The sequence below is a fragment of the Parabacteroides massiliensis genome (assembly GCF_900155425.1).
GTDB classification, from domain to species: Bacteria; Bacteroidota; Bacteroidia; order Bacteroidales; family Tannerellaceae; genus Parabacteroides; species Parabacteroides massiliensis.
The window spans coordinates 865,975-981,317 of sequence record NZ_LT700191.1; the positions used below are offsets into that span (position 1 = coordinate 865,975).

Sequence of the window (115,343 nt, forward strand, 5' to 3'; positions counted from 1 at the left end):
ACCGTCGGATCCTGGTTCCCCGGAACGCTGAACGGCAATCACACCAGCCAATTGTCCAGCGAGGTTATTATTCAATGCCCGCGTAGGACTTTGTTGCAGTCTGTCCGGGCTGATTGTTGTGATGGACCCCACGACTGATTCACGTTTCTGCGATCCGAAACCGACAACTACCACTTCATTCAGGCTTGTTGAAACTTCTTTCAAATTCACATTAATATTGATCAATCCGCCGACTGTCACCTCTTTCGGTTCGAAACCGATATAACTGAATGTCAAGACGGAAGACTTGCTCGGTACCGACAAAAAATAATTACCGTCAATATCAGTCGTCGTCCCTATATTAGTAGACTTGACAACCACATTTACACCTGGAAGCGGATTTCCTTGCTCATCCCAAACCGTTCCGTTGACATTGATACTTTTCTCCCGTTGCAACTTTTCTTGTTTCTGAGACAGGATAATTTGCCGCCCCTTGATTTCAAAGTTAATGCCAGCCTCTTTCGACAACTGCTCCATGATCGCGACAATCGTATTGTTCTCGACCTGAATGGAGACTTTCTTCTCCAAAACATGCAGCAAGTTGTTCGCATACATAAAAATAAACTCACTATCTTCCTCTATATTACGGAGGATTTCCTTTACTGTTTTATTTTCCATCTTGACAGTAAAGATTTTCTCTTGCATATACATATCCACTTCTGCTGCTTGCAACAACGAAACTTGAGATAGATAAAAAATGCTAAGAATTAAGAACAAATAAGTCTTTTTCTTCGCCCAATGGTAAAGAATTCCATTCTTATTCATAATTTTACGTAGATTTTAGATTAATCACTAAAGAACTGTTGATTGGATAAAATCCTCTGCCGGATGATACTGCCATATCATCCGGTTTTTCAAAAAAAACTCTAACTTCTCCTCTTCATGGTATTATTTTTTAGTTAAACATGTTACTTACTCTCGTTTCAAATAAATGTTTCCTCCTTCATTATAAACAGAAAGCGGTATCATTGATTTTATATAGTCCATGATTTCATCCGGATTATCCCGAAGATCCAGTTTCCCATATATCTGCTCATTTTCCAAAGAGAAGTCGCAAACAACCTTCTTTCCGAAAAAAAGGCTCAAACGAGTTGCCAGTTCTTTCAAAGTACAGCCGTCCAAAACCATCACACCGTCAACCCATGCCTTGTAATCGCTTGCATTCACTTTTTCTTTCCGACTGCCTTCTTCCCCAAAAACGACCATTTCATCCGGATTCATCCGGAACGAACCCTCCCGGCGGTCTTCGACTTCCACCGCTCCTTGGAGCAACACGACACGGCCTTCAGCCATTTGTTTGTAAGCAAACACATCAAACGAGGTTCCCAATACTTTCACGTCAAACCGATCCGTACACACATAAAACGGACGGCCAGCATCCGGCATTACTTCCAAATAGATCTCGCCTTCCACATAAATTTCCCGTTTCTTTTCACTGAACATACGTGGATAAACGACTTTCGTCCCTGAATTCACATGCACTTTCGTTCCATCAGACAACAACAGACACGATCGTTTCCCTTTCGGGACGATCAATTGGTTATACGAATCTTCGGCACTCCGTTTTTCGACAACATTCCTCTTATTTCCATCTGACTGCGTAAGCGCATCTGAACCGATACGTATGCAATCCTCATACGTATAATCGACCAGCTCATCTGTTTCCAAACGGTATTGTTCCCAATCAGATATCACCAATGTCACATCCTTGGCCTCTTCCATCGGAAACGACTCCAACTCGGCAACAGCATTCCATATGTTCGCATGAGACACTTTCCCGCCATAGCTCTGCCACAAACCGACCAACACTGCTACAGATGCTGCAACAAAAGCCACAAGAAGATAAACACACTTCCGGCTTTTCCGTTTCGGCAAACCAACAGCTTCTTCCTGCAACGGACGAATACGACGCAACACCTTTTCACGGATCGAATCGACCACATCAGCCTCTATTTCCGGCTCACAATCATCCCAAAAGAAATCCAGTTTCTCCCGGATTTCCTCATCCATTTCGGCTGTATAACGATTTTCTTTCCGAAGATTCATTTTTAACTTTATCTTATAGCTTATATAATAATAGACGCAAAAACAGCCAAGAATCTCTTACACTCTTTGGCATTTTTTTTGCTCTCAGAAAAAAAGAAATTATAATCAACGTGATTTATTCAGAATCAATGCGATCCGATCAATGGCTCTCGATATGTGCACATCAATCGTTTTTACCGAAATGCCAAGCATACCGGCAATCTCTTTGTAAGGAATTCTTTCTATTTTCGCCAATAAAAAAACCTCCTTGCATTTGGGAGGCAAGGAAGCTATTGCCCGATTGATCGCGCAGATCTCTTCTTCACTGATCAAATCATGATCCGGCGATTTGATAACCGGCAAATGGAATTCTTCAATCTCTTCTATAGAAATATCATCATTGTGCCTGCACTGCCTCAAATAGGATATTGCCCTGTTACGAACTAAAACCAACAACCAAGACTTGAACTCACGAACTGTATCCAAACAATGCCTCCCGTTCCAGACTTCAATAAAGACATCCTCCACGATCTCTTCCGCGACCTCTCGCAAACGAACATATCCTAACGCAAGATGATACAAATCTTTCCCGTATAAATCAATAATGGAACGGAAAGCCTGCTGATCTCCGTCCATCAAAGCATACAATAAAGATTTTCGTTCATCCATCATATTCTTTTTTGGCGCGTAAAAATAAGAAAAATGAATGTCCTCATGTTATTCATTTAACAAAATTTAAATCGACAAGTAATCCAGATTACATGATCTGAAACATCCTATGCCGAAGAAAAGAGAGGCAAATAATAAACCTATAAGGGGATAAAAACAGTTTGATTTCTATCTACAATAATACGGAAAGAGTTTTAAACATAGGACTTACGGCTTGGAAAGAAAACGATATACCTTTAAGCAAAAGGAGAGGTGTGTCCCGTAAATATCATTTTTTGACACACCCCTCTTTTTTTACTTATCGTGATATTAAAGGCCGAATGCCTCTTTTACCTTGTCGACGTAATCCAGTTTTTCCCAGGTAAACAGTTCTACTTCGCAGATGGTCGGTTTCGGGTTGTAACGAGAGGTAAATGTTTTCGTCACAACCTGCGGTTTACGTCCCATATGACCGTAAGAAGCCGTTTCCAAGTAGATAGGGTTACGCAGTTTCAGACGTTCTTCGATTGCTTTCGGACGCATGTCAAACAGGTTCCATATCTTTTCAGCTATCTCCCCATCCGTCATTTTCACATTGGCACGGCCGAATGTATTGACGAAGATATTCATCGGTTTAGCCACACCGATCGCATAAGAAACCTGTACCAGTATTTCATCAGCCACACCGGCAGCAACCAGGTTCTTCGCGATATGGCGAGCGGCATAAGCGGCAGAACGGTCAACCTTCGAAGGGTCTTTTCCGGAGAATGCACCACCACCGTGAGCACCCTTGCCACCGTATGTATCCACAATGATCTTACGGCCTGTCAGACCGGTATCGCCGTGAGGACCGCCGATCACGAACTTTCCGGTCGGGTTCACATGATAGATGATGTCATCATTGAACAACGCCTGGACATGAGCCGGATACTGGGCCTTTACACGCGGGATCAGAATGTTCTTCACATCTTCAGCAATCTTTTTCTGCATAGCCAGATCCGCTTCTTCCTGTGTGATGCCTTTTGCCGTGATAAATTCATCGTGTTGTGTGGAAACAACAATCGTATCGATGCGCAGCGGTTTCCCGTTGTCGTCATATTCAATCGTCACCTGGCTCTTCGCATCCGGACGGAGATAAGGCATCAAGTCGTTTTCATTTTTACGTATCTCGGCAAGCTCCCACAACAGGCTGTGTGAAAGATCCAAGGCCAGAGGCATGTAGTTTTCTGTTTCGTTGGTGGCATACCCGAACATCATACCCTGGTCGCCCGCACCTTGGTTATAAGGATCTTCGCGTTCGACACCACGGTTAATGTCGCCGCTCTGTTCATGGATAGAAGAGAACACGCCACATGATTTCGCTTCAAACTGGTATTCGCTTTTCGTATAGCCAATCTTCTCGATCACGTTACGGACTACATCCTGTACATCCACGTAAGCACTTGATTTTACTTCTCCAGCCAAGACAACCTGTCCGGTTGTAACAAGGGTTTCGCAAGCAACTTTAGAGTTCTTGTCATAAGCCAGGAACTCATCCAGCAAAGCATCCGATATCTGATCGGCTACTTTATCGGGGTGCCCTTCGGACACCGATTCGGAGGTGAATAAATAACTCATCGTTTTTTGAATTGACAATCGACAATTGAGAATTGAAATTAAAAGGCGTAACCCCAATAAAGTCAACAGGCAATCGGCAATTGACGGTTAATAAATCAAATAAATGGATTGACGGGGGAAATTTGCTTTGCCGGACGGCAGTAAAAAGGACTTGTTTTTAGCATTTTTTCCTGTGGTTGCAAGCAATACAAATCTATCCACATCAATTCGGATGCAAAAATACGAAACAATTGACAATCGGCAATTGATAACCGGCAATTATTTTTTCTTTTTAGTGTTGCGCAAGGCTTTTTTATACTTGAACTCGGCTCTCATCTTGGCAGCACCGGACTTATGCGTGCCACGCAGAAAATCCGAGAACTTGATTTTTCTCTCTCCGGCATTTTCATCTTTTCCTTTTTTCTTAAAGACCATGCCACCGCCGGTCAAGATTCTTTCTTTATCATTCATAATCGTTCTTTTAAATCTATTATACGTTCTTTCAACACAGGATGCACGACAAAAGGAGCGATTTCGGACAAAGGGTCCATCACGAACTTCCGTTCATGCATAAGAGGATGCGGCAAGGTAAGCCCCGGTATCTGCAAAACCTCGTCGTCATACAGAAGGATATCGATATCGATAATACGGTCATGATAGACTCCGTTGCTTTTTTCCGCGCGGCCCAGCTCCTTTTCAATCTGCTGGGTTATCTGCAATAATTCCAACGGAGGGAAGGAGGTCTTCAATTTAACAGCCGCATTCAAGAAAAAGTTCTCCGATTCGAAGCCCCACGGTTCCGTCTCGTAGAAACCGGAAAGGGCGAGAACATCTCCCACCCTTTCAGCCAACAACGCAGCGGCTGTTATCATGTTCCGTCGCTTATTCCCGATATTGGTTCCTAAGCCCAGATATGCAATTGCCATAAATATCCGTTTTACAGGATCAACATGGCATCGCCATAAGCGCCGAAACTATATTTCTCTTTCAATGCGACATCATAAGCATCCATGATCAGGTCATATCCGCCGAAAGAAGCCGTCATCATCAACAGGGTAGACAGTGGCATATGGAAGTTTGTGATCATGCAGGACGCCACACTGAAATCATACGGCGGGAAGATAAACTTGTTGGTCCATCCTTCAAACTCTTTCAGATGCCCATCCGTGCTGACTGCCGTCTCGATAGCACGCATCACGGACGTACCGACAGCACAAATCTGGTGTCCGCTGTCCTTTGCCCTATTCACGGTATTCACCACATCAGCGTTCACAACCATCTGTTCGGAGTCCATCTTATGTTTGGTCAGGTCTTCCACATCTATTTCACGGAAGTTGCCCAAGCCGGAATGCAGTGTCAGGAAAGCGAACTGGCAATCCTTGATCTCCAAGCGTTTCATCAGCTCGCGGCTAAAATGGAGACCTGCTGCGGGAGCCACGACAGCCCCTTCTTCCGTCGCAAAAATATTCTGGTAACGCTCTTCGTCCTCCGGTTCGACAGGACGGTCGATATATTTAGGCAGCGGGGTTTCACCCAATGCATACAGTGCTTTCTTAAATTCATCGTGATTTCCGTCATAAAGGAAACGCAAGGTACGGCCGCGTGATGTCGTGTTGTCGATCACCTCAGCTACCATCGAATCATCTTCACCAAAATACAGTTTATTGCCGATACGGATTTTACGGGCAGGATCGACCAATACATCCCAAAGACGAAGATCTTCATTCAGTTCACGCAACAGAAAAACCTCGATACGGGCACCTGTCTTTTCTTTGTTTCCGTATAAACGGGCAGGAAAAACCTTTGTATTATTGAAGATGAATACATCCTTTTCTCCGAAATAGCTCAACAAGTCTTTGAATACTTTATGTTCGATCTCACCGGTCTTGCGATCAATAACCATCAATCTGGACTCGTCCCTGTTTTTTGCCGGATGGAGAGCAATCAACTCCTGCGGTAAGTTAAATTTGAATTTCGACAGCTTCATAATATATAATTTCTATTTTTATTTTATTCTTATCATTATCAATCCTCACAATCCTTCCCGACTGTGATATTTTCATCTAAAAAGGCATCGATATCTTCGGGAGACATACATTTGTCCAACGTGACGTCTCCGATACGAGTCCTTTCGAGGGCAATCAGATGAGCCCCCGACTGAAGGGAGACACCGATATCGCGTGCCAAGGCGCGGATATAAGTACCTTTGCTGCAAACCACCCGTATCTTGATTACCGGCAACTCACACTCCAACAGCTCCATTTCATCGATCACAAGCGTCTTGGACTTCAATTCCACCTCTTCTCCTTTACGAGCCAACTCATACGCCCGTTTACCATCTACCTTGCAAGCCGAAAAGACCGGCGGGATCTGCTGGATCGTTCCCACGAACGACTGCAATACCCTCTCTACCTCCTCACGGGTAATATGTTCTGTCGGATATACTCCGTCTATCTCTTTTTCCAAATCGAAAGAAGGCGTCGTCTCCCCCAACTTCAGGGTAGCGACATACTCTTTCGTCTGATATTGAAATTCGTCTATCCTCTTGGTGGCCTTGCCCGTACACACGATCATTACCCCTGTCGCCAACGGGTCCAAAGTTCCGGCGTGTCCCACTTTTATCTTTTTCACCTTCAGTTTCCGCGATAACTTATAGCGAAACTTGTTCACCAGGTCAAAGGAGGTCCACTTTAAAGGCTTATTGAAATATAATACTTCTCCTGCTATAAAATCCATTCTTATTTAAGTAATGTACAGGCAATTGTAACCAAACCCGCAATTGCACAATAGATGGCGAAATAAATCAGTTTTCCCTTCTTTACGATATTGATCATCCATTTACAAGCGACACATCCCGCTACGAATGCAGCAATAAAACCGACCACCAATGACAGTGCCGGAATATCGCCCGCTACCGCTTCGCCTTTTACCGCTTTCATGACATCCAGCAACGCTTCACCCAAAATCGGGGGAATAACCATCAGGAACGAAAACTGGGCCAGTTTCGCCTTATTGTTTCCTAATAACAAACCGGTCGCAATCGTTGTTCCGGAACGGGAAAGTCCCGGCATCACGGCACATGCCTGAGCCAGACCGATGATGAAGGCATCCTTCATCGAGATATTCTCTTTCTGGCGAGGTTTGGCATAATAGGAAAAGGTGAGCAACGCAGCCGTCAGCAACAACATGCAGCCGACGATCAGCAGCCCCGATCCGAAAATATCTTCCACCGTATCCTTGAAGAACACGCCTACAATACCGATAGGAATCATCGAAATCAGGATATTGATCACGTAACGGGTTTCTGCGTTCATCTTGAACTTAAACAAACCGCGGAATATCCATTCGATCTCTTTCCATAGAATTACCAACGTGCTAAGCACGGTCGCCACATGGACAACGATCGTAAAAGCCAAATTTTCTTCTCCTTGAATCCCGAACAAAGCAGAACCGATAGCCAAATGCCCGCTACTGCTGACCGGCAGGTATTCCGTAAGCCCCTGAAGAATCCCCAACACTAAAGCTTCAAACCAACTCATTCTGCTACTTCCTTATTTTTGCCGTTTCTCAAAATACCGAAAATCATCAATACGAAACCGATCACCGTCACGGCCGGAGCCACAACTATACGGCGGGAGCTGAAAATCTCCGGATTGAAACCCGTCGGATCCTGTGAACCGCCGCCACTCATCAACATAAAACCAATCGCGATGATAGCAACAGCAACAGCGATCAAAATAAAATTTTCTTTTCCAAAAGCAAAATCTCTCTTAGCCATACATTTATATATAATATAGTTTATCAACACCCATTCGTAAATACTTGTTCACCGCAAAAACCGTAGCCGTAACCGAAAGCAGGATCCCCATTACCAAGACACCGGCATAAACAATTATCAACGCTTTAACATCCAGCAACTGAATGAAACCTGACAATTCGTTCTGTAAATAATACAACGCGCCCGTCAGCATTAATATTGCAAGGATAGAAGCAAAAATACCGCTGACCACATTATACCGTACAAACGGCCTCCTGATAAAGCCGGGCGTAGCTCCCACCAGCTTCATCGTATGGATCAGGAAACGTTTGGAATAAATCAGCAGGCGAATCGTGTTGCCGATCAGCACGAACGAAATGGCCATCAGTATGACGGCAAGCGTAAGCAGGATCAGGCTGACACGTTTCACATTGTCGTTCACCATCTGCATCATGTCCTTGCGGTAAAGCAAATCGGAAACGGAAGTATAGTTCTTTATTTTCTTTTCGATCAATTGCAGGCTGTCGGCATTGGCATATTCCGAATGCAATTTTACTTCAATCGAAGCCTGTAGCGGGTTAAAGCCCAAGAACGTTTCGGGATTTTCGCCCAACTCCTCTTCGAGTTCCTTTGCCGCTTGTTCTTTCGAGATATATTCGGTCGATTTGATATATGGCAAGGCATCCAGCGTTTTTTGCATTTTCTTTATATCCGCCTCTTTCTGATTATCTTTCAGCACGATCGAGAACGATATGTTTTCTTTCACATATACGGAAAGCTTATTTCCCAACAATCCTATCAGAAATACAAGTCCCAACAGAAACAGTACCAACGCGATACTTATAATGGAAGTCAGACGAGAATGAAATTGAGACATAACCTTATTGTTATTAAATAAAGCGAGGAGATGCATTCAGAGAATACACCTCCTAATTTTTCTGCAAAAGAACAAATAATTTATGAAATAGCGGGTACTTTACAATTCTTTAACTACAGCTATGCGAGCATGAATAGGAAAAAGACGAATCCCCGACGATGATATCACCGCCGGGGATTGTTTTTTAACTGCTTTCGCCCATCACGGGTATACCGGCAGAAGAACTTTATTTCAATACTTTAGTATTCTAATACGATCGCTTGTTCACCTGTCGCAGAATACTTGCCGTTGTTTGCAGAGATGCACAGTTTTGTGCATCTCTACGGCACACGATCTTATTTTAAATTATTTGATTATAATTGTAATGCTATTATTCTAAAATCATTTTACAATTGCTTTCACAGCGCCTTCACCTTCAACAGCAACTACAACCACGCCCTGAGGAGCAGCGATAATGGCTTTGTCGGAAGTAACCATCGTGTTAGCGATTATCTGACCTAAGATATTGGAGATAACAACCTTCTTACCGGCTGCACCGGCAATCGTTACCTGGCCGTTACCGGCGATTACCGTCACGTCAGAGACCGCTATTTCTTCGTTAGCAGTAGCGTCGCCGCCGTTTACTCCTTCAGCCAAGCCAAAGATAGCAGCCTGGTTCAAGACTTCACTCCAACTCATCTTCTGATAGAAGTCCGAGCCCGTAAGGTTATCGCCTGTATTGTGGTCGCCCTTATCTGCATCATCTGAAATCTGAGCCAAAACAGGAACCCCATTCTGCAATTTCACCCATGCACCTTCGAATGAACCGATACCGGAAAGATGTTTAACCGAACCATCTTCAATCATTCCATAATCGAAAGATTCCAGTAAGAAACCGTCATTTTCCGTATCGCCGACATATCTCAAAGAGAATGCCGCATTGTTGTGTTCGCCATTCAGATCGACAATGTCATAAACAATGCCCAAACTGTCTTCTGACAGATAAGGAGGAAGGACGTATGATGTGCCGTCTACATCCTTAACCGAGATAGAAGCCAACGTATAAGGCGCTTTCAGTACATAAAGAGAATCTCCGCGGTGAACAGCTTCAACAAATGCCAGTTTTACATAGCCGTCAGACATGAATTTGTCTGTAGCAGAAACTTTATCGATAGATGTACGGACAGAATCGTTCAAGTTAACCAAGAAACGACCGCTTACATAACCCGGATAAAGGACAGCGTGGTCGCATCCAGGATTGATGCCGTGCTTTTCTGTAATGCAATAAGTGTAGGCAGGTACGCTATCTGCTGCTGTTGCAAACAAATACTGAGGCATACGTGCATTGGACTTCGCTACTTTATCGACATAGAAAGAATAGCTCTTGTCTGCACCTGTGTTCAAGTTTTCATGAGACAGATAGTTCAACACCGGAGTTTCATCTTCATACAAATAACCGCCAGTACGTTCCACGCCTAACTTCAAGCCTTTTTCTTTGTTGTTTACCAAATCGCTATAACCGGTTCCGATCACATCGTCTTCTTCCAGATTGGCATACAAAGGACGAGGATTGGAGGCCAGCTTGAATACATCAGAAGAAGTACTGCATAGGTTATCAACCTTTGTCAAATAAGAAGAGGCTTCTACCACCAACTTTCCTGCTGTTGTATTGACATTTTTCAAAGACGTTTCCACGCCCGTTGCGTTAACCAAAGCATAGTAATGTTCGCCGACATGGTTGTTATTCTTCAAATAGAACAAAGCCCAAGTCAAACCATCCTTACCGGCCACGATATCTTTTTCGTCAGCAATTACATAGCGGTGCATGTGATCCAACGCTACATAAGTATGGTCGTTATCGATTTTGTTTGCGTCTTTTACCTTAACGGCATAAACGTCTCTCTTCAACTGGCCAATACCGGCTAAGCCCGGTTGAGTTGCCTTTTGTGCCGGAGTATATCCATATTTTTCAGTTTCGATCAGGTGTAATTCGAACATGGTCGGATCTTCCTGCAACAAGCCTAAGTTTTTGTTATCGGCGCTAACACCCAAATACCAGGCTGCTTCGCCGTTTACCAACTGCTGCAAAGCATATACGTTTTCTTTCAATACATCATCTTCAATCACACTATAACCGTCAGTTGTCTTCGGATCTACAGCCGTGAAAGTCAAAGTATCATGACATGCGAACTTACTTCCCCACATATGATTGTCGGTTCCTTCATTCCACATTCCACTACTATACTTCTTATGATTGATGAAATAGTATTTATCCTGTCCACCGGCATCCTTGCCTGCAGAATACAACTGGCCAACGAAACCTTCGATGCCATACTCACGGTTAGAGATTCTAACCAAAGCTGCTTCATTCGTATTAACTTCACCTTCATACACGTCACAGTTCAACTGTTCAACAACCCACTGAGTCGCCGGCATGTGAGTAAAGTCCTGATTAGCATCTTCGACATCATAAACCAAATGACCGCCCATATCAGCTACGATATAAGAACCATTATGACGTTTTTCCGTATAAGTAGGATCGTTCTGAACAGTTGTAGACAACTGAATGAAATACAGGCCGGAAGTCACCGTCGTACGTACCAACGGAGTACGGACGTTGTCGAAGCTAATCTTTACGCCCATGTTTGACTGGTATTCAATTGTTGCTTCATCTCCTATATGGTTGACACAATTATTAGTCACATAAGCAGGGTTTCCGGCATGACCTGTTGAACTTGCCGAACAAGCATAGATTTCTTTACACAAAGCAGCATATTTTTCCTGAGCCGCTCCAATATTAGACGGAACTGACACCGTCAGGATTTCACTTACATCAGGAGCACCCGATCCATTGTTGATAGCACCTAAAGCGACCGGAACACCGGCAGCCTTGTTAAACAGCACATTTCCCCAAGCGTCATTCCGATAAGCGACACCGGCGTTAACCGTATTGAAATAGTCTACCATTTTTACGGCATCGTTTCCTTTCTTCACCAAGTCACTTTTCAGATAGTCGATATCTTCACTTTCTTTTACAGAAGCATTCAAAGGTTCGATCACCAAACTGTCGTTTGTAGGATAGTAAGTGAACTTGAAATGATAACGAGCTTGATGAGCATCCAAATTACCAATGACATCTGACAATGTTGCAGGATCAACATCTTCCAATGCTGTCGGATTTGTTTTATTATCCAACTTCTGGTATTTAGCATCCTTCAACAACAGGCCGCCATAGAGACCCGGAGCTGTCGGTTTTTCAAAACGATCAGGAGATACCATCAAGTATTTACCTGTCTCCACGTTTTGAAGAAGGATATTGTAACCGGAATAAGCTTCATTAGTTTTTGCATCCCAACCATCACGGTCCAATAAAGTATAAGGACTCGCAACAGCCTTGTAAGTTTCAGTCAGCGGATTTTCGCCTAATGTCTTGCTGAACTTGAATTTGACTTTTGTTCCTCCTAACGTAGTATTGTCAGAGGTGTTGCCCATAGCGATATCTGTAAAATTCTTAAAAGAACCGTCAGCATCGATCATCGAATTGATTTCAGCCGCATCCAAAACTTTTGCTCCGGCTATGATCGGACGGATAGCAAGCAAATTCTGAATACTTTTTGCTTCATCTTCAGCCTTTACTGCACTTTCCTTTACCAAAACGACTTCGCCGTTATCGTTCAAAGCCATAGCCATCACAGAATCTTTACCATGGAAAAAAGAAAAGACTGTTTTCTTGGTAAAGTTGTTTGTTTGAGCTTTATGAGTATACCATCTCCAATTATCCGTGCAACCGTTCAGGATAGTAGCCTCTACTTTTTTAACAGCCGTTTTAGCATTAGTAGTTCCATTCAGGTTCAAGGCATTGAATTCATCGAAAGTCAGCTTATAGCCTGTTTCCATGTTTTCATAAGCAAACAGATCGCGAGAGTTCACGTTGTCTCTAACCGTCGTAATTTTCCATAAAGAATGAGTTAATGCTGCATCTTCGATTTTCTTTACAGCCAATGTCAAATTTCCGGTGGTGTAATCACGCTCCATTGTCAGGATTGTCATGTTTGCACCAACGCCATCTTGACGTTCCTCTTCGACTTGGGTATCTCCCTCTTCAGAGACAACAAGTTGGTACCACTTAGTTTCATCAATAGAGTTTACCCCATTACAATGGTAGGAAGAAACAGCACTTTTCACAAGGTCTGTGCGATAAGGCACTTCGCCATTCACAGTGTGATGATTCATGGCTCCTACAGGTAACATTCCGGCCAAAAACAGACCGGCTACAAGAGTAGAAAACTTTTTGTTCATAATCATTTGAATTAATATTAATAATACATATACTAAAAGTTCAATCAGCACTACGTATATCCCTGTGTTTTCGTCTTTTAACTAAACTTCTGTCTTTTGACGAGGGAAAACGTACGTTTTTTTTAGTCATTTTTCGGGGCTTCGGAAAGGTTTGTATCGAAAAGAGGGTTTTTCGTACAGGTTAAGCTATCTAATTGATAAGAAAGAATATAGAAAAGGAAAATAATCGGGATAAAGGATTGCCGGTTCAAAAAGTAGTTGTATTTTTGTGCTGTGGAAATGACAAATAAAACGTACGTTTTCTTTAGTCATTTTGAAAATCCTTCCTATTCCTTTATTTTTCAATCGTTTACAAGAACAAAAACATACAAATCCAAGCTTCTAATATAGATGTACGCGTGTACATCATATAAAATCACAAACAACAGAGGATCAAACCGATAGCACAAATATATTCCACATTGATTTTGTTCGAAAAGACCGGCAAAACAACTAAATTCAGGATATTACAGAAAAAAGTGTTACTTTTTCTGCAGGCCGTAACAATTGTTCGCTTTTGCAATACAGACACAAAAGTACGGTAAGCATTGTAATTGCCGAAAAATGTGATGTTTTCCTTAAATTATCATCGAAAAAGTGTGTTTCTCATCAGTTTCTATCGTCGAAAAAATGTATATTTGCAAAAAGCAAGTGGATAATTCTTATTTTATAAGGAATCGATGAAACGGAAAATTATACAACAGTTGAAACTTTGGAAAGATAATCCTGCGAGAAAACCTTTGATACTGTTGGGTGCTCGTCAGGTTGGTAAAACTTGGGTGATGAAACATTTTGGTCAGACTGAGTTTGAGAATGTAGCCTACATCAACTGTGATGTAGAGCCACTGGCCAAGGAGTTATTTGCAGCCGACTATAACATCCCCCGTATTCTGCTGACACTTCAGGCTATCACAGGGACGAAGATTGAAGCAGGAAAAACGTTGATTGTATTCGATGAGTTGCAGGAAGTGGAACGGGGATTGCATAGCTTGAAATATTTTCAGGAAAATGCGCCTGAATATCATGTGATGGCGGCCGGTTCCTTGTTGGGGATTACTTTGGGGAAAGGTCAGTCATTTCCGGTGGGTAAGGTAAATGTAATGCATCTACATCCGATGGATTTTGAAGAATTTCTGATGGCTGCCGGTGAAACAGATTTGTGCAACTTGTTACATCAGCCCGATTGGGAAATCTTAAAAATTCTCAGTTTAAAATATATTGATTTGCTTCGTCAATACTACTATGTAGGTGGCATGCCTGAAGTGGTGGATTGTTTCTTTCAGCATCAAAACTTGCAGGAGGTACGTGACAAACAGACTGAAATTTTGGATGCTTATCGGCGGGACATCTCCAAGCATACGACACCTACTGAAAGTATGCGTATCGGACAAGTGCTGCAATCCTTGCCTTCGCAGTTGGCTAAGGAGAACAAGAAATTCATCTATAATGTGTTGAAGAAAGGTGCCAGAGCTACGGAATATGAACTCGCCATTCAGTGGCTGATGGATGCAGGTCTGGTGTATAAAGTCTGCCGGATAAAAGAACTGCAGATGCCTGTCAAATTTTACGAAGATCTGAGTGCCTTCAAATTATTCCTGCTTGATTGCGGTCTTTTTGGTTGTATGACTGAAGCGCCAGCCAGCCAGATGTTGGTAGGAGATAATGTATTCAAGGAGTTCAAGGGCGCTTTTACCGAACAGTTTGTCTTGCAGCAATTAGTGGCCCAAGGCTTTTCGCCCTATTATTGGAGCAGCGACAAAACACCCGCGGAGATTGACTTTGTGGTACAGACGGAGCATCGCGTGATACCGGTGGAAGTGAAAGCCGAAGAGAATGTACATGCGCGTTCCATGTCAGAATATATTAAAAATCATCCCGATTACCAGTTGAAAGGACTGCGTATCTCCATGATGGGTTATCAAGATCAGGGTTGGATGGAGAATATTCCGCTGTTTGCCATTACGAAGTTCTTTGGATAAATGGAGCCGACTTGATTCTTGACCGTGTATTTAACAATGTGGGCTTCAATAAAATCAAGGACGTAGTGTTTCGACAACTTGTAAAGGCCCGCTTAGCCTATCCTGCAAGCAAGGCTGCCTCCGTAAAGTCTCTGAAAATGTTATTTTGCCATAATCAAACCGTTTCACAATTTCATTTGCAAAACACTCTTACAACGAGCAAAAAACAAGATACGGATTCAAATATAATCCGTACATTTGCGCATTATGACAAATAAAATTGATTATCAAAATGTTCCGTACGATTTTGCTCATTGCCTCAATGATCGATGCACGCAGGCGGACAATTGTTTGCGCCATCTGGCAGCAACCAACAGTACATCCATCCGCAAGTTTTTCCCGATCGTGAATCCCGCCTGCTATCCGAAGGAAGGAGACGATTGTCCTTTCTTCAAAACGCAAATCAAAAAACAAATTGCTTTGGGGATTACAAAACTACTCGATAACGTACCGCACAAAATGGCTTTGCATCTAAGAAGGAAGATGGTCGCTCATTTCGGGAAAACACTTTATTACCGTTTCTTGCGCAAGGAAAACGAGTTATTGCCCGAACATCAAAATTTCATCAAACAACTCTTTAAACAAAACGGAATCAACGAAGAACCTGTTTTCAATTCATACAGGGAAAGCTTCGATTGGTAAAAAGTTTCAGCAAATATTATTCGTGAAACTAAAGTTTCAAACAGTTCTTGCTTTTGAAACTAAAGTTTCATCGGTCGAAACTTTTGTTTCCTCGGTTGAAACTTTTGTTTCGACCGCAGAAACTATTGTTTCGACCGCGAACACTTTAGTTTCGACCGCAGGCATTTTTGTTTCAACCGCAGACATTTTTGTTTCAACCAATGAAAATAAGAAAGGTAACTGTGCTAATACATGTTTTTCGCCTTATTAGAGAGAACCTACGAAAATAATATTAACTTTGTCAGTAATACAGGAAGTTACCAACGGAGTGAACGGGCATCCAGGAATTGCGGAACAGGTATCAACCGGAATATGCAGACTATTCACTAAAAAGAACAATTTTCTCTCGAAAACATAACAATCAACAAATAAAATGCCATGAAACAATACGACAAATCCCTGTGCTATGAATTGAAAGTCATCAATACCTATATTGACAATGAAAACTATTTCTATATTGTCGAGGACACAGAAACCAGATACAAGGTTCGTTTATTTGATTTTCAAAAAAAACAAAAGCAACCATCAACCATATTCTGCAAAGTCACGGCTTTCGAAGCAGACGGTTCTCCGATATTCGAACAGGACAGATACCGGTTGTTATCCACTCTCTACAAAACAGGAGAAATATATTCGTTCAGAGTCGGGAACCGAAACGAATCCATGCACAGCGAGAATGATTTCTATTTTTTATACGACAATTATGGCTTCTCCTTCAAATTGCCGGTATGGAAAAGAGAATACATACAAGAGAACCAAAGAATATGTTGCCAAATAATGGAGATTTACAATAACGGATCGATCAAATTAAAACCGGAAGCAGGCTACGTCTTTCTAAAAAGTAATTTCCTTCCATACGAACAACTACTCCAAAATATCGGGCTCACCGACACTTCGGACGAGATTTCTCTTGAGGCCTTGAAAGAAAAAAGAGAAGAAAACGGGAAAATAAACAATCTGTTCGTACAATACGAACAGGCCAACGGACTTTGGGTGATCAGCTACATGTCTATTATCACCAGCAATAGGAGAAAAGCAATCAACGAAGAGAATTATCCGTTGGTCAACGAGCTGAATCTCCTGTACTGTTCGATAGCGGAATGGGTAATCGAAAATTCCGACTTCCTTTCGGTTTATTCTCCAGATATGATCGACTCTTTACATTTAAAGATAGAGGAAGAATTAGAGCTGTCCAAATTGCAGATCTATACATTCAACCTGATTCAGACAAACCAAGGCGAAGAGTATTTTTCAAAAATCATCAACAAAATAAAAGTATCCGGATACCTATGTAACAAAGAGACAAGAATCAAAACCATATTTCAAATACTCCATTTCCTGCCGGATTTACTTGACAACCATCCGGAAGATTTTTTGTTTTTTGCCTACTATTTGTCTAAAGGGAAAAACAAAGACCATATCCAATCCGTCCAAAAAATCATCAACAAATTCATCACTCAGAAAGGTGGAGATATGAACGTGTTCCTGAATTTTGAAAACATAGACAAAGATTTCGTTGCTCAAATATGGATCGTGGTTCGTTATATCGCCGCCTCCTTTTTATTAGGGACAAAAGGGAAAGATATCCGCTACCTACGCTCCATGCTATACCGGTATCTCACCATTTTAGAAAAACCGGAGAACCGGCCGGCCTTCATTCGTAAAAGTATAAATGCTTTATTCGCGACAGAAGGGTATTCACCTGAATTCGAATGGGGCGACATCCTTCATTACAATCACACGTCTCTCACAGCCAAGATTTCTTCATTCATTAACTCAAAAGAAACCTATTTCGATGGAGAACAATTATTCACTTCTCCGTACGGATGCATAAAAATCAATTCACAGAAAACAACCATTTATCCGCGAGAATATGCATTTTCCCCTCTATCCGAGGCCGTCACCTTATACGAAAACCAGGTCGGTTTTTGTATTCCTAAAAAAGAGAAAAAAAGCTGGGTGCAAACATCCGATTTAGGGAAGCAACGGCTTCAATGGGATTTCTTGCATTCTCTATTCAAATACACCCCTCCCCCCGCTACAACAGCCAAAGAGGAACTTCAACCGGGAACATCTGTTCTCGTACGGATACAGGGATTTAACAAGAACTACCCACTGATGGTTTTTGCCGACATTGTGGATCAGAAATACAAAGGGACAGGTGTTTTGCACGTAACCAATATCGCCAGATATTACATACCGAGCTTGGGGAACATGTTTTTCCCGAACGACGAATTCCGGGTAACAGTATCCAGTGCAAAAGAGGGAAAAATCCAATTCAGCCTATTAGAAGAGTTCGATCAAATAGCAGCCTCCAACCTGCTTCCCGGCGATCATGTTACAGCGAAATTGGTACGTACCTACAAAAACAATCTCATTTGGGTCAACCGCAACGGATATGTCTTCTATACGGAGAAAACAGAGGATTACAAATTCCACGTAGGCATATCTGCGGAATTGCTTATTGACGGAATCATGGCCGACAATCGAATCTTAGCCACATTCATCGAAGAGACGGATGCTGAAATAGATGAAACCGAGGCATTAAAATCCATTATCCAAGAATACATAAGTTATTCACAAGCCGATGAATCGAGAAAAAAGGCAGAAGAGCTTGAAAACAGAAAAAATGTAGAAATCGAGAAGAACAACTGTTCGCAATTTATCAACACGGAATTCTTGAAAGAGTTGATCTTTCTGAACTTCCTTTCCATTTCTTGCCTGAGCGATCCGGTAGAAAGATATCAATATATAGCGACAGCCAGGCTACTGTCTCAACTTGCCGGATATAAGAGCCAGATGGACTTCTTCCAACAATATATGAATTATGAAGAAGCTTTATACCATTTTTTATATGACCCCGCCACTATCTCCACACCTCTCAAGTTTACGATAAAGGAAGACCACGCAAAGGAGAGCTTCCCGGTCATGAAGCATTGGATGCAAATCATAGAAATACTAAATTGCTGGGATAATCCGGAAACAGAAAATACGTTATATGCACAGACCAATAACGAAAATCCCCTAAGTTCTGCATTATCACGTCTGGTGCTTTCACATAATATGCTAAAAAACACAACAGTTGATAAAAACACGCTTCTTGCCTTGAAAGCAGAGATTGCTCATCTGTTGAATATGGATATCAAGAGTGACCATATCTTGGAAAAAGAAAAAGAGGAAGAAAAATTGGTTAACCTGGGATTGGAAGACGGAGAGAAAGAATTCAAAACCTCATTAGTCTATCCTGCCGGGAGCAGCCACTCGCCCAACATGAGTTTGCAAACCAAAACCATATTAAAGACAATAACCGGTTTTTTAAATGCCAAAGGAGGCACTTTGTTTCTCGGTGTTCACGATACAGGAGACGTGATCGGCCTTAAATCCGATTTCGAATACCTGAAATGTGGAGCAGACGAGTACGAACGATCACTTCGCTCGCGCATTGTCCATTCTCTCGGGAAAGATATCAATGGACAGATAACATTCAAATTCGTCACTTACAAAAACCGGATGATTTGTGAGATCCGTGTCCCCGACTATCCTCAACTCGTATCACTGGACGGAATTGTCTGGCAGAGACAGGGTAATGAGACCCGGATGATAGAGGGCATGTCTCTACTCCTGTTGGAAAAAAGAAAACAGCAGGAAAAAGAACAGGCAAAAGCACAACAAGCCGAAAACCCCAAGCCAATGGTTTCCAAGGCTGAAACAAAAGAAAAAAACGAACGAAAAGCAGGCTACTCGATACCGACCTCTATGTTACGGGCAAATCCGTCAGACAGCGATGATATGTCCGCCAACAATATTGCTTACTGGTCCATATTGGAAACCTACGAATATATCATCACAGACGATTACCCGCGCATGAGTGGGATTCTATGTACAATAGCCATACAAGAACATGAATTGGACCATTATTTTGTGCTCGGATATGAAAACGGTTATGTGAACAAAGTCGCCATTAAAACCATTCTATCCAAAAAAAGGAAATATGCATATAAAAACGGGAAAGTCAAAAACCTACCGCTTATGTTCGTTTCCATTGCCTCCGATGCTGACGCATTGTTTATCCGGACATTAAAAAACGGGACGGAGTTTTACAAGCTATTCCCTGTAAACGGACTAAAACCTCATATCGACATGTCGCATAAAGGGAGTCCCATCTTTTCTTTCAATTTCGGGACAATGCTCCAATGGGATGTGATACCAGAAGCTTCTGTCTATCAATTGGACCGATTACAGAACAGCCTACCCACCTATCAGGGAATATCGGCTAATTCAAACGGATTTAACCAGGAGATGCAATTCATATCCGAGAAACTATTACAAAAGTAAAACGGGTTTGTGTGCAAACCCGTTTTACTCATATATATTTATTCCACCGGCTCCCCGAACAGAGTTGCGGAAGAGGCGCGGTTGATGCGTACCTTTATGAATTGCCCGACGTGATAATTCTTCTTGTCAAAAATCACGACCTTATTCTGGCTGGTACGGCCGAACAGTTGCTCGCGCGAACGTTTGGAGAAGCCTTCGATCAGCACTTCGAACACTTTGCCGATATCGCGCTTGTTGCTTTCTTCCGAAAGCCGGTTCTGCAAGTCGATCATGCCTTGCAAGCGACGGACTTTCTCTTCTTCACTGACCGTATCGGGAAGATGCCGGGACGCATAAGTTCCGGGACGTTCAGAATATTTGAACAGAAAAGCACTGTCGTAGCCCACTTCGCGCATCAGGGAAAGCGTTTCCTGATAATCCTCTTCCGTCTCGGAATGGAAACCGCAAAACAGGTCGGTCGAGATAGCACAGTCCGGCAGGATACGGCGGATAGCGGCAATACGGTCCAGATACCATTCGCGCGTATATTTGCGGTTCATCACTTTCAGGATGCGGGAACTCCCCGATTGTGCGGGAAGGTGGATCATCTTGCATATATTATCATGTTCGGCGATCACGTGCAGGGTCTCGTCACTCATATCCTTCGGGTGCGAAGTAGTAAAGCGGACACGCATTTCAGGCACTTCCTCGGCGACACGTTTCAGCAAAACGGGGAATGAGATTTTTTCTCCATCCTTCTCAAAAAGATAAGAGTTTACATTCTGCCCCAATAAGGTCACTTCCTTGAAACCTTTATCGCGCATGTCGCGTATCTCGTTCAAGATACTTTCGATATCCCGGCTGCGTTCACGTCCGCGGGTATAGGGTACGATACAATAGGTACAGAAATTATTGCATCCGCGCATGATGGAGACAAAACCCGAAATATGCACGCCTCCCAATTTCAACGGGATTACGTCCTTATAGGTTTCCTGCGTGGAAAGCTCGACATTGATCGCCTTTTCGCCGTGTTCGACCGCCCCCACCAAGTTAGGCAGATCCATATAGGAGTCCGGACCGACAACCAAATCGGCATGATGCACCTTGATCAGTTCCTCCTTCACCCGCTCCGCCATACATCCGAGCACACCAATCACTAACGTTTTTTTCTTTCTTTTCAAAGACTGGAAATACTGAAGCCGTCCGTAGATTTTCTGTTCGGCATTATCGCGCACCGAACAAGTGTTGACAAAAATAGCATCAGCATCTTCTATCTTGTCGGTCACCGCATACCCATCCATTTTCATGATGGAAGCGACGACTTCGCTGTCTGCCACATTCATCTGACACCCGTAGGTCTCGATAAACAACTTCTTTTCTTCCATTCCGGCTACGGATTTTAAGTCCGCGCCATTTTCTTGATTTGTCATCTTGTTTACTAATTACTGTTAAATATAAATATTCTTGAAAAATAATTCACCAAACACTTGCATACATAAAATCCTACGCCTATATTTGTAATCGAAAAACGTAAATTTTTTCATAGTTAAGGTTTTGGTTAAATCGAATAAGGGTGGCTGTGAAGTTACCCTTATTTACTTTTATACCTATTATATCTTTCCTCTCTTTCACTTCTAAATAATATTTCTTACATTTGGAGTGCAAAAATAATCAAAGTTTATGGATAACGCAGGTGATTGGCTATATATTGTGTTCCTGGCAATTGCTGGGATCAGTAGCTTGTTCAGTTCCAAGAACAAGAAAAAACGCCCGAAACAGATATTGGGACAACCGGACAAGGAAATTGTCACGAGTGAAAAAGAAGTTCCTGCCAAAGGTTTCTGGGAAATTCTGGAAGAAATGCAAAAGCCGGAACCGGTAAAGCAACCAGCCGCTGCTCCCAAGCCGTTTCTCGCCGGCGAGAAAATGGCAGACAGGCAGTCTTCTGCCAGGAATCGCCTTGCCACCCCTCCGGCCGAAGAGGAAAGCCCGCTTACGGAGATCGAGTTCGACAATGCCGCCGAACTGCGAAAAGCGGTTATTTACACTGAAATACTTAACCGTAAGTATTAATCTATATTCTTTTTTAATACCTTTGCGTTGCACTGTTAACTGAATAATGAATTACTAATGTAACAACAAATAATATCATGGCTTTAAAATTTATTACAGCTGAAGAAGCTGCTTCATTCGTGCATCACGACGACAATGTCGGCTTTAGCGGATTTACTCCGGCCGGATGTCCGAAAGTCGTGCCGGGCGCCATTGCAAAAAAAGCAATTGCCGAACATGAAAAAGGAAATCCGTTCCAGATCGGTATGTTTACCGGCGCCTCGACAGGAGACAAGCTGGACGGCGAACTGGCCCGTGCCAACGCAATCAAATTCCGTACTCCTTATCAATCAAACAAAGACTTGCGTGCCCTGCTGAACGCTCACGGAGCACAATATTTCGATATGCACTTGTCCGAGCTGGCACAAGACCTGCGCTACGGCTTCTTGGGCAAGATTGACGTGGCGATCGTCGAAGCGGCAGATGTGACGGAAGACGGCGAAATCGTGCCGACAAGCGGTGTCGGTATCCTGCCGACAATCTGCCGCATGGCAGACCGTATCATCGTCGAGCTGAACTGTCGCCACCCGAAAGAAATCCGTGGAATGCATGACATCTACGAACCGGCCGATCCCCCTTACCGCCGCGAAATTCCTATCTACACTCCATCCGACCGTATCGGCAGCGACTGTGTGAAGGTCGATCCGGCTAAGATCGTCGGAGTCGTCAAGACCGACGAGCCGAACGAAGGCGGCAAGTTCTCCCCGCTGGACGATGTGACGATGGCTATCGGCCAGAATGTTGCCAACTTCCTCGTCGGCGAGATCAAAGCCGGCCGTCTGCCGAAAGAATTCGTTCCGTTGCAGAGCGGCGTAGGCAATGTTGCCAATGCGGTTTTGGGCTGCATGGGCGAGAATAAGGACATTCCGGCATTCAACGTTTATACGGAAGTTATTCAGGACGCTGTCATCGCCTTGATGAAGGAAGGACGCGTCAAGTTTGCCAGCGGTTGCTCCCTGTCTGTCAGCAACGAAGTGATCCGCGACATCTACGCAAACTTGGATTTCTTCAAAGATAAGATTCTGCTTCGCCCGCAGGAAATCTCCAACAACCCGGAAGTGGCCCGCCGCCTGGGCTTGATCGCGATCAACACGGCTCTGGAAGCGGATATATTTGGAAATATCAACTCCACTCATGTCTCCGGAACAAGGATGATGAACGGTATCGGCGGTTCCGGAGACTTCACCCGCTCGGCCATGTTGTCTATCTTCACAACTCCGTCTACGGCGAAGGAAGGTAAGATCAGCGCATTCGTCCCGATGGTTTCCCACCTGGATCACAGCGAACACTCCGTTAAAATCATCATCACGGAATATGGCGTTGCCGACCTGCGCGGTAAATCTCCGATCCAGCGTGCACGTTGCATCATCGACAACTGCGTCCACCCGGATTACAAACCGTTATTGGAAGAATACCTGGCAATGGGCATCAAGGGACACACTCCCCAGAACCTGAAATGCTGCTTCGCTTTCCACGAAGAATTGGCTGCCAGCGGCGACATGCACAATGTTGACTGGAGCAAATACAACAAATAAACCGTTGTCTCGCACCATACAGAAAAGGAGGTTGTTTTTTTACACCCTCCTTTTCTTTAGAAGTTCCGCCTCAACCACAAAGAGAAAAAGCAGTCATAAACCATATAGTAAGCTCCTTCTTTCGTAACAAAATCTTTCTCCAACAATCCTTTCAAAGCCGATTGAACCGAACTGCTTGACGGCAAACTATATTTCCGGATAAATTTACCGGAAGTCAATGCCGTAGCTTTCCCTTCTTTACAAATAGCAATCATCAATTCTTTTTGCTTTTCAGGCAACTGGTAAAGTAATTCGGAATAAGCAAAAGAATAAGAATCCAAGATGAAGTCCACTGCCTGTTCTATCATCTCGCCACTGCACCTCCCCCCTTTCGGTGTCATTGCAAAAAGAATATTCAATATCTTTTGCAGATACCAAGTGATTCCTTCAAAGCGATCATACAAAGAGTCAATGATTGTAACATCAATATCTTTTTAAGCTACTCTGAAATGATGCTGTGCGAACTCCATATATTTATTTTTATCTATTGCCGATAATGCAGAATGGATACACTCTGATAAAAAGGACGGGCCGGGCTAATAAACATTTCTCCCATCAAATAACGCTGCGAACCGGCAAATATGAAATGAGCCTTGTTGCAATGCTGGACATAAGTACGCAACAAAGCTTCTGCATTCTTCTCCGGATACTGAGCAACTTGTTGAAACTCATCGATAGCAACAATACAAGGTTTGTCTGACACAGCCAAATAATGGAAGATTTCATCCAATTGAAAACAATGCCGAATCAATCCGGTCTTTCCCATACGGCGAGTAGATATGATCGCCACATTGTTTTCATTGATCAGCCAACGAGACAACTCTTCCGTTTCTCTTTCCCGGTCACAGAAGTATTCTGGAGCAATGTAACCGCTTGTAACGAATGGATTATTTAACAATGTCATGTTGTTTTCTTTTTACGTAAAGATAATTATTATCTTATAATAACCGCATAACATAATCAAATTCCAATTTAGAGTCCTACCCCCAAAAAAGAGTCCTCCCGAAAGAAATCTGAATTTCTCCCGGAAGGACTCTTTTAAATGCCAAAGGGCAACAATCTTCAGCGTGACATGATCAAGGTTGTTTACCGATATAAGCCAGAATACCACCATCGACATACAGCACATGACCGTTTACGAAGTCGGAAGCATCGGATGCGAGGAACACGGCAGGTCCCATCAAGTCTTCAGGAGTTCCCCAACGGGCAGCCGGAGTCTTGGCTACGATAAAGGCATCGAACGGATGGCGTGAGCCGTCTGCCTGTCTTTCGCGCAAAGGAGCCGTCTGCGGAGTCGCGATATAACCCGGACCGATACCGTTACACTGGATGTTGTATTCTCCATATTCAGAAGCGATGTTGCGAGTCAGCATCTTCAAACCACCTTTGGCAGCAGCATAAGCCGATACGGTTTCGCGGCCGAGTTCGCTCATCATAGAGCAGATATTGATAATCTTACCGTGTCCTTTCTTGATCATGGAAGGGATAACAGCTTTGGATACGATAAACGGACCGTTCAAGTCGATATCGATCACCTGCCGGAATTCGGCAGCCGTCATCTCCACCATCGGGATACGTTTGATGATACCGGCGTTATTAACTAAAATATCGATTACGCCAACTTCCTTTTCCACCTGTGCAACGAAAGCATTCACCTGCTCTTCATTCGTTACGTCGCAAACATAACCATGAGCTTTGATCCCTTTGGCTTCATAGGATGCGAGACCCTTATCCACCAATTCCTGTTTGATATCGTTAAAGACGATAGTTGCACCGGCTTGGGCAAACGCCGTTGCAATCGCAAACCCGATACCGTAAGAAGCACCTGTTACAAGTGCAACCTTACCTTCCAATGAAAAATTTACCATAATGATAATAATGTATTTAATGTGCGAATATTATTTCAAGTCGGTGATCAAAGAGAAATCTTGGTCTCCGTAATCCAGGTTTTCACCTCCCATACCCCAGATGAAAGTATAGTTGTGAGTGGCAGCAGCGCTATGGATAGACCATTCGGGAGACAAAACAGCCTGATCGCCTTTCATCCAGATATGGCGGGTTTCGTCTACTTCGCCCATGAAATGGCAGATAGCCTGGTCCTCAGGGATTTCGAAATAGAAATAGGCTTCCATACGGCGGCTGTGCACGTGTGCCGGCATCGTGTTCCAGACACTGCCCGGTTTCAGTTCCGTCATACCCATCTGCAACTGGCAGGTAGGAAGAACCTGGTTGACGATCATCTTGTTGATGTTACGGTCGTTGGACATTTCCAAAGAGCCCATAGCGGCAACAACAGCGTCTGCTTTCGTCACTTTTTTATCCGGATAGTTGCGATGTGCAGTCGTAGAGTTAAAATAGAATTTAGCCGGATTTTGGGCATCCTTGCTTTCAAATGTCACTTCACGGTCTCCGGAACCCAAATAAAGAGCTTCCTTAAAATCAAGCTCGAAGACAGCATCTCCGGCCTTTACGACACCCGGTCCGCCCACATTGAAGATACCCATTTCGCGACGAGTCAGGAAGAAAGGAGCTTTCAACGGATCGATCGCTTCCAGGACCAGCACTTCGCCGGCCGGCATGGCACCGCCAACGATCATACGGTCGTACATCGAATAGACCATATTCACTTCATTCGGAGCAAACACTTTCTCAATCAGGAAGTCACGACGGATACGTTTCGTATCATATTGCTTTGCATCTTCCGGATGCGCAGCATAACGCAATTCATAATTTGTTTTCATCTTCTTATTCTTTATTTATTATCATGTTTTTATTCCAAATTGTCAATCACTTAACCGCATGGTCAGCCTGTACCTTCTCTCCGTTCCAGGCTTTCACATTCGTCCATTCCGTATAAGGAGCAGACCAGAACTCATCCGTTTCCGGCAGTCCCAGAGGCACCAAGCCAAAAGCACAAAGGTAGACGCTCCCCGTATTGATATAAGACTCGGAGATCTCGATTTGTTCACCAGTAAAGCCTACACGCAACCAACCGTTCTTATCGAAATTTGCCGGAGACTTCAACTGGCGACGGATGACGGAAGTCAAAGCGCAACGCACCTGTGCCGGTTTCACCCGTTCGGGCAAAATATGCATCAAAGCCGCCTGTCCCAACGCATGGAAAGCACCGAAGCGGTAGCAGATGGAACGACCGACAACCGGGAAAGAACCTTCGGGAGAAATAAAACGCTCCAATATCTCGGCATAACGAGCATGACGTTTCAACTGTGTATCCAAGAAATCAGCGCCTTCGATATCGTGTTTCTTCATCACGACCAACACATCTGTCAGCATCGGATGAATCACGAAACTATTATAATAATCCATATGAAAATCAACCCCATCACCATACATGGCATCACCTTTATACCATTCGTCACGAAATCTTTTCACACCATACAACATTCGCTCCATGTCACATTCTCCTGTAAACTCCAACAAAGCAGCTTCGACAGTCGAAGCGAAAAGCAGCCAATTGCTTTCATAAGGTTTGATGTTACGGCTTCGCTTCAATTCGGTAATCATCCACTCTTTTGCCTGCGGATCAAGATTCCCCCAAAGCTGTTTCGGAGCACGCAATAATCCCTGCGCTAAAAAAGCAGCATCCACCAAAGGCTGAGACGGTTCACCGAAAACCAGATAGTCGGGAGCATCAGGATTAACGGCATTCTTCAACCCTTTCACCGTCAGGTTGATATATTTCTCACGGAGCTTGCCTTCAAGCGTATTGTCCGGCCCCAGTTCAAGCCAAGGAGCGATACCGCAGACCAGACGACCTACCGCCTCCAGATGCGAGAAACGACGACGGTCGCCCAACGATTCGTAAGGCATATTCTTCTTCAGCGTATTATTGCTCAGATTGACAAGTACGGGATCGGCTATGCGCGTCAGGTTTTCCACCCAGAACGCACGATCATCCTTGCCTGTTGTTTGCTGGGCATTACCGGTAAAAGACAGACAGATCGTACACAGAATCAGTACGGTGATTTTCAATGATTTTCTCATGGTTTATTCAATTATTTTTTTCAGTCTCGTCAATGCTTCAACATAATAGTAATCGGCATAGCTAAGCGGCACGTCCACTTCGCTGTTTCCGGGCAAATGGCCGGTCGAATGCTTGAGTACAAAGTTACAGTTTGTTCCTTTCTCCGCCAAATATTCAGGGGATGATAAAGAACGCACCTGTTGTTCGGCAAAGTCCAGATAGCTTTTTGCTTCATCCGATTTATCCAACTGGCTCAATTCGATCAAGGCGGAAGCCATGATAGCGGCAGCAGAGGCGTCGCGCGGCGTATTCGGAATATCAGGAGCGTTAAAATCCCAATACGGAACCTTATCGGCCGGCATATTCGGATGGTTCATCAGGAAACGGGCTATATGCTTGGCCTGTGCCAGATATTCGGGACTGCCGGTTTCACGTGCCATCATCGTATAACCGTAGACCGCCCACGCCTGTCCGCGTGCCCAAGCCGATTCGTCGGCATATCCCTGATGCGTCATTTTGATATGGGGTTTCCCCGTGATCGTATCATAAGAAACGACATGATAACTGCTATAATCATCACGGAAATGATTTTCCATCGTCGTATTGGCATGCGTAACCGCGATATCATGGAAACGATTATCACCGGTAGCTTTGCTTGCCCACGTCAGAAGCTCAAGGTTCATCATGTTATCGATGATAACCGGATACTGCCATTTGCCGTTATTGGTAGAGTCCCAGGAACGGATCGCCTTGATCATCGGGTTGAAGCGGGTACTGAGCGAACCGGCGCCGGTCACCAATACATTCTTATAATCGGGATTTTGCGTCAGGCGGTAGCCGTTGCCATAACTACAATAAAGCATGAACCCGACATCATGATTATTCGTCACATATTGTACTTTTTCCAAACGTCCGGTAAAAAGTTCGGCATACTTCTTCAATTCGGGAGTAGGATTGTTTTCATACAGGTACCACAGTTCGCCGGGAAAGAAACCGCTGCACCACCAATAGCAATCGCTGGTCTCCAATTTACCATCTTTGATACTCTTAGGCAGCCGGCCTTCCTGCTGTTCCAGGTCTTTGGCCATAAGCAGCGCCTGTTCGGTCGAGGCTTTCAGACCACGGTCAATCACTTTTGCAAGAGGCTCCTCCTGCGGGGTATTACTACAAGACGACAATAACAGTGTGGTCGCTAACACAGATAAACTTAAAAGTTTGTTCATGATTGAATAATTAGAAAGATTTTGGACAAATATAGTGATAAGTTTACAAATCACTGCGAATTGCGATAGAAAACCAATCGGTATAGCGAAACGAAGCCTCGAAAATGTTTTTCATCTCCGGGGCTTGTTTTAGATGTATACATTCTCTCTTCACAGGGATACCGGCAACATTGAACTTTTAATTCAATATACTTTAGTATTATAATATTAAATTCGAAAACACATAGTGCCATCTCGTAGGGGCAGGGCTCTGCTCTGCCCATTGACATTCAATAGAGGAATATTGATTGCATTAGACGGAGTAGCCCCCCCGCCTCTACATTGTCATTTTTTGAAATACTAACGTAACAATATCGTAACACTCCATTCAATTTCATGTAATCACTTCGTAACATTTGTTTCGTTCCTTTGCCGGTAGAAATAAAAAGGTAAACAAAGTGAGAAAGTTTTTCGAAAAGATTGTAGAAGGAGGATTACTCATCAGCGGAAGCGTCAGTAGCCTTACGATTTTGCTGATCGTGTTCTTTCTGTTCAAAGAGGCCGGCGGCCTTTTCAATACTCCGGCCACAGAAGAAGGTTATGTTCTTGCCGTAAATAAAAGCAACGATGTCGGAAAATTATCACCGGAGATGATCATGGACATTTTCGACGGTAATATTACCAACTGGAAAGATATCAGCGGGATGGATCAGGATATCCTGATATTCCGTTTCTCCGATCTGACCAACTATTATACGGAGGAGGAACTGGGTGACGAATTTCAATACGTCCCGCAAAAGATCAGCGAACTGGTGGCGAAAGAACCCGGTATCATCGCTTTCTTTCCCAAGCAGTATTTACTGGAAAACGGTTTTCAGGGAAAAGTCCTGCCGGAAGAGAAAATCACATTGGGAGAGTTTTTCGGAGGGACGAAATGGTATCCAACCTCGACACCGGCCCCTATATTCGGATTGATTCCTTTGTTGTTGGGCACTTTACTGGTCAGTATCGGCGCAATCGTCCTTTCACTTCCTTTCGGGATTGCGGTGGCTATTTACATGGCTGAAATTGCAAATAAGCGGACACGCGGCCTCTTGAAACCGATCATCGAATTGCTCGCGGGCATTCCGTCTGTTGTCTACGGTTTCTTTGGTTTGGCAGTGATCGTGCCGCTCATCCAGAAGACATTTGACCTGCCTGTCGGCGAAACGGCTTTTGCCGGCAGCGTGGTCTTGGCAATCATGGCACTCCCTACGATCATCACCGTTGCAGAAGATGCCATGCGGACAACGCCCCGTGCCATGAAAGAGGCAAGCCTCGCCCTGGGTGCGACCCAATGGCAGACGATCTACAAAGTAATCATCCCGTACTCCATTTCCGGCATTACATCCGCAATCGTGTTAGGTATCGGACGTGCGATAGGCGAGACGATGGCAGTCCTGATGGTAACCGGAAATGCGGCCGTCATCCCGACTTCCTTCTTCGAGCCGGTACGGACCATCCCCGCGACAATCGCCGCCGAACTGGGGGAAGCTCCCGCCGGAGGCGCACACTACGAAGCTTTGTTCCTGCTCGGCGCCGTTCTCTTCCTGATCACGTTGATATTGAGTATCTCCGTCGAATATATTTCATCTAAAAGAAAAATCTGATTCACATTATGGCACCTGTACAAAAGTTAGAAAATATAGATTTGAAGAAACGAACCTCACAAAAGTTTGCATTCGGATTCTTCACCCTGTTGAGTTATCTGGTCGTGGCGATCTTGTTCGTGATCTTAGGGTTCATCATCATTAAAGGAGGCAGCGTGATCAGCTGGGATTTCCTGACGAAAGCACCGGAAGAGGGCATGACGGAAGGTGGAATCTTCCCGGCGATTGTCGGGACTTTCTACCTGATCGCCGGAAGCAGTATCATCAGTTTCCCGATCGGGATCATGAGTGGCATCTACATGAACGAATATGCGACAAACGGCAAATTGGTCCGTTTCATCCGTATCATGACAAACAACCTGAGCGGAGTCCCGTCGGTCGTATTCGGTTTGTTCGGAATGTCGCTGTTCGTTAACGCGTTAGGTTGGGGCGACTCGATCATCGCCGGTTCGTTTACACTGGCATTGATGTCACTGCCTCTGATTATCCGCACGACGGAAGAGGCTCTGAAAAGCATAGACGACTCGTTCCGGCACGGCAGCTTGGCATTAGGCGCAACGAAACTACAGACCATCCGCCGTGTCGTGCTCCCGATGGCTTTCCCGAATATCATCACCGGCCTGATCTTGTCAGTCGGACGTGTATCGGGCGAAACAGCTCCTATCCTGTTCACCGTGGCGGCCTATTTCCTTCCTCAATTGCCGGGAAGTATCTTCGACCAGTGCATGGCATTGCCTTACCACTTGTATGTCATATCCACGAGTGGGACAGATATAGAAGCCTCCCGCGGCATGGCATACGGAACAGCCTTGGTGTTGATTGCCATCGTCTTGGTTGTCAACCTGCTGGCAAATCTATTGCGCAATTATTTCGCTAAGAAAGTAAAAATGAATTAATTGATAATTATCTATGATAAAGATTGATGCTCAAAATGTAGATTTCTATTACGGTGACTTTCATGCGTTGAAGAACATTTCGATGCAGATAGAAGCCAACACCTCGGTAGCCTTTATCGGCCCGTCGGGTTGTGGTAAATCTACCTTCCTCCGCTTGTTCAACCGTATGAACGACCTGATCCCCGACACACGTTTGGAAGGAAAGATATTCATCGACGGACGGGACATATACAGCAAAGGGGAAAAAGTCGACACGCTCCGCAAAAATGTCGGAATGGTGTTTCAGAAACCGAACCCGTTCCCGAAAACAATCTTCGAAAATGTGGCTTACGGCCTACGCGTAAACGGCGTTAAGGACAACGAATATATCGAAGAGACCGTAATCAAAAGCCTGAAACAGGTCGTTCTCTGGGATGAGGTCAAAGACAAGCTGAAAGATTCGGCTTTCGCTCTTTCCGGCGGCCAACAGCAACGCCTTTGTATCGCACGGGCATTGGCTATCTCGCCTTCCATCCTGTTGATGGACGAACCAACTTCTGCCCTCGATCCGATCTCTACAGGCAAGATCGAGGATTTGATCCATGAACTGAAAAAGGAATACACGATCGTGATCGTCACACACAACATGCAGCAAGCTGCGCGTGTAAGCGACAAGACGGGATATTTCTATTTGGGCGAACTGGTCGAATATGGTGAAACACGTAAAATATTCACCAATCCGGAAAAAGAATCGACACAGAATTATATTACAGGGAGATTTGGGTGAGAAGATTCATAATCCATAAATCACAAATTATAAATCATAAATCAAAACATGAAGGTTATTGAACAAGAAATAGCAGCGTTAAAGAATACGATTAACGAGATGTGGGCACTCGTCCACCAGCAGATATACAATGCCGGTGAAGCGATGCTGACCGGAGACAAGGAACTGGCCTATAAAGTGCTCAGCCGTGAACGCCGCGTGAATGCATTCGAGCTGAAGATCGACAGCGATTGCGAAGATATCATCGCCCTGTACGCACCGGTGGCCATCGACCTCCGCTTCGTACTTGCCATGTACAAGATCAACACGAACCTGGAACGCCTCGGTGACTTCGCTGAAAGCATCGCACGCTTCTCCGTCAACCTGCCGGAAGGGGAACCGATCGATCCGGAACTGGTGAAGATCGCCCGCGTAGAAGAAATGTTGCACGAACTGCTTAGCATGATATCATTGACACAGGAGGCCTTTGAAAAGGAAAGTTCCGAGATTGCGTCACGCATTTTCCTGAAAGACAATATCATCGACGAGATCAATCACGATTCGACTCCTCTGATCGCCCAATATATCGAAGCACATCCGGGTAGTGCACTTGCCGGCCTTTACATGGCAGGCGTCATCCGCAAGATGGAACGCTTCGGTGACCATTGCACCAATATTGCAGAAGAACTGATCTTCTACCTGGATGCGAAGGTGATGAAGCACATCGGCAAAACGGAAGAAAAATAATATCTTTGCAGCCAGAATCAAACATAATCGTAATCGACAATGAAACGACTAACGGCATTCTGGCTGTCAGCCTGCTTTTTATGCACTGTTCCCATACAGGCGCAATCATTTATTCCCGAACGGGATTCCACCGACATTTCCCTGTTTGAATATACAACGAAAATACCCAAGCGCAATAATGTATTCAACCTGGATCTGGAAATGCATGCTTCTTTCAATACTTTTTTCACCGAGCACAAGCTGGATGAAGCCGCTTTCCGTTTCAACCACATCAAGCTCGAAGCGACCGGCGAAATAAACGACCGTCTTTTCTACTGGTACCGCCAAAACCTCAACCAGGGGAATAAAGGCATGGATCTGGAGAACCTGCCGGAATCAATCGAATATGCTATGATCGGCTATCGCCTCAACGATAAATTCACGGTCACATTAGGAAAACAGGATGCAGTCTGGGGAGGGTTCGAATATGACCTCGATCCGTATTCGATATATGAATACAGCGACATGAACGAATACATGGATTGCTATTTTACAGGGGTTACGCTCGGTTACCAGCCGACTCCTTCCCAAGAACTACGTTTGCAAGTAACAGACAACCGCATCGGGAGCATGGAGGACGCTTACGGCCTGCTTCCTGCCGGAATCGAAAAGCCACGTGCTCCGCTTTTCTACACATTTAACTGGAACAGCAGTTATTTGGACGAGGTTCTGAACCTCCGCTACTCCGCCACGGCCGGAGAACAGGCCAAAGGGAAATGGATGTATATGGCATGGGCCGGACACAACGTTTGCACCGGTCCGTTCGATGGCTATTTCGATGTGATGTACACACGCGGCTCACTCGATCCGTTGGGTATCCTGACCGAGTTGGTTCCTCCGTCCGGCGAGAATGATGAAGGGCCTGTCTGCTTACGTAACGTCCAGTATCTTTCACTCGTAGCGGAGATAAATTACCGCTTTCATCCGAAATGGAACGCCTTTACCAAAGGAATGTACGAAACCGGGTCGGTCTATAAAGCGGGAAATGAAGAGGGAGAACTTCCTGACGGGAAATACCGCACAGCATGGGGCTTGCAGGCCGGCGTCGAATTTTATCCGATGGCGGATGAAAACCTACATATCTTCTTCACGGGAACAGCCCGCTCTTACAACCTGACGGAAAAAGCAAAAGCGCTATGTGCTTTCATTGAAAACACACAGCGCTTGTCGATAGGGTTCATATACAAATTGCCGTTGTATTGATCAGAACATCAGAGCCAATTGATCCCCTGCCTGCAATTCTACTTTCAACATGCCGTCTACAACCGGGAGAGATACGGCTTTTTGGTTGAGCTTGATGCTCATATTTGCGGAGTCGGCGGGAAGCTTGATACGGAACGAACCGGTAACCAGGGCTTTCAAACCGGCTTCCGTCAACCGGCCTTCTTTCCATTTGGCAGACACTTCGCCACCTCCACGGACTTTAAGACCTTTAAAACTTCCGTTTTTCCAAGCGGAAGGCAGGGCGGGAAGCAGCTCGATTTCTCCCGTCTGGCTCTGTACCAGCATTTCGGCAATACCGGCACAACCACCAAAGTTACCGTCTATCTGGAAAGGAGGATGCGCACAGAACAGGTTCGGATATGTCCCGCCACCATTCGTCATATTCGTTTTACGGTCCACACACGGACGAAGCAAGTCGGCAAACAGCTTATAAGCATGGTCGCCATCATGCAAACGCGCCCAGAAATTGATCTTCCAAGCCATCGACCATCCCGTACTCTTATCGCCACGAGCCACCAGTGATTTGCGGGCTGCTTCGGCAAGCTCAGGCGTACGCTTTATCGATATCTCATTGCCCGGATACAAACCGTAAAGATGGGAGACGTGGCGATGATGCGGCTCTACCTCTTCAAACGGTTCGAGCCATTCCATGATACGCCCGTCCTTGCCGATTGTCGTCGGCATCAGGCGGGCACGTTTGGCAGCAAGTTCACCGGCAAAGGCAGAATCGACCCCTAAGATATTGGCAGCCTCGATCGTATTGGTGAACAGTTCGCGAACGATCTGGTTGTCCATCGTCGAACCGGCACAGATATGCGCCGTCTTACCGTTCGGCAGTTTATACCCGTTTTCAGGCGAAGTTGTCGGAGCCGTCACCAGGTATTTGTTGCGTGGATCTTCCACCAACATATCCACGAAGAACCGGGAAGCACCTTTCAACACTGGATATACATCTTTCAGATATTCCTTATCCAACGTATAGAGATAATGCATGTACAGATGTTCGCAAAGCCAGGCGGCGGAAGTATTGGTCGCCCCCCATGACGGATGTTCGCCCGGTGCGGTGAACTCCCAGACATTTCCCAAGATATGTGTCACCCAGCCGCGGGCGTTATAATAGGCTTTAGCCGTCCGTTCGCCACTGGCAACCTGCTGCTTCGTCCATTCCACGAGCGGAAGATGGAGCTCGGAAAGGTTCGCCACTTCGGCCGGCCAATGGTTCATCTGAAGATTGATATTCAGATGATAGTCACCGTTCCATGGGGTATTGATCGTATTACACCAAAGCCCCTGCAGATTGGGAGGAAGCAAGCCTACACGCGTAGAAGAGATCAACAGATAACGGCCAAATTGGAAATAGAGCGCCCCTAAAGATGGATCGTCCGGATCGGCACTGAAAGCTGCGAGACGCTCGTCTATCGGCAGATCCTCACGAGAAGAATGTCCCAAATCCAGATCCACACGGCCGAACAGGGAACGGTAAGCAGCAATATGCCCTTTCTTCAAAGAGGCGAAATCTTTCTTTTCGGCATTAGCCAGCAGGGAAGCGACTTTTCCTTCCAAGTCTTTATCGAAATAATCGGTCGCCATGCTCACCAACAGGATTGCTTCGGAAGCATTCCGCACGGAAACAGTCGAATCTCCAGAAGTCACATTTCCCCCTTTCGGCAGGATGACACGAACACGCGATGCATAGCGGAGGCCTTTCATCTCCAGTGTATCGACACCGTCAGGCAACTGCCCTTGCATCAGAAGGTCATGCCCGTCAGCCGTCACCTTACAGTGTTCGGGGCGGTTCATACCCAACGAGAAGTTCAGTGCCCTATCCGCATCGGCAGTCAGGTGGATCACGCCCAGATCATCGGCAAAAGAGGTAAAGACTTCACGGTCATACGTCACCTTTCCTCTTCTAAAAGAAGCTGTAGCAATCGCATTGTCCAGATTCAATTCACGTCTATACCCGGAGATCGAATCGGAACTGCCTTGATAATCATAATTCAGAACAAGATTGCCCAACAGTTGGTAACTGCCATACGGGACATTTGCTCCTTGCCCTTGTCCGCTCCCCTCGCCCTTACAGACGAAAGTATTGTACATCAACTCCTGTGCTTCGTCGTTACGTCCTTCGAACAGGAGTTTGCGGATCGTTCCCAACGAATAGTAAGCCTGTGGGTTATCCGTTTCCTGCTTACTGCCCGACCACATGGAGATTTCGTTCAAAACAATCTTTTCCGTATCGACACCTCCGTCCGGCATCAATCCAAGGCGTCCGTTACCCAATGGGAACGTCTCCTCCCATATTCCGGCCGGAGCATCGAAATGATAAGACAACGGTTTGCCCGTTTTCACTTCCGGCATATTGCAGCCAACCAGAATCATAAACAGAAAAACAAATGCGTTATATTTCATAATTACAATTATTTGATATTTTTTCCAGTAAGTATATCTATCAAAGCTGTTTGCGGCATGCCATTCTCTATAATTCCGAAGCCTCCTTTGTAATCCCAATTGGCTCTTGCAATTCCATACTTATCAAACAGCTCTATCATATCTTGATACCAACGTTCTTTATCGGCTTTTGGAGTTGCGGCGATACAACCGAACTCACCACAATACAACGGGAGTTGGTGTATACGAGCAAAATCGACCACCTCTTTGAAATGTTTTTCGATCACCTCTTTGTTAAATTCCACTTTATTCCAATAAGCGAACTTGTCATACAATTCACCTTTCAATTGTTTCAAATCTTCATCGGCAATCAATTTTCCCGGATAATGCACCTTTCCGGTATAGTCTTTTACGTTCGTCCAACCGGCTCTATAATGGGTCAACAAGAAAGGATTATAATAATGGAAACTTATAATCAAGTTCGGATCATTCTCGGGTATCTTCAGATATCGCATCGTTTCATATCCTTGCCATCTATTAGACCCTACAAGTAACGACCGTCCGGGTTCTAACTGACGAATGGTCCGAACACATTCAGCAACAATATTATTCCATTGTTCATGGTCGTCAGCTACCGGTTCGTTCATCAATTCATAAGCTAAAAAATCGACTGAGTAGGTATGCAGTTCCTGGCTTAATTGCTTCCACAAATCATAAAACCGAATCTGCTCTTTCCGATCTGTAAAGAGTGGTTTTTTCTTCGCATTAAAATGGTGAGAACGCAATATATGCAAATCCACAATTACTTTTAACCGATACTTTTGACACCATGACAGAGCATTATGCAGCAAAGAAAAAGCTTCTTTTTCTTTGCTGCCATCGGGGGTAAACATTTGTTCTTCATCCACGGGTAAGCGCAAATGGTCAAATCCCGCTTCTGACAAAAATTTAACATCATCCTCTGTAAAAAAGGCAGCCCTCTTTTCACCTCTTGAATTACTTTGTGATAACCAATGACTGATATTGATTCCTCTCTTAACCGAAAAATTGTTCTTTTCCTGTGCAAAAACACCACACATATAACAAAGACAACAAATACTAATCAACCATGCTCTCTTTTTCATAAAACTATTATATTTTAGATTGTCACTACTCGGGCTATTACTTCTTATCAAAAACTTTGCATGTCGCACAATCTCTTATAATATCCATCCAACACTATCAACTCTTCGTGCCGTCCGCGCTCTACAATCTCCCCTTCATGCATCACGCAAATCTCGTCTGCACCCCGAATCGTCGAGAGCCGGTGTGCGATCACGATTGTCGTACGGTTACGCATCAGATTCTCCAAAGCCTCCTGTACCAAGCGTTCCGATTCGGTATCGAGTGCAGAAGTCGCTTCATCGAGGATCAGGATCGGCGGGTTTTTCAGGATAGCGCGTGCAATACTGATACGCTGACGTTGTCCACCCGACAACTTGCCGCCACGATCGCCGATATTGGTATCATACCCTTCCTCACTCGCCATGATAAAATCATGCGCATTGGCGATACGGGCCGCCTCCTGGACCTGTTCAAGCGTAGCCCCTTCCACTCCGAAAGAAATATTATTAAAGAACGTATCGTTAAAAAGAATCGCCTCTTGGTTGACATTTCCCATCAGACCGCGCAGATCATACAAGGTCGCGTCACGCACGTCCGTACCGTCGATCGTTATGCTCCCCTTGTCCACATCATAGAAACGAGGCAGCAAATCCACCAGTGTGCTCTTTCCCGACCCCGACTGACCGACCAACGCGACCGTGTGTCCTTTCGGGATTGTCAAGTCAATGCCTTTCAGTACCCATTCATGCTGGTACTTGAACCAGACATCCCGGTAACAAATACTTTTCGTCAGAGCAATCGGTTTCGGGTTTTCTGGATCGTTAATATCGCTTTCCGCCTTCAGAATCTTATCCACACGATCCATAGAGGCAAGTCCCTTCTGAATGGCATAAGAGGCCTTGCTCAGATCCTTCGCCGGATTGATGATGCTGTAAAAAATCACCAGGTAATAGATGAATGTAGAGGCATCGATCGGACTGTTGCTGCTTAAGATCAGCGTTCCGCCATACCACAGCACGATTGCGATCGTGGCCGTCCCCAAGAACTCGCTCATCGGATGCGCCATCTGCTGGCGGCGATAAATGCGGTTTGTCAGCCGCCGAAACGTTTCATTACTCTTTTCAAAACGATCCTGTATTTTCTTCTCCGCATTGAAAGCCTTGATAACGCGCAAGCCGCCTAAGGTTTCCTCTATCTGACTCATCAGATAGCCCCATTGCTGCTGTCCTTCGAATGATTTTCGTTTCAACTTCTTCCCGACAGCGCCCATCACGTATCCGGCGAAAGGCAACAGAATGAAAACAAAAAGCGTCAACTGCCAACTGATAGCAATCATCCCGATCAAGTAGATCAGGATCAGGATCGGGTTCTTGAAGAGCATGTCGAGCGAACTCATGATCGAGGTCTCTATCTCGTTCACATCTCCCGAAACGCGAGCGATTATATCTCCCTTCCGCTCCTCCGAGAAAAAGCCCAAAGGAAGTTCGGTTATCTTACGGTTGATCTGGTTGCGGATATCACGAACGACTCCCGTACGGATCGGGATCATCGTGTAAAAAGCCATATACATTGTCCCGACTTTCAAGAAAGTGGACACAATCAGGAAAATGCCCAATATAATCAGAGTGAATGAACCGCCTTTCGTCTCGATCATGTCGGAGACGTACCAGAAAAAGTTGTTTTTCAGCAATTCGGGAGTCGCTTTCCAGGCTTCGAGCGAGAATGGGGCGAAGGTCCAGTCTGTATAAGCATAAGTTTCGTCACTGATTTTAAACAAAATATTCAGAATCGGAATAATTAATGCAAAAGAAAATAGATTCAATATGGCAGACAAGACGTTAAATATCACATTCCACACCATAAATTTCTTATAGGGAGGCACGAAGCGCCCCAGTATACGCAGAAAATCCTTCATGTTTGATCGATCGATTGAATTAGGGGCGCAAGTTACTCAAAATAGAATATATACCATAGAAGAAGATAAGATATCTGAAAGAAAATGATATAAGATGCAACTATATATTTTATATTTGCATCAATATTATAGTATAAACAAATACTATAAGAATATGAAAAAAATATCTGCCTCCATCCTGAAAAGTGTCAATTGCTTATTAACCGGCATACTTATGCTGCTGGGGTTCTCTTCATGCGACCAAGTATCGACTGATATGTATGGCACTCCTCACGCCAATTTTACTATCAAAGGCAAAGTTGTAAACGAAGAAAACATGCCGATTCCGGATATTGAAATAACATGTCTGGTAGGACATCAGGGTGATAATAAAAGCGGGTTCGATACAATACCGCCTGTTTCAACAAGTCCTACAGGCACTTTCACTTGCCAGTTTGAAGAATTTCCAACCGACAAATTGCGAATCATAGCAACAGACATCGATGGTACCCGAAACGGTTCATACGAAAAGGACTCCACAGACCTTGCTCTTTCCAGTGATGATTATAAGGGGAACAAAGGAGACTGGTTTAATGGCTCTGTCGAAAAAGAAATAAATTTCAATCTCAAAAGAAAAGAAAAACGATGAATAAACGCCCAGGATTACGCAAACGCCTTGCATTAGAACTATTCAGAAGCATCCGGAAGAACCGGGCCAAGATACACGAATTGCGTACACTCTTTTGGGAGTGCACGCTTCGTTGTAACGCCTCCTGCCTCCATTGCGGTAGCGATTGTCATGTCTCGTCTGAGTATCCGGACATGCCGGTCGAGGACTTCCTGAAAGTGATAGACGAAATCACGCCCTATGTAGACCCGCACAAGGTGATGATCACTTTTACCGGAGGAGAAGCATTGGTCCGTAAAGATATCGAAGCATGCGGACGGGAACTGAATAGACGTGAATATCCTTGGGGAATCGTCACCAACGGATTGCTACTTAACCGCACACGGCTGGACTCGCTGTTGGCAGCCGGAATGCATTCCATCTCCATCAGCCTCGACGGGTTCGAAGAGGCACACAACTGGCTCAGGGGAAACCGCCGGAGCTTCGAAGCCGCTGTCAATGCCATTGCGATGCTGGCGGAAGAGAAGGAGATCGTCTGGGATGTCGTGACCTGCGTCAACCAGAGAAACTTCAAAGACCTGATGCTGTTCAAGAATTTCCTGATCGAGCTGGGAGTCAAGAACTGGCGTATCTTCACCATTTTCCCGGTTGGAAGGGCGGCTGAGACTCCGGAGTTGCAAATCGACAACGGACAATTCACCTGGATCCTCAAGTTCATCCGCCATTGCCGCGCGGAAGGTAAGATACATACAAGCTTTGCCTGCGAAGGTTTCCTTGGCAATTACGAGGGAGAAGTCCGTGACCAAATTTTTCACTGTAATGCGGGTGTCAGCACGGCATCGGTTCTGATCGATGGAGCTATATCCGGCTGTCCGAGCATCCGTGCCAACTTCCACCAAGGAAACATCTACAAAGACAGCTTCGTTGATGTTTGGAACAATGGCTTTCAGGAATATCGCAACCGGGAATGGGCACGGAAAGGCGCGTGTGCTGATTGCGATATGTTCCGCTATTGCGAAGGGAGCGGCATGCACCTCCACGACGATAACGGTAACCTGATCACTTGCCACTATCGGAGAATTGACAATTGATAATTTCTTTCCCTCCCTAATTGTCAATTCTCCATTGTCAATTGTCAATTCTTTCCTATCTTTACCCACGTAAACTAAAAAACATCAATCATTTCATGAAAAATGCTCTTATCCTATCAGCCTTGTTGACACTGGGGCCAGTCTGTTTCGCTCAACAGACAGAAAAGTATCCTTTGGGCAATTATGAGGAACTTACAGACACCAAGCCGCACGATGGCACGGAAGTCTGGAACAAAATGACAACGCCAACCTGCCTCAGTTGGGGAACAACGGATATCCGCTACAAAAAGCTGAATGTACCTGACATTAAAAAGACAACCCGCTGGCAAGGAAAGGCCTGGAAAGGGGAACGCATCAATGCACAAGCTGTGCTGTGGACAAAAGAAGCGTTGGACGATGCTACGATCACCGTCAGCGAGCTGAAAAGCGGCTCTGCCGTAATCCCGGCTTCTGCCGTCACGACAAACTTCGTACGTTATGTCATGACTGACGAACTGAACAAGGACCGCAAAGGCGGTTGCGGACAGCGTGACAACAAAGCCGAATGGGATTCGTCCGTCGTAGCCGATGTCTTGGATATTGTAAAAATACAGGATATCAAAGCCTGTACGACGCAACCAATCTGGTTGAACGTATGGGTTCCATCAGATACCCGCGCAGGGAAATACAAAGGGACGTTGACCGTTTCGGGAAAGAATTTCCAGGATATGAAACTTCAATTCGAAATCGATGTGCTGAACCGCACACTGCCGGCTCCGCAAGACTGGGCTTTCCATCTGGACTTGTGGCAAAATCCTTATTCCGTTGCCCGCTACTACCAGGTTCCCCTTTGGAGCAAGGAACATTTCGATGCCATGCGCCCCGTCATGAAGATGTTGGCGAATGCCGGACAACGGTCCATCACGACCAGCATCATGCATAAACCTTGGGCCGGACAGACGGAAGACCATTTCGACAGCATGGTTACCCGTATCAAGAAGATCGACGGGACATGGGTATACAGCTACGACGTATTCGACAAATGGGTAGAATTCATGATGAACGAAGTGGGAATCAAAGACCTGATCAGCTGCTACACCATGATCCCTTGGGCTTTGACTTTCGATTATTATGATGAAGCAACCAACCGGGTACAGTTTGTCAATGTCAAACCGGGGGATGCTGAATACTCCGAATACTGGGGATCGTTCCTGAAAGACTTCTCCCGCCACCTGCGTGAAAAAGGCTGGTTTGAAAAGACAGCCATCTCGATGGATGAACGTCCAATGGAAGCCATGCGCGAAGCTATCAAAGTCATCAAGCAGGCCGATCCTGCATTCAAAATCACACTGGCCGGCAACTATCATCCTGAAATCCAGTCCGACCTGTATTACCTGAGCATTCCTTACGGTCACAAATTTCCGGAGGATGTAAAAGCTGAACGCGAACGCAAAGGACAGATCAGTACGGTCTACACATGTTGTGCGGAAGCATTCCCGAATACCTTCACGTTCTCCGATCCAGCCGAAGCTCCCTGGACAGTCCTGCATGCCATCGCCGGAGGTTATGACGGTTACCTGCGCTGGGCTGTGAACAGCTGGACAGCCGACCCTCTGCGCGACTCACGTTTCCGTACTTGGGCAGCTGGTGACACATACAGTATCTATCCGGGTCCTCGTAGTTCGATCCGCTTCGAACGTTTGGTCGAAGGTATCCAAGATTGCGAAAAAATCCGTATCCTCCGCGAAGAACTGACAGCCCAAGGAGCAAAAGGTAAACTGGACAAACTGAACAAAGCAGTCGCCAAATTCACTCCGGAAGGCCTGTCCGAAACTCAACAGTCGGCAGCCGAAATGGTGAACGAACTAAACATATTGCTGAACTCACTATAAGTATCAACAAGTATCTTTCCCAAAAAATCATAAAAAATCCCCGGAGAGCACATGACTCCCGGGGATTCCTTTTATCTTTACAACATCAGAACCGTTAGCTCAGCTGGTTTAGAGCGCTGCCTTGACAGGGCAGAGGTCGCCGGTTCGAATCCGGCACGGTTCACACTTCATTATAAAGTGCCAACCGGCGCTTTTTTCATTTTACTTTTCACGAATAAATATATTGACTGGTGTCCCTGTAAAGTTCCAGTTTTCCCGGATCTTGTTTTCCAGGAAACGTTTGTAAGGGTCTTTGATCCATTGCGGCAAGTTACAGAAGAACACAAACGAAGGAACCTGACCGGCTGGAAGCTGCGTGATATATTTAATCTTGATATATTTCCCTTTCCATGCGGGAGGCGGATAGTTCTCGATGATAGGCAACATAATTTCGTTCAGCTTGGCTGTCGGAACACGTCGCTGACGGTTCTCGTATACTTCTTTGGCTGTTTCCAGCACCTTCAGGATACGTTGTTTTGTCAAAGCCGAGATGAACAGGATGGGAAAGTCGGTAAACGGAGCCAGGCGTTCACGGATCGCACTTGTAAAAGTATCGATCACCTTTTGGCTTTTATCTTCCACCAAATCCCATTTGTTCACACAAACAACCAGACCTTTCTTGTTCTTCTGGACCAAAGAGAAGATGTTCAAGTCCTGGCTTTCTATACCGCGGGTAGCATCCAACATTAACACGCAAACATCCGAATTCTCGATGGCGCGGATTGAACGGATCACGGAATAATATTCCAGATCCTCATTCACCTTCCCCTTCTTACGGATACCGGCCGTATCTACCAAATAGAAATTCAGGCCGAACTTGTTATATTTCGTGTAAATAGAATCGCGGGTCGTACCGGCAATATCCGTTACAATATGGCGATCTTCACCAATAAAGGCGTTGATTAAAGAAGATTTACCTGCATTCGGACGACCGATAATGGCGATACGGGGCAGCTCTTCTTCGAGCACCTCCGGCTTATCATCCGGAAGCGTAGCAACAATTTTATCCAACAAATCACCGGAACAAGAACCGTTGATGGCAGAGACACAGAACGGGTCTCCCAATCCGAAAGAATAAAATTCAGCTGAAGAGGGATGCAACTCGAAGTTATCTGCTTTGTTAGCCACAACAATCACTGGCTTCTTGGCACGACGCAGGATAGCTGCGACTTCGTTATCCAAGTCTGTCACACCATTCATCACATCAACGACAAACAAGATCACATCTGCTTCTTCAAGCGCGATTTTCACTTGCTTGTTTATCTCTTCTTCAAAAATATCTTCCGAATTAATCACCCATCCACCGGTGTCGATCAGCGAAAATTCTTTACCTATCCACTCTACCTTGCCGTACTGACGATCACGGGTAGTCCCAGCTTCCTCGTTGACAATCGCCTGGCGCGACTGTGTCAAACGGTTGAAGAGGGTGGACTTTCCTACGTTGGGCCTACCAACTATTGCAACAATATTTCCCATAAACAACTTTTTCTGTCTGTGCTGTTAATCAATCCAGCTGATAACCGAAGTTTTTCAGCATGTTGTCCCGGTTACGCCAGTCTTTTTCTACTTTGACAAACATTTCCAGGAAAACCTTCTTCTCAAAGAAGCGTTCAATGTCCTTACGAGCCATAGCACCAACCTTTTTCAATGCCTGACCTCGATGCCCGATAATGATTCCTTTTTGGGAATCGCGCTCAACAATGATGAGTGCTTTAATATGAATCAGCTCGGCTTCTTCTTTAAACAGCTCAACAACAACCTCCACCGCATACGGAATCTCTTTCTGGTAGTACAAGAGAATCTTCTCTCGAATGATCTCCGTCACAAAGAAACGAGCCGGCTTATCGGTAAGCGCATCTTTCTCGAAATAGGGAGGAGATTCAGGCATCAGATCTTCCACCCTGCGTTTCACATAATCTATATTAAAATTCGAAAGGGCGGAGATCGGGACGATCTCGGCTTTCGGAAGAAGTTCCTTCCATTCGGTCACTAGCTTTTCCAGCTCAAGTTGGGTAGTCGTATCGATTTTGTTAATCAGTAACAAGACCGGACATTCCACTTTCTGGACCTTTTGGAGAAATTCTTCATTCTTGTCAATCTTTTCGACAACATCGGTTACATAAAGCAGCACATCAGCATCACCAAGTGCCGACTGTGAAAAATTAAGCATAGACTCCTGCAACTTATAATTCGGATGCAAGACGCCCGGCGTATCAGAATACACAATCTGCATATCTGCGGTATTCACGATTCCCATAATACGATGCCGTGTTGTCTGCGCTTTCGAAGTGATGATCGAGATACGCTCTCCCACCAAACGGTTCATCAACGTAGACTTTCCGACGTTCGGATTACCAACAATATTAACAAAGCCGGACTTATGCTTGTTTTCCATTATATCCCCATTTAAGATAAATTGCACCCCAAGTAAAGCCGGCGCCAAAAGCGGCGAGAATCAGATTATCACCTTTCTTCAGTTTGTCTTCCCACTCCCAGAGGCAGATCGGTATCGTCCCGGCACTGGTATTTCCGTATTTTTGGATATTTACCATTACCTTTTCCATATCCACACCCAGACGTTTAGCAGTAGCATCGATAATACGCAGATTTGCCTGATGAGGCACGATCCATGAGATATCATCGTGCGTCAGTCCGTTCCGTTCAGCGATCTCAGCTGCAACATCAGCCATGTATGAAACAGCATACTTAAAGACATACTTGCCATCTTGGAAAACAAAATGTTCACGCTTATCCACTGTCTCATGTGAAGGAGGATAGGCAGAACCACCGGATTTCATAATCAGATGTGAATAGCCTACGCCATCGGTACGCAAGATTGTATCCATCACACCTACTTCTTCCGTCGTAGGTTCGAGCAATACGGCCCCACAAGCATCTCCAAACAAAGGACAGGTAGAACGGTCCTGATAGTCCGTTATAGCAGTCATTTTATCACCGGCCACGACAACCACTTTCTTATAGCGTCCCGAACGAATATAGTTGGATCCTGTCTCCAATGCATACAAAAAACCGGCACAAGCTCCCTGCAAATCGAAAGTCATTGCATTCTTGCAACCGGTATGGTAGGCTATGATGGAGGAAGTAGTCGGGAAATGATGGTCAGGCGTAGTTGTTGCTGTAAGGATCACTTCTATCTCTTCCGGGTTCACATTTGTCTTTTCGAGTAACTGCTTCACAGCCCGTATACCCATATATGAGGTTCCCAAGCCCTCACCTTTCAAAATTCGGCGTTCTTTGATGCCAACACGCGTCATGATCCATTCATCCGTCGTATCCACCAACTTCGAGATATCTTCGTTCGTCAATACATCTTCGGGAACATATCCGCCGACGCCTGTTATTACCGCATTTATCTTATCCATATCTTTAAAAAATAAAAAGGACTATATATCCCAATTAAAAAAAAGCCCTAAAAATACTTTTAGGGCTATTTCTTGGTTTATCTAAACTAAATCAGTTCGGATAAACTTACACAGCTGCTTCTTTTTCGATAGCTAACTTACCTCTGTAATAGCCGCATTCGCCGCAAACAGTGTGATAAATGTGCCATGCGCCGCAGTTCGGGCAAATAGCCATTGTGGGAGCGACAGCCTTGTCATGAGTTCTTCTCTTGGCTGTTCTTGTCTTACCTTGTCTTCTTTTAGGATGTGCCATGTTTTAATTTATTTAATTGTTATCATTCTCAAGTAAACCTTTCAGACCATCCCATCTAGGATCTGTTGCCACTGGTATGCCGTCATCAATTGTGATATCTTCATCCACGCTATCGTCTTCGTACTCATCATCTCCGTCATCAGTACTTCTGGCAGTATGCTTCTTCAGCTTGGACGACATTGCCTTATTACATTTTCCCGGCGCATGTACATGCTTCATCGGAATTGCTAATGCAATAAATTCATACAAGAACCACGCAAGGTTTATCGCACCTTCGTCTTCCGGTATAACCACTACTTCGTCACTTTCTTCGGCATATTCTTTACCGAACTTTACCACCAGGCGATTATGCGTATCGATTGGAATTTCCATATCATCCAAACATCTGTCGCACGGAACCATAACAACACCTTCAACCTGAAAGTTCATTTCAAACATCATGGACGACCGTTTTACCGTGAGGTGAACCTTCACTTTGCCCTTCTGGACTTGGTCTCCGTCAATGTCCACAAAAAACTTATTCTCCAATAAATACTCGAATTCGTGTACTCCTGGAGTGAGATTTTTCAAATCTACATTATATAATTTAAACTTTCCCAAAGCCTTTTAGTGTAAAAACCTTGCAAAGGTACGAAAAAACTAAACACAAATGCAACACCTTTGCTGTTATTTTTTATTTTCTAAGATTTTAGCTCTTATATTTCCGAAGTTCAATCCTGAAAGTCGTGCCTTTACCGACTTCCGAACTCTTTACAAATATCTTTCCGTCATGATAAGATTCGATAATACGTTTTACCAAAGACAATCCCAGTCCCCAACCACGTTTTTTAGTCGTATAGCCAGGATTGAATACGGTTTTGAACTTGGACTTGGCGATTCCCTTTCCCGTATCGGTCACATCGATACGAACGACCTTATCACGTTCTTCCACTTGGAAAGTGATTTCACCCTGCCCCTCCATTGCATCTACCGCATTTTTAGTCAAGTTTTCAACAACCCAAGCAAAAAGAGAGTCATTCATCAATACAGGTATTGGATTATCTGTAAGGTGCGTATAAATCTTGACCTTTGAAGATATACGTGTACTCATATAGCTCAAGGCCGAACGGATAGAATTATTAATATCCACCGGAATTGGGTCAGGGTTGGAACCTATCTTGGAAAAACGCTCCGCTATCGTCTCCAAACGCTTCACATCTTTTTCCATCTCACTCAATAGGGAAGGATCTATCTCTTTTGTCCGCAGGTACTCTACCCAGGCTATCAGGGACGAAATAGGCGTTCCTAACTGATGAGCCGTTTCTTTAGAAAGTCCGACCCATACTTTATTCTGTTCGGCTTTCTTCGTGCTTGCAAGCGCCAGAAAAGCGATTGCGATGAAGACAAATACAACCGTAAGTTGTGCATAAGGATAGATCAACAAACGTTTCAGGATGATAGAGTCGTCATAATAGACATATTGGAAAGTACCATCCTCCATATCAATCACAATTGTATTTTTGCTTTTCAGCTTCTTTACCTTTGCTTTCTTAAATTCCTCCACATCATTTTCAGGAAAGTTTATATTCTTCACAAACATGATGCTGTCTTTATCATTACAAAGCACAACCGGGATAGTTGTATTTCCTTCCAAAATTTTCAAAACAAGAGACAAATCCACAGCCGTATTCTTACTTGCCGTTAATCGGGTGGCTTCCGCCCATACTTCCATCTTTTGTCGTTCCTCCTGGGCCAGATTCTTTATCAGCATATCAGAAACAACAAGTGAAGCAATCGCAATAAGGATAGCCGTAAAAATAAACACAAACTTCAACCGTTGGCGGGAATCATATATACTTTTCATATCGAAATATTCAGTCAATATACATGTTGAACGAAAAATATAAAGGAATATTATACCGGATGAAGAATAGTAATACGAAAAAAGCCGACTCAAAACTGAATCGGCTTTCATCATCGAGTGTTGTTTTTGCCTGCACTCTCATTCTAAAACGGCGGCTATCTACTCTCCCACTTTTACGCAGTACCATCGACGTCTTGTACTACTTGTTGATATGTAAATCTTTCAAAGAACTTGTCGCTATCGTTTCGATTGCGGCTGCAAAGGTAAGGACTTTTTTTTAACTACCAAATTTTTCGAAAGAAAATTTGAAAAGTTTTTTCAAAGCCACCGGACGGTCGGACATCTCGCTTAGCCTCGCTAACCTCATCCCCTCTCCCGGGTTACCTCTTCTCCATTACGTCGATCTTCGCCACTCTCGCTCGAATGCGGGTGCAAATGTAGAGCTTTCTATGAATTCAAACAAATTTTTTGGGAACTTTTTTCTCTGTTTTTTTATAGGAGAATATCTGTTATTATAAGGTACGTATGTGCGAGAAATTTTTCTCTTTTTGCCGACAAAAAAGAAAAAACATGATAATATGCCCGATAACCACAACCAGTTTTCCCCTCCAATTGTTTTTCTGTTGTTAGTTTGTAGGAAACAAATTAAAAACGTATATGGATATTTCGACTCGTACACAGCAACTCAGCAGTCTTTTTTCGTATGACAAAAAAGCAGATTTGAAAGACAGCCATTTAGAGATCATTCCTTTTCGCTTTACTCAGATAACAGGAGCCAGCGAGATCAACAAATTTCAAAAAGAGCTTGCCACCACCGAGTTTTGTCCGATGACCGACAATCATATTCAAGAAAACAAGAGTTTCACCTATAGCGTCTTCACCCCTTCCGGCAAAGAAAAACGTGACAAGGCAATCATCCTGCTACACGGGCTGAACGAACGCACATGGGAAAAATATCTGACCTGGGCCGAATATCTGGCCAAGAATACAGAAAAACCGGTCATTCTTTTTCCCATCGCTTTTCATATGAACCGTACACCCATCCGCTGGTGTAATCCGAGAGAAACCTTGTCATGGGCGAATGTCAGGAAAAGCAAGATCAATGATCTCAGTAACTCCACGTTTGCCAATGTTGCGCTGAGTATCCGGCTTTCCAAGAACCCGTTACGTTTTTACGCATCCGGCAGAGAATCCGTCTATAACCTGTGGCAACTGGTACAAGAAATAAAAGAGGGCAAACATCCGCTTTTCAAGGAAGATACGTCCGTCAACCTGTTCGCCTATTCCATCGGCGCACTCCTGTCGCAAGTACTTATGCTCGCAAATCCGGAAAAGATGTTCAACGACACGCGTCTGTTCATGTTCTGCGGCGGATCGATCTTCAGCGAAATGGACGGGAACGCACGAGACATTCTTTCAACGGGCTTGCAACCGGATACGGGCGATATCGTTAAAAAAAGACAAAGTCATGCCGACATTGGGAGTGATCAAGGCCTTTGGCAACATATCCAACAAGATTCTGGAAGAGATGGATTTTCCATTTCCATATTCCCATCAGATTCCCTTCCCTTTCCGAAACAAAAGCTATCAAACGCTGGCCAACCAATCGTTTCTAAACATATTCAGAAAAGCAGCCGCTTTCCTATGATAAAAAAGGAGAATGCATCCAACACAGGTACATCCTCCTTCTTCATAAACTATATATTCTCTATGTCAATTATTCAAGAACAATCACTTTATATTTCGGAACCAATATCTTCATGATAACCCAACCGATCAAATAAGCGACAGCACATACGCAGAAGATAATGAAATAACCGGCAGGCTTGCCCGTGAAGCCCATAAATGTCATCTGAGTAGCATCTGCATAAACAAACAGATTTCCGGCCACTTTCTGCAAGATCATGGAACCGACACCACCGGCCATACCACCGATACCCGTGACGGTTGCAATAGCCGATTTCGGGAACATATCACCGACTGTCGAGAAGATATTGGCAGACCATGACTGATGGGCTGCACCACCGATACCAATCAAGATAACCGGGAACCATGGAGAAATAGTACCCAGCGGCTGTGCCAACAGCACCAGCAACGGGAAGAAAGCAAAAATCAACATCGCTTTCATACGGGCTGCATATGGGTTCATTCCACTTCGGTTAATAAAGATCGTCGGCAGTTTACCTCCGTAAATAGACAACATCGTGATGGCATACAAGGAAAATATCAATCCCATGCCCAACGGATCGGATGTCTTGATGCCGAACTGTGTATTCAGATAAGAAGGAGTCCAGAAAAGGAAGAACCACCAAACTCCGTCTGTCATGAATTTACCGACAACAAAAGCCCAAGTCTGTTTGAACGTAAAACATTGCAGGAAACCGATCTTCTTTTCGTGTTCTTCTTCGACAAAGACAACGTCTTTTTCATTCTTATCCTGTTCGATATATGCCAACTCGGCTTTATTTACATGTTTGCTCTTGTTCGGAGTCGTGTACATGAACACCCATAAACCCATCCAAACAAAACCGAGCGCACCGATCACGATAAAGGCCATTTCCCAACCCCAGGCTTTTGCCAACAAAGGTATGGAGATCGGAGCGACCAATGCACCGATAGAAGCGCCGGCATTGAAAATAGAAGTTGCATAGGCACGGTCCTTCTTCGGGAAATATTCAGCCGTAACCTTGATGGCTGCGGGGAAGTTACCAGCTTCACCCAATGCCAGAATACAACGGGCAGCCAGGAAGAAATACATACTCACGGTTGCCAACACAACCACTACATCTCCTGTTGCAGCGATCAGTTCGGCTGCACTGCTCATACCGACATAATGTTCGGTTGCGATTCCGCAACCGGCATGGAGACAAGCTCCGAACGACCAAACACCGATAGCCCAAAGATATCCTTTCTTCGTGCCCATCCAGTCGATAAAGCGGCCGGCAAACAGCATACAGATTGCATATACAATTGAGAAAACTGATGTTATCGTACCGTAATGAGACTCGTTCCAATGGAACTCCGGTTTGATAAACTCATCCCAAGTCAAAGAAAGGACCTGGCGATCGAGATAATTCACTGTTGTTGCGAAAAATAACATTGCACAGATTGTCCATCTGTAATTTGTCATTTTCTCGCCTGCTTTTTGAAATGTGTTCATGATATTAATATTCGTTTTCCATAATACGGGGGCAAATATAAGGTATTTTTTTTTGTTATACACAAGTTTGTGTGTGCGAATACACAAAGTATTTTATTTCTTTCACATCCAAACCTCGATTATTAGCCTCGATTATTAGAAGCTTGATTTGCAAAAAATAAGTATTTTACGTACGTTTGCCCCTCCAATGTATACATTATAAATACCATGATTATTATGAAAAAGATTATTTATCTGGTACTTCTGTGCCTGATAACCAGTCTGGCCGTCCAGGCCCAAGAAAAGAAAAGCGAATGGAATGGATGCGACCGCTATGACTTCACATTCAAAGACCGCCAAGCGACTGTTGTCGTACCTAAAAAAGCGGCTAAAGGAAACCCGTGGATCTGGCGTCCGGCATTCTTCGATGCTTTTCCAAGTGTAGACAAAGCATTGCTGGAAAAAGGATTCCATATTGTCTACTACGACGTGACTCATCTGTATGGAAGTCCAAGAGCAGTTTCCTTGGGTACCGAATTCTATAAGGATATAACGGACCGTTACGGCCTTTCACCCAAAGTCACACTGGAAGGATTCAGCCGTGGCGGCTTGTTTGCATTCAACTGGGCCGCCCAAAATACGGATAAAGTGGCTTGTATATATGTAGACGCTCCCGTTTGCAATGTGTTTAGTTGGCCGGGAAGAAAAAATGCGACTTTATGGAATGACCTGTTAAAGGAATGGAATCTGACAGATGCCGAGATGGAACATTTCAAAGGGAACCCGATCGACAACCTCGCCCCGATTGCTGCCGCAGGCATACCGATCATCAGCGTATGCGGCGATAGTGACCAGACTGTTCCCTACAAAGAGAACATGGATGTCGTACGTTCGCGCTACCTTGCGGCAGGAGGTCCGGTGGAAGTAATCCTAAAGAAAGGATGCGACCATCATCCGCACAGCCTGGAAAATCCTGAGCCGGTAGTAGACTTTATCCTCCGCCAGCAGCCGGAATATGAAAAGTATTTGCACTATACGCTACGCGGCAGCTTACAAAATTCGTTCCGCAAGTTCGAAAAAGAACGCCGGGCACGAGTTGCTTTCCTGGGAGGATCCATCACGGAAATGAACGGATGGCGCAATATGGTAGAGCAACAACTACAGCAGCGTTTTCCTTATACACAATTCGAATGGGTAGAAGCAGGCATCGGTTCGACCGGGACGACTCCGGGTTCTTTCCGCCTGCAACATGATATCCTTTCGAAGGGGAAAATCGACCTTCTTTTCGTTGAAGCCGCCGTAAACGACGACACAAACGGATTCAGCGCCCTCGAACAGGTTCGCGGCATGGAAGGGGAAGTGCGTCATGCTTTGGAAAGCAATCCGGAAATGGACATCGTCATGTTGCACTTCATCTACGACCCGTTTATCCCGCTGATTGCTCGTCGCCAGATGCCGGATGTCATCTTGAATCACGAACGGGTGGCGAACCACTACCTTATCCCTTCGGTCAATCTCTGCCAGGAGATCGGCGAACGGATGCAAGACGGCGAATTTACCTGGGACGATTTCGGTGGTACTCATCCGAAACCTTTCGGCCATAAGTTTTATGCAGCCGCTATCGGCCATCTTTTCGATGAAATGTGGAAAGGCGTTTCGCCGGAAGGGCCGATTGTGGCACACGAAATTCCCGTCAAACCGCTGGATACCTACAGTTATTATAACGGAGATTTCATTGCCCTCGAAAAAGCCCGCTTAAACAAAGGCTGGAAATTAGTCGGCAACTGGCATCCAGACAACAAGGCCGAAAAACGAAACGGTTTTGTCGATGTCCCGATGCTGGAAGCTACCCGTCCGGGCGACCGGCTAACACTGGATTTCCGGGGCAAAGCAATCGGTATTTTCTGTGTCAGCGGGCCTTCAGCCGGGATATTGGAATATAGTGTCGACGGCGCCCCATTCAAAGAGCTGGATACTTTCACGCAGTGGAGCCACAACCTCTACATCCCCTGGGTCTACATGTTGGAAACGGAATTGGAAGATACAGATCACAAGCTGGTTCTCCGTATATCGAAAAAGAAAAATCCTGCCTCGCTGGGGACGGAATGCCAGATACGAAACTTCGTCGTGAACGGCAAATGACAGGAAAAGAACTGTCATACTATCATGGCTTCAATCACAGCCTTTGAATATCAACATTTAAACAGAATGATAGTAGCAAATTGAACCATCATGCTACTATCATTCTACTATCATGGTTCATCTGTTACCAGAGTGAATTTTACCCAAAGCACCAGACCCATTTAACCAAAAGCAGGCAGACCTTTTCGCAAAGACCCTCATCTCAGCACTATGCCGACCCCCATCTGCACGACCTTTAGACCCGGATGTCAAAGGTCGCGAGACCCGGATGTCAAGAGAGTAAAGCAAGTAATTCCTCAAAATAAGTCATATACTTTCGAAAAAAAACATGCTCAATCTTCTATAATCAAGCGAAGCCCTACATTATTGACGCGCTGCCAGGGCAAATAAACACGGCGAACTGTTGCTGTAGCATCCTTCGGACGGTCTATCCATGAACCGCCACGAGCAACCACCTGACGCGGATCAGCCGTTGTCTGGGCCTTTTCGCTGTAAGGATAAGGAGCATATAGCGAACGCGTCCATTCCTGCAGATTGCCATGTATGTTGATCAATCCGAACGGATTCGGCTTATAGTTATATTCGTCAGCCGGAATCATCATTCCGTCATTGACTGTTTCTACTTTTGGCAAATAATTGTAATACGGGAACCAGGGATTATCCTTTGCCATCGGCTGCGGGTCGATACCCGTCACCGCCATCTTTTCCAGCTGAACATCCGCCAGATTCTCATAAGGTCCAAAGTTTGCATCCATCGAACCATACCAGAACGGTTGATCGTTGCCACCACGACAAGCCCACTCCCATTGTACTTCTGTCGGAAGCGTCACCTTCAAACCTGTCTTTTTTGAAAGCATATCGCAATACTTCATTGCTTCTTCGTAGCTGACGCGGATAACCGGTTGGTTGGGTTTATTGGCCGGATAACCAGGAGTTGTATGATCTTTCCAGAGTTGCGCATAGATACGACTGTCATGCTCCGGAACCAACGCATTGTACTGTTCGTTGGTCAATTCCTTCTCCGACATCCAGAAACCTTTTTTTACTTCAGCTTTGAATGCAGGAGCCTGATCCGGATACCCCTCATTCGTTCCCATTACAAACTTACCGGCAGGTATACGTACAAAAGTGATCTTTACGCCATCAGCCACTTCAACCTCTTTTCGAAGTCCTGTCTCTTTTGACAACAGATTCTGAATGTCTTCAGCTGTCAAGGGCCAACCCTTCATCTTTATCTCTTTATGTTTTACCGGAACCATCTTTTCCGGCATTTCCGGACGGATTTCTCCTTTACCTTTCAGATAAGAAGCATAATCGGCCAACTCTTTACGCCAGTCTACACCGGCATTGTTCGCATATTTATTGGCCAGTTCGATACGGCGTTCATACTGGTCATAGCCATTCAGCGGATCGGCATCGAACTCTCCACGTCCAGACGCATTCATATCGATCCACGTAGTCAGATGATCCCATTCACTGTCAGTCAGTTTCACATTATAGTGTCCCCGTTCCAGCATACGGACTATCTCACTGGTAGAAGCATGATATTCGTATGGACTCATCACATACATATCAGCTTCCGGTCCCTGACGGTTCACGTACGGATGGAAAGCCAGATAACTCTTCTGGAAATAACGTGTGCCACTCCAATCAGTAATGCCTACGGAGGTCGTATCCTTAAAGTTCGGACGTCCGGCTTTACTTCCGTCATGACATGCCACACAAGCACGATCCAGTATCGGCTGAATTTCATACTTGAACGCATATGAGCGGATTCCGCCCTCAGCGATCGTCAGTTCATGAGGTTGACGGGTAGAAGCCTGCACACGCTTCGGTACGGGAATCGTATTCTGGTCTTCATGGCAACCGACGCACGAAACGACTTCGCCCGGCATACCGGTCAGCCAGCTACGCATCCATTGTACGGCACGCCCATCTTTATCCAACGGCTGCAAAGAAACAGGCGTATTGGCAGGAATCTTGAAGATAGCAGAACCGTCTTCCTCCACCGGAACGGTTCCTAACAGACGTTTGATATCCCAACCCGCCTGGACACCGTGGTTATAATGGTCGGACAATGTCCGGCGATACGCATACTCATAAGCATACACACGAAACGATTTGATCTCCCCACGAGGCACACCTCTCAATCCTTCTCCTTCATAAATGTCCTGAATAAATACAGTCGCTTCCTTTTCACCCGGCTTGATTCGATCCGGAATAACCGGAGGAACCGGTGTGCTCTTTACCGGGACAGAATAGATCATACCGGCCTCATCCGCGTTGGCAACCAACGTCAGGTTATCATAAATATCCACCAAATAAACACCCCAGCGGCTATACGGAGACAATTTGGCTGTTACAAGGAATGTTTCGTCCGTCAACGGGTATGGTTTAATGAACTGTGGCCATACACCATTCACCAATTCATCCTTTACCTCCGGAATGATCGGACGACCTCGGAAAGGCAATTCCTGGATCATACCTTTTTCCTCCTTACGGCTCTTTGCCGGGTCAAAGATCATCAGACGGCCGGAACGTGCTATTCCATGATGACCGGAAATAACACCGACAAAACGGTTGGAACGTTTTGGTAACGGCTGCACGTCGAAAATACTGTTCGGAAACATGGAACCACTGCCATACAGAGACTTCTGTTCCGTTCCATCCGGATTCATGTGCATGACGATACGAGAAAAATAGTGCGTCAAGTCAGTATATTCCCAACGGATGTACATTACTTTTCCATTTGCCAGTACTACCGGATGCCAGTTCGCATCCTGGTCGAAGGTCAGACGACGCAGATAACCATTGTTTGGATCATACAGAACCATATTGCCAACCGCGTCACTACCATTCACACAAGGCACGCCCTGATAACCGATATTGGAGACCGCCAACATACGTCCGTCAGGCAGATAGGTCCCGTCGAAGAACTCCAGATCCGGTTCCGGGACATTGGTAATCTGTTTTGCCTCTCCGCTGTTGATATCCAATTCGTGTACCTGCCATCTCCTTGTCGTATCCAAAGCAGTAAACATCAAATGTTTACCATCCCAGTTCAACACCAGGTCGGTAAGGGAAGAACCGTCCACTGCCGGTTTATAAAGAACTTTCTCTCTCAATTCGCCACTGTGCAGACCGGACATTTCAATCAGTTGAGCTTTAAAGTTCTTACGGCTGGCAGAACTCAGGTTCGACCAGTTGTTCGGCTGGATACCCAAACTGCCTGCTCCAACGAAATTGGCTCTTTCTCCCAAATCGAATTTTACCGTCAACATTTTGTCGACATTCACATCCGGACTCATCAGCATCAACTTACGTTTTAAAGCCAATGCTTTGTTTGCCTTGTCGATAGCCTGAGTGTCACCGGTATAAATACCGTCAAAACCACCGGCCAGCAACGCCTTCAATTCACTGAAACGTTTATCCGCCAACACAGCATCAAATCCGGAACTTTTTTTCATGATGCTCAAAGCCTCCTGAATAGCCTCCGGCTTCATCCATTCCAGTTCAGCCTGTATCTCCAAAACCGACAATAAGCGGGCAGTCAGATTTTCATAGGCAGCCATTCGCTTGGAAGAGCTCGATTGCGCATCGGCTTTGTCCAGTTCGGTCTGGAAATAAGAGTCGTTCTTTAACTCTTTCACCATAGCAATCAGTGCCTTTTGGGTTCTGTCAAGCTGTTCGGAGGTAATTTCCTCCTTTGTCTCACAACTGGGTTGTGCGGATAATGTACCTCCACTCAACAGACTGAAGATCACACATCCTGTAATCAATAATTTCTTCCACATAGATGTTTATTTAATAACAAATTCGTCCATCACTTTTCCATCCAGATATTCTTCATCCTGCGAAGCATACAGGCCATCCATGATATAATTCGACTGTGGAAATGCAGCCAGAATTTTACGGATTAGCGTTACTTTATCGGACTTATACACCGGAGCATTGGTGTTCCACAATTGATCATGGATATCCTTTTCCGGAGCAGAAATAAGAATCTCTTTGATCTCCATCTGTTTCAGGCGGTTCAAATCGGCATCCAGCCCGGCCTCGTTATTCAGCAGTAACGACAAGGCCGGTACTAACGTGAAGTTCGGGCGGCCCACCTCCCTTACCAATTTCTGAAGCCCTTCTATCGTATCAGGCGTACGGGCAACGGACTGCCTCAACAATAAACGGATATTTTTCTTTGCTGCATAATCGGACAATTCCCGGAAAGATTCTTTCAGCGAAGTATAGAATTGTTCCATCGTGTAATTATTTTCGATGGTCCGTTGGGTAGAGATCAACAATTCGTCGGCTCCCAGTATCTCCATCTTATCGATAACACCTTTCATCACCTCCATACTCTTCCGATAGAAAGGAAGATCATTATTCACGATTCGCAAATCTGGATACAGGTTCAAGCCGGAAGTCAAGTCAACCGTCATCTTCAGTTTTTGCCGTCCCAACCAGCCGGCTTCCTGTTTCAAAACCTCTTTCTCCCGGTTATGCAGATAACGCCAGTCGATCACAACCCGGTCATAATGTTCAAAGAATGTCGGGCGTGAAAGAATTTCTTCCTTCACATCCATGATATTACGCAACACAAGCGCCCGTCCGGTCGTATTCGGAACCGGAGTGATCTCCGGCATAACCGTCACATCTGCCTTTTCATCCAAGCGGACACGGAAAATACGGACATTTCCACCAGCTATCGTATGAGCTGTATTCTTGCCAAACGATGTATTCAGCATCACTTTCGGCGTATAGCCTACAGCTTTCATTTCTGAGCAATCGGTCGGTAATTCTTTGATGGATACGATTTTACCTGCCTTTGTCCCAATGGAAAAATCTTTCGGCTCCCAAGATTCATTTGAGATCAGGACTGTATATTCGCCGTTCCCTCTGGAACAGGTCACAAGGCTCAATTCCGGATTGGTTTCAAACAGTTGTACAGAAGCAAAAATATCTGCCATCAATGCTTTGGTATGGTTCAGCATAGGATAAGGTTTATCCAGTGTTTTTTCTTCCATCACCTTCACAGGCAATTCACATTGAGGTTGCTCGATAACACCATACGGAGAAGCAAATACCGTTACTTTCCCTTTTCCAGCATTCAGTTCGATGGCTGCCGGTAGTTCATTGCTTTTTTGCAGGACGGTGGCAGAAGACGGATAGATCAACTCAGCTAAGGTATAAGGCGCACATTCCTTTAAGGATTCTCCTTTATAAGTAAGTGGAGCCGTGCATACCATTGTCTTTTCTCCGGTACGAATACCCGCTATTCCATCCGGCATATTCTTCAGGGAGCCGGCTGTAATGACCAGATGGCCACCTGTATGCACATAAGCATTCAGCTTATCATTAATTTCCCGACCCGGACGCAACTCGTTGGCAATAACCAATACCGGATATTGTTTCAATACCCACAGTGGTGCATCACTCATCAGACAGTCGGCAATATCTCCGTAAGGGTTCGGAGCGATAAAGCCCCTTTCATCCTTATAATAGGAAGCATCCTGATAACCCGGATACAAAATATCGAGCATGGCATCCGTCAGATAATCCGGCAATTCGTAAGGCAGATTGCCCCACACTTTATAAGCCTGTCTCGAATATAAATGACGCGGAAATGACCAACCGGAGAAGAAATCAGTCATCAGTGCTACCGGTGTGTACATCATACCCGGATCACCGTATTTGTCCACCCATTTAACCGCACTCTGTTGTATCTTTCCGATAGGACTGAGTTTCTTATTGTCGACCTGCATAGCCCCTTCAAAACCGACAGCCACACAATCATACATCAAATGAGTATAGATCAGACGCTTTAGTAATCCGAGAGAGGTTCCTTTCAACGGTCCTCCACTATTATAGTCATCATCTATGCCGGTTGCGTCCGAATCGTATGTTTTATGTCCCCAACGGTTCCATACGGATGCATTGCCGAACCAGTTTACCCCGTATTGTTTACCCGCTCCACGGATAAACGAATAATATATCTGTGAATTAGGCAATCCTTGAGCTGTTTCAGCTCCTATCAGAGTATAAACACCTTCTTTCAGAAAATAATGTCCGAAATTCAGAGAAACAAGTGTTGCCATTTTGTTTCCTAACTGATCGCCCATTTCCTGAAAATGGCGCTGGAAATTAAAATATTGTTGTTTGCGGTCTGCACCTAAAGGATACATACGAGGAGCAAAGCTACCGACATAACGGCCATCCTGCTCACCATTGTCCATACCCAGCCAACGGTCGCCCAATTCCGTTTCAAAAAGATCCAATACGCCATCCGGAATAACGAACTGGGTCCAATATCCGCCTGGACCAGAACCGGGAATATATCCCCACAGATCAAACAGATAGAGATTCCTTTTCTTTATCTCGGCAACGACCTCTTTCAGATTATCCTGGAAAACCAACGGATAGGAAACCCACAGGATATCCCCTAATTTATCTTTAACCACCCATTGATCGAGCTTTTGTTTGTAGTCGCCTGAAAGATCACGCAGAGCGATAAACTGAATTTTGTTATTAAAGAAAGAAGCATCCGGCGATTTCACATGATGACGCCCGTAATCCGGATGACGGGACGGAGACATTTGATAAGGATACAGCTTGATATTATTCTGCGCAAACGATTGGCCAGAGAATAGCAATCCCAACAAAATAATAAGTATAAGAATCTTTTTCATGAGTTTTTTATGATTGTTGTTTCAAATCAGACTAATCCAGAGAAGTCGACAGATATTCTTTCAGAACCAGACGAAGTTGTGCCAGTGCTTTCTTCTGATACAGTTTTACAGCATTAATGGAAATACCCATTTCTTCCGAAATTTCAGCGTAGGTCAGATTTTTATACCGGCTAAGTTCAAAAACCCTTTTATACTGGGGAGGTAATTCTTTCACCGCTCTACCAATCCGTTCTATCAGCTCTTTAGAGAGAACATAATCGAGAGGAGATTCATCCAACGAAAATAATGTATTCCTTTCCACAACAGTATCATTCAACTCCACATATTCCGGTTGATTTCGCCTAAGGTATGATAAGCACGCATTATGAACAGCCCTGATTAAATAAGCTCTGACAGAAGTGGTAATAACCAATGTCTCTCTGCTTTCCCATAACCAGCGGAATACATCACCGACAATTTCCTCTATTATATATTCTTCCGTGATGTAAGAACGTGCCTCATAACAAAGAAAAACATAATACTTTTTGAATAAAAACTCAAAAGTTTTATGATTTTCCACCTTCAAATCTAAAACCTCATCACCAACCGCCATTCTTCCAGATCAAATACGCATTCTCACTAACAGATATCTATTAGAATTCAACCAGTTTAATGAGAAGTAATAGTGACTAACTGAAAGCAGTTTTTCAGTTAGTCATGCGAATCAGCAGTTGAAAACATCTTCAGATTCTTGATTTAAAAGTTTGTAATTCAGTTAATTATCTCATTATTTTATTTTGTAATCTCCTTGAAAATCAGTAAATTAGAAGAATAAAACCACTCATTTTTCTAATTATGATTCCCAAGGAGAAAAAGTTAATACTAATAGGTTTGTATATGTATATCTGTGATGTCCATAAGTCTTCTCTGCGTTTCCACTGCCAGAGATTCAGTAACAATTCCAATCCTGAGTTTACGGATGAGGAGGTTCTTACCATCTATCTGTTCTGCGGGTACTGCCAGAGATACTTCAACATCAAGGAGATACATACCTTCGCTAAGGAGTATCTGTCATCATGGTTTCCAAAATTGCCGTCTTATCAAACGTTTTGCGTACGCCTAAATATGCTTTCAGAAACATTTAAGGTGCTGGTGGAAACCATGATACAATCATTCAAGCCCAAGGATTGCGACTCCATTATATCCATTGTCGATTCTATGCCGATAGTGACCTGTAAAGGGAAAAACCGAGAGGGGAAAGTAGCTACGGAGATAACATCAAAAGGGTATTGCTCCACTAAGAACATGTACTACTATGGCATGAAACTGCATATGGTAGGACAGCGTAGGGAGGGAACCTTACCTTTTCCGGAAATGATAACTCTGACACCGGCTTCGGACAACGACCTGACCGTATTCAAAAGCGAATGCGTGCCATACCTATCCGGAAAGACGGTGCTTGCAGACAAGATTTACAGCGATTTCTCTTTCTTTAATGAGAACAATCCGGTTAAAGTGCTTACTCCGCATAAAGAGATTAAAGGGGAACCGGAAGTTCTCAAACAGAGGGAGAAAGCTGCAAGAGACCTTTTCTCGCAAGCCGTTTCTAAAGTCAGACAACCTATCGAATCCTTTTTCAACTGGCTGAATGAAAAAACAGAAATTCAAAGAGCATCTAAAGTAAGAGCTACCAAAGGGCTGTTGGTACATACCTTTGGAAAGTTGGCTATTGCTCTACTTACATTTGTTAATTTTTAATTTTTGAATCAGAAAGCCAACTGCTGATTCGCATTAGTCACTATTTTTTAACTGTTAAAAAATTAATTTTCAAAGAAAATACCAAGGGAAACCGAAAAAATATCCCCAGGCACCTCTTTTCATAAAATTATATCATTAAATATAATTCGGATCTTGAACCAGAACACCACCGGCTTTATCAATTTCAGCCTGTGGTAACGGGAAATAATAGAATGCAGGCTTAAAGACCTTAATATAAGTGGGTAATGCCGGATCGGCTGCGCCATCCACTAATTCTTCCATTAATTTCCAACGTTTTAGCTGGAAGTACCGATGACCTTCAAATACAAATTCCACACGCCATTCATTACGGATACGTTCACGCATCTGCTCTTTAGTCAAACCGGCAGGTAACTCTGGCTGACCGGAACGAACACGAATCTGATTAACCGCATCATACACCTTCTGCGTCGGTCCGTTTGCCTCGTTTTCTGCTTCAGCAATCATCATCAAAACTTCGGCATAACGCAAAATGATAACGTCCGCATCGGAAATAGTGGAATAACTCGGCATTTCTTTTGTCGGTTGAACCAACTTCATCATACCAAATCCTGTTTGCATCTGACTGGTAATTGTCACCGGATCTCCTTCTTGTCCATCTATCGAGAAATCAGCTACGCCACTATGGCAAACTGTTTCATACAAACGACGATCGCGATTTTGAAACAATTTAGCCCTTTCAGCTTTATTGGCCTCTCCTAATTCTCCAGTAGCTAATAAAGATTCATTCACCGGAACTGTCAACGGAGATTCACCCCATTTCTGACCGTCTGTGCACTCGAATGCATCCACCAAATCACGGGTAACACCACAAGTTGTCCATGCAGCATAATACAAATCCATATTATGGGTCGTATTAGGCGCTAAATAACGAACGGAGAACATAATTTCAGGAGACGACAACTGCTTGGAAGATATAAAGTTATCGCGCATTCTATCTGCTAATCCATACCCTTTTACCGATTCCAGCAAAGATACGATTTCCCCCATTTTGGAAGGATCTGCATTCCCTTTATCATCATAGGCATCAGTCAACATCAAACGAGCCTTGAACGCTTTCAAAGCACCCGGAGAGAAATATCCAGACATTTGAGCATCAGAATAGGGCTTGTCCGGCAATGCTGCGATGGCTTCATCGAAATCTTTCATTATCTGGGTATAAATTTCAGCACGCGAGGCTTTTGCCTGGTACATATTATCCATTGTCAAAGATTCCGTTACCAAAGGTACTTCCCGATAACACTGATACAACCAAGAATAAAAATATCCTCTCAATGCTTTCGCTTGCGCAAGCATAAAAGATTTCTCATCAGCAGACATATCAGCCCCTTGATAAGCTTCCAGGTTTTCCATCAACAAATGGACACGGGCAATGCCCTGGTAACAATGCTTATACATATAAGTGACATATCCCGTAGTATTCGGATCCAAATCACCTAAAGCGATCGTCTTGGTTTTTCCATAGGTATCTTCGTCATGCTGGCAAATGGAGTTGTCTGTCAGGTTATCAAAACAAGCCACAATCTGTGACATGACTCCAGGCCATTCGTATACAATAGAAAAACTGCCAGCCAATGCAGATTGGAAATCACTCTTTTTCTGCCAGAAAATAGACTGTGAAGGTGAAGAAGGAGGATCTTTCTGCAAGAAATCACTACAAGAAGTCGTAGAACCCACCAACAAAGCCGAAGCCAATATAATATTTACTATTTTTTTCATTGCATTCTACTTTTAAAATTCAACATTCAAACCAAATGAACAAATCCTATTCTGCGGATAAACAGCAGCACGTCCATCACTCTCACGTTCCGGATCCAAACCATAGAATTTTGTAAATGTCAACAAGTTATCTCCAGAGAAATAAACTCTGACTCTCGACATTTTTACTTTATCCGTAACAGATTTAGGTAAAGTATAACCGAACGTCAAATTCTTCAAACGGAAATAAGAAGCATTCTGCAACATATAAGTGTTTGGCCTGTTATTCTTATTACCGCCCAAATTGTCAAAATACAGACGTGGATGTTCAGCATTATATGGATTTTCTTCCGTCCACATGCCTTCTACATATTCCCGTGTCGGAGCAGATCCTTGACGGAACGGATAAATACCCCACTCGTTTGTATACCACTTCTTTCCCGAAACACCTTGTCCTTGCAGAGACAGGTCAAAGCCTTTCCAGCTCGCACCGGCATTTACAGAATATTCAAATCCGGGGAAACGTCCGGAAATAGGTACACGGTCATCGTTGTTGATGACTCCGTCATTATTCTGATCCTTATACTTCAGGTCTCCCGGCAACGTATTATCATTAAACTGTTTCGGCGAATTTTTCACTTCATCTTCCGTAGCAAAAATACCGATACATTCCAACATATAATACTCATTGTAAGGAAGGCCTTCTCTTCTCAAATTATAACCACTAATTTCTTCTGCGCCAAATTTAGTCAATTTGTTCCTTGAACGATCAAAATAAACACCTGCATTGTATTGCAAGCCTTTAAATACACCGTCTGTAATCATGTTGTTATAATTGAAAGCAATCTCAAAACCTTTGTTCTCAACTTCTCCATTATTGACTGTCGGAGCATCCAAACCTAAAATATCGGACACTTGCGAAGAGCGTAAAATGTCTGAAGTCACTTTCTTATACCAGTCGAATGTCACACTCAATCCATTAAACACTTGCAAATCGAGACCGACATCGGTTATAGTCGTAGTTTCCCACTTGATGTTACGGTTTGCATACGCTTTCTGCTGATAACCAACAGTTTCTGTTTTCTTGTCAAACGGATAGTTTGAAACACTTGCAATCATTGCCTGATAAGGATACAGACCAATATTCTGGTTACCCAATTGTCCCCAAGAAGCACGGATCTTGGCATTATTCAACCAATTCAGATTCAAATCTTTCATAAAATCTTCTTCGGTAATACGCCAACCGGCTGAGAATGACGGGAAGATACCCCAACGATTTTCGGAAGAGATACGAGACGTACCGTCATAACGCATATTGGCCTCAAACAAATAACGCTCCTTAAAGTTGTAGTTCAAACGAGCAAATACAGACTGGATTGCCCATTCTTCCAACGTACCTGAATTCGACCAGTTCGCATTAGAACCTGCATTGATTACCGGAAGATCGAACGCATACTCTTTTCTGAATGCCCGTATCGTTTCATATTTCTCAGCCTCCTGGCTATAACCGGCCATGATATTGAAACTGTGATATTGGTTCGGAGTTGTGAAATCATATTTCAGATAGGTATACAGATTCGTATAAAAACGACGCTGGTCTTCTACCGTCAAACCGTTTGCACCTCTATCCAGATAACCGGTTTGTTCACCTGTATGATAGTCATAAACAGGGATATCAGATCCTCCCCATTCCTTCCATTTATTGGATTCCAAACGAGCAGCTCCTTTCGTGTACCAACTCAATCCTTTAGCCAATTTGATATCCAACCACAATTGGGCATTTACATCGAAATTCTGATAATTCTTGTTCGTACCCGTACCAATGATAGCCGGCATATTTTTATTGTGAGATTCGAAAGAATAAGCGGAACCTGTCCAACGGGTGATTCCCGAACCATCGTCCGGCAACCAAGGCATATATGTCGGAGCTTGCGACATGGTAGAAAGTAAAACATCACTTTGTCCCTGACGAGGTTCATCACGATCGCCATACATTAAATTAGTGTACGTACCGATCTTGATAAAATCCGTAATTTGCGATGTTAAATCGACTGTAGCATTGTACTTCTGATAATCGAAACCTTTCAACGTACCCGGCTGGTCCACGAAATTCAAAGCCACATTATATGTAGTCTTTCCTGCATTACCGGCAATCGACAAATTATGGTTTTGAACAACAGCCGGATTAAACATATAATCCAACCAATCAAAGTTAGGATATTGTTCACTGCCGCCGCCATTCCGGTAAGCATTGATCTGTTCCTGCGTATAACGCTCTCCGGCACCGGAGTTCGCTTTGGCAAGATTATACAATTCCATATATTCGGCAGAATTAGTCACCAGATCATACATACGGGTCGGATTATAAATTGCTACATTACCATGATAAGCAATATGCGCTTTGCCTTCCCCTTCTGCCCCTTGTTTCGTTGTAACAAGAATCACACCATTTGCAGCACGCGCACCATAAATAGCGGCTGAAGCAGCATCTTTCAAGACTGAAACACTCTCAATCATACTTGGGTCCAGGTTCGAGATACTGCCCGGAACACCATTTATCAACACCAGCGGATCAGAACCGGCACTGGAGAAAGTACCCTGGCCACGCACACGGAAAGAAGTAGATTCATTACCCGGTGCACCCAAACCTTGGTTAACTCGCAAACCCGGAACTTGCCCCTGCAACATGGTTGCCGCGTTCGTTACCGGACGTTTCGTCATTTCTTCTCCGGTCACAGCCGTTACCGCACCCGTCAAGTTCAATTTCTTTTGTGTACCGAAACCAACTACCACCACTTCATCCAACGCCTGTGAATCTTCTTTCAGGATAACAGATATAACAGATTTATTCCCCACAGGGATACTTTGTTCGATATAACCTATATAAGAGATCTTCAATGTTGCCCCATTAGGTACATCCAATACAAAATTACCATCCACATCCGTCACCGTACCGATTGTCGTCCCTTCAACTACCACATTCGCACCGATAACAGGTTCATTATTGGCATCTAACACACGGCCTGTAACCTGTTTGGTCTGCTGCATCACAGTATTCGGCCCTACTTGTCCGGCACGAGTAATCACGACATGACGATCATTGATCTCATACCGAACATTACGTCCGTTAAACAATACTGCCAAGACTTCATTAATTGTCTTATTATCCAGGGATACAGAGACTCTTTCATCCAAATTCAAGTCTTTCACGTCCAGACTGAATGAAAATTCGCTTTGGCTTTTAATAGATTCAATAACCTCACGAATCGTAGCATTTTTAAGATTTAAGGAAAGCATATGTTCAGTTGCATACGTACTTGCACCAAGCGAAAGCGTTCCAGCAACCAGAAATACACCAGCCAAGTTTGCCAAACGCCCTGCTCTTGCAGACAGTAAGTCCTGAACAGATTTTCTAAATGTTTTTTTCATACTTCACTTATTTTTAAGATTTAACTTTTAATTACTTCATTCTTTTTAGGCTTATGATTTTTCCGCCCAACAGTTACAATTCCTTTTTTCCCATTCACATTATTTTTTTAGTTTGACTTATATTAATTGAAAATTCGAATTTCTTCTGGTTTCACCTCATACCGGAATTTATTACCGGATGACAATATCTCCAGGACCTTCTCTATCGATACATTCTTTTGAAAATCAGAATAGTATACTATTTGTTTCAGCTTATTGCTTTCTATCCGGATCGGTATATTATAGAGACGCTTCAATTCTTTGGCTATTTCTTCCAAGGGGACCTTGTCAAAAGTCATTACTCCGTTGCGCCAGTTATCTATATGGCTGGCATCCATCGAATCTACCTGCATACTGAGGTCTGTTTTCCTGAAAGTAAACCGCTGATTGGGTTTCAACTCGACTGGAATGGCATCGGTCAGAAAATCACCGACCTTCACCATACCCTCTTTGAGGACAACTTTCACCTCTGAGTCTTCTTCATAGGATTTCAGATCGAATTTAGTACCGAGAACTTTCACTGACAATTTTTCAGTATTCACCACAAATGGCAAATCCTTATTCTTGCTCACTTCAAAATAGCCTTCACCTGTCAACTCCACGTTTCTCGATGTCTTGGCAAAGTTCGAATCATACTTGACCTTACTTCCGGCATTCAACCAGACAACAGAACCATCCGGAAATGTAATTTTTGATTTAGCGCCGTCCGGAACCTCGATCACATATTTTCTGTATTCTTCCGCTGCTTCAGAAACCGTTCTTCCAGACTGTGACAAAAAGAATAAAGAAGATATTCCACAGAATAAAAGGATAATAATTGCTACCGAAAACTTCAATGCTCGATGATAAAAATCGATTCGATTTATAGGTTTTGTCTCTTTATTAAATCGATTAATAGCAGCAATCACATCAAATTCTTCCGCATTCGAAATAACCCCAGTCGCTTTCCATACAACGACTGTGGTTCGGAAATAGTCTCTGTTTTCCGGCTTTTCATTAATCCACTGCCGTAAAAGAATATGACCTTCAGCATCCAAAGAGCCATTCAGAAACGATTGTATATAATTATCTATTTGATCCATTTATTCCAATAAAAACATCGAGTATAACCCTTCATTTAATATAAGGTGCAAAAAAGAAGAAGAAGGGTATATGATTAGGAATATTTTTTAATCAATTATAAATATCCGAAAAGAAAACAGACTGGACGATGCAACCCTTTTTCCTTTCCATTCATCATTATATTAGAAACAAACACCAGATATCAGTATGAACAAGTTATTTTTGACTATTTCGTCCGCCATCTTGTTGATGGCGGGATTATGCCTGTCTTCCTGCAGTGACAATGACGACATCAAACAGACAGGCATAGACGGGCGGCCCAGCGCTCTTCTTTCAAACGGGCAGGTTTTCGCTTCATTCGTCTACTCCGGCAATCTGTTTGCCGGAATCCAATATCCGGACGGACACGCGACTCGTTTCAATTATGAGGACGGAGTATTTTCCGGCATATCCTACACACCCCCTAAAGATGTGGCCGACGGACATGGCTGGGTGCATTTCAGCAAAACAGGAGACAAGACTTATGAAGTCAGTCACGGCGGTGAGCCGTCGACAGACATAAACTTCCGAGAAGAGGTGGTACTCGATGCTAACGGTTTGCCCGTCAAAGTAACCTTCACCGGTGTTTTCCAACAGGGGCCCAACGGGGAAAAACAGATTGAGGAAGGCGGCGGGTATGCCCTCCTGACTTTCGATCCGGCCACCCGGCAACTACTCAAACAGGAAGTGTACGACAAAGAATCCAACCTGCTGGTAAAAAACACGTATGAATACGACAATGCATCCGGCAGTATCAGCCATTTAGAACTTCCTCTGTATTTCTTAGGCTGGTGGTACTATAACCATGCCTACTCCTCCGACTTTAAGGATGTCCAGTTCTTGAACCACCGTCATAATATTACGAAGATCACATCCGAAAACAGCAAGGAGGAGCGTTCTTCCGCTACATATACATACAAGTATAATGAAAACAATTTTCCAGTTTCCGCATTCTGTGACAAAGGGGAAGGTGAAGATGTGGAGATCCGATACTGAGAACGACCGATAACAACCAAAAAAACGGATATTTTAGACAACCACACTTGGCTGTTTTGGACGTACCTTTGCATGTTTTATCAAACAAAAAGAAAAAAGATGATTAACATACAAAGTAAGAACAAAAACTCCAAGCTTTTTCTCCTCATCCTGTTAGGGATGTTGACGGCATTCGGGCCGTTTGTCACGGACATGTATCTTCCCAGCCTTCCTTCGATGGGGGCATATTTCAGGACAACCCCTTCATTGGTACAATTGGGATTGACAGCCAGTATGATCGGGTTGGCGGCAGGACAGATATTTTTCGGCCCGCTAAGTGACAAGTACGGGCGTCGCTCGCCATTGCTGGCGGCCATGTCTCTTTTTATCATTTCCACGATAGGTTGCATCTTTGCTCCCACGATCGAGATATTTGTAATAATGCGCCTGTTACAAGGGATTGCGGGTGCCGGCGGTATCGTAATTTCCCGTTCCGTCGCGACAGATATGTTTACCGGAAAGGAATTGGCAAAGACACTTGCGATAATCGGGGCAATCAACGGAGTCGCACCCGTAGCTGCCCCGATCATCGGTGGGAGCTTGACGGAAGGGATCGGTTGGAAAGGGATCTTCTGGGTGTTACTGGCATTAGGAACCATCCTGTTATTGGGATGCAGGCTGTTCCGCGAATCGCTGCCGAAAGAACAACGCAGGGCAACCAAGTGGCGTAATGTATTTGCCAGTTTCGGCCGGGTACTGCGAAACCGCCGTTATGTGGCGTATGTCCTTCAATTCGGATTCGCACAAGGCGTATTGTTCGCCTACATAGCCTCTTCTCCTTTCATTGTGCAGGGACATTACGGCTTTTCCGCTTTCGGATTCAGTATCTGTTTTGCGGCCAACGCTGTTGCGATCGGGTTAGCAGCCGGCCTGTCCGTTAAATTCCGTCAGCCGGAAAACAGCACGCTCACCAGCAGTATAGGCATGCTTATACTCTCCATTATCATATGTATAGCCATGAATCTGAATTGCAATTTCTGGATATACGAAGGATTGCTGATCACCCTGCTTTTCATGATGGGCTTTTCTTTCACCTCGACAACCGCCCTGGCAATGGAGTGCGAACGCGAACACGCCGGCACGGCTTCTGCCTTATTAGGAGCGATCGGATTCGGGTTCGGAGGATTAGTCTCACCTTTAGTCGGACTGGGCGACACGATGGTTACGACAGGCATTGTCTTTATGGCATGCGCAACTTGCTCTTTGGGTTGCATACTTTGGAAAACTGCTGCATGGGGACATTTAAGACAGTAGTGATCTTCTCAAGGGGATGAGGCCGGACATTCAAATTTTACTAAAAATAAAAATCGCTTAAGCATCTTATTTGCAGAGCTTAAGCGATTTATAAAAGTGGTCCCACTTGGGCTTGAACCAAGGACTCCCTGATTATGAGTCAGGTGCTCTAACCAACTGAGCTATAGGACCTGTTCAGAGCGAGGCTCTGAAATCGGATGCAATATTACGATTTATAATCGAGATATGCAAGTGTTCGTATGGGAAATCTTATTTTTCTGCAGATTCCTCTGCTCCGAATTCCATCAGGTAAGCCTTGATGAAATCATCGATTTTACCATCCATCACACCGTTGACATCGGATGTTTGGTAATTGGTACGATGGTCTTTCACACGGCGGTCGTCAAAGACGTAGCTGCGGATCTGGGAACCCCATTCGATCTTCTTCTTCCCGGCTTCCACCTTTGCCTGCTCTTCCATACGATGTTGCAATTCCTTATCGTACAAGATTGAGCGCAACTGGCGCATCGCGTTCTCGCGGTTCTTGGGCTGGTCGCGGGTTTCCGTATTTTCGATCAGGATTTCCTCTTCTTCGCCCGTGTAAGGATCTTTAAACTGGTAGCGCAGACGTACACCGGATTCCACCTTGTTCACGTTCTGCCCACCGGCACCTCCCGAACGGAACGTATCCCAAGAGATGGCAGCCTGATCGATCTTCACTTCGATCGTATCGTCGACTAGCGGAGTGACAAAGACAGAAGCAAATGAAGTCATCCGCTTGCCTTGCGCGTTATAAGGAGAGACACGAACCAAACGATGCACGCCGTTTTCACCCTTCAAATATCCGTAGGCATAATCGCCTTCGATATTGAGAGTAGCCGTTTTAATGCCTGCCTCATCCCCTTCCTGGTAGTTGGCTACGGAAATCTTATATCCGTTCGCCTCCGCCCAGCGCGTGTACATACGGAGCAACATGGAAGCCCAGTCCTGGCTTTCCGTACCGCCGGCTCCGGAGTTGATCTTCAGCACACAACTCATCTGGTCGGCTTCCTGGCGCAACATGTTGCGAAATTCCAAACTTTCCACCAACTGGATTGTTTTGCCATAGACCTCATCAACTTCTTCTTCACTGACGATCCCTTCTTTTACATAATCATAAGCCAACTGCAATTCTTCCGCTGCAGCATGAACCTCGTTGTAAAGTTCGATCCACTTTTTAAGTTCTTTTACTTTTTTCATCTGGACTTCAGCCCGTTTGGCATCTTCCCAGAAACTGGGATCATGAGTGCGCAACTCTTCTTCTTCTAACTGGATGGTCTTGCCATCTATGTCAAAGATACCCCCTCAGCGCTTGCTCGCGCTCCAACACATTGTGTAGTTGGTCTGATGTGATCATAAAATTCTTGTTTTTTTTAATTTGTCCGGCAAATTTAGATATAAATCTCCATTTATATGCCAGTGTGATAAGAAAAGTCAAGTCCATCCTTCTCTTTATGCCACACAAACAAAAAAAGGCTGCCCTTTGCGGGCAGCCCCTTTACTTATAAGATTAAACCGATTAGAAATTTCCTTTTTTAGCTTGATCCCACCAAACACGAGTACCACCGATATCGCCCGTAAACTTATCGCTCGTGTTCTCTTGATTCAACAACTGAATGCCATTCTGCAATTCTGCATTGTTAGTATTAACTTCGTTGTTAGAATAGATCAAACGACGGATCTGCTCGTTAGTATCAATTGTCCCATCACTGTTGTTTATATAGTTCGGGAACAACTTAGGATAACCCGTACGACGGTATTCAGCCCAAGCTTCAGTAGACAACGGGAAGTTAGCAATCCACTTCTGGATAATAATCTGCTGCAATTTCTCTTCATTGGAACCACTTTCATTCCACTTAGTGCCAACATTGTTCATCGCTTTATAGTTGAACTTGCTATTAACCGGGTCAACCAGGTCTTCCTGAGTCGCCGTGTTGTTGACATAAGCTTCGATGTCTGCATCAGAGATAGAAGAGATACCAGCAAATGATCCTTTGTAAGCCAACTGATGTTTGATGGATGTACGGATACCCTCTTCATAGAAGTCCTTGGCTGCGCCACCCATGTTCCAGCCACGCAAAGCACCTTCTGCACGTAAGAAGTAAGACTCGGCCGCAAACATGACAGGCAGAGGTGTTGTATAGTCCAAAACGATGTAAGAATAGTTTACATATTCATTTGGCTTAGACACGATATCATGTCCGGGGCGGATACCTAAGTAACGGGTTCCGGCTGCGATAGTAGAACCATCTTCACATTTAATGTCACCCTGGTTCATTGTCATATAAAGAGGTAAACGAGGGTCTTGCATACCTTCCATTATCGTGATCAAGTTGGCATTAGTGCCACAATCCTGCCAAGAGTAATACATACGGTACATTTCGTTTGTCAAACCCTGGTTGATCAAAACATCCTTGTCCGAAGAGGTCAAGACACCACCGGCAACAGCCTCTTCTGCTTTTTGTTTAGCCAATGTAGGGTTGGCCTTCACTATACGCATTGCGAAACGCAATTTGAACTGGTTAGCCACCTTGATCCACATATCCATGTCGCCGCCACACCAGTAGTCAAATGATGCCATAGCCGCCTTGTCGGAAGTACTGCTCTTAAAACCGGCGATTGCTTCATCAAGCAAAGTAAACAAAGAGGTATAAATCTGCTCCTGAGTATCGTAAGCATACGAAACGCCATTTGTCGGGTCGTCAATAACGGTAGAATATGCAACCGGACCGTAGGCATCTGTCAACATAGAAATAGCATACGCCTGAACAACACGCATCATTCCGGCATAGTCCTTGAAACCTTTTTCATCACAAGACTTAATCAATGTGCGCGTATTATTGAAAATATGAGAGTAAACATTCTCATACATACCACCACAGAAGCCACGGTTCAAATTGTACTGAACGTTTCCTGAACCGCCGAAGTTATGAGGAGTCATGAAATAACCACCAAACAAGTCAATGCTCAAGTTGGTCCAGAACTGGAACATATTCTGTTGCGGAGCATAAACATAAGAGAACGGTTCCTTAAACTGAGCGGCAAACGGCAAAGAAGTCGGATCCACCTCATAAGGGTTTGTGTTCAACTTTTCAAAATCGTCTGTACAGCTATTGACACTCATCAAGCCTGTCAATGCCAATGCTGAAATAGCTGTATATTTCAAAAATTTATTTAGTTTCATACGAATAATTATCTATATAATTAGAAGTTAAGCTTTAAGTTCAAACCAAAACTACGAGATGCCGGCATCGCGAACATATCAACTCCCTGCCAACCATTACCTGTACTTGCAGATACGTCCGGATCCATTGGAGCATCCTTATAGAAGAAGAACAAGTTACGGCCAATCAAAGAAGCACTCAGGTTTTTACCTATTCCGAACAAGTTACGGAAAGTATAACCGAATGACAATTCACGTAAACGAACGTTTGTCGCATCATAAACGTACAGAGAAGTAGCCATATTGGAGTTGTAGCTTGTACCCCCTACAGTTGTATAGAATTCTTTAGGATCGAATGACACACCTTCAAATACGACAGCGCCGGCATCGCGAGCAGCTCCGGAACGTTCAGAAACGCCCCAACCGTCCAATGTTGCTTCCGTCATAGACATTACCTTACCGCCAATCTTAGCATCGATCAAGAAAGACAAAGTGAAATCTTTGTAATGGAAAGTATTTGTCCAACCCATATTTACTTTAGCGTTCATGTCGCCTACATAGATCAAATCCTTAACATCTGAACCAGCCAGAACCGGACCACCTTTTTCATTCTTGATAGGTTTACCATTTTCATCGCGAGCCAAATCACGGACATACAAGTCACCGAAGTGTCCACCTTCTTTCAAAATGACAGAAGCACCTGTGCAATAGCTCTGCAATGTCAAACCATCAGACAAACCTTCAACTAGCTCGATCACTTTATTATTATTGTAAGAGAAGTTGTAGTTTGTGCTCCAGCTAAAGTTGTCTGTAAACTGCTGATGCCATCCCAAACTCATTTCAAAGCCCTGGTTTTCAATGTTACCGGCATTTACATAGCGCTGTTTCAAACCTGATTCATACGGAGCTGTTACTTTGAAGTACTGGTTCTTGGTGTTAGTCTTGTAATAAGTCAGGTTTACATCTAAACGGTTCTGCAAGAATGTACCATCAAAACCGACTTCCAAAGAATTCGTCTTCTCAGGTTTCAATGTACGGAACGGAGCTTCAGTCGGAGGAACCAAAGAACCTTGGTCGCCAATTGTATAACGCACGTTTGAAGCATAGATTGGAACGTCATTACCTACAATAGAATAAGAAGCACGGAGTTTGAACAAGTCAACATTCTTACCGAAGTCGACAAATTTGTTCAACAATGCACTTGCTCCTACAGACGGATAGAAGAATGAAACACCTTCTGTATAAGCCAAAGCAGAAGACCAGTCGTTACGAGCGCTAACGTCTACAAACAAACCGTCCTTATAACCGAATTGAGCGGTAGCAAATACAGAGTTCAAACGCTTTTCCTTCAATGAAACGCCGGTAGACAAACGATAGTAGTTGCTCGGCATGAACATATTAGGATAATATGCACCAGAAGTAATCACACCATCATTGATAGCGAACTGAGTGTCACCATAACCGATCAGACTTGTGCTTGAGGCCTTAGTCTTGGTATAGCTACCACCAGCTGTTACAGACAAAGTATAAGTATCATCCCAAGATTTGTTGTATTGCAGCATCGCGTCTGCATAAGTCTGTTCGCTGAACACACGGTCATCATGCCATGTACCCAATTTATCACGACCGGCAGTACTTGAAGCATAGTCGTTTTGTGTCCAATGTTCATCACCACGTTCGTAACGGATACGACCAGTAGCAGACAAACCTTCCATAATATCATACTTAACAGTACCACCTAATTCATAACGGTTACGATCTGAGATCGGTTTCTGCCGGTTCAATGTCCAATAGGGGTTAGAATACTGTTCCTGAAGAGTGTTTGTCCAGTTGTGAACATTAATATTCTGAGCCGGGTCCAATACTTCATAGTTGTTCTTGTAATAATCCCAGTCCTCACCTCTCGGGAACAAATATGCACCGGTCAAGGGGTTATGCAGATAACCGGAAGCCGGCTGGTTCTCAATGTGCTGTGTGTTGTAACGTGCACTTACGTCAACATGAAGTTTTGTCCACAAGTTGAAACCGACCTTAGCCAATAAGTTGTGGCTCATATATGTATTTTCAGGAACAACGCCATTTGAAGAAACATTGGCGTATGAGAAATAAGAAGTGATATTTTCGTTACCTCCCGCCAAAGAGATAGAGTTGTTAGTCGTATAACCTGTGCGGAAGAAATCCTTCGCATAGTTAGGAGCAGAAGAAGACAATTTGTCGCCCCAGCTGAATGTACCTGCATCACTCATGCCATAGCTGTTCTGGAACTTCGGCAATGACGTTGCATTCTCAACTGTCGTATTGCTTGATACATTGATTGCAACCTTACCAGACTGAGCTGATTTTGTTGTGATCATGATAGCACCATTGGCAGCGACTGCACCATAAAGAGCGGCAGCAGAAGCGCCTTTCAACAATGTGATCTGGGCAATATCGTCCGGGTTGATAGTTGACATAGCGTCGCCACCATCGCGCTGGCCGCCATAGTTCATGGATACTTAAGAATCTGAAACGTTCATCATCATCGGAACACCATCAACTACGACCAACGGTTGGTTGCTACCACTGATAGATTTGTTACCACGGAACAAAATCTTAGAAGCGCCACCAGCACCCGTAGAGTTAGGAGTAATCTGCAAACCTGCGCTCTTACCCTGCAATGAGTTGATCATGTTAACGTTTTTGATTTCGTTCAAGTCCTTGCCACCTACTGTTTGTGCAGAATAGGTCAAAGTCTTAGACTCACGCTTGATACCCATTGCTGTAACAACAACCTCTTCCAATGCTTCAGAATCAGAAGCCATCGCAACATCAATAGTAGAACGGCCGTTAATCGGCTCATCAACAGTTTTCATACTAATGTAGGAGAACTGCAAAGTACCTTTGCTGTCATCAACTTCCAAGGTATACTTACCATCGAAGTCTGTCACAGTACCAATTGTCGTACCTTTCAACAGCACATTTACACCGATCAGTGGTTCTTTTGTATCCTTATCGGTTACAGTTCCACTAACCGTCAGATTCTGGGCGTAAGCTGCTACGCACAGAAAGAATGTCAAAAATAAAATGATTGACTTTCTCATGAAAAAACGATTTTTGGGTTTAACTATAGAAATTTGTTTTTTGTTTTTATTGTCACGTTTAATTAAATAGCCAATAGTAGCATTAAGAGATGCTAGCTATCACCCAATGTCCATTTCTGAAACTTCATACAATTAATATTTATTTGTGTTTGTTTTGACTTTACCATGTTTTTTTGTATCATGATTCGATCTAAACGGCCTGCAAATTTAAATATAAATTTCAATTTGTATACCTATTAAATGATAAAAATCAAAGCCCGCCCTTCTTTTTCCACGTAAACCTCGCCGAGCGAACTTCTAAATTAATGTAAAATAGGCAATTACCGAAAGAAAACTTAAACACAAGACTCATTTTTTCTATCGAAACAACAAAAGCCCGACGGGGAGCTTATTCCCGCCGGACTTTTGTCGTTTCGGTACGTTTTTCAAGAACGATCAAGAAGGATTCGATGCTTCTTCATACATCTTTTCGATTAAATCCGCGTATTTCTTCAAAATGACTGAACGGCGGAGCTTGAGCGTATCCGTCAGTTCGCAGCCCATCGCAAAAGGTTCAGGCAACAAAGTGAAACGCTTGATTTTCTCATAAGAAGCCAGGTTCTTCTGATTCTCCTCTATATGTGTCTCGAGCAGGCGAAGAATTTCCTTATTCCGGACAAGCTCTTCCCGGCTACCGACGGCCAGCCCTTTTTCTTCGGCATATTTTTCCAGTAGCGGATAAGCAGGAACGATCAACGCACTGACAAACTTACGCTGGTCACCAATGACAGCGACCTGTTCGATATATTGATCACTGCTCATAACCATTTCAATCGCTTGCGGAGCGATGTACTTGCCATTCGACGTTTTATACAAGTCTTTGATACGTTCGGTAAAGAACAACGTGTTTCCTTCCATTCGGCCGGCATCTCCCGTACGGAAATAACCGTCTTCCGTAAACGCTTTCTCATTCTCGGCCGGTTTATTATAGTAACCGGACATCACGGTCTTGCCTTTTACCAGGATTTCGTTGTTTTCCGGATCGATCCGAACCTGTACATCCGGCATGACCTCTCCGATCGAACCGAACTGGAATCCGATTTCAGGATAGAAGCAGACAGTCGCCGTCGTCTCGCTCAACCCGTAACCATATACTATAGGGATATTGACAGACTGCAGAAATTCATTGACCGTATCCGAAAGCGGCGCACCGGCTACCGGGAAGAAGCGCCCACGTTCGATTCCTAATACCCGCTTCAACAAATTGAAGACGGTCTTATCGTACATTTCGAACTTCAACTTCAATCCGATAGGAGCCGAAATCCCCTTATTCTTATATTCCAGGTTATACTTACGGCCGGTCTCGATAGCATTCAAAAAGATTTTCTTCATGGCGGGAGACGACGAGTTTATCTTGTCATGTACACCGGCATATACTTTCTCCCAAAAACGGGGGACGTTGCACATCAATGTCGGATGTACCTCCGGCAATGTCTTCTGAATCATTTTAGGATCTTGGTTGATCGCAATCGTCACTCCCTTATGCAGGCAATAATAAGACCACGCTTTTTCAAAAATATGAGTCAGCGGCAGGAAACACATGGAAAGATCCTTATCCGTCACCATCGGAAGGCGGATATCATGGATACGCATGGCTTCCAGATAATTAGAATGATGAAGCATGACTCCTTTCGATTCGCCGGTCGTCCCGGAAGTATATATGATGGTAGCCAGATCTTCCGGTACCGCTTCATTCATACGGATCTTTACTGTTGTCTCGGCATGTGCATTATCGCCCAACCGAAGGAAATCGTCAAAATAAATCGAAGTCTTGTCTTCGGGGTTCAGCTTGACTGCCGGATCAAACACAACCAGGCGCTTCAGATATTGGGAATCTTTCTGTACCTTGAATGCATTATTATACTGTAACTGCTCGCCGACAAACAAAGTATGTATATGGGCATCATTAATTATATACTCGATCTGCCCCGGAGAATTCGTCGCATACATCGGAATAGAGACCACACGGTTCGCATAGGCCCCGAAATCCGTATAAAAACATTGTGGCATATTCTGCGAATAAACCCCGATATTTTCCTGTACTTCTATCCCGAATTCAGCCATAGCCTTAGCCGTAAGCATCACTTCTTCAGAAAATTCCTTCCAAGATATTTTTAACCATTTCCCAGTTGCATTATCACGATGTTTCAATGCCGTACGGGAACCATATTTTTCTGCCTGTCGATGAACCAACTCAGCATAATGGTAGTAAATCATAATTCTTTGTTTTGAATTGATACTACAAAAGTACAGTTTTCTATTCTATTTGTCATGAGATCAGTCTCTTTTTTACACAAAAACACCGGATTTGTGCAATATCAATGTTAAATTAGGATAAATACAGTAGCATGTATTGCATAGTACATAGGCAATGCATATATTTGTAGCGTAAAACAATATAAAATGAATGCAGAGAACGTAAAATCACAAATGAGAAAGGGAACATTGGAATATTGTATTCTATTGCTCCTCAAAAAAGAGCCGGCGTATACCTCTGACATTATCCAGAAGTTACAGGAAGCTAAATTGATTGTAGTGGAAGGTACTCTATATCCTCTGTTGACAAGATTAAAGAACAGCGAATTGCTAAGTTACCAGTGGATAGAATCTACTCAAGGCCCGCCCCGCAAGTATTACCAGCTCACACCGAAAGGAGAAGAATTTCTGGGGGAACTGGAAACATCCTGGCAGGAGCTGAACGATACAATAAACCACATCAGAAACAATTAAAATCAGAAAACAATGAAGAAGACACTGACAGTTAATTTGGGAGGAACAGTTTTCCACATTGACGAAGATGCATATCAACTGCTCGATAAATATCTGGCAAACCTTCGCATCCACTTCCGCAAAGAAGAGGGTTCGGAAGAGATTATGAACGATTTTGAAATGCGCATATCCGAACTGCTCAACGAGCGGGTTCGGTTGGGGCATGAAGTGATCACGATCGAACATGTAGAAGAAGTGATCAGACGCATGGGCAAGCCGGAAGAACTGTTCGAAGGTGAAGAAGAAAAAGAATATAAGGAAGAAGCCAAGACATACGCCTTCCAGGAAGAAGAAATACCCAGAGGTTCAAAAAAACTGATGCGCGATCCGGACAACCGGGTGTTGGGAGGAGTTGCCGGCGGTATAGCCGCTTATATGGGATGGGACGTGACGGCGGTACGCCTCGCCATGATCATCCTGCTATTCGTTCCTTATGCACCGATCATTATCCTATACCTTATATTATGGCTGGTAATGCCGTTGGCACGGACTGCAGCCGACAAACTGATGATGCGCGGGCAAAGTGTCACCCTCGAAAACATAGGTAAAACGGTTACGGACGGCTTCGAGAAGGTCAGCAACAACGTAAACAATTATATGAGTTCCGACAAGCCGAGAAGTTTTCTGCAAAAGCTGGCAGACTTGTTTGTCGGTGTGGTAGGTTTCATCCTCAAATTCCTGGCCATACTGATCGGGATCATCCTGCTGCCGCCACTGCTACTTGTCGCCTTCATATTGATAGTCGTCACCTTTGCCCTTATTGCCGGAGGCACTGGCTTCCTGTATCAATTGTCGCCATTCGGAGCCAACCTGATAGCGGGAGCACCTATTCCATTGGCAATCATGGGTTGTATCGGCTTCATTCTGCTGATCGGCATTCCTATCTTCGCGCTGGTATATGCCATCTGCATGCAGTTATTCAAAGCAAAACCATTGCCCAACACGGCAAAATGGACACTGCTGATTTTATGGCTGGTATCCGTGGTGCTGAGCATCGTCTATTTCTATCAAACCGGAATAAACGGATGGAGCACATTGCCTTGGTATAATTTCTTCAATATATAAACCAACAAACAGTATGATCATGAAACAGTCATATTCGCTTATTCTGATATCCACACTTATGGCAGGACTTTTCTGTTCCTGCCATATAAACAAGATCTCCGGCGACGGCAATGTCGTAAGCAAGGAAATCCAGATAGAGGATTACGACGAGATACAAATCGAGGGAGAAAACATCGACCTCAAGTATACACAATCGGACGATGCTCCCTATTTGAAAATCGAAACCGACCAGAACATCCATGACCTTCTGAAAATCAGTTCAGATAGTAAGGAATTGGTCATCCGCCCCAAAAACAAGTATACCGGGATCAAACCCACCTGCTTTATTGTGACAACCAACTCGACCACACTGAAAGAGTTCAAAATGGCCGGAAGAGGCAACTGCGACTTCGGAAAAGGCCTCAGTGGCGAGAAACTGGAAATTAAATTTGCAGGAGGAGGGAACATAAAAGCTGATTCCATTGCCTTCGACCGTTTGGATTGCGAAATTGCAGGTAGCGGTACCGTCTATCTAAGTGGGAAAACAGAAAAGATGAACATAAAAAGTGCCGGTAGCAGCAAGTTCAAGACGTTCGACCTGAAGACAGAAGTACTCAATTGCAAGGCAGCCGGCAGCACCAATATCGAGATTACCGCCAACAAGGAGATATCCGCCAAAATAGCAGGAAGCGGGACTATCCGATACAAAGGAAATCCGAACATAAAAGGGAAGAAGATTGCCGGGAGCGGTTCCATAACCAAAGCTGATTAAGAATCCAAGATAAAATTGCGTATTACGATGATTGTGTGTTAAAAAAAAGGCCGTCCTTTCACAAGGGGGGCCTTTCTTCTAAGGTTAACAAATTTATGAGTAAAAACCACTAATGAATCTTTACAAAAGATCGCTTTTCCCCTCGTAATATTGTGTCATAAAGAGGAAGAAGCGGTCACAAATATAAGAAAAGTTTTTAGTATAAAAAGACTTTACCTTATTTATTTAAAGGCATTTCTTATCCGTGCAGCAGTGTCTGCGAGCACGTCTTGAGTAACCTCCATTTTCTTTCCGCCAAAATACATATCCGACTCCTTCTGGATCGGAATTAAATGAATATGCGCATGAGGGACTTCCAGTCCCATAACAGCCAAACCGACCCTTTTACAAGGTATAACGGCTTCCTGCGCACGAGCCACTCGTTTAGCGAATGCCATCATACGTCCGAGCATCGGATCCTCTATGTCAAAAATATAGTCGATCTCTTTTTTAGGGATCACCAGCGTATGCCCGGCAGCTACCGGGTTGATGTCCAGAAAAGCGAAGAATTCTTCATCTTCCGCTACTTTGTGGCAAGGGATCTCACCTGCCACAATTCTACTGAATATAGATGCCATAATGTTATATTATTAAATCGATATATCCATGATTTCAAAGCTCATCACTCCGGATGGAACTTTGATTTCCACTATGTCGCCGACCTTTTTTCCCATCAGTCCTTGCGCAATCGGCGTGCTGACCGCAATCTTGCCTTCTTTCAGGTTTGCCTCCGAATCGGAAACCAAAGTATATGTCATCACTGCATTATTCTTGGTGTTCTTGATTTTCACTTTGTTCAATATCTGGACTTCGTTTGTTTGAACACGAGTTTCATCTATCAGGCGGGCATTGGAGATCAAACCCTTCAGCTGGGCAAGTTTTGCTTCCATAATGCCTTGCGCTTCTTTTGCTGCGTCATACTCAGCATTTTCAGACAAATCACCTTTGTCACGAGCCTCTGCAATCTGGGCTGATATCTCCGGACGTTTCACGGTTTCCAGATAATTAATTTCAGCTAAAATCTTATCATAACCATCTTTCGTCATATAGCTCACTGCCATACTAAATCCTCCTTTTTATTTAAATTATTATTATTGATTACTGCACAATAAAAAAAGAATCCCGACCAACTGCTTGGCCGGAACTCCTCTTTCTCTGTATTTTTAGACTTTGCAAAGATAAACGATCTTTTTAAGAACGCAAATCCTTTCGAAGTGCTTTACAACATGTTATGATTTATGAATTATGATTTATACGTTGATGAAATCATAATTCAAAGTACTGATTTCACATCCGTCTCCAATTTTTTCACGTCTTCGACACGCTTAACCAAGTTTCCTTTGCGGTCAAGAATGAAAAGGGTTGGTAATTGTTTTACATTATACAGACCTGCCACCTGCGAATAAACAGACTGCGGGTCGCGGACAGTAATCCAAGGCAAATTGGAGGCTCCGTTTCTCCAGAAATGGAAATCGCTATCCAACGACACCTGATAAATTTCAAGTCCTTGATCATGATACTTCGTGTACAATTCACCCAGTGCCATATTCAAGGCAGGCGACCATTCCGTTTGATAAGCCGTAAAGTTTATCAAAACGACCTTGCCGGGTGCAACCGTAGACAGTTTTACCACTTCGCCCCGGACATCCGGCAGTTCGATATCAAGGAATGATATTTCCTTTGTTTCCACATTGCTGTAGTCGGCAGGACGTTGAGCACGCAAGACCTTCATGGATTGCAGTGTCAGATTGTACAGATGTTTCGAACGCGGGCTTTCCGGATATGTATGATCGTAGCTGGTTGCAACCGCCCCGTAGGCCTTGACATCATTCCTGTCATACAAATCGAAGAACAACAAACCATCGATCTGTTGGAACAAGGCGAAATAGGCAGCCGTAGACATCGGTGCCGAATAAATATATTTTCGAGCAACTTCTTTATAAGCATCGGCAGCAGCCAAAACCTTTGTACGGTAGGTCGTATCCGAAATCATCTTATCTTCATATTCCTTTCTAAGGCGGCTGATAGCCTGATTTGCATCCAGTTGAGCCAGAGTGATCGCTTTTATGGCTGTTGAACTCTCAGACCCTTCCACAGAATAGGAGGTTGCGAAAGTACCGGCATCAGCGACAAAAGAGACAGTCTCGGTCGAATCGATTGCGAAATTGATCAACTGGTTATTCAGACGCAGACGATAAAAGTCAGGATATTCCGGACGCTTTTCCGTAAACTTGAACTTCCCGCCGGGAGCCAACTTGACGGAATCGAGTGTCACCACATTCGAGATTCCAACATTTTCTAAATACATAAGCTGACCGTCAGCGCCTGCCACTACTCCTTTCACTGTAAAATCAGAGGAGTTGTTACAAGCAGAAAATAAGAACATGCACAGTCCTAAAACAGTCAATAGCTGTGTGGATATTTGTTTCTTCATATCTTTATTTCTTGTTTTAATTCGCTGCAAATATACATTAATTTACAATTGTGGCACTATTATTCGCTAAATCTTCTCGCTATTTTTATAAAAAAGAGTATTTCTCATGTTTTTTATTTTCATTTTCACACGTTTACAGCTAAACTTTCATTACATTTGCACCAATTTTTACAGATAGAAAAATAAGAAAAGATTATGCTTAATCCAATTAACAAGACGATCGAATTGGCTGATGGAAGAACCATCACCATCGAAACCGGGAAATTGGCAAAACAGGCGGACGGTGCAGTTACCGTACGTATGGGCAACACAGTGTTGCTGGCTACTGTTTGTGCCGCAAAAGATGCAAACCCGGGTGTTGACTTCATGCCGTTACAAGTAGAGTACAAAGAAAAATTCTCGGCTTTTGGCCGTTTTCCGGGAGGTTTTACAAAAAGAGAAGGCAAAGCTTCCGACTACGAAATCCTGACTTCTCGTTTGGTCGACCGTGCCCTTCGCCCTCTTTTCCCGGACAATTATCACGCTGAAGTATATGTAAACGTTATATTATTCTCCGCAGACGGTGAAGATATGCCGGATGCATTGGCAGGGCTGGCAGCTTCTGCCGCATTGGCCGTATCGGATATTCCTTTCAACGGACCGATCTCCGAATGTCGTGTCGCACGTATCGATGGCAAGTATGTTGTTAACCCCACGTTCTCTGAATTGGAAAAAGCAGATATTGATATTATGGTGGGCGCAACGCTTGACAACATCATGATGGTGGAAGGCGAAATGGACGAAGTACAAGAATCGGAAATGCTGGAAGCAATCAAGGTCGCACACGAAGCAATCAAGGTACAGTGCCAGGCACAACTTGAACTGTCCGAAGCTTGCGGCAAATTGGTCAAACGCGAATACTGCCACGAAGTCAATGACGATGAACTGCGTAAAGATGTACACGAAAAATGTTATGCAAAGGCTTATGCCGTTGCGACATCCGGTACCGACAAGCATCAACGTGCCGAAGCATTCGACGCAATTGTAGAAGAATACAAAGCCCAGTTCTCCGAAGAGGAATTGACCGACGAAAAGGTTGAAATGATCGCTCGCTATTACCACGATGTAGAAAAAGAAGCGATGCGCCGTGCCATCCTGGATGAAGGAAAGCGCCTGGATGGACGTAAGACAACCGAAATCCGTCCGATTTGGATCGAGACAGACTGCCTGCCCGGTCCTCATGGTTCCGCAATCTTCACACGTGGCGAGACACAGTCGCTTTCGACTGTCACTTTAGGTACAAAGGCGGATGAAAAAATGATCGACGATGTACTGAATCACGGAAAAGAACGTTTCTTGTTACACTATAATTTCCCTCCGTTCTCTACAGGCGAAGCAAAAGCTTCCCGTGGCGTAGGACGCCGCGAAATCGGCCACGGAAACCTGGCTCACCGTGCATTGAAACGGATGATTCCGACAGACTATCCTTACGTGGTACGCGTTATTTCCGATATTTTGGAATCTAACGGTTCTTCTTCAATGGCAACCGTATGCGCCGGTACGCTGGCGTTGAGAGACGCAGGTGTTCCGATGAAGAAGCCGGTATCCGGTATCGCAATGGGTCTGATCTCCGAAAACAAAGGCCAGAACTACGCTATCCTGTCCGATATCTTAGGAGATGAAGACCACTTGGGAGATATGGACTTCAAGGTAACAGGTACTAAAGACGGTATCACTGCCACTCAGATGGATATCAAAGTAGACGGCCTGTCATACGAAATCCTTGAAAATGCATTGGCACAGGCAAAAGAAGGCCGTATGTATATCTTGGACAAGATTATGGAAGCCCAGCCGGATGTTCGTCCGGACCTGAAGCCTCACGCTCCGAGAATCGAAACAATGACGATCGGTAAAGAATTTATCGGTGCGGTAATCGGCCCGGGTGGTAAAATCATCCAAGGCATTCAAGAAAAAACTGGCGCCATTATCTCTATTGAAGAGGAAGACGGAGTGGGTAAAATCGAAATCTCCGGAACAAACAAAGCAACAATCGATGCTGCTATCCGTGCCATCAAAGGTATCGTGGCTGTTCCCGAAATCGGCGAAGTTTACGAAGGCAAGATATCTTCTATCATGCCTTACGGTGCGTTCGTCGAATTCATGCCGGGTAAAGACGGTTTGCTCCACATTTCCGAAATCGACTGGAAACGTCTGGAGACAGTTGAACAGGCCGGCTTGAAAGAAGGTGATACTATCAGCGTCAAGTTGGTAGACATCGACGCCAAGACCGGTAAATTCAAATTATCACACAAAGTCCTGCTGCCGAAACCGGAAGGTTACGAAGAACGTCCGCCAAGACCCGAACGCGGTCCGAGACCCGAACGTGGAGACCGTGGTCCTCGTCAGGATCGTGGAGACCGTGGCCCTCGCCGCGAACGTCAGGATTAAGAATCAGTAAAACACGTACGTGTATAACTCCAAACAGCTCCCGCCCCTTCTATTTGGGGACGGGAGCCGTTTTTTTACCCCCAATTCTTTTTATCCTTCATCGCGATCTGGATAGTTCAAGTGAAACGCCATTGTTTCCTGCCGCGAAACAAAAACCTCTGCGGTCGAAACCAAAGTCTCTGCGGTCGAAACCACATTTCCATGGCTCGAAACTAAAGTTTCGGCCGATGAAACTAAAGTTTCCATTAAGTGAAACTAAAGTTTCAAAGCAAGCAACCATTTGAAACTTTAGTTTCAGATTTCTTTTCGACTGAAACTACTGTTCTTCGAGAGAGTATTTTTCTTTATCATCTTCCCCACAAAGTTCCATGCCGGCATCTTCTTTAAGGTGCTGCGTACCGGCTGGATGTCCCAGAGCAGGAAAATGAGGAGCACGGCGATACCGATGATGCAAGTAATACCGTAGAGTTGGCGGATGCTAATCATCAAGAGATTGCTGGCATCGTAGGGCAGTCCACGAGCCATATTGTCAGCCATCTGATGGCGAAGGCCAAAACTGTAGAGCCCCGAACACATCGTAGAGACAGGACCGTTGCGGATGATACCCGCCATCGTCAGTCCCATGAAGAAATGCTGGAAAGGCATCAGCTCCTCCAGGTATATCGTCAGCATACAGAAGAATATCGCGTTGCCAAACGAGCGGAGGAAGGTGGGAAGGTAGAGCGCCTCCAGTGGCAAACCCGGGTCGATGAGGAAATACATCATCACAGGATATGCCACCATGGCTGCAACACCAAGGGTGAGCAAGCGAGTGTATTTCTGATGAAGCACCTTGCACCCAAAAAGGCAGAAGAGACAGCCAACGATGGCCCCCACCCATTCCACAAAGTTGAGCACATTGGTGGTGATGCTTCCGAAATGCAAAACGCCGCCAGTGAAAGCCGTCTGCAACACCTTGGGCGTACTGCCCATAAACTCGACGAAGGCGAAAAGGATGAGCAGTGGGACGAGCCGCTTATATTTCCAAGCCTCGGGGGCTATGTAGGGGTGACGGATATGGAGCATTCGCTGGATACAGAAGTATCCTGTGATAATGAAGAGCAGCAAGTCCTTCTGCATTACCTTCGAGTCGAGCCAGTTGTAATGCTCGCCATAGTTGAAGAAGAAGATGAACTCCAACATCCAGGCCGACCAAAGCAGGCAGCCGAGGTAATCGATGCTGATGAACGGCAGAGGTTTCATGAAACGGAAGTCGTGAGTGGTGGCATATACGATAAGTGCTACCGTGAGCAACGCCCCAGTCATCACCCAGTTGATGATGCGCCAATCTTGACAGATATAGATCAGGTGTTCGGTGACCCAAGGAGACAAAAACATATTTCCCAACACGAAGCAATAGAGCAATGGGAAGAAAATAGTGAAATCTCGCTTCGGAGTCATCCACAACTGGATGGTACTCATACACTCGAAACATCCGCAGAGTTTGAAGAAACCTGCGATATAGGCGAGAATGCACATCACGGGAACAGAATCCGTCCAGATGATAAGGAAATTGCAAGCCGCAATCACCAAGGCAGCGTTGAGCAAAAGCTGTCGATTAGTGAAGCGGAACTTCATCTTGAAGAGAAAGGGAAATGGCATCGCCACGCCCACCACATTGAACATGATGATCATGAGCACGTCTTCTCTCATCAGGCTATATTCGCCCATTACTTGGCTCATCGCTCCACCATAGATGCCGCCCGACATCAAGAAGGTAAAAGCAAAAAGGAGATAAATCCAAGGCTGCAAGCGACGAGGCACATAACTATTGAATGAAGGGACACGGAAAGGTCCCTGTAGCATAGGAGGTCCAGGCATTTGTTACTAATGTTGAATGTTGAATTATTCCTTGATGCGGACTTTTGTTTCTACATTTAATCCTGCACGAAGCAAAGCCACTTGTTTGGGGTCATTATCCTTGGTAAGGGCGATACGAACAGGCACGCGCTGCTCTACTTTCACGAAGTTGCCTGTGGCGTTATCCACCGGAATCATGGAGTAGGCATTGCCGGCAGCTGCAGACAGAGCCTCCACTTTGCCGTGAAATACGACATCAGGGATGGCATCGGCTGTGAAATTCACAGTTTTACCTACGGTAATGCCGTCCATCTGGGTCTCACGATAGTTTGCCAACACCCACACATCGTTGTCATCCACGATACGAGCCAACATTTGTCCCGGTTGAACCAACTGGCCTACATGAATATCTTTCTTGCCCATCACGCCATCACAAGTAGCCACGATGATGGTGTAAGAGAGATTCAAGCGGGCCAAGTTGAGCTGTGCTTCAGCTACATTCTCACCTGCACGAGAACCACCGAGTTGCTCTGTCTGTACATTCTTTACTGACACGGCACTCTGCCTCCTGCTGTTGGCTTGCTCATAGCGAGCCTTTGCTCCGAGATAACGAGCATAAGCATTGTCGTACTGTTGGCGAGTAACCGCATCCTTCTTTATCAAGGCTGCAAAGCGGTCGAAGTCTTGTTTGGCGTTCATCATATCCACGCGAGCTTCCTCGATGCCAGCCGATGCCGTCTGCACATTACTTGCTGTTGTACTCATGCTTGCCGAAACGACCAATGAACCAGACTTCGAACTTCGTAGTCCGGCCTCGGCTTGCGCCACCTGCAAGCGATATTCTGCATCCTCGATGATGACGAGGGTGTCACCCTTCCTGATATGCTGGAAATCATTGAATCGGATTTCCTTGATAAAGCCCGGTACACGAGTGTTGATCGGGACGATATGACGGCACACTTGTGCGTCATCGGTATATTCCACATCACTGCCATGTACGAAATGGCTAAAGCACCATGCCGCCGCACCCATCAAGAAGAGGATGACTACTACATTATATATTCTCTTGATAATTTTCTTGTTCATTTGTTTATTCTTTTATTTTCCACTTTACTATAGGATTTAAATCTCTCCTGCCACGTACATCATGCGATAGTAAGCATAGACAATGTTGATGCGAGCATCCACCTCTTTCAGCTCTGCGTTAAGGCGGAGGTTGGAGGCATCCACCATATCCGTGACGAGAGCCAACTGGTTGAAGTACCGGGCGTTCATCACGTCATAGTTCTGACGTGCCAGTTCTACGCTCTTCTGTTGCGTCTCAAGCTCCACATAGGTTTGCTGATATTGCACGTATGCCGCTTGCACATTGTTATTGAGTTGTTCTGCTTGCACGGCATGGCTCTCCTTGGCTTGCCGGGTCTCTACGGCTGCTTGCTTGATACGCTTGTTGCTCTTGAAGAGGGAGCTGAGGCTGTATTTTACGCCTACGCCCACATACCAGATGTTGAGATTCTTGTCGATAGGGGGAAGCTCGAAGGTTATGGGGCCATCGAAGTTGTCGGCAGCAACAAAGGCTACTTTTGGCAACATCTCGCTCTTGGCAATCTTCTCCTTTTGTTCTGCGATTCGAATGGCGTTCGAACTCTGTTCCAAGAGAGGGGAATTCATCGTGCCAGCAATCTGCCAATGTGCCTCGCCATCCTTGCCATACACCTTATTTATAACGGTGGTATCAGGGATGATCTGTACCTCTTGCCCTTCCAGGTTCATGCCGAGCGTATTGCAAAGCTGGTGGTTGAGGATACTGCGATTGTTGTGGAGAGCTGTCAAACCAAGTTTGAGCGATTCCATCTGTAGTTCATATCGGGTGATGTCGTTTTTGAGTGCCATGCCTTGGCTTTGTTTCTCTTTGATATCGGTGATGAGTTGCCGGGTCAGCTCGATGTTCTTCTCATACACTTGTATCTGGTTGTCTATCTTGAAGAGGTCGAGATACTGGCCGAAAGCGATGAAGCGGACTTGCTGGCGGGTGAGTCTTACGCCAACCTCAGCCTGTTGTTTGCCCAGTTCGGCGAGCTTGATGCCTGCGTTGATGGCACCACCGGCATAGACAACCTGCTGTGCCTGGAAGGCAAAGTTGTTGCCGAAGTGAGGAGAGCTCAATCCGTGAATGTCGGAAAAGTCACGGTCGGTGAGGAGAGCGTTGCCGATGTAGCTGAAAGAGAGCGATGCATCGAGGTCGGGAAGTCGTTTGCTTTTAGCCGACTCAACACCGAGGCTGGCTATTTCTACGCCCGACTTCACAGTGCGAAGGCTCTTGCTGTTATCCTCTATCTTCTCGAAGAGTTGGTCGATGGTCATCGACTGCTTTTGTCCGGAAGATACAGGCGATGCCGTCTCTTCACTGGATGCTTGAGCCGTTGCCCAAAGCGGACTCCCCGATAAAATGAGGCTTACAAATAAGATTTTCTTTATCATTCGTCTTCTCTTTATTATGAATCTTTTATCTCTTGAAATTGGGCGCAAAATTACGGCGTACGGGGTGAACAATCGTTTTACATATTTCGCAGCGCATGGACTTTTTAGGAACTGATATTCTTTTATATCCCATCTTTTATGCACTTTTGCAAACAAAAAAGGAATAAAAAAGAAAAACCAAGGTGAATACATGGAGTTATCGGAATTGAGTAGCTGCCAAGAGGCAGAGCTTTTCTCTTCGAGCTTGGAGGAATGGCAGGAAGGCCCGCAAGTTTTAACTTACGGAGCGATATTGATATGTCGCAAGGGGAGGGCTGTACTGAATGTGAATTATAAGGAATGGGAGTTGTATAAAGGGGCGGTGATTACGGTCTTTCCCAATGATGTCGTAGAGCTGAAGCAAGTGAAGGAGATGAAGAATGATTGGGAATTTGAGATACTGAAGTACAATCCTTCGCTTTTGCGAGAGGCAAGCTTGCAGTTGGAACAAACCGTCTATTCCTACTTGCGAGAAGACCGATGCCGCCAAGACACACCTGTAGTGACCAACATCATCAACCATATGTTCTCTTTGCTGAAAGTATATTTCAGCCAGCCGGAGTGTACCTGCATCTCGCAGTTGGTGCTATGCCAGTTGAAGGCTTTTTTCATCGGCTTCCACGAATACTTGCAACGTAATCCGCAATACCGTCCCGACGAAGTGAAGTCTTTTCGAGTAAGGGAACTCTTCAATCGTTTCATGATGCTGATGGAGAGGGATTACAAGGTATCAAGGGATGTCTACTATTATGCGGGGCAGATGAACATCACCTCCAAGTATCTCACCAATATCGTCCGACAGGTAACAGGGCACACTCCCAAGATTATCATAGACCAATACGTCATCCTGCATATCAAGATGCAATTACAACACAGTTCACTTAGCATCAAGGAGATAGCCTGGGATTATCATTTCACCGACATCAGTTTCTTCTGTCGTTATTTCAAGAAGCATACAGGGAAGACTCCACAACAACTAAGGGAGAAGGAAACATTCAGAGTGTAGAATAAAATAAGGGGCTGTGCATTCTATGTTTTTACTTGCATGAAAACATAGAATGGCACACACCCCTCTTTGATTGTATCAACGTAAAGAACGTCTTACTTCTTGCAAGTGCAACGCGGTTTGATTTGTTTGAAGAAATCGTTGCCCTTGTTGTCAACCAAGATGAATGCGGGGAAGTCTTCCACTTCGATCTTCCAGATAGCCTCCATGCCCAGTTCGGGATATTCCACACATTCGATGCTCTTGATATTGTTCTGAGCCAGGATAGCAGCCGGACCACCGATACTACCTAAATAGAAACCGCCATATTTCTGGCAAGCATCCGTCACCTGTTGGCTACGGTTACCTTTCGCCAACATGATCATGCTGCCGCCATGGCTTTGGAACAAACCGACATACGGGTCCATACGCCCGGCAGTCGTCGGTCCCATGGAACCGCAAGCCATACCGGCCGGAGTCTTTGCCGGACCGGCATAATAGATTGGATGATCCTTGATATACTGAGGCAGGTCTTCACCGCGATCCAGGCGTTCTTTCAGTTTGGCATGAGCGATATCGCGGCCTACGATGATCGTTCCGTTCAAGGACAGACGAGTAGCCACCGGATATTTATCCAGTTCTTTCAGGATATCGGCCATTGGCTGGTTCAGGTTGATCTTGACAGCATCGCCTTCGCCTGCCTGGCGCAGTTCAGCCGGGATCAGTTCGCCCGGATGGCTATCCAGCTTCTCGATCCAGATACCGTCTTTGTTGATCTTACATTTCACATTGCGGTCAGCCGAGCAACTAACCCCCAAACCGACCGGACAGGAAGCACCGTGGCGCGGCAGGCGGATAATACGGATATCATGTGCCAGATACTTGCCGCCGAACTGTGCACCCAAACCGATATTGTGAACTTCGGCCAACACTTCTTTTTCCAGTTCGATATCCCGGAAAGCACGGCCATACTCGTTACCGGTCGTAGGCAATTCGTCATAATAATGTGTTGAAGCCAACTTCACCGTCAGCAGGTTCTTTTCAGCTGAAGTACCGCCGATAACCACTGCGATATGATAAGGAGGACAAGCGGCCGTACCCAATGTCTTGATCTTTTCGATGATGAACGGAACCAAAGTGCCGGGGTTCAGGATTGCCTTCGTTTCCTGGTACAAGTAAGTCTTATTGGCGGAACCGCCACCCTTTGTCACACACAGGAATTTATATTCCATGCCTTCCGTAGCTTCGATGTCGATCTGTGCCGGCAGGTTGCACTTGGTGTTCACTTCGTCATACATAGTCAAAGGAGCATTCTGCGAATAACGCAGGTTTTCTTCCGTATAGGTTTTATAAACACCCAACGAAAGCGCTTCCTCGTCGCAGTAGCCGGTCCACACTTGCTGCCCTTTTTCTCCGTGGATGATAGCCGTACCTGTATCCTGGCAGAAAGGAAGTACACCCTTAGCAGCAACTTCTGCGTTACGCAGGAAAGTCAACGCTACATATTTATCGTTATCACTTGCTTCCGGATCGCTCAGGATCTTTGCCACCTGTTCGTTGTGCGAACGGCGAAGCATAAAGGACACATCACGGAAAGCGGCATTAGCCATTGCCGTAAGACCTTCTTTCGCAACTTTCAGAACCGGAGTCCCTTCGAACTCGGAAACCGAAACATAATCTTTTGTAAGCAGATAGTACTCTGTCGTATCCGGGCCCAATGGGAACGGAGCCTGGTACTTGAAAGGAGTTGTTGCCATAGCGTTTGTATTTTAATTTATAATATTGGTTTTAGAATCATATCCTTGAACGGACGGGCAAACTTAATTAAAAATCATGAGATTCGACAGTTGTTTGCCTTTTTAAAATGATCATTTCAAGTTTATTTTAAATTCACTTTGTATCTTTGAATCAGATAAGGCGATATTTATGAAAATATTAATGAATCTGCAATAGCTGATTATTTTCCTAAAATCGTATATTTGCCGCTACTATGGCAAAGCATTTTATCATATACTTTGGATTATGCCTGTTTCTTAGTGTTTCCGTCAAGGCACAAATCAGTCACGGAGGACAACCGTTGCCTCTCACGGCCACGAAAAGCCAGACAGAGGATCTGTTTATCACGATGCCCCCGTTCGATCTGGCGGAGCAGCTCCGGCTCGACTCGCTCGAAGCGACCGACCTGCGAAGCGGATTCCGCTTTGCCTACAAATTCATGACGGACTATACGCCGGAGAATTCAGGAGTCCGTTTCATCCTGCCCGACGGGACAAAGGTCTGGCGGCTCGGAATACGTTCCGAAGGTGCGCTTTCCCTTAATATAATGTTCAGCAAATACCATCTGCCCGAAGGCGCACGCGTATTCCTGTATAATAGCAATCAATCGGAAGTATTGGGTTCGTTCAACCACCTGAACAATTCGGAACGCGCCATTCTGCCCGTCGCCCCGATCGGGGGAGACGAGCTGATCGTCGAATACCAGGAACCGGCGGGAGTTGCTTTTCCCGGAAAACTCGCGATCGGCGAGGTGAACCACGGTTACCGGAATTTCAGAGTCTCGGAACCGCAGCCCGACTTCACGGCCTTCGAATGTATGCCGGTCATTGCCTGCTACCAAGATTCGACAACTCGCTACGACACGATCGAACGCAGCGTTGTCTTGATGATCATCAACGGGACGACCGGTTGCACGGGAACGCTTGTCAACAACACGGCAAACGACGGAAAACCTTATCTCCTTACGGCTTCGCATTGCCTGAACAACCAGTTCCAGATCAAAAATCCGGATTATGAAGAGGTGGCGGGCAATATCGTTTGTTATTTCAATTATAACAGCCCACAGTGTAGTCCGGTAGAACCCGGGCGCACCGACCAGACAGTTGCGTCGGCTCATTTCCGGGCCGTGAATGAATTGACGGATATGGCATTACTGGAATTGCAGGACACCCCACCCGCCGATTACCGGGTCTATTATGCGGGCTGGAACGCGCAGGATGCAGGGACAGCACCCTACACATGTATCCACCATCCGGGCGGATCGCTCAAACGGCTTAACCTCGCTGAGGGAGACGTGGAACTGACAAGCTACAAAATACAAGTTGCCGACTTCAATGAGAATTCTCACTGGAAGGTTGCCCGTTGGGCGACAGGCTGTACGGCCGGAGGATCATCGGGTTCTCCCCTCTTCGATGGCGACAACCGGGTCATCGGCGGCTTGACCGGCGGCGCTTCCAGCTGTCTCAATCCAGCTGAAGACTTCTTTTTCTCCATACAAAAAAGTTGGTCCGAACCGGCCGATAGCAGCAAGCAGCTCAAATGCTGGCTCGATCCTGTCGGAGTGGCCGCGCCCGTCTGTGCCGGAATGGATCCGAACGAAGGAGGAGGAACGGCCAACGAAGAGATTGAAGTATCAACAGAAGTCAGCCTGTCTGTCGACAGATACCGGCATACGATCCGTATCGGCTTCGCATCCCCCGTCAGCCAAGCTTCGCTCACCTTGGTATCGCTCACAGGAAAGCCTGTGCGCCATTATTCCATCACCGGACAACAGGTTACCCTACCGATTGGTCAGGTTCCGGCCGGCATGTGCATCGTGAAGATTGTTTATAATAACAAACTTTATACTCAAAAAGTCCTGTTTTGATTAAAATTTGACAATAGGAGCTCTGACAGAATCCAAAAGGATTTACCGGATTCATTTCCTATCTGTTTTGACATCAGACTGGAAAAAATAGAGACAGGATTCATTAATAAGTATTAATTAGAAAGATTTTATTTCTTGTTTGCTCTTCATAACAAAAAAATGCTTTAGTTTTGCACTTTGATGGATAAGGTATATTAGGAAGTAAATATATAAACATAGTAACATTTTAAACTTACATCAAATTATGAACAAAAAGTATTTAATGCCTTTCCTTGTATTGGCAGCAATTCTGACTTTTTCTTCTTGTTCAAACAAGTTGAAACCGTTAGCTGAAGAGTACATCAAAGCTGAACCGCAGCCGCTTGAGGCCATCGGAGGCAAAGTTCCTGTGACTATTAATGCCACATTCCCTGCAAAATGGTTCAACAAAAAAGCCGTTGTGACAGTAACTCCGGTTCTTCGTTATGCCGGTGGTGAAGCATGGGGAACATCTTACACTTACCAGGGTGAAAAAGTAAAGGGTAACAACCAGGTTATCCCGCAGAAAGAAGGTGCTAACGTAACCATGAAATCTGCTTTCACTTACAAACCTGAAATGAAGAAATCTGAATTGTATCTGACTTTCGACGCAAAGATCAAGAACAAGACAGTTAAATTGCCGGATGTAAAGATCGGCGAAGGTGTGATCGCTACATCAGAATTGGCTGACGCAGCTACTGCTAACGCAGCTATCGCAGCAGACAAATTCCAGCGTATCATCAAAGAAGCTCACGATGCAAACATCATGTTCCTTATCCAGCAGGCTAACCTGCGTGCTAAAGAGTTGAACTCTGACGCAATCAAAGAATGGAAAGAACTTGTTAAGAATGCAGACGAAGCTCCTAACCAGAACGTAGCAATCGAAATCTCTGCTTACGCTTCTCCTGATGGTGGTGTTAAACTGAACACTGGCCTGGCTGAACATCGTGAAAGCAACACAAGCAAATATCTGGCTAAAGAGTTGAAGAAAATGAAGGTTGACGCTCCGGTTGACGCTCGTTACACAGCTCAGGACTGGGAAGGCTTCAAAGAATTGGTACAGGCATCCAACCTGCAGGATAAAGACCTCGTGCTGAGAGTTATCTCTATGTACCAGGATCCTGAAACAAGAGAAAAAGAAATCAAGAACATCTCTGCAGTTTACTCTGACCTGGCTGAAACAATCCTGCCGCAACTTCGTCGTTCTCGTTTGACTGCCAACATCGAAATCATCGGTAAGTCTGACGACGAAATCAGCGCATTGGCTAAGAGCAATCCTTCTGAACTGAACATCGAAGAAATTCTGTACGCTGCTACTCTGACTAACAACGACGCAGAAAAGATGGCTATCTATACAAAAGCTTCTGAACTGTATCCTAACTGCTACCGCACTTGGAACAACATCGGTATGATGGCATTCCGTGCCGGTGACCTGGCTAAGGCAGAACAGATGTTCAACAAATCAAACTCTGTAAAAGCTAATCCGGAAGCAAACATGAACTTAGGTTTGATCGCTTTGACTAAGGGTGACCAAGCTAAAGCTCAGCAGTTGTTCGGTAGCGCTGCAGGCGTTGCTGAATTAGGCGAAGCTCTGGGTGTTCTGTATCTGGAACAGGGCGAATGGGCTAAGGCTGCCAATTCTTTCGGTTCAGTTAAGTCTAACAACGCTGCTCTGGCTCAGATCCTGACTAAGGATTACAGCAAAGCTTCTCAGACTTTGAACGCTGTTGCTAAACCTGACGCAACAACTTCTTACTTGAAAGCAATCGTAGCAGCTCGTACAAACGATGCTAACGCAGTTATCAGCAACCTGAAAGCTGCTATCGCTGCTGACAAGTCTATGGCTAAAGAAGCTGCTATCGACTTGGAATTTGCTAAATATGCAACTAACAGCGAATTCGCTGCTTTAGTTAAATAATAACAAACTTATTCCATATATCCGAAAAGCCGTCTCTGTAAAAAGAGGCGGCTTTTTTTGTTATATCCGAAACAATACGTATCTTTCGTAAGAATTAAAACAGTGATTGCCATGAAAAAGCTTATCTATTCCCTAATCATCTGCCTGATGATTGTAACAGGTAGATTGTCAGCCCAAGAAGGCAAGTTCGAATATCTGTTCAACGACTTCCAGAAAAGTCTCATCTATTACAAGGACGGGAGAGTGTTCGGTGTAAAAGTAAACTACAATTTGGCAAGAAACGCTTTTATGTTCATAGATGAAAACGATAACAATAATATCAAGCTTTTTGCCGAACCGGATATGGTGAGGATATTGAAGATAGACAACCGCATTTTCCAATTGGACTCTAAAGGGCTGGCGCAAGAGGTCCTAAACCAGGAACCGTATTTGGTTGTCACCTACAGGGGTAAGTCGCGTCCGCAAGGGAAACAGGTCGGCTATGGAGGGCGTTCTGAAACAGCCGCTGTCGATTCCTATTCGAGCCTCCAGTCGAGAGGCCATTCCTACAACCTGGAAACAGAGAAAATCATTTTGGCCGACATAGAAAAGAGATATACAATCAAAAAGAACAAAAAACAAAAACAATTCCAGTCTTCCAAACAGTTTTTGAAACTATACCCGGCAGAACAGGAGGAAGCGATAAAGAGATATATAAAAAACAATAAGATCAATTTTGACGAACCTCAGCAGGTTCTCCAACTGGTCAAATACGCAGAGACGCTGTAGCTTTCCGCCTTTTAGCCGAATATTGTTCAAACGTATTTCAAATCCAAGCCGGTATTCGTTTGTTTGTCTACAAAATGACAAGCAAATACCGGCAATTAATTTTTATTGAAAGTTCAATAACACTATTTAGCACCTTAACTCTTGACAAATTCTGGCAAACCCGTACCTTTGCACTGTGGTTTTTTCATAATAGTATTAGATTTAAGGTTAACAAAGTTTGGTTAGGGGTTGTCGTGAGACAGCCTTTAATTATTTATAGGGGCTCATCACGAAAAAACAACACGCATAATTCCCGCTTGAATACTCTGATTGCCGGAGGCGATCGTCGTGCTTTCACTATATATACACAGAGGAATATTAAAACGGAAAACATAAAGAAAAGAAGGAACTGTCTACGCATCATGTAGACAGCCCCTTCTTTTCTTTATGTAAATCAACAGTTCTATATTTAACTTGCCGAAGCAGCCTGCTCATCTACCGAAACCAGTTCGATTTCGAATATCAAAGTCGAATAAGCCGGGATACTACCGCTGCCACTTGAACCATAGGCTAACTGCTGCGGAATCCAAACCTCATATTTATCTCCTTCGACCATGTGTTGCAAAGCGACTGACCAGCCTGATATGACAGAACCATATCCATTAGGATTGGAAGTCGAATAATTTGCATAATACGAACTGACCGCACATTTGAAAGGCGTACCGTCTTCAAACAGGCGTGCATCAAATTCCGTACCGTCCGTCAAAGACCCCTTATAATAAACAGATACACGACTATTGAAATAGACTTTTTTGCCATCACCCTTTTTAATCAGTTTGGCAAAAACATATCCGTCACCGGCTTCCGAATCCCATTTTTCAAAACCTGTTTCGTTTGCTTTTGCCTGGAAGGCAATATCCTGTTCCAATTTATATGCTTCTCTTTCAACAGCATCAGTATCGTCATCGTCCTTACAAGAAGAGACGACAAAGACACACAACAACATCAACGCGATATGCAGGTATTTCTTCATGCGTTTATTCCATTATTTTTTTTAATAAATTCTTCATGCTAACCTTCTCAGAGATAATATCATGCAACTTGTCGATGCTTACACGTTCCTGTTCCATCGTATCGCGGAAACGGATCGTTACACAATTATCCTTCAAAGTATCGTGGTCAACTGTAATACAGTACGGGGTTCCGATAGCATCCTGGCGACGATAGCGTTTTCCGATAGAATCTTTTTCATCATACTGGCAACGGAAATCGAAACGCAACAACTTCATGATCTCTTCGGCTTTTTCGGGCAGGCCGTCTTTCTTCACCAGCGGCAATACGGCGAGCTTGATAGGTGCCAATGCTGCGGGCAACTTCAATACGACACGTGTTTCGCCGTTTTCCAACGTTTCTTCGCAATAAGAACCGGCCATCACGCTCAGGAATACGCGGTCTACACCGATAGAAGTTTCGATCACATACGGGGTATAGCTCTGATTCAGTTCGGGATCGAAATACTGGATCTTCTTGCCCGAGAACTTTTCGTGCTGGCTCAAGTCGAAATTCGTACGGCTGTGGATACCTTCCACTTCTTTGAAGCCGAACGGCATTTCAAATTCGATATCGGTAGCAGCGTTGGCATAGTGAGCCAGTTTTTCGTGATCGTGATAACGATATTTTTCGTTACCCAGTCCCATAGCCTGGTGCCATTTCAAGCGAGTAGCCTTCCACTGTTTGAACCATTCCATTTCTTCGCCCGGACGAACAAAGAACTGCATTTCCATCTGTTCGAACTCGCGCATACGGAAGATGAACTGGCGGGCTACGATCTCGTTACGGAAGGCCTTACCGATCTGGGCGATACCGAAAGGTATTTTCATACGGCCGGTCTTCTGAACGTTCAGGAAGTTGACAAAAATACCCTGTGCCGTTTCCGGACGCAGATAGACTTTCATGGCGCCGTCCGATGTAGACCCCATTTCGGTCGAGAACATCAGGTTGAACTGGCGGACATCGGTCCAGTTGCGGGTTCCGGAGATTGGGCAGACGATTTCGCAATCCAGGATCAGCTGGCGCAGGTCTTCGAAATTGGAATCGTTCATATCTTTCGAGTAGCGTTCGTGGATCTCGTTCCACTTAGCTTGGTATTCAAGCACACGTCCGTTAGTTGCGCGGAACTGGGCTTCGTCGAAAGCATCGCCGAATTTCTTTGCGGCCTTGGCCACTTCCTTATTCATCTTCTCCTCTATCTTTGCCAAGTGATCTTCGATCAACACATCGGCACGATACCGCTTCTTGGAATCTTTGTTGTCGATCAGGGGGTCATTGAACGCGTCGACATGGCCGGATGCTTTCCAGATAGTAGGGTGCATAAAGATAGCGGAGTCGATACCGACTACATTTTCGTGCAACAGCGTCATGCTGTCCCACCAGTATTTCTTTATGTTATTTTTCAGCTCTACGCCATACTGTCCGTAATCATACACTGCTCCTAAACCGTCATAAATCTCCGAAGAGGGGAATACAAACCCGTATTCTTTACAGTGCGAAACTAATTTCTTAAATACATCTTCTTGTGCCATAATAATAATTTGCCTATTAATTAACGTGCCAATGTGCCAATGGAAAAACAACTCGTCCTACTTGCCAATTCTCATTGGCATATTGACACATTTGCACATTGGCACATCATTAGTGTTGCAAAGTAAATGATTTTTTCGGTAATCTGTAGCATTTTCAGCATCTTATAAGATATTTTCAAAGAAACACCGCCAAAACGGAACCTACTTCCATCAGGAAAAGGGTGAATGCCGTTTCATAAATGTATCGGTAATCAATGTCAAAGCCCCATCACCGGTAATGTTGCAAGCCGTACCGAAGCTATCCTGCAAGGCAAATATTGCTATAAGCAGAGCTGTACCTGCATCATCGAATCCCAGTACGGAAATAACAATACCCAATGATGCCAGTACGGTTCCTCCCGGAACACCGGGCGCACCTACTGCCAATACACCTAAAAGAAATATGAATAAGACGAGGGTAGAAAGTTCAGGCAACTGGCCGTAGAGCAATTGGGATACAACACACACAAAGAAAACCTCAGTCAGTACGGAACCGCAAAGGTGTATGTTTGCGAACAGGGGAATTGAGAAGTCCGAAACTTTCTTGTCCAGTACAGGGCTCTTGTGTGCACATTCCAAGGCTACACCCAACGTAGCGGCAGAAGACATGGTTCCCAATGCCGTGAGATAGGCAGGCAGGTAGAACTTGAGTACCTGCCAACTGTTCTTACCGGAATAAACAGCAGCCAATCCATAGAGCAGTAACAACCATAGGTAATGGCAGGCTATGACAATCAATATCACCGGCAGAAAGATTCCCAAACGGGATATATCCCCCTCATAAGATAGCGAACAGAAATTAGCAGCCACATACAATGGAAGCAGAGGTATCAGAATACGTTTTACCAGTTGCAACACGATCTCCCGGAATTGTAAGAGCAGCACCGTAACCTCTTTCGAGTTTATCCAGATGCATCCCAATCCAATAAAGACCGAGAACAGCAGGGCGGACATCACACTCAACATGGGAGGAATCTCCAAGTTGAATAAGACTTCAGGCAGTTCCCTCAAGGATCCGGTGACAGGCCGTATGTCCAGCAAAGGCATCACCTGATATCCTACCAGCATGGCAAAAAATGCTGCGCCTACGGACGAAAGGTATGCTAACAGGAAGGCAAAAACTATCAGCCGTGAAACATTTCCTTTCAGGGATGCGATGGAAGGAGCCACGAAACCGATGATTATCATAGGAACGAGAAAAAAGATAACCTGCCCGCTTATCTGCTTGAGGACCAACACGCTTTTCATCCCGGCTTTCGGGATGAAAAGTCCTGTCAGGATACCGATGATAACAGCCAATACTAAAATAACAATTGTATTTGAAATGATTTTCTTTATCATACTAGTTATTTTAAACTGTTTATTTCTTTACCCGATAATCCAATGCCGGCTTGCGATCACCAAGCAACGGTTCATATTTGAAGTCAGCCCCCCGCCGTTTCTCGAACTCGGCCTTGATCTCAGCCAATAGTTTTGGATTTTGAATCAATTCGATAGCACTGAGCGAAAAGACCTTACCGGCATTAATCAAAGCTTTTGTCCCGATGGTCGTTCCGTCCGATGCCACATTCTGCCAACTGTGTCCCGCATTGCCCGGAATGAAACCGGCAGTTCCAAAGCTGGCAGTAGGCACATTCCAACTTACATCACCTACATCGGATGAGCCTCCGCCTGTCGAAGGTTTTTCTTCAGCCAAGGGAGCAACGGTAGCAGCCTGTTCCAATTTTGAGACATCCGTATTCGTTGTCTTGGCAATTGCCTCAGCAAACTTGCGTTCGCGTTCATCATAAATGACGCCGCCTACCTTCTCCAAACTTTGTTGCAGCACCTCTGATAACTTGCGGTTATGCAGCCGCTCGTAAAAGCCTGCCACAATTTCCGGTTCCACGCGTGTCTGTGTGCCGGCTGCAGCCCCCTCGGCAGCTGCGTAGATCCAATCCTTCAGTTGTTTCAGTATTTCACGTTTCGGGCTGCGGATGTAATAGGATACGCGTGCATATTCGGGGACGACATTGGGGGCAATACCTCCTTCCGGAATAACATAATGGATACGCGATGATGTCGGTACATGTTCACGGAGCAGATTGACCATATAGTTCAAAGCTTCCACTCCGTCCAATGCCGATCGCCCGAGCCATGGTGTGCCTGCTGCATGAGCCGCTTTTCCATAAAACCGGAAATCGACCATTTGGATAGCTGTCCCACTACCCACGCTCACGCCGTTACCTGTCGAGGGATGCCAGTCAAGGACAGCATCGACACCTTTGAACAAACCTTCGCGTACTAAATAGACTTTGCCGCCACCGCCCTCTTCTGCCGGGGAGCCGAACACTTTGATGGTTCCCGCATGTTTTGTTTCAGCCAACCACTTACTGATAGCAACAGCTCCCGATACGGATCCCACACCAAAGATGTTATGTCCGCATCCATGACCGTTTCCATTCTCAACCAACGGTTTGCGGTAGGGTACCGTATCTTGAGACAAGCCGGGAAGCGCATCGAACTCAGCCAGGATCCCTATCACGGGGCTTCCGCTACCATACGTGGCAACAAACGCTGTCGGCATTCCTGCTACACCAGCCTCCACCGTAAAACCGTTCGCTTCCAGATGCTCTTGTAACTGTTTGGAACTCTCTGTCTCGATGAAGCCTAATTCGGGCATTTCCCATATTTTCTTTTGAAGAGCATCGTACGTGCCGAAGTTCTTGTCCAAATATTCTGTAGCAATGTTCTGTTTGTCATGCTTGTTTTTTTGTTGTGATAAAGCATCTTGTGCGAACAACAGCCCAAGTAAAATCAATAAACTGACAATTTCTTTCATGACTTATATCCCTTTCTTCTGATTAAGTAATAACTCTTTATAATGAAACATTCCGGCAATTTACCGAAGATATTGTTCAAACCACTGCGTGATCTCTTGCAATCTCTTGACCCGGTTCTGCGGCTTGCCTGACCGCGATAATTCATGATTCTCACCTTTGAATATCACAATACGCGCCGGCACATTGAAGTGACGGAGGGCGCTATACATCTGTATGCCTTCCGGCAGCGGACAACGGTAATCTTCTTCGCTATGGATAAAAAGCGTAGGAGTTTTTACTCGGTTGGCATATGCCAGTGGGGATTGTTTCCACAAATTCTCATAATTATTCCAAGGGTTACCTCCCGTATAAGCATATCCAAAAGAATAACCAATGTCACTCAACATTGTAAATGAAATCCAGGAAGAGATGCTCCGTTGCGATGCAGCTGCCCGGAAACGGTCGGTATGCCCGATAATCCAATTGGTCATTACACCTCCGTAAGAGCCACCGGTTACTCCGATTCGCCTTTTGTCGATGAAGTTCGTTTTCACAATGGTTGTATCTACAAAACGCATCAAGTCATCATAATCAATATCGCCGAATGCTCCTTTTAAGCGAGCGAACTCATTTCCTCGTCCGTTGCTTCCAGTCGGATTTGTGTATATGACAGCATATCCTTTGTTTGCCCAATATTGCATTTCATGAAAAAAAGAAGTTCCGTAAGTGGCTTTCGGACCACCATGAATATCAAGAATCGCAGGATATTTTCCACCTTCTTCATAGTGAGCGGGAGACAATACGTAACCTCGTAGTTTCACACCGTTGCGATTCGTGAACTCAATGGGCTGTGGAGTGACAACCTGATAGGAATCCAGCAGGCTGGTATTGATATCGGAAAGTCTGGAGAGCTTTTCTCCTTTGTCCCAATAGTATATCTCTTGTGCACGTGAGGGAACGGAAGCAATTAACAAGAATCCTTTCCGATAGGGTATGTATTCATCCACATCAATACTGTCGGGTGTAAGGATGGAGACTTGACTTCCTTTATAATCAACTTGTACCAACGGAGCATGGTCAATCACTGTTGATACATAGTAAACTCCTTGTTTGTCAGCAAACAATTTGGAATGATTTCCTCCTTTTATATCGCTAATCAAGGAATTGCCAACTGAGCAGACATCTCCGTCGTAGAGTTCCTTTGCTTTTCCGTTTGTCAAATCTAATTGATAAAGGGCAGCGTTCTGTTGAGGATTTTCCTCCGAATATTTCCTCAACGTGAACAAAAGAGTTCCTTCCTTGGTGAAGTTCAATTGACCATAACTGCTGCTATCGGCTACGCTCCATGTTTTCGTATCGAGTGACACAGTGTTCATCACCAGCAATTTATCATCCGGATAGGTTTTACCAGAATGTTTCCGGAGCACATAACCCAGTTGATGTTTGTCTGGGCTAAGTGCAAGTTCCGATACGGAAGCCAATGTGTCAGACAGAAGTGTGACATTTCCCTTGTCGTATTGGTAAAGAACTGTGCGCAGGCCATTTATATCTCCTCTACCGTTACTCCAAAAAGGAAGTTCTTCGAATATACGATAGTTGTCGGCATTCAAGCCGTCAGCCTGCTTCAATCGGTATTGAGCCGTAAAGAAAAAATGATCGGGTGCGATAAATGCCACTTCTTGTACGCAATAAGGCAGCTTTAACCATTCCAAAGCTTCACCATACGCATTGGAAAGACGTTTGAATGTTGTTTCATCCTTTCCTGACTGCCGTAAGATAATATCATCTCCTTGCAGGCTGAACCAATTGACATCACTTCCCGTAGTCAATTGAATAGTGTTGCCATCTGCTTTCAACTGATAGAGATTGCTTATATATTTTCCCTGTTTCAAATCTGCCTGTTTGAGTAGGAAAAACAGATTTCCATCCTTTTCTTGCAGCGAGGATATGCTTCGGAGTTTTCCGAAGAAATCGACTCCTATGGGGAGTTTCTGGGCAGTGGCATAACCGGCAATAAGCAAAGCGACTGCCGCAAAAAGAACTGCTTTATATTTCATTATCAATCAATTATTAAAACAGTAAAACAATCTGCCATTTCATTCATAAGAAGCATAAGGGTTTGCTCCCGTCTTAGCCTCGTCATACCCATCATATCCCCAGTTTTGCCACAGCCCTTCCGGGTTGAGGTCGCGTTGAGCTTGAGGAATGGGATAGCGGTAATGCTTCAGCCCGATGGTCTGCTTGTTGTATTGGAGATCCTGCGCTACCGTGCTGTTCTTGATTGTCTTTACAAGGATGCGCCAACGTACAAGGTCGAGCCAATGCTTCTGTTCATAAACAAACTCCCACGTACGTTCTTGTTGGATCGCTTTCTTGAACCCTTCATAGTCCAACCCCTTCTTCAGATCATGTGTGGATGTTGCTGTCACGGGGAAACTCCGGAATGCACGTCGGCGCACTTGATTAATCGCCTCGTATGCATCCGCATTGGGTGCCCCGTCTCGTTCGTTGATAGCTTCCGCCTTTACGAGCAGCACCTCCGCGTAGCGTAGGATGCTACGGTTGATGTTCCGGTTGTTGGCGCTTGCCTGCGGATCACCGGCATCTATGTATTTACGAAAGCGAGGGAGTTTGAAATGATAGTAAGTCCCGGTCTCCGGATTGTAGAGCGAGTCGGCAAAAGAGCCTTCGCGGCGTTGATCGCCAACCTCGTAAGAATCGACCACGTCGCGATTGGCGGGAACCACATGGGGCAATTCATCTGAAAACCCGCTGGAGAAGGCGCAGTGGCAAAGATGGTTGCCACCAGTCCCATCGGCAGCCGAACCGGTATCGTGCTGTGTGGCGAAGATGCTCTCTTTCCCATTACGGTTGCCGTTGTCCCAGTTGGCAAGGAAGTTCTCCTCCAGTTCATAGCCAGTCACGAGGTTGGCTGCTTCCACAGCTTGGGCATACTTTTCTTTTCTACCGGTGTCATCGAGCGTAGGGGAAACCTGCCCCCATGTCAGCAAGACTTTGGAAAGAAGCGCATAAGCAGCGCCTTGTGTTGCCCGTCCTTTGTCGGCAGAGGAATAAGAACTGACCACGGGTAGCTTTTCTGCTGCGTCACGCAAGTCTGCTACGATCTGTTCATATACTTTGTCAATGGGCTGGCGCGACACTCCGCTTCCCTCAATGTTATGGAGGACTATCGGGAAATCCCCCCAGAACTGCACTGCATAGTTCAGGTAGTAGGCACGGAGGAAACGTGCTTCGCCAATGACGCGTGTTTGTGTTGGGAGTGAAATGCGTTCATTGTCCCGAACATTGTCGATGGCATCGTTGGCGGCAGCGATGCCATGGTTGAGGTCACGCCACATGCCAGTAATATAACTGTTGTTTCCATCCCATTTCAGAAGTCCCAACAGGCCACCTCCACCGTTAGGGTTCTCTCCTGAGATGGTCGTTTCCGTCACCAAATCAGTCATGTATCCGAAAGCCGTACTTTTGTTGACATTAACTTGGTAAGCGGCATTCACCAGTGCAATGGCATCTTCATCGCTTGCCGGAAGGTTACCCTGAGCCAGTACACCGATCGGTGTCTGTTCCAAGGAGTCGGAGCAGGAAGCAAGGCCTGCAGCGACAAGAAGACTATATATAATCTTTTTCATCTCAATCTACAGTTTTCATTTTTAAATATATTAATAGGAGATATTCACACCGACTGTATAGGTGCGTGCTGTGGGGTAGGCTCCTGCATCTATTCCGCTCGCTACTTCCGGATCATATCCTTTGTATCCGGTAAAGGTAAGCAGGTTCTGCCCGCTGACAAACAGGCGGAGACGTGAATTCTGCGTTGTACCGATACGGACAGGCAACGTGTAACTCAAAGTCACATTCTTCAGCCGCAAATAGGAGGCATCTTCCACGAACCGGCTATCCAGATAGTTGGTATAGTTGTTGGAAGCATGCGCCTTGGGAATCGTGTTGGAAGGATTGGTTTCCGACCAGCGGTTTAGCAAAGCCGTAGAAACATTGTAGCTGGTACTCGCTGTCTCCAGTCGTTGACGTAAGCTGTTATACACCTCGTTTCCTTGGCTGCCCTGAAAGGCGGCAAAAAGACTCCATCGCTTGTAATTCAGGGTAGTCGAGAAACCGTATGTGAAATCCGGCTGGATAGAACCGAGTATGACGCGGTCGTTGTCTTGGTCGATCTCTCCGTCGCCATTCTGGTCTACAAACTTGGCATCTCCATATTCTACCTCCGGTTTGGGCGAAGGCGAGGGAACCTTGCTCAGGTCATCACCTTTCTGCACGACACCGTCAAATTGCCATCCATAGAATGAACCGAGGGATTCTCCGGTTTTAATGATGGTATACGTATTCTTGATGGAGGCGAGTGAACCGATATTCGTAACCTCATTCTTGTTATGGGCGATGTTTGCGGAGAGATTCCATGACAGCTCTTTGGTGTCGATCAGTAATGCATTTACCGCAAACTCTACCCCCCGGTTCTCCACATTGCCGACATTCCGAAGCTGGGAAGAGAATCCGGTAGTCTCCTCCACGGGAATATTGAGTAGCAGGTCGCTTGTCTTCTTGCTGTAATAATCGAATATGAAGTTAAGCCGCTGCTTCAGGATGCTTAGGTCGAAACCTACATTATACTGGGTAGTCGACTCCCATTTCAGGTCCGGATTATCCAGATTATTACGCACATAGCCTGTATTGCCGACACCTCCGAAGTAGTAGCGTACGGTCCCATAAGTGGAAAGGAAGCTGTAGTCACCGATCTCCTGATTACCTACTGTACCTACGCTGGCTCGCAGCTTCAGTTTGTCGACAACCGGGTTCTCTTTCAGGAAATGTTCCTCTTCCAAGTTCCAGGCAAGCCCCAACGATGGGAACCATCCCCACTTCTTGTTGGCAGCAAAACGGCTGGAACCATCGGCTCGCAATGTTGCTGTCAGGTTATAACGTTCAAGCAGCGTATAGTTGACACGTGCCAGTACCGAATGGAGGGTTGACTTCGAACCGCCCGATATAGGAGGAACCAACAAGGAACCGGTCTGTAGGCTGTGATACCCCAATGTTTCATTGGCAAACTTCTCTGCCGAAGCGGTGGCATATTCTATGTCTGTAACTTGCGATGTATATCCACCCAAGACGTTGAAAGCATGGATACCTATGTTCTTATTCCATGTCAATGTAGCCTCATATTGGTAAGAGTCATAACGTTTGTTGCCCACTGTTCCATAGCCACCCACCGTGATGCCTGCGGCAGAGGTAGACGGGGCGTAATAATTCTGGGTCGTATTCACCAAGTTGGTGGCAGCACTCAATTTCAATGTCAATTCCGGAATGATACGCCATTGTGCGAAAGCATTGCCCAACAAATTGTTCGTCTTGGTCTCAGAAGTCACCTCAGTCAAATCGGCAATCGCATTCGGAGTCTGGCCTCCCACACGGATATCGCCTACCTCATAGGGATTGGCAAAGTTGTAACTTCCATCGGCATTATAAATAGGAACTGCCCGGGGAATACGTACTACATATTCAAAAGCATTGCTATTGCCACCCACATAAGAGCTATAGCTGTTGAAATCGGTAATACCGTTCTGTATCGCCTTACCTGCCGTGATGTTCACTCCGACCGTAAAATTATCAAAGAGATCCCTTTCCAGATTGACACGCCCCGTGTACCGCTTGAAACCGGTATTGAGCAGGATACCATCCTGGTCGCTGAAGTTGCCGCTGATGAGGTAGCGTGTCTTCTCATCACCGCCACTGATGCTCAACTGATGGTTCTGAGTCGTGGCAGTGCGCAAGGCGGCGTCCTGCCAATCAGCTCCTGCTCCCCAAGCCGATACGATTTCGTCCGTAAGCCCCGAAGTACTTAGTTGATTCGGCGTGGCAATCTCCAGATACAGGCGCCCCCAATCATCCGCCCTCATCAGGTCGAGCTTTTTGCGGGCGGTCTGCCAACCGATACTGTATTGGTATTCAATATTGTTCTTGCCCTTCTTTCCACTGCGGGTCGTAATGATAATCACGCCATTCGCTCCACGGCTCCCATAGATGGCGGCAGCCGATACATCCTTCAGTACCTCAATACTCTCTATGTCACTGGGGTTAATGGCAGCCAGCGGATTGAAGTCGGACGTGGCACGGGTGACTCCCGTGTTAGTGGTTGCATTGTCATTGTATATCAGCATGCCGTCTATCACATAAAGTGGTTCATTCTTGCCTGTGATGGAGTTACCTCCACGTATGCGCAAACTTGATGATGCACCCGGAAGACCTGAACTTTGTGAGACATTCAATCCGGATACAGCTCCGCCCAACAGATTGTCGAATGAGGTTGTCACCTGTTTCAAAGCCTCTTTTCCTACCGAGGCGATGGCGCCTGTCAGTTCTTTCCGTTTTTGGGTGCCATAACCCACCACTACAACCTCTTGCAGTATGCCTGTTGCTTCACTCAACGCGATGACAACCGGTTCGCTGTTATCATACACATCTATCTGTTGTTCGCGATAACCGATAAAGTTCACTTGGAGAGTAGCGGGTAACTCTTTTACTTCGAGTTCGAAATTTCCATCCAAATCGGTTAAAGAACCTGTTTTTTCATTGACTACGGATATGGACGCACTTATTACAGGTTCATTGTCGAACGCATCCACCACCTTGCCACTGATCCGGGTTTGCGCAAAAGCGTCTCCTGCTATCCCGCCAGCCAGCAAGACAGCCCATAAACGATATATGATTTGCATATTGAATTTCTTTTTTAATTCATACTTGGATTACAATATTCTTTCCGGGACATATTGTCATCGACCGGTCAATAAATTCCCCTCCAACTGCTTCTGTTCCTTACGGACCGACTTCTCATCCAGGGTGAGAAAGCCAAATCTATGGTTATATTGCTGTCCTTCATTAACAATCCACCGCAAGAAATCGGCAACAGAAGCTCTGTCACTATAAGCAAATCCTACTTTAGACAGGGGGATCAAAGCTACGTCATTGTTTTCCAACAGTTGCAATGTCTCATCCAAATTGCCATTATCCAGCACCTCTCTTTGTTCCTTTTTGATGTCCAGCGGAATCAAGAACAGGCGAGGCTTCAACTTGCGATTCTGAAGGTCGAATATGTAAGCCAGATTATTGAAGGTAACCCCGGTATGATCCTTGTTGATGGCGGTGAGCAGATAAAGGTCGTCTCCCACAATACGCTTGCCACGGAACTGGGAAACCTGATATCCGAAATAGGAAGCGAAAGCATTCGCTCCTGAGATACGGCCTATACCGGAATAAACCGTCAGTTCTTCATATGGGGAAATTTCCTTGCGATCATTTCCTACCTTCTGCAAGATATCTTTCTGAAAAAACAAATCCTTCAGTTCCTTCTCATCAAGGCGCTTACGGGAGAGTTTCTCGTACAGAGGATTTTCGGTGGTAGTAACGGGAAGCAGCGCATAGCGTCCTACATAGGTGATGTGCCTCTCGTTGTTGCCTTCAGGAGTTTCAGAAACGAATTCGAGATCGGCCTTTCCCTTATTCACATCCACAATCCGGAGCTGTAGCTCCGGATGTGCTTCCTTATATTTTTTGATCCAAGTTTCCACCAACCCGCTGCCAAACTTGGGTATGGCGACGGTAATAACTTCTTGAGACTTGTCAGCCGCATATGTAGAAGGAAAAACAGCCAACAAAACTATAATGAAGATGTATCTGAAAAAAAACTTTATATTTGTAGTCATAGCGATTATTCTTTAGTGTATGATGATTATTTTATCTGATGTATATATATAATAGAAAGGACGCATCCCTCCATGATTCATAGCTGTGCCTGGCGGCACATTCGCATACAGACATGGCTACAGACATAGGTTGTCTGCCACCGGGACTGGTTTAACTTTCTGCTTCTTTCCATCTCTTTACCTTTTACCTTAAACACAATAACCATTATCAACTTTTATGATGTATTAAAAATATAGTGCAAAGATAAACCGGAGCCGAAAGTCACTCAATACCACTCAGACGGCATTTTGCATACCGCATCTGCGGTATTTATACTCTCGGCGGGCCTGCGCTGCTTCCAGCCCCCATCATAAAACCAAAGTTTTCAATCGCCCCCAATACATTGAGGATAAACACTTGGCAATATCTCAAAAGTGGTCATAATGCTTCCACTGCTTGCCGAAGCTGCTCCATTGCCTGCCGAAGCACTGCTCTGGGAGTGCCCACATTCATCCGCATGAATCCCCTGCCGCCAGGACCAAACATTTCGCCGTCATTCAATGCCAGACGGGCCTTGTTTACAAAAAGATACAACAGCCGGTCATGATCCAAGTCCAAGGCACGGCAGTCCAGCCAGATCAGGAACGATGCCTGCGGACGTAGCGGCCTGACAGCAGGCAAATACTTCTTGCAATAGTCCATTACAAAATCGATGTTGCCCTCCACATAGCGGAGCATCTCCCTGCGCCAAGGCTCACCTTCCAGAAAGGCTGCAATGGTGGCTATGGGAGCAAAAAGTGGGGCCTCATCCAATTCGTTCGCTTTCAACCATCCGAAGAAACGATGGCGTAGGTTTCTGTCAGGGACAATGGCATAGGAACTGACGATACCTGCGATATTGAAAGTCTTGGAAGGCGCCCCGAAAGTGATGCTGCATGCGGAAGCCTCCTTAGAGACCGTCGCGAACGGAATATGCCTGTTGTTCCATAGCGCCATATCACAATGTATCTCGTCGGAGATGACAAGGATGTCATGATGGTAACAAAAATCCGCCAGACGGACGAGTGTCTCCCGGTCCCATACGACGCCGCCGGGGTTATGCGGATTGGAGAGAATCAGCATCCGACATTTCTCGTCGGCCACGGTTTCAAGATTCTCAAAATCCATGCTGTAGGAGCCATCCTCATTTTCCCGCAACGGATTATATACTACTTCACGTCCGTTCGCCTGAGGGGTTATGCGGAAGGGGTGGTAGACGGGAGGCTGTATAATGATCTTCTCATCTTCCCTCACAAACACGTTGACAGCCATCCCGATACCTTTCACTATTCCGGGAATGTATGACAACCAGTCATGTTCCACCCTCCATCCGTGGTGTGAAGCGATCCACTCACTGATAGCCGTCCTATACCTCTCCGGTTCCACCGTATAGCCAAACAACGGATGTTCCAACCTCTGACGTAACGCTCTGGTGATAAAGGAAGGAGTCTCAAAATCCATATCAGCCACCCATAAAGGAAGTAGCTCGGCGTTACCATAACGCTCTTGCAGCGCGTCTATCTTCAGGGCACCTGTGCCCCTTCGATCCACAATTTTGTCAAAATCGTATCTTTCCATACTTACATTCTTCCATTAATGATTATTTCCATATGACCCGTAGCCCAACGCCTGTCCGATGTCTTCCAACAGGTCGTCCGTGTCTTCCAGCCCGATGGAAAGACGGATAGTCGTATCCCTCACATCCATCTCACGCCTCTGCGCGTCGGTAAACAGCCCGAAAATAGTGCTTGCGGGATGAATGGCAAGTGTCTTGTTATCGAACAGGTTGGTGGCACGGCGTATCAGTTTCAGGCGGTTGATGAAACTGATACACGCCTCCCGGCTTTCAAGCTCCATCGTTATCATGGCACCAGCGGTGGAACCAAACTGCCTTTGTGCCAACGCATAGTACGGATTGTCCTCCAGCCCCACATAATTCACATGCCGGACGTCAGGAAAGGTACGGAGCCGTTCCGCAACCACAGCGGCATTGCCGGATTGCACCCGGTAACGTGCCTCCAGTGTCTCCAGTCCGATGGTCTGCATGTAGGCTACATGAGGAGTCATATAGGCTCCCAAGTTAAGGAGCATTTCCGTGCGCATACGTCTGCCGAATCCGGGACAGGTCCCGTAGTCCATGACCAGTCCGCCGATGGAAGTGGCTCCACCCGACAAATATTTGGTACTGGAAACCACCTCTATGTCCACTCCCAGGCTATGCGAACTGAATTCCGTGAAAGGGATGAGCGTGGTGTCTGCTATGAGAGGGATCCCCTTCCTGCGTGCAATCAGGGAAAGCGCCTGCAAGTCCGCCACCTCCATCTGTGGATTGGTAATAATTTCCAAATAGATGCAGCAGGTGTCCCTGTCCACCGCACTCTCCACAGCCTGGATGTCAGTCAGGTCGCACAGCCTGGGGGACACCCCGAAACGAGGTAACGTTCCGGTAATGAGTGCATAAGTATTGCCGAACAGGTGGCGTGATGTGACGATATTCCTGCCGGCGGCCGCCACCGAGAACAGGGTATTACTAATGGCAGCCATGCCGGAGTTCAAGGCTATAACCTCTGCGGCACCGGTAAGGGACCTCACCTTATTTTCGAAAAAAGTTACCGTAGGATTCATCACCCGGGAATAGTCAGGAGAGTCCGTCCGTCCGCAAAATGCGTCCGACATGCTTTCGGCATTGTCAAACTCGTAGGCCGCTGTATGATAAACCGGCATGCTCAAGGCATCATAGGCATCCCGGCGTTGGAACCGGGTATGGATCGCCTGGGTCTGTTTTTTCATTGTTTCCTCTTATTATATGTTTGTATTTTTCTTTAAAAACGGGGCAAATATAGATACAAAACCCAAATAGCTCAAATAACCAAGTTAAATATCTCATTTTTATATCACATTTTGGAATAATATTCTAACAAGTAGGTTTCCAGACATTGATCACAGGATAATTGTTCCTTGAAAAGGCTACAAAACAGTGTTATTTTCTATCTTTTCCTTATAATATTGAAAGGTTCATTCAGCTATTGTAATTTTACCACGATTAAACACCTTGTTGAATTACAAGAGCAAAACATATTTTTATGGTAACAAATAAAATTCAGGATTCTGTAGAAATCACCCGCTGGGACAGGAGATACCGGAATGATTTTATCAATCTGAACCGTGAATGGATTGAGAAATTTTTCAGTCTGGAACAATCCGACCTGAAGATACTGGGTGATCCCGAAGGAGAGATAATAGACAAGGGAGGAGAAATATTCCTTGCTTTGAGTCATGGGAAGGCTGTGGGGTGCTGCGCTTTGGTATACCATTCTGATACAGGGCGGTATGAATTGGCCAAGATGGCAGTCTCTCCTGCCGAACAAGGGAAAGGAATCGGTTTCCTGTTGGGAACCGCCCTGTTGAAATATGCCGGAGAACATGGTATTACCGAT

The 115,343-nt window shown here is 45.1% G+C and carries 80 protein-coding genes, 2 tRNA genes and 4 pseudogenes (2 of these 86 only partly in view); 30 read left to right on the forward strand and 56 right to left on the reverse strand.

From position 1 onward, the window contains the following. From BQ9893_RS14645 to BQ9893_RS14700, 12 genes are all read right to left on the reverse strand, one after another. Positions 1-804 carry the 5' portion of a SusC/RagA family TonB-linked outer membrane protein gene (locus BQ9893_RS14645; protein WP_075966686.1) on the reverse strand. 2,568 nt of this gene lie to the left of the window's left edge, so 804 of the gene's 3,372 nt are visible here — the first part of the coding sequence; the start codon lies at positions 802-804; its stop codon lies off the left edge, out of view. A 147-nt stretch (positions 805-951) separates the two neighbouring features. Then, entirely contained in the window at positions 952-2,085 is a 1,134-nt protein-coding gene (locus BQ9893_RS14650; protein WP_075966687.1) for a FecR family protein, read from the reverse strand. A 105-nt stretch (positions 2,086-2,190) separates the two neighbouring features. Continuing rightward, on the reverse strand, positions 2,191-2,733 hold the full coding sequence (locus tag BQ9893_RS14655; RefSeq protein WP_075967393.1) for an RNA polymerase sigma factor: 543 nt from the start codon (positions 2,731-2,733) through the stop codon (positions 2,191-2,193). 309 nt (positions 2,734-3,042) lie between these two features. Then, entirely contained in the window at positions 3,043-4,329 is a 1,287-nt protein-coding gene (gene metK / locus BQ9893_RS14660; protein ID WP_075966688.1) for a methionine adenosyltransferase, read from the reverse strand. A 258-nt stretch (positions 4,330-4,587) separates the two neighbouring features. Then, positions 4,588-4,779 (reverse strand): hypothetical protein, encoded by a 192-nt coding sequence (locus BQ9893_RS14665; RefSeq protein ID WP_075966689.1) that lies wholly within the window; start codon positions 4,777-4,779, stop codon positions 4,588-4,590. After that, complete coding sequence (gene folK, locus BQ9893_RS14670) at positions 4,776-5,234, reverse strand: 2-amino-4-hydroxy-6-hydroxymethyldihydropteridine diphosphokinase (RefSeq protein WP_075966690.1); 459 nt, start codon at positions 5,232-5,234, stop codon at positions 4,776-4,778. Before folK ends, BQ9893_RS14665 begins: the two co-directional genes overlap by 4 nt. 11 nt (positions 5,235-5,245) lie before the next feature. After that, a complete protein-coding gene (queA, locus tag BQ9893_RS14675; RefSeq protein WP_075966691.1) occupies positions 5,246-6,295 on the reverse strand; it encodes a tRNA preQ1(34) S-adenosylmethionine ribosyltransferase-isomerase QueA in 1,050 nt (349 codons plus the stop codon). 38 nt (positions 6,296-6,333) lie between these two features. Next, positions 6,334-7,044, reverse strand: coding sequence for a tRNA pseudouridine(55) synthase TruB (gene truB, locus BQ9893_RS14680; protein WP_075966692.1), 711 nt, complete (start codon positions 7,042-7,044; stop codon positions 6,334-6,336). 2 nt (positions 7,045-7,046) lie between these two features. Next, positions 7,047-7,847, reverse strand: coding sequence for an undecaprenyl-diphosphate phosphatase (locus BQ9893_RS14685; RefSeq protein ID WP_075966693.1), 801 nt, complete (start codon positions 7,845-7,847; stop codon positions 7,047-7,049). Further along, positions 7,844-8,086 (reverse strand): DUF3098 domain-containing protein, encoded by a 243-nt coding sequence (locus BQ9893_RS14690; protein ID WP_075967394.1) that lies wholly within the window; start codon positions 8,084-8,086, stop codon positions 7,844-7,846. The genes BQ9893_RS14685 and BQ9893_RS14690 overlap by 4 nt, the downstream gene beginning before the upstream one ends. A gap of 4 nt (positions 8,087-8,090) precedes the next feature. Next, entirely contained in the window at positions 8,091-8,942 is an 852-nt protein-coding gene (locus tag BQ9893_RS14695) for a cell division protein FtsX (protein ID WP_374046575.1), read from the reverse strand. Positions 8,943-9,323: 381 nt separating this feature from the next. Further along, the gene (locus tag BQ9893_RS14700) at positions 9,324-13,220 is read right to left on the reverse strand and encodes a DUF6383 domain-containing protein (protein ID WP_075966695.1); all 3,897 of its coding nucleotides are present in this window, start codon (positions 13,218-13,220) and stop codon (positions 9,324-9,326) included. A 719-nt stretch (positions 13,221-13,939) separates the two neighbouring features. Between BQ9893_RS14700 and BQ9893_RS14705 the strand changes: the two genes are divergently transcribed. The 4 genes and pseudogenes from BQ9893_RS14705 to BQ9893_RS14715 all read left to right on the forward strand — a co-directional run bounded on the left by BQ9893_RS14705 (position 13,940) and on the right by BQ9893_RS14715 (position 20,293). Continuing rightward, positions 13,940-15,238, forward strand: coding sequence for an ATP-binding protein (locus BQ9893_RS14705; protein ID WP_075966696.1), 1,299 nt, complete (start codon positions 13,940-13,942; stop codon positions 15,236-15,238). Beyond that, a pseudogene (locus BQ9893_RS22615) lies at positions 15,235-15,414 on the forward strand (IS1634 family transposase); the annotation flags it as partial. The gene BQ9893_RS14705 and the pseudogene BQ9893_RS22615, both read left to right, overlap by 4 nt. Positions 15,415-15,484: 70 nt before the next feature. Then, complete coding sequence (locus tag BQ9893_RS14710; protein ID WP_075967395.1) at positions 15,485-15,919, forward strand: DUF6078 family protein; 435 nt, start codon at positions 15,485-15,487, stop codon at positions 15,917-15,919. Positions 15,920-16,336: 417 nt separating this feature from the next. Next, the gene (locus tag BQ9893_RS14715; RefSeq protein ID WP_075966697.1) at positions 16,337-20,293 is read left to right on the forward strand and encodes an AlbA family DNA-binding domain-containing protein; all 3,957 of its coding nucleotides are present in this window, start codon (positions 16,337-16,339) and stop codon (positions 20,291-20,293) included. A 38-nt stretch (positions 20,294-20,331) separates the two neighbouring features. Here BQ9893_RS14715 and miaB read toward each other — a convergent pair whose 3' ends face one another. Beyond that, positions 20,332-21,702 carry a tRNA (N6-isopentenyl adenosine(37)-C2)-methylthiotransferase MiaB gene (gene miaB, locus BQ9893_RS14720; RefSeq protein WP_075966698.1) on the reverse strand — a complete coding sequence of 457 codons (1,371 nt, stop codon included), beginning with the start codon at positions 21,700-21,702 and terminating at the stop codon, positions 20,332-20,334. 250 nt (positions 21,703-21,952) lie between these two features. Between miaB and BQ9893_RS14725 the strand changes: the two genes are divergently transcribed. Next, positions 21,953-22,345: a hypothetical protein gene (locus BQ9893_RS14725; RefSeq protein ID WP_075966699.1), complete on the forward strand. Its 393-nt coding sequence runs from the start codon at positions 21,953-21,955 to the stop codon at positions 22,343-22,345. A 77-nt stretch (positions 22,346-22,422) separates the two neighbouring features. Next, on the forward strand, positions 22,423-23,919 hold the full coding sequence (locus tag BQ9893_RS14730; protein ID WP_075966700.1) for a butyryl-CoA:acetate CoA transferase: 1,497 nt from the start codon (positions 22,423-22,425) through the stop codon (positions 23,917-23,919). A gap of 56 nt (positions 23,920-23,975) precedes the next feature. On the opposite strand, the pseudogene BQ9893_RS14735 reads toward BQ9893_RS14730, so the two are convergent. The 5 genes and pseudogenes from BQ9893_RS14735 to BQ9893_RS14755 all read right to left on the reverse strand — a co-directional run bounded on the left by BQ9893_RS14735 (position 23,976) and on the right by BQ9893_RS14755 (position 29,166). Continuing rightward, a pseudogene (locus BQ9893_RS14735) lies at positions 23,976-24,862 on the reverse strand (AAA family ATPase). A gap of 172 nt (positions 24,863-25,034) precedes the next feature. Continuing rightward, a complete protein-coding gene (locus BQ9893_RS14740; RefSeq protein WP_075966701.1) occupies positions 25,035-25,826 on the reverse strand; it encodes a gluconate 5-dehydrogenase in 792 nt (263 codons plus the stop codon). A 30-nt stretch (positions 25,827-25,856) separates the two neighbouring features. Further along, a complete protein-coding gene (gene kduI, locus BQ9893_RS14745) occupies positions 25,857-26,699 on the reverse strand; it encodes a 5-dehydro-4-deoxy-D-glucuronate isomerase (RefSeq protein WP_075966702.1) in 843 nt (280 codons plus the stop codon). Between the two features lie 46 nt (positions 26,700-26,745). Continuing rightward, entirely contained in the window at positions 26,746-27,963 is a 1,218-nt protein-coding gene (locus BQ9893_RS14750) for a DUF2264 domain-containing protein (protein WP_075966703.1), read from the reverse strand. A gap of 3 nt (positions 27,964-27,966) precedes the next feature. Beyond that, positions 27,967-29,166, reverse strand: coding sequence for a glycoside hydrolase family 88 protein (locus BQ9893_RS14755; RefSeq protein WP_075966704.1), 1,200 nt, complete (start codon positions 29,164-29,166; stop codon positions 27,967-27,969). Between the two features lie 437 nt (positions 29,167-29,603). Between BQ9893_RS14755 and pstC the strand changes: the two genes are divergently transcribed. From pstC to BQ9893_RS14780, 5 genes are read left to right on the forward strand one after another with little or no spacing between them, the layout of a single operon-like run. Next, positions 29,604-30,794, forward strand: a complete 1,191-nt coding sequence (gene pstC, locus BQ9893_RS14760; RefSeq protein WP_075967396.1) for a phosphate ABC transporter permease subunit PstC — start codon at positions 29,604-29,606, stop codon at positions 30,792-30,794. A gap of 8 nt (positions 30,795-30,802) precedes the next feature. After that, a complete protein-coding gene (gene pstA / locus BQ9893_RS14765; RefSeq protein ID WP_075966705.1) occupies positions 30,803-31,690 on the forward strand; it encodes a phosphate ABC transporter permease PstA in 888 nt (295 codons plus the stop codon). A 13-nt stretch (positions 31,691-31,703) separates the two neighbouring features. Then, the gene (gene pstB, locus BQ9893_RS14770; RefSeq protein WP_075966706.1) at positions 31,704-32,456 is read left to right on the forward strand and encodes a phosphate ABC transporter ATP-binding protein PstB; all 753 of its coding nucleotides are present in this window, start codon (positions 31,704-31,706) and stop codon (positions 32,454-32,456) included. Between the two features lie 48 nt (positions 32,457-32,504). Next, on the forward strand, positions 32,505-33,182 hold the full coding sequence (gene phoU / locus BQ9893_RS14775) for a phosphate signaling complex protein PhoU (protein WP_075966707.1): 678 nt from the start codon (positions 32,505-32,507) through the stop codon (positions 33,180-33,182). A gap of 39 nt (positions 33,183-33,221) precedes the next feature. Then, positions 33,222-34,424, forward strand: a complete 1,203-nt coding sequence (locus tag BQ9893_RS14780) for a porin (RefSeq protein ID WP_075966708.1) — start codon at positions 33,222-33,224, stop codon at positions 34,422-34,424. Here BQ9893_RS14780 and BQ9893_RS14785 read toward each other — a convergent pair whose 3' ends face one another. From BQ9893_RS14785 to BQ9893_RS14795, 3 genes are read right to left on the reverse strand one after another with little or no spacing between them, the layout of a single operon-like run. Next, a complete protein-coding gene (locus BQ9893_RS14785) occupies positions 34,425-36,854 on the reverse strand; it encodes a glycoside hydrolase family 95 protein (RefSeq protein WP_075966709.1) in 2,430 nt (809 codons plus the stop codon). 8 nt (positions 36,855-36,862) lie between these two features. Next, a complete protein-coding gene (locus BQ9893_RS14790; RefSeq protein WP_075966710.1) occupies positions 36,863-37,957 on the reverse strand; it encodes a glycoside hydrolase family 5 protein in 1,095 nt (364 codons plus the stop codon). A gap of 47 nt (positions 37,958-38,004) precedes the next feature. Continuing rightward, positions 38,005-39,852: an ABC transporter ATP-binding protein gene (locus tag BQ9893_RS14795; RefSeq protein WP_075966711.1), complete on the reverse strand. Its 1,848-nt coding sequence runs from the start codon at positions 39,850-39,852 to the stop codon at positions 38,005-38,007. Between the two features lie 154 nt (positions 39,853-40,006). Between BQ9893_RS14795 and BQ9893_RS14800 the strand changes: the two genes are divergently transcribed. The 4 genes from BQ9893_RS14800 (at position 40,007) to BQ9893_RS14815 (ending at position 43,584) form a co-directional block, all read left to right on the forward strand. Beyond that, complete coding sequence (locus tag BQ9893_RS14800; protein ID WP_075967397.1) at positions 40,007-40,480, forward strand: radical SAM-associated putative lipoprotein; 474 nt, start codon at positions 40,007-40,009, stop codon at positions 40,478-40,480. Then, positions 40,477-41,550: a TIGR04133 family radical SAM/SPASM protein gene (locus BQ9893_RS14805; RefSeq protein WP_075966712.1), complete on the forward strand. Its 1,074-nt coding sequence runs from the start codon at positions 40,477-40,479 to the stop codon at positions 41,548-41,550. Before BQ9893_RS14800 ends, BQ9893_RS14805 begins: the two co-directional genes overlap by 4 nt. A gap of 95 nt (positions 41,551-41,645) precedes the next feature. Then, a complete protein-coding gene (locus tag BQ9893_RS14810) occupies positions 41,646-43,421 on the forward strand; it encodes a DUF4091 domain-containing protein (protein WP_075966713.1) in 1,776 nt (591 codons plus the stop codon). An 88-nt stretch (positions 43,422-43,509) separates the two neighbouring features. Beyond that, positions 43,510-43,584, forward strand: a tRNA-Val gene (locus tag BQ9893_RS14815). 38 nt (positions 43,585-43,622) lie between these two features. Here BQ9893_RS14815 and der read toward each other — a convergent pair. From der to BQ9893_RS14845, 6 genes are all read right to left on the reverse strand, one after another. Beyond that, the gene (gene der, locus BQ9893_RS14820; RefSeq protein ID WP_075966714.1) at positions 43,623-44,936 is read right to left on the reverse strand and encodes a ribosome biogenesis GTPase Der; all 1,314 of its coding nucleotides are present in this window, start codon (positions 44,934-44,936) and stop codon (positions 43,623-43,625) included. Between the two features lie 28 nt (positions 44,937-44,964). Next, on the reverse strand, positions 44,965-45,855 hold the full coding sequence (era, locus tag BQ9893_RS14825) for a GTPase Era (RefSeq protein WP_075966715.1): 891 nt from the start codon (positions 45,853-45,855) through the stop codon (positions 44,965-44,967). Further along, positions 45,839-46,843, reverse strand: coding sequence for a beta-ketoacyl-ACP synthase III (locus BQ9893_RS14830; RefSeq protein ID WP_075966716.1), 1,005 nt, complete (start codon positions 46,841-46,843; stop codon positions 45,839-45,841). The genes era and BQ9893_RS14830 overlap by 17 nt, the downstream gene beginning before the upstream one ends. Before the next feature lie 106 nt (positions 46,844-46,949). Continuing rightward, positions 46,950-47,135 (reverse strand): 50S ribosomal protein L32, encoded by a 186-nt coding sequence (gene rpmF, locus BQ9893_RS14835; RefSeq protein WP_005634607.1) that lies wholly within the window; start codon positions 47,133-47,135, stop codon positions 46,950-46,952. A 12-nt stretch (positions 47,136-47,147) separates the two neighbouring features. Next, on the reverse strand, positions 47,148-47,735 hold the full coding sequence (locus BQ9893_RS14840; protein WP_075966717.1) for a YceD family protein: 588 nt from the start codon (positions 47,733-47,735) through the stop codon (positions 47,148-47,150). Positions 47,736-47,823: 88 nt separating this feature from the next. Then, entirely contained in the window at positions 47,824-48,978 is a 1,155-nt protein-coding gene (locus BQ9893_RS14845) for a sensor histidine kinase (protein ID WP_075967398.1), read from the reverse strand. 657 nt (positions 48,979-49,635) lie between these two features. On the opposite strand from BQ9893_RS14845, the pseudogene BQ9893_RS14850 reads away from it, so the two are divergent. Then, positions 49,636-50,626: pseudogene (locus BQ9893_RS14850) on the forward strand (DUF6051 family protein). A 69-nt stretch (positions 50,627-50,695) separates the two neighbouring features. Here BQ9893_RS14850 and BQ9893_RS14855 read toward each other — a convergent pair. After that, positions 50,696-52,138 (reverse strand): MFS transporter, encoded by a 1,443-nt coding sequence (locus BQ9893_RS14855; RefSeq protein WP_075967399.1) that lies wholly within the window; start codon positions 52,136-52,138, stop codon positions 50,696-50,698. Between the two features lie 207 nt (positions 52,139-52,345). On the opposite strand from BQ9893_RS14855, the gene BQ9893_RS14860 reads away from it, so the two are divergent. Further along, positions 52,346-54,259, forward strand: a complete 1,914-nt coding sequence (locus tag BQ9893_RS14860) for an SGNH/GDSL hydrolase family protein (RefSeq protein WP_075966718.1) — start codon at positions 52,346-52,348, stop codon at positions 54,257-54,259. Positions 54,260-54,591: 332 nt separating this feature from the next. Here BQ9893_RS14860 and BQ9893_RS14865 read toward each other — a convergent pair whose 3' ends face one another. Genes BQ9893_RS14865 through BQ9893_RS14875 form a run of 3 tightly spaced genes read right to left on the reverse strand, consistent with a single transcriptional unit; the run spans position 54,592 to position 61,534 of the window. After that, positions 54,592-58,053 (reverse strand): SUMF1/EgtB/PvdO family nonheme iron enzyme, encoded by a 3,462-nt coding sequence (locus tag BQ9893_RS14865; RefSeq protein WP_075966719.1) that lies wholly within the window; start codon positions 58,051-58,053, stop codon positions 54,592-54,594. A gap of 6 nt (positions 58,054-58,059) precedes the next feature. Beyond that, positions 58,060-60,942, reverse strand: coding sequence for a sugar phosphate isomerase/epimerase family protein (locus tag BQ9893_RS14870; RefSeq protein WP_075966720.1), 2,883 nt, complete (start codon positions 60,940-60,942; stop codon positions 58,060-58,062). 31 nt (positions 60,943-60,973) lie between these two features. Next, on the reverse strand, positions 60,974-61,534 hold the full coding sequence (locus BQ9893_RS14875; protein ID WP_075966721.1) for an RNA polymerase sigma-70 factor: 561 nt from the start codon (positions 61,532-61,534) through the stop codon (positions 60,974-60,976). A gap of 512 nt (positions 61,535-62,046) precedes the next feature. Here BQ9893_RS14875 and BQ9893_RS14880 point away from each other — a divergent pair. After that, positions 62,047-62,679 carry a transposase gene (locus tag BQ9893_RS14880; RefSeq protein ID WP_244155011.1) on the forward strand — a complete coding sequence of 211 codons (633 nt, stop codon included), beginning with the start codon at positions 62,047-62,049 and terminating at the stop codon, positions 62,677-62,679. A 135-nt stretch (positions 62,680-62,814) separates the two neighbouring features. Here BQ9893_RS14880 and BQ9893_RS14885 read toward each other — a convergent pair whose 3' ends face one another. The 3 genes from BQ9893_RS14885 to BQ9893_RS14895 all read right to left on the reverse strand — a co-directional run bounded on the left by BQ9893_RS14885 (position 62,815) and on the right by BQ9893_RS14895 (position 68,966). Further along, entirely contained in the window at positions 62,815-64,437 is a 1,623-nt protein-coding gene (locus tag BQ9893_RS14885) for a RagB/SusD family nutrient uptake outer membrane protein (protein ID WP_075966722.1), read from the reverse strand. A 12-nt stretch (positions 64,438-64,449) separates the two neighbouring features. Next, positions 64,450-67,845: a TonB-dependent receptor gene (locus BQ9893_RS14890; RefSeq protein WP_075966723.1), complete on the reverse strand. Its 3,396-nt coding sequence runs from the start codon at positions 67,843-67,845 to the stop codon at positions 64,450-64,452. A 122-nt stretch (positions 67,846-67,967) separates the two neighbouring features. Continuing rightward, entirely contained in the window at positions 67,968-68,966 is a 999-nt protein-coding gene (locus tag BQ9893_RS14895) for a FecR family protein (RefSeq protein WP_075966724.1), read from the reverse strand. Positions 68,967-69,153: 187 nt separating this feature from the next. On the opposite strand from BQ9893_RS14895, the gene BQ9893_RS14900 reads away from it, so the two are divergent. Both BQ9893_RS14900 and BQ9893_RS14905 read left to right on the forward strand, forming a co-directional pair. Then, positions 69,154-69,981 (forward strand): hypothetical protein, encoded by an 828-nt coding sequence (locus BQ9893_RS14900; RefSeq protein ID WP_075966725.1) that lies wholly within the window; start codon positions 69,154-69,156, stop codon positions 69,979-69,981. Between the two features lie 99 nt (positions 69,982-70,080). Next, positions 70,081-71,274 (forward strand): multidrug effflux MFS transporter, encoded by a 1,194-nt coding sequence (locus tag BQ9893_RS14905; protein WP_075966726.1) that lies wholly within the window; start codon positions 70,081-70,083, stop codon positions 71,272-71,274. Positions 71,275-71,371: 97 nt separating this feature from the next. Here the strand turns inward: BQ9893_RS14905 and BQ9893_RS14910 are convergent. The 5 genes and pseudogenes from BQ9893_RS14910 to BQ9893_RS14930 form a co-directional block, all read right to left on the reverse strand. Beyond that, positions 71,372-71,445 (reverse strand) — tRNA-Ile (locus BQ9893_RS14910). A gap of 78 nt (positions 71,446-71,523) precedes the next feature. Further along, positions 71,524-72,649, reverse strand: a protein-coding gene (gene prfB, locus BQ9893_RS14915; protein ID WP_139322613.1) for a peptide chain release factor 2 whose coding sequence is annotated in 2 segments (ribosomal slippage) — positions 71,524-72,585 and positions 72,587-72,649 — 1,125 coding nt in all. Because the reading frame shifts where the segments join, the coding sequence is not laid out codon by codon here. Between the two features lie 162 nt (positions 72,650-72,811). Then, positions 72,812-74,476: a SusD/RagB family nutrient-binding outer membrane lipoprotein gene (locus tag BQ9893_RS14920; protein WP_075966728.1), complete on the reverse strand. Its 1,665-nt coding sequence runs from the start codon at positions 74,474-74,476 to the stop codon at positions 72,812-72,814. A 20-nt stretch (positions 74,477-74,496) separates the two neighbouring features. Then, a pseudogene (locus BQ9893_RS14925) lies at positions 74,497-77,535 on the reverse strand (SusC/RagA family TonB-linked outer membrane protein). A gap of 435 nt (positions 77,536-77,970) precedes the next feature. Next, positions 77,971-79,791, reverse strand: a complete 1,821-nt coding sequence (locus BQ9893_RS14930; protein ID WP_075966729.1) for an AMP-dependent synthetase/ligase — start codon at positions 79,789-79,791, stop codon at positions 77,971-77,973. Positions 79,792-79,977: 186 nt separating this feature from the next. Here BQ9893_RS14930 and BQ9893_RS14935 point away from each other — a divergent pair, with 186 nt between their 5' ends. From BQ9893_RS14935 to BQ9893_RS14945, 3 genes are read left to right on the forward strand one after another with little or no spacing between them, the layout of a single operon-like run. Continuing rightward, positions 79,978-80,304: a PadR family transcriptional regulator gene (locus BQ9893_RS14935; protein WP_005635619.1), complete on the forward strand. Its 327-nt coding sequence runs from the start codon at positions 79,978-79,980 to the stop codon at positions 80,302-80,304. Between the two features lie 12 nt (positions 80,305-80,316). Beyond that, positions 80,317-81,408: a PspC domain-containing protein gene (locus BQ9893_RS14940; RefSeq protein ID WP_075966730.1), complete on the forward strand. Its 1,092-nt coding sequence runs from the start codon at positions 80,317-80,319 to the stop codon at positions 81,406-81,408. A 19-nt stretch (positions 81,409-81,427) separates the two neighbouring features. Next, positions 81,428-82,159 (forward strand): head GIN domain-containing protein, encoded by a 732-nt coding sequence (locus BQ9893_RS14945; RefSeq protein ID WP_075967400.1) that lies wholly within the window; start codon positions 81,428-81,430, stop codon positions 82,157-82,159. 221 nt (positions 82,160-82,380) lie between these two features. On the opposite strand, the gene BQ9893_RS14950 is transcribed toward BQ9893_RS14945, so the two are convergent. From BQ9893_RS14950 to BQ9893_RS14960, 3 genes are all read right to left on the reverse strand, one after another. Further along, positions 82,381-82,776, reverse strand: a complete 396-nt coding sequence (locus BQ9893_RS14950) for an HIT family protein (RefSeq protein WP_075966731.1) — start codon at positions 82,774-82,776, stop codon at positions 82,381-82,383. A gap of 12 nt (positions 82,777-82,788) precedes the next feature. Then, on the reverse strand, positions 82,789-83,259 hold the full coding sequence (gene greA, locus BQ9893_RS14955) for a transcription elongation factor GreA (protein ID WP_075966732.1): 471 nt from the start codon (positions 83,257-83,259) through the stop codon (positions 82,789-82,791). Between the two features lie 212 nt (positions 83,260-83,471). Beyond that, positions 83,472-84,632, reverse strand: coding sequence for a TlpA disulfide reductase family protein (locus BQ9893_RS14960; RefSeq protein ID WP_075966733.1), 1,161 nt, complete (start codon positions 84,630-84,632; stop codon positions 83,472-83,474). 195 nt (positions 84,633-84,827) lie between these two features. Between BQ9893_RS14960 and pnp the strand changes: the two genes are divergently transcribed. Further along, a complete protein-coding gene (gene pnp, locus BQ9893_RS14965) occupies positions 84,828-87,059 on the forward strand; it encodes a polyribonucleotide nucleotidyltransferase (RefSeq protein WP_075966734.1) in 2,232 nt (743 codons plus the stop codon). 294 nt (positions 87,060-87,353) lie between these two features. Here pnp and BQ9893_RS22195 read toward each other — a convergent pair whose 3' ends face one another. Beyond that, entirely contained in the window at positions 87,354-87,842 is a 489-nt protein-coding gene (locus tag BQ9893_RS22195; RefSeq protein ID WP_244155149.1) for a hypothetical protein, read from the reverse strand. Positions 87,843-87,881: 39 nt separating this feature from the next. On the opposite strand from BQ9893_RS22195, the gene BQ9893_RS22200 reads away from it, so the two are divergent. Then, positions 87,882-88,877, forward strand: a complete 996-nt coding sequence (locus BQ9893_RS22200; RefSeq protein WP_244155150.1) for a hypothetical protein — start codon at positions 87,882-87,884, stop codon at positions 88,875-88,877. Positions 88,878-88,943: 66 nt separating this feature from the next. Here BQ9893_RS22200 and BQ9893_RS14975 read toward each other — a convergent pair whose 3' ends face one another. Both BQ9893_RS14975 and BQ9893_RS14980 read right to left on the reverse strand, forming a co-directional pair. Next, the gene (locus BQ9893_RS14975; protein WP_075966736.1) at positions 88,944-89,984 is read right to left on the reverse strand and encodes an HlyD family secretion protein; all 1,041 of its coding nucleotides are present in this window, start codon (positions 89,982-89,984) and stop codon (positions 88,944-88,946) included. A 36-nt stretch (positions 89,985-90,020) separates the two neighbouring features. Further along, entirely contained in the window at positions 90,021-91,379 is a 1,359-nt protein-coding gene (locus BQ9893_RS14980; protein WP_075966737.1) for a TolC family protein, read from the reverse strand. A 190-nt stretch (positions 91,380-91,569) separates the two neighbouring features. Between BQ9893_RS14980 and BQ9893_RS14985 the strand changes: the two genes are divergently transcribed. Then, the gene (locus BQ9893_RS14985) at positions 91,570-92,424 is read left to right on the forward strand and encodes a helix-turn-helix domain-containing protein (RefSeq protein WP_075966738.1); all 855 of its coding nucleotides are present in this window, start codon (positions 91,570-91,572) and stop codon (positions 92,422-92,424) included. A gap of 95 nt (positions 92,425-92,519) precedes the next feature. Here BQ9893_RS14985 and BQ9893_RS14990 read toward each other — a convergent pair whose 3' ends face one another. Then, a complete protein-coding gene (locus tag BQ9893_RS14990) occupies positions 92,520-94,160 on the reverse strand; it encodes a fumarate hydratase (RefSeq protein ID WP_075966739.1) in 1,641 nt (546 codons plus the stop codon). Between the two features lie 233 nt (positions 94,161-94,393). Between BQ9893_RS14990 and BQ9893_RS14995 the strand changes: the two genes are divergently transcribed. The 3 genes from BQ9893_RS14995 (at position 94,394) to BQ9893_RS15005 (ending at position 98,750) form a co-directional block, all read left to right on the forward strand. After that, positions 94,394-96,046 carry a trypsin-like peptidase domain-containing protein gene (locus BQ9893_RS14995; protein ID WP_075966740.1) on the forward strand — a complete coding sequence of 551 codons (1,653 nt, stop codon included), beginning with the start codon at positions 94,394-94,396 and terminating at the stop codon, positions 96,044-96,046. 244 nt (positions 96,047-96,290) lie between these two features. After that, a complete protein-coding gene (locus BQ9893_RS15000; protein ID WP_075966741.1) occupies positions 96,291-97,982 on the forward strand; it encodes a tetratricopeptide repeat protein in 1,692 nt (563 codons plus the stop codon). 111 nt (positions 97,983-98,093) lie between these two features. Further along, positions 98,094-98,750, forward strand: a complete 657-nt coding sequence (locus BQ9893_RS15005; RefSeq protein ID WP_075966742.1) for a hypothetical protein — start codon at positions 98,094-98,096, stop codon at positions 98,748-98,750. A gap of 448 nt (positions 98,751-99,198) precedes the next feature. Here BQ9893_RS15005 and BQ9893_RS15010 read toward each other — a convergent pair whose 3' ends face one another. The 10 genes from BQ9893_RS15010 to BQ9893_RS15055 form a co-directional block, all read right to left on the reverse strand. Then, positions 99,199-99,762, reverse strand: a complete 564-nt coding sequence (locus BQ9893_RS15010; protein WP_075966743.1) for a BamJ family beta-barrel-assembly machinery protein — start codon at positions 99,760-99,762, stop codon at positions 99,199-99,201. A 4-nt stretch (positions 99,763-99,766) separates the two neighbouring features. After that, complete coding sequence (locus BQ9893_RS15015) at positions 99,767-101,311, reverse strand: glycine--tRNA ligase (RefSeq protein WP_075966744.1); 1,545 nt, start codon at positions 101,309-101,311, stop codon at positions 99,767-99,769. Positions 101,312-101,521: 210 nt separating this feature from the next. Continuing rightward, a complete protein-coding gene (locus BQ9893_RS15020; protein ID WP_075966745.1) occupies positions 101,522-102,691 on the reverse strand; it encodes a cation:dicarboxylate symporter family transporter in 1,170 nt (389 codons plus the stop codon). Between the two features lie 19 nt (positions 102,692-102,710). Continuing rightward, positions 102,711-104,171: an amidohydrolase gene (locus BQ9893_RS15025; RefSeq protein ID WP_075966746.1), complete on the reverse strand. Its 1,461-nt coding sequence runs from the start codon at positions 104,169-104,171 to the stop codon at positions 102,711-102,713. A 60-nt stretch (positions 104,172-104,231) separates the two neighbouring features. Beyond that, positions 104,232-106,208: an alpha/beta hydrolase family protein gene (locus BQ9893_RS15030; RefSeq protein WP_075966747.1), complete on the reverse strand. Its 1,977-nt coding sequence runs from the start codon at positions 106,206-106,208 to the stop codon at positions 104,232-104,234. Between the two features lie 39 nt (positions 106,209-106,247). After that, positions 106,248-107,801 carry a RagB/SusD family nutrient uptake outer membrane protein gene (locus tag BQ9893_RS15035; RefSeq protein WP_075966748.1) on the reverse strand — a complete coding sequence of 518 codons (1,554 nt, stop codon included), beginning with the start codon at positions 107,799-107,801 and terminating at the stop codon, positions 106,248-106,250. Between the two features lie 30 nt (positions 107,802-107,831). Further along, entirely contained in the window at positions 107,832-110,900 is a 3,069-nt protein-coding gene (locus BQ9893_RS15040; RefSeq protein WP_075966749.1) for a SusC/RagA family TonB-linked outer membrane protein, read from the reverse strand. 57 nt (positions 110,901-110,957) lie between these two features. Then, the gene (locus tag BQ9893_RS15045) at positions 110,958-111,887 is read right to left on the reverse strand and encodes a hypothetical protein (RefSeq protein ID WP_075966750.1); all 930 of its coding nucleotides are present in this window, start codon (positions 111,885-111,887) and stop codon (positions 110,958-110,960) included. A gap of 418 nt (positions 111,888-112,305) precedes the next feature. Further along, the gene (locus BQ9893_RS15050; protein ID WP_075966751.1) at positions 112,306-113,484 is read right to left on the reverse strand and encodes a MalY/PatB family protein; all 1,179 of its coding nucleotides are present in this window, start codon (positions 113,482-113,484) and stop codon (positions 112,306-112,308) included. A gap of 15 nt (positions 113,485-113,499) precedes the next feature. Further along, positions 113,500-114,696 carry a PLP-dependent transferase gene (locus BQ9893_RS15055; RefSeq protein ID WP_075966752.1) on the reverse strand — a complete coding sequence of 399 codons (1,197 nt, stop codon included), beginning with the start codon at positions 114,694-114,696 and terminating at the stop codon, positions 113,500-113,502. A gap of 293 nt (positions 114,697-114,989) precedes the next feature. On the opposite strand from BQ9893_RS15055, the gene BQ9893_RS15060 reads away from it, so the two are divergent. Beyond that, positions 114,990-115,343: the 5' portion of a GNAT family N-acetyltransferase gene (locus BQ9893_RS15060; RefSeq protein ID WP_075966753.1), read on the forward strand. It continues 135 nt past the right edge of the window; 354 of the gene's 489 nt are visible here — the first part of the coding sequence; the start codon lies at positions 114,990-114,992; its stop codon lies beyond the right edge, outside the window.

What these genes read in the sequence shown, in the direction of transcription:
- BQ9893_RS14685 (WP_075966693.1), bottom strand. Translation starts at nt 7,847, where the DNA reads ATGAGTTGGTTTGAAGCTTTAGTGTTGGGGATTCTTCAGGGGCTTACG.
- folK (WP_075966690.1), bottom strand. Translation starts at nt 5,234, where the DNA reads ATGGCAATTGCATATCTGGGCTTAGGAACCAATATCGGGAATAAGCGA.
- BQ9893_RS14755 (WP_075966704.1), bottom strand. Translation starts at nt 29,166, where the DNA reads ATGAACAAACTTTTAAGTTTATCTGTGTTAGCGACCACACTGTTATTG.
- BQ9893_RS14905 (WP_075966726.1), top strand. Translation starts at nt 70,081, where the DNA reads ATGATTAACATACAAAGTAAGAACAAAAACTCCAAGCTTTTTCTCCTC.
- rpmF (WP_005634607.1), bottom strand. Translation starts at nt 47,135, where the DNA reads ATGGCACATCCTAAAAGAAGACAAGGTAAGACAAGAACAGCCAAGAGA.
- BQ9893_RS15005 (WP_075966742.1), top strand. Translation starts at nt 98,094, where the DNA reads ATGAAAAAGCTTATCTATTCCCTAATCATCTGCCTGATGATTGTAACA.
- BQ9893_RS14895 (WP_075966724.1), bottom strand. Translation starts at nt 68,966, where the DNA reads ATGGATCAAATAGATAATTATATACAATCGTTTCTGAATGGCTCTTTG.
- BQ9893_RS14930 (WP_075966729.1), bottom strand. Translation starts at nt 79,791, where the DNA reads ATGATTTACTACCATTATGCTGAGTTGGTTCATCGACAGGCAGAAAAA.
- pstB (WP_075966706.1), top strand. Translation starts at nt 31,704, where the DNA reads ATGATAAAGATTGATGCTCAAAATGTAGATTTCTATTACGGTGACTTT.
- BQ9893_RS14990 (WP_075966739.1), bottom strand. Translation starts at nt 94,160, where the DNA reads ATGGCAACAACTCCTTTCAAGTACCAGGCTCCGTTCCCATTGGGCCCG.
- greA (WP_075966732.1), bottom strand. Translation starts at nt 83,259, where the DNA reads ATGGCAGTGAGCTATATGACGAAAGATGGTTATGATAAGATTTTAGCT.
- BQ9893_RS14750 (WP_075966703.1), bottom strand. Translation starts at nt 27,963, where the DNA reads ATGAGAAAATCATTGAAAATCACCGTACTGATTCTGTGTACGATCTGT.
- BQ9893_RS14945 (WP_075967400.1), top strand. Translation starts at nt 81,428, where the DNA reads ATGAAACAGTCATATTCGCTTATTCTGATATCCACACTTATGGCAGGA.
- BQ9893_RS14975 (WP_075966736.1), bottom strand. Translation starts at nt 89,984, where the DNA reads ATGAACAAGAAAATTATCAAGAGAATATATAATGTAGTAGTCATCCTC.
- BQ9893_RS14950 (WP_075966731.1), bottom strand. Translation starts at nt 82,776, where the DNA reads ATGGCATCTATATTCAGTAGAATTGTGGCAGGTGAGATCCCTTGCCAC.
- BQ9893_RS14810 (WP_075966713.1), top strand. Translation starts at nt 41,646, where the DNA reads ATGAAAAATGCTCTTATCCTATCAGCCTTGTTGACACTGGGGCCAGTC.
- kduI (WP_075966702.1), bottom strand. Translation starts at nt 26,699, where the DNA reads ATGAAAACAAATTATGAATTGCGTTATGCTGCGCATCCGGAAGATGCA.
- BQ9893_RS14780 (WP_075966708.1), top strand. Translation starts at nt 33,222, where the DNA reads ATGAAACGACTAACGGCATTCTGGCTGTCAGCCTGCTTTTTATGCACT.
- BQ9893_RS15050 (WP_075966751.1), bottom strand. Translation starts at nt 113,484, where the DNA reads ATGGAAAGATACGATTTTGACAAAATTGTGGATCGAAGGGGCACAGGT.
- miaB (WP_075966698.1), bottom strand. Translation starts at nt 21,702, where the DNA reads ATGACAAATCAAGAAAATGGCGCGGACTTAAAATCCGTAGCCGGAATG.
- BQ9893_RS14740 (WP_075966701.1), bottom strand. Translation starts at nt 25,826, where the DNA reads ATGGTAAATTTTTCATTGGAAGGTAAGGTTGCACTTGTAACAGGTGCT.
- BQ9893_RS14690 (WP_075967394.1), bottom strand. Translation starts at nt 8,086, where the DNA reads ATGGCTAAGAGAGATTTTGCTTTTGGAAAAGAAAATTTTATTTTGATC.
- BQ9893_RS14865 (WP_075966719.1), bottom strand. Translation starts at nt 58,053, where the DNA reads ATGTGGAAGAAATTATTGATTACAGGATGTGTGATCTTCAGTCTGTTG.
- BQ9893_RS14860 (WP_075966718.1), top strand. Translation starts at nt 52,346, where the DNA reads ATGATTATTATGAAAAAGATTATTTATCTGGTACTTCTGTGCCTGATA.
- era (WP_075966715.1), bottom strand. Translation starts at nt 45,855, where the DNA reads ATGGAAAACAAGCATAAGTCCGGCTTTGTTAATATTGTTGGTAATCCG.
- BQ9893_RS15030 (WP_075966747.1), bottom strand. Translation starts at nt 106,208, where the DNA reads ATGAAATATAAAGCAGTTCTTTTTGCGGCAGTCGCTTTGCTTATTGCC.
- BQ9893_RS14980 (WP_075966737.1), bottom strand. Translation starts at nt 91,379, where the DNA reads ATGATAAAGAAAATCTTATTTGTAAGCCTCATTTTATCGGGGAGTCCG.
- BQ9893_RS14900 (WP_075966725.1), top strand. Translation starts at nt 69,154, where the DNA reads ATGAACAAGTTATTTTTGACTATTTCGTCCGCCATCTTGTTGATGGCG.
- phoU (WP_075966707.1), top strand. Translation starts at nt 32,505, where the DNA reads ATGAAGGTTATTGAACAAGAAATAGCAGCGTTAAAGAATACGATTAAC.
- BQ9893_RS22195 (WP_244155149.1), bottom strand. Translation starts at nt 87,842, where the DNA reads ATGGTGGCATATCCTGTGATGATGTATTTCCTCATCGACCCGGGTTTG.
- BQ9893_RS14795 (WP_075966711.1), bottom strand. Translation starts at nt 39,852, where the DNA reads ATGAAGGATTTTCTGCGTATACTGGGGCGCTTCGTGCCTCCCTATAAG.
- BQ9893_RS14890 (WP_075966723.1), bottom strand. Translation starts at nt 67,845, where the DNA reads ATGAAAAAAACATTTAGAAAATCTGTTCAGGACTTACTGTCTGCAAGA.
- queA (WP_075966691.1), bottom strand. Translation starts at nt 6,295, where the DNA reads ATGAAGCTGTCGAAATTCAAATTTAACTTACCGCAGGAGTTGATTGCT.
- BQ9893_RS15010 (WP_075966743.1), bottom strand. Translation starts at nt 99,762, where the DNA reads ATGAAGAAATACCTGCATATCGCGTTGATGTTGTTGTGTGTCTTTGTC.
- BQ9893_RS14725 (WP_075966699.1), top strand. Translation starts at nt 21,953, where the DNA reads ATGGATAACGCAGGTGATTGGCTATATATTGTGTTCCTGGCAATTGCT.
- BQ9893_RS14695 (WP_374046575.1), bottom strand. Translation starts at nt 8,942, where the DNA reads ATGTCTCAATTTCATTCTCGTCTGACTTCCATTATAAGTATCGCGTTG.
- BQ9893_RS14800 (WP_075967397.1), top strand. Translation starts at nt 40,007, where the DNA reads ATGAAAAAAATATCTGCCTCCATCCTGAAAAGTGTCAATTGCTTATTA.
- BQ9893_RS14790 (WP_075966710.1), bottom strand. Translation starts at nt 37,957, where the DNA reads ATGAAAAAGAGAGCATGGTTGATTAGTATTTGTTGTCTTTGTTATATG.
- BQ9893_RS14730 (WP_075966700.1), top strand. Translation starts at nt 22,423, where the DNA reads ATGGCTTTAAAATTTATTACAGCTGAAGAAGCTGCTTCATTCGTGCAT.
- BQ9893_RS15025 (WP_075966746.1), bottom strand. Translation starts at nt 104,171, where the DNA reads ATGAAAGAAATTGTCAGTTTATTGATTTTACTTGGGCTGTTGTTCGCA.
- BQ9893_RS14705 (WP_075966696.1), top strand. Translation starts at nt 13,940, where the DNA reads ATGAAACGGAAAATTATACAACAGTTGAAACTTTGGAAAGATAATCCT.
- BQ9893_RS14655 (WP_075967393.1), bottom strand. Translation starts at nt 2,733, where the DNA reads ATGGATGAACGAAAATCTTTATTGTATGCTTTGATGGACGGAGATCAG.
- BQ9893_RS14710 (WP_075967395.1), top strand. Translation starts at nt 15,485, where the DNA reads ATGACAAATAAAATTGATTATCAAAATGTTCCGTACGATTTTGCTCAT.
- BQ9893_RS14960 (WP_075966733.1), bottom strand. Translation starts at nt 84,632, where the DNA reads ATGAAGAAACAAATATCCACACAGCTATTGACTGTTTTAGGACTGTGC.
- BQ9893_RS14935 (WP_005635619.1), top strand. Translation starts at nt 79,978, where the DNA reads ATGAATGCAGAGAACGTAAAATCACAAATGAGAAAGGGAACATTGGAA.
- pnp (WP_075966734.1), top strand. Translation starts at nt 84,828, where the DNA reads ATGCTTAATCCAATTAACAAGACGATCGAATTGGCTGATGGAAGAACC.
- BQ9893_RS14830 (WP_075966716.1), bottom strand. Translation starts at nt 46,843, where the DNA reads ATGGATAAGATAAATGCGGTAATAACAGGCGTCGGCGGATATGTTCCC.
- BQ9893_RS22200 (WP_244155150.1), top strand. Translation starts at nt 87,882, where the DNA reads ATGAAGCACCTTGCACCCAAAAAGGCAGAAGAGACAGCCAACGATGGC.
- BQ9893_RS15055 (WP_075966752.1), bottom strand. Translation starts at nt 114,696, where the DNA reads ATGAAAAAACAGACCCAGGCGATCCATACCCGGTTCCAACGCCGGGAT.
- BQ9893_RS14875 (WP_075966721.1), bottom strand. Translation starts at nt 61,534, where the DNA reads ATGGCGGTTGGTGATGAGGTTTTAGATTTGAAGGTGGAAAATCATAAA.
- BQ9893_RS14785 (WP_075966709.1), bottom strand. Translation starts at nt 36,854, where the DNA reads ATGAAATATAACGCATTTGTTTTTCTGTTTATGATTCTGGTTGGCTGC.
- BQ9893_RS14920 (WP_075966728.1), bottom strand. Translation starts at nt 74,476, where the DNA reads ATGAAACTAAATAAATTTTTGAAATATACAGCTATTTCAGCATTGGCA.
- BQ9893_RS14880 (WP_244155011.1), top strand. Translation starts at nt 62,047, where the DNA reads ATGCTTTCAGAAACATTTAAGGTGCTGGTGGAAACCATGATACAATCA.
- der (WP_075966714.1), bottom strand. Translation starts at nt 44,936, where the DNA reads ATGGGAAATATTGTTGCAATAGTTGGTAGGCCCAACGTAGGAAAGTCC.
- BQ9893_RS15045 (WP_075966750.1), bottom strand. Translation starts at nt 111,887, where the DNA reads ATGACTACAAATATAAAGTTTTTTTTCAGATACATCTTCATTATAGTT.
- BQ9893_RS15015 (WP_075966744.1), bottom strand. Translation starts at nt 101,311, where the DNA reads ATGGCACAAGAAGATGTATTTAAGAAATTAGTTTCGCACTGTAAAGAA.
- BQ9893_RS14665 (WP_075966689.1), bottom strand. Translation starts at nt 4,779, where the DNA reads ATGAATGATAAAGAAAGAATCTTGACCGGCGGTGGCATGGTCTTTAAG.
- BQ9893_RS14700 (WP_075966695.1), bottom strand. Translation starts at nt 13,220, where the DNA reads ATGAACAAAAAGTTTTCTACTCTTGTAGCCGGTCTGTTTTTGGCCGGA.
- BQ9893_RS15000 (WP_075966741.1), top strand. Translation starts at nt 96,291, where the DNA reads ATGAACAAAAAGTATTTAATGCCTTTCCTTGTATTGGCAGCAATTCTG.
- BQ9893_RS14870 (WP_075966720.1), bottom strand. Translation starts at nt 60,942, where the DNA reads ATGAAAAAGATTCTTATACTTATTATTTTGTTGGGATTGCTATTCTCT.
- pstA (WP_075966705.1), top strand. Translation starts at nt 30,803, where the DNA reads ATGGCACCTGTACAAAAGTTAGAAAATATAGATTTGAAGAAACGAACC.
- BQ9893_RS14940 (WP_075966730.1), top strand. Translation starts at nt 80,317, where the DNA reads ATGAAGAAGACACTGACAGTTAATTTGGGAGGAACAGTTTTCCACATT.
- BQ9893_RS15040 (WP_075966749.1), bottom strand. Translation starts at nt 110,900, where the DNA reads ATGCAAATCATATATCGTTTATGGGCTGTCTTGCTGGCTGGCGGGATA.
- BQ9893_RS14715 (WP_075966697.1), top strand. Translation starts at nt 16,337, where the DNA reads ATGAAACAATACGACAAATCCCTGTGCTATGAATTGAAAGTCATCAAT.
- BQ9893_RS14650 (WP_075966687.1), bottom strand. Translation starts at nt 2,085, where the DNA reads ATGAATCTTCGGAAAGAAAATCGTTATACAGCCGAAATGGATGAGGAA.
- BQ9893_RS14985 (WP_075966738.1), top strand. Translation starts at nt 91,570, where the DNA reads ATGGAGTTATCGGAATTGAGTAGCTGCCAAGAGGCAGAGCTTTTCTCT.
- BQ9893_RS15020 (WP_075966745.1), bottom strand. Translation starts at nt 102,691, where the DNA reads ATGATAAAGAAAATCATTTCAAATACAATTGTTATTTTAGTATTGGCT.
- metK (WP_075966688.1), bottom strand. Translation starts at nt 4,329, where the DNA reads ATGAGTTATTTATTCACCTCCGAATCGGTGTCCGAAGGGCACCCCGAT.
- BQ9893_RS14885 (WP_075966722.1), bottom strand. Translation starts at nt 64,437, where the DNA reads ATGAAAAAAATAGTAAATATTATATTGGCTTCGGCTTTGTTGGTGGGT.
- BQ9893_RS14855 (WP_075967399.1), bottom strand. Translation starts at nt 52,138, where the DNA reads ATGAACACATTTCAAAAAGCAGGCGAGAAAATGACAAATTACAGATGG.
- BQ9893_RS15035 (WP_075966748.1), bottom strand. Translation starts at nt 107,801, where the DNA reads ATGAAAAAGATTATATATAGTCTTCTTGTCGCTGCAGGCCTTGCTTCC.
- truB (WP_075966692.1), bottom strand. Translation starts at nt 7,044, where the DNA reads ATGGATTTTATAGCAGGAGAAGTATTATATTTCAATAAGCCTTTAAAG.
- BQ9893_RS14995 (WP_075966740.1), top strand. Translation starts at nt 94,394, where the DNA reads ATGGCAAAGCATTTTATCATATACTTTGGATTATGCCTGTTTCTTAGT.
- BQ9893_RS14845 (WP_075967398.1), bottom strand. Translation starts at nt 48,978, where the DNA reads ATGAAAAGTATATATGATTCCCGCCAACGGTTGAAGTTTGTGTTTATT.
- BQ9893_RS14805 (WP_075966712.1), top strand. Translation starts at nt 40,477, where the DNA reads ATGAATAAACGCCCAGGATTACGCAAACGCCTTGCATTAGAACTATTC.